A 113,842-nucleotide genomic window follows, 5' to 3' on the forward strand; every position below is an offset into this window, starting at 1 on the left:
GCCCCGAACCGAACTCGGCCAGTGCGGAGGCGGCCATGGTGATGCTCGTCAGGTACGGCACCGGGGCTACCGCGCGGCCCAGTTCGATCAGCACCGAGCACTGCTCCAGCAGGCCGAAACCACCCCCGCCCGCAGCGGACGGGAGTGCCGCGTCGAGGATCCCGGCACGGGCCAGCTCTGTCCACAGTGCGCTGTCGAAGCCGCCGGAACCGGCGGGCTCCCACGACTTCGGGTCCAGCTTGTCAGCCAGGATGCGACGGGTGAGCCCGCCGAGGTCGCGCTGCGCCTCGGTCAGCGAGAAGTCCATGTGGCACGTCCCCTTTCAGCGCGTGACCGGCAGGCCGAGCGTGGTGGCGGCGATCAGGTCGCGCTGCACCTCGTTGGTGCCGCCGCCGAAGGTGAGGATCAGCGAGGACCGGTGCAGCCGCTCGATCCGCCCGCGCAGCAACGCGCCGGGGGAGCCCTCGCGCACCACCGCGCCCGCGCCGAGCACCTCCATCAGCAAGCGGTACGCCTCCAGCGCGAACTCGGTGCCGAACACCTTCGTCGCCGACGCCTCACCCGGCCCCAGTTCCTGTTCCGCGGCGGCCCAGGCGATCTTCCAGTTGCGCAGCTTCAGGTAGTCGGCGTGCGCGTGCACGCGGGCCAGGTGCAGCCGGACCCACTCCGCGTCGATCACCCGGCGTCCGTCCGGTGCCTGGGTCTTCTGCGCCCATTCGCGGACTTCGCCCAGCGCGGTCCGGATCGGCGCGGCCGAGGTCAGCGCGACGCGCTCGTGGTTGAGCTGGTTGGTGATCAGCGGCCAGCCCTGGTTTTCTTCGGCGATCCGCGCGCTGAGGGGGACGCGCACGTCGGCGTAGTAGGTGGCGCTGGTGCCGGGGCCCGCGACCGTGCGGACCTTGGTCCAGGAGAAGCCCTCGGCGGTGGTCGGCACGACAAGGATGCTGATGCCGCGGTGCTTCTTCGCGTCCGGATCGGTGCGCACGGCCAGCCAGACGTAGTCGGCGTACTCGATCAGGCTGGTCCACATCTTCTGGCCGTTGATGACGTACTCGTCGCCGTCGCGGACCGCGCGGGTGCTCAGCGAGGCCAGGTCGGTGCCCGCGCCGGGCTCGGAGTAGCCGATCGAGAAGTGCAGTTCGCCCGCGGCGATCCGGGGCAGGTAGAACGCCTTCTGCTCTTCGGTGCCGTAACGCATGATCGTCGGGCCGACGGTGGTGATGGTCAGGAACGGCACCGGCACGCCGGCGGCCGCGGCTTCGTCGGTGAACACCAGCTGGTCGAGCATCGAGCGCGCCTGGCCGCCGTACTCCTGCGGCCAGCCGAGCGCGAGCCAGCCGTCGCGGCCGAGTTCGCGCACAATTTCCTGGTAGGCGCCGTCTTTTCCGTACTCGGCGCCGCCCGTGCCCAGTGCCTCGCGGCGTTCGGGCGTCATCAGCCGGGCGAAGTAGGAGCGCAGTTCGCCCGCCAGCCGTTCCTGCGCTTCGGTGTAGCCGATCCGCATACCGTCACCTCCGCCCGCCGGGCTCGTTCTGGTGTATGCCCGTTAACCGCGTTAACCTAGAACAGGTTCTAGTTGTACCGCAGATCATCGGCCGGAGGAAGCCGTCGGCGCCTGCCTGTACTAGAACGTGTTCTCGAAAATCCAGGAAATCCGCTGTAGAACGGCCTTGCTCTCGACGAGAACAGATTCTAGTCTGACTGCACCCGGTGGCCAACGACGGCTGCCCGGCCCGAGCGGTGAGGTGAGCAGGGCTTGAGCGTGGCGACAGGTGGTGGAGTTCTCGTGACCTCTCTGGAAGGCCGGACCGCGATCGTCACCGGGGCGGGCGGCGGGCTGGGCCGTGCCGAAGCCCTCGCACTGGCGGAAGCCGGCGCCTCGGTGGTGGTCAACGACGTCGCCGAACCGGCCGAGGTGGTCGAAGAGATCGAGGCGGCGGGCGGCAAGGCCGTCGCGGTCACCGGTGACATCGGTGAACGCGCCACCGCGGACGCGTTGCTCGAAACCGCCGTGGGCCGGTTCGGCGGACTGGACGTGGTGGTGAACAACGCGGGCGTGCTGCGCGACCGGATGCTGTTCAGCATGTCCGACGAGGAGTGGGACACCGTGCTCCGCGTGCACCTGCGCGGGCACTTCCTGCTGTCCCGCAACGCTTCCGCGTACTGGCGCGACAAAGCCAAAGCCGACGGCGAGCCGGTGTACGGCAGCGTGGTGAACACCGCGTCCGAGGCCTTCTTGCTCGGCGCGCCCGGCCAGCCGAACTACTCCGCCGCGAAGGCGGGCATCGTCGCGCTGACCATGTCCACCGCGCGGGGCCTGCTGAAGTACGGCGTGCGCGCCAACGCGATCTGCCCGCGAGCCCGCACGGCGATGACCAAGGACGTCTTCGGCGACGCGCCGGACGGCGTCGACCCGCTGTCCGTCGAGCACGTGGCGCCGCTGGTGGCCTACCTCGCTTCGCCGGCCGCCTCGAAGATCAACGGCCAGGTCTTCGTGGTGCACGGCGGCATGGTCGCCCTGCTCGCCCCGCCGTCGGTGGAGCAGCGGTTCGACACCGGGAACCAGTTGTGGAGCCAGGACGAACTGGCCGAGCGGCTCGGCGGCTACTTCGACGGCCGCGACGCCGACCGCATGTTCGTCACGCCGGAAGTCCTTTCCCTGCCCTAGGAAGGTCCGTTCATGTCGCTCACCGTGCTGCCGGGTGGCAGGCTCGATGGCAAGGTCGCGTTGATCACCGGGGCGGCCAGGGGACAGGGCGCGGCCGCGGCTCGCCGGTTCGTCGCCGAGGGCGCGCGGGTGGTGGCCGCCGACATCGGGGACGAACTGGGGGAGAAGCTCGCCGGAGAACTCGGCGACGCCTGCGTGTACCAGCACCTCGACGTGACCGACGAAGCCGCGTGGCCGGTCGCCACCGCCCGTGCGGCCGAAGCGTTCGGCAAGCTCGACGTGGTGGTCAACAACGCGGGCGTGTTGTTCTTCTCGGCGCTGGAGAAGACCAAGCTGGCCGACTACGAGCGGGTCATCCGGGTCAACCAGATCGGCACCTTCCTCGGCATGCGCGCCGCGGTCGGCCCGCTGACCGAGGCCGGTGGCGGCTCGATCGTCAACGTGTCCTCCGTGGAGGGTCTGGCCGGGATGCCGTACCTGACCGCCTACACCGCCAGCAAGTTCGCCATCCGCGGGATGACCAAGGTGGCCGCGCTCGAACTCGGCGACCGCGGGATCCGGGTGAACTCGGTGCACCCCGGCGCGGTCGACACGCAGATGGTCACCGACGCGCTCGGCGGCGCACCGGTGGACCTGGCTTTCGTGGGCAAGAAGGTGGCGCTGGGCCGGGTCGGCTCGGCCGACGAGATCGCCGCGCTGGTCGCGTTCCTGGCCAGTGACGACAGTTCGTACTGCACGGGGAGCGAGTTCGTGGCGGATGGCGGGGCGACCGCCACGCACGCCCTGAAGGTCTGAGATCCGGAGGCGCGATGGCTGGCCTGGCGGCGATGCCCGGCACGGCGGCACTGGCCCAGGTGGGCCGGCTCGCCACGCTGGCATGGGAAGTGCTGCGCGCCATCCCGCGGCGCCCGTTCCAGTTCCGCGAGTGGATCCAGCAGTGCTGGTTCTTCGCCAGCGTGACCATCCTGCCCACCGCGCTGGTGGCGATCCCGTTCGGCGCGGTGATCGCGCTGCAACTCGGTTCGCTGACCCAGCAGATCGGCGCGCAGTCGTTCACCGGGGCGGCCAGCGCACTGGCCATCGTGCAGCAGGCGAGCCCGCTGATCACCGCGCTGCTGGTGGCGGGCGCGGGCGGCAGCGCGGTCTGCGCGGACATCGGCGCGCGGAAGATCCGCGAAGAGATCGACGCCATGGAGGTGCTGGGCGTCAACCCGATCCAGCGGCTGATCGTGCCGCGGGTGCTCGCCGCGATTGTGGTGTCGGTGCTGTTGAACGGCCTGGTCAGCGTGGTCGGGGTGCTCGGCGGCTACTTCTTCAACGTGGTCATGCAGGGCGGCACGCCGGGTGCGTACCTGGCCAGTTTCAACGCGCTGGCGCAGCTGCCGGACCTGTGGGTCAGCGAGGTCAAGGCGTTCCTGTACGGCTTCGTCGCCGGGGTGGTGGCGGCCTTCCGCGGGCTGAACCCGTCGGGTGGGCCGAAGGGGGTCGGTGACGCGGTGAACCAGGCGGTGGTGATCACCTTCCTCCTGCTGTTCGCGATCAACGTCGTGCTCACCGCCATCTACCTGCGCATCATCCCCCCGAAGGCGTTGTGATGACCATGTCCGGAAGAGCGCTGAATGCTATGAATGGGGCATTACTTGCAATGAACGCTAGTAATGCCCCACTCATAGCATTCGCCGGGGGGTGGGGGCGGTGACTGCTACGGAGGAGCGGGGGCCGGATCGCACGCTGGAGATGATCGCCCGGCCAGGGGCGTTCCTCGAGGGGTTCGGCGCGCAGCTTTCCTTCTACGCCCGTGCGATCGCCTGGATGCCGCGGACGCTCCGCCGCTATTCCCGTGAGACGTTGCGCCTGCTCACCGAGGTCAGCTTCGGCACCGGCGCGCTCGCGGTCATCGGCGGCACGCTCGGCGTGATGATCGGGATGACCCTGTTCACCGGGCTCATCGTCGGTCTCCAGGGCTACTCGGCGCTCAACCAGCTCGGTACCGCCGCGCTCACCGGGTTCATCTCCGCCTACTTCAACACCCGCGAGGTCGCGCCGCTCTCCGCCGGGCTCGCGTTGTCCGCCACCGTCGGCTGCGGGTTCACCGCGCAGCTCGGCGCCATGCGGATCTCCGAGGAGATCGACGCGCTCGAAGTGATGGGCGTGCCGAGCCTGCCGTACCTGGTGACCACGCGCGTGCTCGCCGGGGTCACCGCGGTCATCCCGCTCTACGCGGTCGGCCTGCTTTCGTCCTACCTCGCGTCGCGGCAGATCACCATCTGGTTCTACGGGCAGTCCGCGGGCACCTACGACCACTACTTCGCGCTCTTCCTGCCCCCGGAGGACGTGCTCTGGTCGTTCCTCAAGGTGATCGTCTTCAGCGTCCTGGTGATCCTGTCGCACTGTTACTACGGCTACACCGCGCGCGGCGGACCGGCCGGCGTCGGGATCGCGGTCGGCCGGGCGGTGCGCACCTCGATCGTGCTGATCTCGGTGCTCGACTTCTTCCTCAGCCTGGCGATCTGGGGCACCAACACGACCGTGCGGATCTCCGGATGAACCCCGGGCGCCGCATCCTCCTCGGCCGCCTGCGCCACCAGGCGCTCGGCGTGCTGTTCCTGGTCGTGGTCGCGTTGTTCTTCACCGTCACGATCGCCATCTACGACAAGAAGTTCGTCTCCTACACCGGGGTCACCCTGGAAACCGACCACGTCGGCAACCAGATGCGCGAGGGCGCCGACGTGAAGGTGCGCGGCATGATCGTCGGCGAGGTGCGGTCGATCCGGGCCGCCGGGGACGCCGCGGTGCTCGAACTCGCGCTCGACCCGGACAAGACCGAGGTGATCCCGGCCAACGTCGCCGCCCGCCTGCTGCCGAAAACCCTGTTCGGGGAACGATATGTGGCCTTGCAACTGCCCGAGGACCCCGCCGGGCCGATCGGTGCGGGCGCGGTGATCGGGCAGGATCGCAGCAGTACCGCCATCGAGCTGGAGGAAGTGCTCGGCAACGTGCTGCCGTTGCTGCAATCCGTGCAGCCGCAGAAGTTGTCGAGCACGCTGAACGCGGTGGCCACCGCGCTGGACGGCCGTGGTGAACAGCTCGGCCAGACCCTGGTGCAGCTCTCGGACTACCTCGGCGAGCTGAACCCGTCCCTGCCGGACATCAAGGCCGACATCACCGGTCTCGCCGACACCGCCGACATCTACCACCGCGCCGCCCCCGACTTCCTCGACGCGCTGGCGGATCTGACCACCACGACCCGCACGCTGGTGGAGAAGCAGACCGGGCTGGCCGAGATGTTCGGCACGGTGACCGACGCGTCCAACGACCTGACCAGCTTCCTCGCGGTCAACAAGGACAACCTGATCGACCTGACCAAGACCGTGCGGCCGACGCTCGACGTGCTGGCGAAGTACGCGCCCGAGTACCCGTGCCTGCTCCGCCAGCTCGCCGAATCGGTGCCCCGCGCGGAAGAGGCGTTCGGCAAGGGGACCGACGAGATGAACCACGTGACCATCCGGATCACCGCGAGCCGCGGCAAGTACCTGCCGGGCGTCGACGAACCCCGCTATGACGACAAACGCGGCCCGCGCTGCTATCCGGACGTGCCGGCGCCGGGCCGCTGGCCGCAGTACCCGCCGGGCGGTCCGCTCGAGGACGGGTCCAGCAAGCCCGCGCCGCCGAAGTCGCCGGGACCGGACCTGCCCGGCGGTGGCGGTGCCGCGTCCTCGCTGGCGAACTCCCCCGAAGAGCAGGAGCTGATCTCCGCGCTCACCGCACCGGCGCTGGGCCTGCCGCCCGCCGAGGTGCCCGGCTGGGGCGGGCTGCTGGTCGCCCCGCTGTACCGGGGAGCGGAGGTGACGCTCGAATGAGGGGCTTCATCCCGGCGTTGCTGAAGATCCTGGCTTTCGCGGTGGTCACCGTGCTGCTCACCGCGGTGCTCGGCGCCACCATCGCGAACACCGACTTCGGCGACAGCGCCCGCTACAGCGCGGTGTTCACCGATTCCTCCGGGCTCAAGGAGGGCGACGACGTCCGGATCGCCGGGGTCAAGGTGGGGCAGGTCGAGGAGATCACCGTCTCGGCGGATCACCGCGCGGAGGTGCGCTTCGGTGTGGACGCGGTGCGCGAACTGCCGGAGGCGGTCACCGCGACGGTCAAGTTCCGCAACCTGATCGGCCAGCGCTACCTGGCGCTCGGGACCACAGTGGACGGTGGTGGCAAGCTGCCGGACGGTGGCCGGATCCCGCTGGAGCGCACCCAGCCCGCGCTGAACCTGACCGTGTTGTTCAACGGGTTCGAGCCGTTGTTCAAGGCACTCGAACCGGCGCAGATCAACCAGCTGTCCTACGAGATCATCCAGGTGTTCCAGGGCGAGGGCGGCACGATCCGCAGCCTGCTCTCGCACACCGCGTCGCTGACCTCGGCCATCGCGGACCGCGACGCGGTGATCGGCGAGGTGATCACGAACCTGAACTCCGTGCTCGGCACGATCAACGACCGCGGGCCCGGGCTGGGCAACCTGATCGACCAGACCCAGCAGCTGGTCACCGGCCTGGCCGAGCAACGCGAGCCGATCGGCGAGGCGGTGTCCGCGCTCGGCGAGCTGACCGACACCACGGCGGGCCTGCTCGCCGAAGCCCGCCCGCCGCTCAAGGAGGACATCGCCGCGCTCGGGCAGCTTTCGGGCAACCTCGCCGATTCCGAGCAGCTGCTGGACCAGCTGCTGCGGGTGATGCCGGGCAACCTGGAGAAGTTCACCCGCACGCTGAGCTACGGCAGCTGGTTCAACTACTACCTGTGCGGGCTGTCCGGCACGATCGGCATCTCCTCGCTGAACATCACCGTGCCGTTCCTGCCCATTCCCACCAACGAAATGCCGGAGAGGTGCCAGCCGTCATGAGGCCGCTGCGCGAACGGAACCAGGCCGCGGTCGGCGGCGTGGCGCTGGTGCTGATCGCGCTGGTCGCCGTGGTCACCTACGCCTGGAACGATCTGCCCCTGCTGGACAAGGGGATCGGTTACTCGGCGGAGTTCGCCGAATCGGCCGGGCTGGCCGCGGGCAACGAGGTGCGGGTGGCCGGGGTGACCGTCGGTGAGGTGTCCTCGGTCGAACTGGACCGCAAGAAGGTGCTGGTCGAATTCGAGGTCGAGCGGGTCGGCGTGCCGGACGCGACGATCGCCTCGATCGAGATCAAGACCCTGCTGGGGGAGAAGTTCCTCGCGCTGCACCCGGCGGGGGAGTCGCCGCAGGACCCGGCCGACAGCATCCCGCTGGACCGCACGCGCACGCCGTTCGAACTCCAGGACGCCTTCGAGAAGCTGTCCGACACGGTCCAGGAGGTGAACACCGACCAGCTGGCGGAGAGCTTCACCGTGCTTTCCGACGCGCTGAAGGACACCCCACCACACCTGCGGGAAGCGCTGGACGGGTTGTCCTCGCTGTCGCGGACGGTGTCCTCGCGTGACACCGAACTCGCCAACCTGCTGTCGAACACCAGCCAGGTGTCGAAGGTGCTCTCGGACCGCAACGCGCAACTGACGCGGATCATCGGTGACGGCAACCTCCTGCTGACCGAGCTGCAGAACCGCCAGGACGCAATCAGCCGGCTGCTGGACGGCACCAAGCAGCTGTCCGACCAGCTCTCCGGTCTCGTCGCGGACAACCGGCAACAGCTCAAACCGGCGCTGGAGAAACTCGGCACGGTCACCGACGTGCTGCACCGCAACCAGGAGAACCTCAGCCGCAGCCTGGAACTGCTCGCACCGTTCACCCGCATCGGTGCGAACGCGACCGGCAACGGGCGCTGGTTCGAGGGCTACATCTGCGGCCTGCTGCCCCCGGTGATCACCGTGGCCGGGGCGCAGATCAACCCGGAGGGCTGCACCCCGCCGATCGCCGCGGAGAACCAGGCGGTGGCCCCGCGATGACCGTCGACACCCGGGCCGGACGCAGCCTGCTCTCCTGGCTTTCCCTGGCGTGCGTGGCGTTGCTGGTGCTCGCCGCCGCGTTGTGGTTCGCCGTGCGCGATCCCGGCGGTACGAAGATCACCGCGTACTTCGAGAAGACGGTCGGGCTCTACGCCGGTTCCGCGGTGCGGGTGCTCGGTGTGCCGGTCGGGGAGATCACCGACGTGACACCCCAGGGCGGTGTGGTGCGCGTCGAGCTGCGGGTGGACGGCGGGGTGCAGATACCCGAAGGCGCCGGCGCGGTCGTCGTGGCGCCGAGCCTGGTCAGCGACCGGTACGTGCAGCTCACCCCGGCCTACGACGAGGGCCCGGCGCTGGCCTCCGGCGCGGTCATCGGCACCGACCGCACGGCCACCCCCGCCGAACTGGACGACCTCTACGGCAGCCTGAACGAACTCTCGACCGCACTCGGACCCCAGGGTGCCAACCAGGACGGTGCGCTCTCGCGGGTGCTCGACACCGCGGCGGCGAACCTCGACGGCAACGGGCAGAACCTCAACACCACGGTCACCCGGCTCTCCGAGCTGTCCAGGACACTGGAGGGGTCGAAGGGCGACATGTTCGCCACGGTGAAGAACCTCCAGTCGTTCACCGAAATGCTCGCGGGCAGCGACAAGCAGCTCAACGAGTTCTACGCCCGGCTCGCCGACGTGGCCGGGCACCTGTCGGCGGAGTCGGACGACGTGGGCGCGGCGCTGACCGGGCTGGCCACCTCGCTGGACGACGTGCGGGGCTTCGTCGAGGAGAACCGCGACCTGCTCGGGTCCAATGTGGACAAACTGGCCGGGATCACCAAGGTGCTGGTGGACCAGCGGGGCGCGCTGGCCGAGGTGCTCGACGTCGGCCCGACCGGGATGAACAACTTCATCAACACCTACGACGCGGCATCGGGCAGCATCGCGGTGCGCTACAACGCCAACGAACTCGCGCACCCGCTGATGGTCACGTTGTGCAAGCTGGTCAGCGCCAGCACCCCGGCGCAACTGCCGGACACGCTCGGCCAGCTGTGCCAGGGGCTGGCACCGATCATCGACGGCACGCTGAAGGTGCCTTCGCTGCCGCAACTGCTCAATTCGATCCAGAACGGGGAACTGCCGCCGCTGCCCCTGCCGCTGGTGGACCTGCTTTCGGGCAACTTGGGGATCAAATGACCGGGTACCGCAGGATCACCGCGGCGCTGGCCGGGGCACTGCTGCTCACCGGCTGCGGGGAGTTCGCCGGGATGTACGCCACCCCGCTGCCCGGCGGGGCGGACCTCGGTGACCACCCGTTCCGGCTGAGCGTGCAGTTCACCGACGTGCTGGACCTGGTGCCGCAGGCCGCGGTGAAGGTGGCCGACGTGCCGATCGGGCGGGTCGAGGAGATCACCCTGTCCGAGGACACCCACTACGCCGTGGTGAAGATCGTGGTCAACGGCGAGGTGGTGCTGCCCGCGAACGCCGGCGCCGAACTGCGCCAGTCCAGCCTGCTCGGGGAGAAGTTCGTCGAACTGAGCGCGCCTTCGGCCGCCGAGCAGGTGGACGCCAGGCTCGGGGAGGGCGCGGTCATCCCGCTGGCGAAGACGAATCGCAACCCCGAGGTCGAGGAAGTGCTCGGCGCGCTTTCGCTGCTGCTCAACGGTGGCGGCATCGACCAGTTGCACACCATCAGCGAGGAACTGACGAACGCCCTGTCCGGCAACGAGGCCGACATCCGCGCGCTGCTGTCCAGAGTGGACCAGATAGCCACCGAGCTGGACGGGCACAAGGGCGAGATCGTGCGGGCCATCGACGGGCTGAACCGGCTCTCCAGCACGCTGACCGCGCAGACCGACGACCTCCAGGTGGCCCTGGACGACCTGGCGCCGGGGCTCCAGGTGGTCACCACGCAACGGGACCAGCTCGTCGGCATGCTGCAGTCGCTGGACAAGCTCTCGGAGGTCGCGGTGAGCACGGTCGACGCCAGCCGAGACGACCTGATCGCCGACCTGCGCGCGCTGGAGCCGACGCTGGAGAAGCTCGCCGAGGCGGGCCAGAACCTGCCGACCGCGCTGAAGATCCTGCCGACCTACCCCTTCCCGGACGCGGCGGGCGCGGTGGTCAAGGGTGACTACGCGAACGTGCGTGCCAGGGTCGACCTCAACCTGGACTCCCTGGTGCAGAACTTCCTGAACTCGTCGCAACCGCCGATCGCGCTGCCGCAGAACCCGTCCGCGCCGCCACCTCCCTCCTTGCCGCTGCCGACGGCACCACCGCCGTTGAGCGTGCCGGGTGGCGGGGTGCTCGGCGGACTGGACGGCCTGCTCGACAGCCTGCTGGGAGGTGGGTGGTGACCCTCAGCCGCAAGCACCGCGTCCAACTGCTCGCCTTCGTGGTGATCGCCGTGGTTTCGGTGGTCTACGCGGGCGGGAACTACGCCGGGCTGGACCGGCTGTTCGGCGCGCGCGGGTACGTGGTCACCGCGCGCCTGGCCGATTCGGGCGGGATCTTCGTCAACTCCGAGGTCACCTACCGCGGGGTCACCGTGGGCAAGGTGATCGAACTGGTGCTGCGCCCGGACGGCGTGGACGTCCGGCTGGACCTCGAATCCGACGGCCCGAAGATCCCCGCCGACACGGCCGCGGTGGTCGCCAACCGCTCGGCGGTCGGGGAGCAGTACGTGGACCTGCGGCCGTTGCACGAGAACGCGCCCTACCTCGAAGAGGGCAGCGTGATCACCAAGGACCGCACGCAGATCCCGGCCTCGCCGGACACCGTGCTGTCCAATCTGGACTCACTGGTGTCCAGTGTGGACCCGGAGTCACTGCGCACGGTGGTGGACGAGGCCTACCTCGCCTTCGCCGACGCCGGACCGGATCTGCGGGTGCTGCTGGACACCGCCGGCTCGTTCACCGCCACCGCGACCGAGCACCTGCCCGAGACCAAGGCGCTGCTCGCCGACGCCAAGGTGGTGCTGGACACACAACGGCGCCAGGGTGACAACCTCGTCTCGCTGGCCGGCGGGCTCAAGGAGATCAGCGCGCAGCTGAAGGAGTCCGATCCGCAGCTGCGCAAGGTGATCGACGACGCGCCGAAGCTGAGCAGGCAGGTCAGCGAGGTGCTCGCCACCTCGGGCACCGATCTCGGGGTGGTCTTCGCCAACCTGCTGACCACCGCGCAGATCACCACCGTGCGCGTGGACTCGGTCGAGCAGCTGCTGGTGGCCTACCCGGTCATCTCCGCGTTCAGCCACTCGGTCACCTCGAACGGGGAAGGGCACCTCGGTTTCGTGCTGAACCTGTTCGACCCGTACTCGTGCACGAAGGGCTACGAAGGCACCCAGCAGCGGCCCGCGAACGACACCAGTGAACTCCCGGCGAACACGCAGGCCTACTGCGCCGAGCCGCCGGGCAGCCCGACCGGGGTGCGCGGGGCGCAGAACGCACCGTACGCGGGCAAGCCGGTGGACGTGCCCGCCCGGCCGTCCCCGCAGGCCCCGGCCCCGGAAGGACAGCCGAAACTGCCCGGCCTGCTGGACCTGGCCGGGCTGCCCGGTGCGGAAAATGTCGGCGGGCTCTTGGGCTTGCCCCGCTGATCTGGAATCGTGCGCGTGTGAAATCCGTGAACCTCCGCCTGCTGCGGCGTGGCCTGCTCGTGGCCGCGGTGCTCGCCGTGGCCGCGGCCGCCTGGTTCGGCTGGTCCTGGCGGGCCGCCGCCCAGGACGACGAACTGACCAGGGCGCGCGAGCGCGACGACGTGCTCTCCAGCGCGTCCACCGCGCTGACCGCGCTCAACACGGTCGACTACCGCACCGTGCAGTTCGACTACGACCGCTGGCTGCAGGTCAGCACCGGGCAGTTCGGCAAGGACCTGGCCGCCGACCGCGAGGAGCACGTGCGGCGGACCGGGGAGACCCGGACGATGGCCACCGCCTCGGTGCGGCAGGCCGCGCTGGTCGAACTGCTGCCGGACACCGCGCGGCTGGTCGCCGTGCTGGACGTGCGGATCGGGATCAACGACGAGCCGCCGGTGCCCAACCGCAGCAGGCTCGCCGTCGAACTGACCCGGACCGAGCAGGGCTGGAAGGTGAGCGCCGTCCAGGCGGGCTGATGGATACCGAGAAGCAGACCGAGAAGAAGCAGTCCGGAAAGCCGGGCGAGGAGTTCACCGAGTCGCATTCCGGCACGCTGGAGTTCGAGGCCGCCGAAGCGGTGACCGAGGAGGAACCGGGCAAACCGGATTCCCGGCTGGCCACGTCGATCGCCGCGCTGGCCGCGGTGGTGGTGCTCGCCGCCGGGTTCGCCGTCTGGTTCGGCCTCGAGGCGGCGCGGTTGTCCGAAGGTGATCCGTCGGCGAACCTGGCGCTGGTGGACGCGACCGCGACCGCGGAGGTCAGCGACCAGGTCGGCGGCGCGGTGAAGGCGATCTTCTCCTACGACTACGCCAATCTCGCGCGCACGGAACGAGCCGCGGGCGGCTTGCTGGTGGACAAGGCGGTCACCCAGTACCAGGACAGCTTCGCCGCGGCGAAACGGCAGGCCGAGGAACAGAAACTGGTGCGCACCACCACGATCCGCTGGACCGGCGTGCGCGAACTGCGCGGCGACACGGCCCGGTTGCTGGTGTTCCTCGACCAGCAGACGCTGCGCCCCGGCGACAACGGCCAGACCTCTTCGGCGGCGCACCTGGACGTGCAGGCGAGGAAGATCGACGGGGCCTGGAAGATCGCCGAACTCACCGCGCTGTGACCGTTTCGCGCTACCAAAGCGCGATCGGCCGCTCGCACCCAGTACCGCCTTGGGTCACTCGAATGCGCCGCCGGTAACCTGCCGCCTGTGTCTGTCAACAACGATGGGCCCGGCAGGTCCGGCGGGCAGGTACCGGACAGCCCGGTGAAAGCCGTCGTCGCACCGCCTCGGCCGGCGCTGACCGACCCGGTCCCGCTGAACACGCTGGTCGCCCGCGCGGACGCCCGGCTGATCGCGCCACCCGAAAGCGTGGAGACCGCGGTCACCGGCGCCACGCTGCGTGCCCAGCACGTGCTGCCGGGCGACCTCTTCGCCGCACTGCCCGGAGCCCGCGCCCACGGCGCCGACTTCGCCGAAGCCGCGATCGCCGCGGGCGCCACCGCGGTGCTCACCGACGAGGCGGGTGCCGAGCGCCCGTCCGTCCGCGACGCCGGCGTGCCGGTGCTCGTGCACCCCGAGCCGCGGCAGGCGCTGGGGCTGATGGCCGCCTGGATCTACGGCGAGCCCTCGCTCAAGCTCTCGGTGCTCGGCGTGACCGGGACCTCCGGCAAGACCACCACCGCCTACCTGATCGACGCCGGGCTGCGGGCCGCCGGGCGCACCACCGGGCTGATCGGCACGGTGGAGACGCGGATCGGCGGCGAGCGGCTGGCCAGTGCCTTCACCACCCCGGAGGCGCCGGACCTGCAGGCGCTGTTCGCGGTGATGGTGGAGCAGGGCGTCACGCACGTGCCGATGGAGGTCTCCAGCCACGCGCTGGCGCTGGGCCGGGTCACCGGCACCCGGTTCGCGGTCGGCGCCTTCACCAACCTCTCGCAGGACCACCTGGACTTCCACCGCGACATGGAGGACTACTTCGCCGCCAAGTCGCTGCTGTTCGACGGCCGGTCCACCACGGAGGTGGTGGTGGTCGACAACGCGTGGGGCCGGGCGCTGGTCACCCCGTACACGGTGACCGTGTCCACCGAGGCCGACAGCGACGCCGCCTGGACCGCCACCGAACTGACCGCGCTGCCCACCGGCGAGCAGTCGTTCGTGCTGCACGCCCCTGGTGGGCGCACCGCCGCGGCGAAGATCCCCCTGCCCGGCGAGTTCAACGTGGCCAACGCGCTGCTGGCCGCGGCGATCCTGGACGTGACCGGGGTGGACCTGGCCGACATCGTCCGCGGCATCGGCTCGGTCGAGGTGCCCGGCCGGATGGAGCGCGTCCACCTGGGACAGCCCTTCACCGCGGTGGTCGACTACGCGCACAAGCCGGCCGCGGTGGCGCAGGCGCTCGACGCCCTGCGTGCCCGCACCGAAGGCCGGGTGCTCACCGTGCTCGGCTGCGGTGGCGACCGCGACACCGCCAAGCGCCCGATGATGGGCGAGGCCGCGGCCAAGCGCAGCGACGTGCTCATCGTGACCGACGACAACCCGCGGTCCGAGGATCCGGAACTGATCCGCGCGGCGATGCTCGCCGGGGCGCGTTCGGCCGGTGCCGCGAACTGTGAGATCGAAGAGATCGGCGACCGGCGCGCGGCCATCACGCGTGCCGTGGAGCTGGCCAGGGCCGGCGACATCGTGCTCGTCGCCGGCAAGGGCCACGAAACCGGGCAGGAGGTCCACGGCGTGGTTCACCCCTTCTCCGACCGCGACGAACTGGAAGCCGCGATCCGCACCCGGCTGGGGGTGCACGCGTGATCGCGCTGACCCTGGCCGAAATCGCCGAGATCGTCGGCGGGCGGCTGCACGGCACCGACGGCACCCCGCGGGTGACCGGCTCGGTGGAGTTCGACTCGCGCCGGCTCACCGAAGGCGGGCTGTTCCTCGCCCTGCCGGGGGAGAAGGTCGACGGGCACACCTTCGCCGCCAAGGCGGTCGCCGCCGGTGCGGCGGGTGTGCTCGCGGCCCGCGAGGTCGACGCACCCGCGGTGATCGTGCCGCCGCTGGCCGACGGCCAGGCGAACGAGCGCGCGATGGCGCTCGCCGGCGACACCGACGGCTCCGGCGCGGCTGTGCTGGCCGCGCTCGGCAAGCTCGCCCGGTACGTGGTCGACGAGCTGGCGAAGTCCGGGCTGACCGTGGTCGGGGTGACCGGTTCGTCCGGCAAGACCTCCACCAAGGACCTGATCGCGCAGCTGCTCGAACCGCTCGGCCCGACGGTGGCGCCGCCCGGTTCGTTCAACAACGAGCTGGGCCACCCGTGGACCGCGCTGCGTGCCGACGAGAACACCCGGTACCTGGTGCTGGAGATGTCCGCACGCGGACCGGGGCACATCGCCGAACTGGCCGAGATCGCGCCACCGCGCATCGGCGCGGTGCTCAACGTCGGCAGCGCGCACGTCGGCGAATTCGGCTCCCGCGAGGGCATCGCGCAGGCCAAGGGCGAGCTGCCCGAAGCGCTGCCCGAGGACGGCGTCGCGGTGCTGAACTTCGACGACGCGCTGGTCGCGGGCATGGCCTCGCGCACCAAGGCCAGGGTGGTCGGGGTCGGCGAGCACCCCGACGCGACCGTGCGCGCCGAGGACCTGACCCTCGACGAGCAGGCCCGTGCCTCCTTCCGGCTGGTCACCCCGGCCGGTTCCGCCGACGTGAAGCTGCCGCTGCACGGTGAGCACCACGTGGGCAACGCGCTCTCCGCCGCCGCTGTCGCGCTCGAACTGGGTGCGTCGCTGGAGGACGTGGCCGCCCGGCTTTCGTCGGTCACCCGGCGGTCCGCGCGGCGCATGGAGGTCACCACCCGGGCCGACGGCCTGGTGGTGCTGAACGACTCGTACAACGCCAACCCGGAATCGGTCCGCGCGGCGCTGAAGACACTCGCCTCGATGAGCGCCGGCCGCCGATCTTGGGCGGTCCTCGGTGTGATGGGCGAACTCGGTGCCGATAGCGTGACCGCGCACGACGGTATCGGCCGCCTGGCCGTCCGGCTCAACATCGACAGGCTCGTGGTGGTCGGCGAAGACGCCGCCGCGATGCACCAAGGCGCGAGCCACGAAGGTTCATGGGGAGAGGAGTCCGTCCTGGTGCCCGACACCGACGCCGCCATCGCCTTGCTGGGCGAACAGCTGCGGCCGCAGGACGTGGTGCTGGTCAAGGCCTCCAAGGTCGCCGCGCTCTGGCGGGTGGCCGACGCGGTGCTGGCGGCCCCCGGCGGTGACGCGTGATCAGCATCCTGATCGCGGCCTCGGTCGGCCTGCTGGTCTCCATCCTGCTCACCCCGTACCTGATCCGCGTGTTCTCGCGGCAGGGCTTCGGCCAGGAAATCCGCGAGGAGGGCCCGGCCGGGCACAAGTCCAAGCGCGGCACGCCGACCATGGGCGGGGTGGCGATCATCATCGCGATGGTCGTCGGCTACTTCGTCGCCCACCTGATCGACTGGATGGGCAACTCGGCTTCGAGCGGGCCGTCGGCCTCCGGGCTGCTGGTGCTGTTCCTCGGCGTCGGCCTCGGCGTGGTCGGCTTCCTCGACGACTTCATCAAGATCCGCAAGCAGCGCAACCTCGGGCTGAACAAGACCGCGAAGATCGTCGGCCAGGTGGTGGTCGGGGTCGCCTTCGCGGTGCTGGCCCTGCAGTTCGCCGACGAGAACGGGCTCAGCCCGGCGTCGATGAACCTGTCCTACGTGCGCGACATCGAGCTGATCGTGCTGCCGATCCCGCTGTTCGTGCTGTTCACCCTGGTGGTGATCTCCGGCTGGTCGAACGCGGTGAACTTCACCGACGGCCTGGACGGCCTGGCCGGTGGCGCGGCGGCGATGGTGCTGGCCACCTACGTGATCATCTCGTTCTGGCAGGCCCGCCTCAGCTGCGCGGAGAGCCCCGCCGCCGCCTGCTACAACGTGCGCGACCCGCTGGACCTCGCGGTGGTCGCCGCGGCCGCCACCGGCGCCTGCGTCGGCTTCCTCTGGTGGAACGCCGCGCCCGCGAAGATCTTCATGGGCGACACCGGTTCGCTGGCGCTCGGCGGCCTGGTCGCCGGGCTGTCCATGACCACCCGCACCGAACTGCTCGCCATCGTCATCGGCGGCCTGTTCATGGTCGAGATGATCTCGGTGGTGCTGCAGATCGCGGTCTTCCGCACCACCCGGCGCCGGTTGTTCCGGATGGCGCCGTTCCACCACCACTTCGAACTCGCCGGCTGGGCCGAGACGACGGTGATCATCCGGTTCTGGCTGCTCTCGGCGATCTGCTGCATGTTCGGCCTCGGCCTGTTCTACAGCGAGCAGCTCGCCGGCGGCGGGTAAGCAGGAGGGACTAGCTGATGGAGCTGGCCGGACGCCGGGTACTCGTGGCCGGGGCCGGGGTGACCGGCAAGTCGGTGGTCACCGCGCTGCTCGCGCAGGGTGCCGAGGTCACCGTCACCGATGGCAACGCCGAGCGCCTCGCCGCGCTGGACGGGCTCGGGGCCGCGCTGGCTCCCGGCCTGACCGAGCCGCCGGAGGGCACCGCGCTGGTGGTGACCAGCCCCGGCTGGCGCCCGGCCGCGCCGCTGCTCGTCGCCGCCGAGGCGGCGGGGGTCGAGGTGATCGGCGACGTCGAGCTGGCCTGGCGGATCGGGCAGGACCTGCCCGCGCCACCGGTCTGGCTGGCGGTCACCGGGACCAACGGCAAGACCACCACGGTCGGCATGCTGGAGTCGATCTTGCGTGCCGCCGGGGTGGACGCGGTGGCCTGCGGGAACGTCGGATACGCGGTGCTGGACGCGGTGCTCGCCGGGCACCGGGTGCTGGCCGTGGAGCTGTCGAGCTTCCAGCTGCACTGGTCGCGCACGCTGGCGCCGCACGCGTCGGTGGTGCTCAACCTGGCCGAGGACCACATCGACTGGCACGGCTCGATGGCCGAGTACGCCGCGGCCAAGGGCAAGATCCACCAGCACTCGGCGACCGTGGTGCACAACGCGCTCGACGAGTGGTCGGTCCGCCTCGCCGCCGCCTACGGGCCGAAGACCGCGCTGTCGGTCGGCATCGGTGTGGACACCCCGCGACCCGGTGAGCTGGGCGTGGTGGAGGACCTGCTGGTCGACCGCGCTTTCGTGGCCGACCCGGTGCACCACGCCGAAGAGCTGGGCGCGTTGTCCGACGTGCGCCCGGCCGGTCCGCACAACGTGCTGAACGCGCTGACCGCCGCCGCGCTGGCCCGTGCCTACGGGGTGCCCGCCGAGGCCGTCGCGAAGGGCCTGCGGGAGTACCAGCCCGCCGCGCACCGGGCGATGGAGATCGGCGAGGTCGGCGGCGTGCGCTACGTCAACGACTCCAAGGCGACCAACCCGCACGCGGCCGCCGGCTCGCTCGGCGCCTTCCCGGACGTCGTCTGGATCGCCGGTGGCCAGCTCAAGGGCGCCGCGGTGGACCAGCTGGTCCAGAACGCGGCGGACCGGTTGCGCGGGGTGGTGCTGCTCGGCGTGGACGCGCCGGTGATCGCCGCCGCTTTGGCGCGACACGCGCCGGATGTCCCGGTGAAGACGCTCCCCGCGGGTGACGATGAGCCCATGACTGCGGCGGTGGGTGCGGCCAGTGCCATGGCACGTCCCGGGGACGTGGTGGTCCTCGCGCCCGCGGCCGCCTCACTGGACATGTTCCGCGACTACACCCAGCGAGGCGATGCCTTCACTGCCGCGGTGCATGCCCTGGCAGGTCGGGGGCAGGACAGTGGCAGTAGCTAGGCCGGCCAAGCCGGTCAGGGCCGCGCGGACCGCGCAGGCGGAGCAGGACGGCAAGAAGGCGGGGGGCGCGACCCGGGTCTCCCGGCGCCGGGCCAAGGGCGAACGCCCGCCCCGCGGCTTCTCCACCGAGCAGTTCGCGCTGACCGCGTGGCTGTCGCGGCCGCTGGCGTCGTTCCACCTGGTGCTCGCCGTCACCGGCACGCTGACGGTGATCGGGATCGTGATGGTGCTGTCGGCCTCCTCGCCGTCCTCCTACGACCCGAAGACCGGCTCGTCGGTGTACGCGCTGTTCCAGAAGCACCTGATGTTCGTCGGCATCGGCTCGCTGGCGTTCCTGATCGGGCTGCGGGTGTCGCTGCGGCGGATCCGGGCGCTCTCGTCCACCGCGATGGTGGTCTGCCTCGGCCTGCTGATGCTGGTGCTGACCCCGCTCGGCAAGAACGTCAACGGCTCGCAGGGCTGGTTCGAGGTCGGGCCGTTCTCGCTGCAGCCGGTGGAGCTGGCCAAGGTGGCGCTGGCGCTGTGGGGCGCGCACATCCTGGTGATCAAGTACAACGTGCTGCACCAGTGGCGGCACCTGCTGGTCCCGGTGGTGCCCGCCGCGCTGCTGATGTTCGCGCTGGTGATGGCGCAGCCCGACCTCGGTGGCACGGTCACCCTCGGCGTGGTGCTGATCGCGCTGCTGTGGTTCGCCGGCGCGCCGAAGCGGCTGTTCGGGGTGATCCTGGCCGGTGGCGTCGGCGGCGCGGTGATCCTCGCGCTGGTCGCGCAGTACCGGCTGGACCGGGTGATGACCTTCCTCAACCCCGGTGCCGACCCGCAGGGCAAGGGGCTGCAGGCCAACCAGGCGCTCTACGCCATCGCCGAGGGCGGGTTCTTCGGCAAGGGGCTGGTGCAGGGGCAGTCGAAGTGGCGCTACCTGCCCAACGTGCAGCACGACTTCATCTTCGCGCTGATCGGCGAGGAACTCGGGTTCGTCGGCTGCGTGGTGGTGATCGGGTTGTTCGGCCTGCTCGCCGTGGTCGGCATGCGGATCGCCACGCGTAACCTGGACCCGTGGATCCGGATCGTGGCCGGCACGCTGACGGTGTGGGTGGTCGCGCAGGCGGCGATCAACATCGGCTACGTGATCGGGTTGCTGCCGGTCACCGGCGTGACCCTGCCGCTGATCTCCTACGGCGGCACGTCACTGGTGGTGACCATGCTGCTGCTCGGCATCCTGGCCAACTGCGCCCGGCACGAACCGGAGGCGGTGGCCGCACTGCGCACCCAGGGCCCGGGTAAATTCGGGCGACTGCTGCGCCTGCCGGCGCCCGAGCCGTACCGCCCGCCGACCAAGCGCCGGGGCTCCGCCGGTACGCGCGGCGGTGGTACCAAACGCGGCCGTCCCGCGGCCCGCGCGAGCGAGCGCCGGGCGGGCGCGACCAGAGCCGGTACGGCACGCGGAAGTTCGACACGGAGAGGACGTCGGTGACAGACCCGGCAGTGGGAGCGGACAGAGGCAGCAAGGACGTCGAGCAGGCGGCGCCGACGGTGGTCGTGGCAGGCGGCGGCACCGCGGGCCACATCGAGCCGGCGCTCGCGCTCGCGGACGCGGTCATGCGCCTGCGACCCGACGCGAAGGTGATCGCGCTCGGCACCGCGCGCGGCCTGGAGACCAAGCTGGTGCCGGAGCGGGGCTACCAGCTGGAGCTGATCCCGCCGGTGCCGATGCCGCGCAAGCCGACGCCGGAGCTGATCCGGCTGCCGCTGCGGGTGCGTGACTCGGTCAAGAAGACCCGTGAGGTGCTCGAACGCGTCGGCGCGGACGTGGTGGTCGGCTTCGGCGGTTACGTCGCGCTGCCCGCCTACCTCGCCGCCCGCGGCCGGGTGCCGATCGTGGTGCACGAGGCGAACAAGACCGCCGGGCTGGCCAACAAGGTCGGCGCGCGGTTCGCCGCGCGGGTCGCGGTCGCCGTGCCGGGCACGCCGCTGGCCAACGCCGAGGTCATCGGCATCCCGTTGCGCCGCTCGATCACCACGCTCGACCGCGCCGCGCTGCGGGCCGAGGCGCGCAAGCACTTCGGGCTGGACCCGGACGCGCCGACGCTGCTGGTGTTCGGCGGTTCCCAGGGGGCCGCCTCGATCAACGCCGCGGTCTCCGGTGCCGCCAAGGACTTCGCGGACGCCGGCGTCGGCGTGCTGCACGCCCACGGCCCGAAGAACACCCTGGTGGTGCAGGAGTTCCCGGACAAGCCCGCCTACGTGCCGGTGCCGTACCTGGAGCGGATGGACCTGGCCTACGCGGCCGCCGACGCGGTGCTCTGCCGCTCCGGCGCGATGACCGCGGCCGAGGTGTCCGCGGTGGGCCTGCCCGCGGTCTTCGTGCCGCTGCCGCACGGCAACGGCGAGCAGGGGCTCAACGCCAAGCCCGCGGTGGACGCCGGTGCGGCGCTGCTGGTGGACGACGCGGACCTGACCCCGGGCAAGGTGGCCGAACTGGTGGTGCCGCTGGTCGCCGACGCGGCCAGGGTGGCGAAGATGAGTGCGGCGGCGGTGGGCCTCGGTCACCGCGAGGCCGACGAGGTGCTGGCCCGGATCGTGCTGGAGGCGGCGGCGAAATGACGGAACTCCCCGAGGTGCTGCGGCGAGCGCACCTGATCGGCATCGGCGGCGCCGGGATGAGCGGCATCGCCCGCATCCTGCTGGCGCGGGGTGCCGAAGTGTCCGGTTCGGACGCGAAGGACTCCCGCGCCTTCCCCGGCCTGCGCGCGCAGGGCGCGAAGATCGCGGTCGGGCAGGCGGCGGCCAACCTCGACGCCTTCGACGGCGGGCCGAGCGCGGTGGTGGTGTCCACCGCGATCAAGGACAGCAACCCCGAGTTCGCCGCGGCCCGCGAGCGCGGCATCCCGGTGCTGCACCGGGCCGAGGCGCTGGCCGGGCTGATGGCCGGGCACCGGGTGGCCTGCATCGCCGGTACCCACGGCAAGACCTCGACCACCTCGATGCTGACCGTGGCCCTGCAGCACTGCCGGCTGGACCCGTCGTTCGCCATCGGCGGTGACCTGAACGAATCCGGGTCGAACGCGCACCACGGCACCGGCGGCATCTTCGTCGCCGAGGCCGACGAGAGCGACGGCTCGTTCCTGGCCTACTCGCCGTCGGTCGCGGTGGTCACCAACGTCGAGCCCGACCACCTCGACCACCACGGCACGGCCGAGGCCTACGTCGAGGTGTTCTCCCAGTTCGTCCGGCGGCTGGAGCCGGGCGGGCTGCTGATCGTCTGCGGTGACGACGCGCCCGCCGCCGAGCTGGCGGACAAGGCCGAGGCCGACGGTGTGCGGGTGCGGCGCTACGGCCGCACGGCCACCGGTGCGGAGGACGCGAAGGTGCTCGACTACCGGCCGGGTCCCGAGGGCGGGGTCGTCCGGGTCGCCATCGGCGACAAGGAACTGGACGTGCTGGTCGCCGTGCCGGGTGAGCACATGGCGCTCAACGCGGTGGCCGCGCTGCTCGCCGGGATGGAGCTGGGCGCGCCGGTGGAGGAGCTGGCCGAAGGGCTGGCCGCGTTCGGCGGGGTCCGGCGGCGGTTCGAGTTCAAGGGCCGCTCCGGCGACGTGCGGGTCTACGACGACTACGCCCACCACCCGACCGAGGTCGACGCGCAGCTGCGCGCGGTGCGCCACGCGGCGGGCACGGGCCGGGTGATCGTGTTGTTCCAGCCGCACCTGTACTCGCGGACCAAGGCCTTCTCCACCGAGTTCGCCCAGGCGCTGAGCCTGGCGGACGAGGTGGTGGTGCTCGACGTGTACGGCGCCCGCGAGGAGCCGGAGCCGGGTGTGACCGGTGCGCTGATCGCCGAGCAGGTCTCGGCCTCGGTGCACTACGTCACCGCGTTCGACGAGGTGGTCACCCTGGCGGTCGACCTGGCGAAGCCGGGTGACCTGGTGGTCACCATGGGCGCCGGTGACGTCACGCAGCTCGGTCCGGAGATCCTCGCCGAGCTGGACAGCCGGAGCGAGCAGGGCTGACACCGGTGACCACGGCCAGGGAAGCCAGGCAGCGGAAGCGGCGCGGGCCGGGTGAGGAGCGCGGTCCCGCGCGCTCCGCCTCGGCCAGCCGCCGCGGCCGCCGTCCGGACAGCGCGCGGCAGCGCACCGGGACCCGGCCGAGCAGGCGCAAGGCGATGCAGCGCCGCTGGGTGGCGCTGCTCGCCGTGGTGAGCGTGATCGCCGGGTTCTACCTGGTGTTCTTCACCTCGCTGCTGGGGGTGCGCACGGTGGACGTGCTGGGCGCGACGAGCCTTTCGCCCGACCAGATCCGCGCGGTCGCCAACGTCCCGGACAGGCGCGCGATGCTGCGCGTGGACACCGACGAGATCCGGGACCGGGTGCTCACCCTGCCGGGCGTGGCCACCGCGGACGTTTCGCGGTCGTGGCCGTCGACCATCGAGATCGAGGTTTCCGAACGCACGCCGATCGGCTTCTTCAACACGGGCGAGGAAATCCACCTGGTGGACGATTCCGGTTTCGTGTTCAAGAAGGTCGCGGTCGCGCCCGCCGGTCTGCCGGAACTGAAACTCGCGCGCGTCGGCCCGGACGATCCGCCGACCCGCGCGGCGACCACCGTGCTGGTCGCGCTGCCGCAGCAACTGCGTACGCAGATCGCTTCGGTGGGCGCGGAATCGCCCGGCAGCGTCCGGTTCGACCTCAACGACGGCAGGCAGATCCGCTGGGGCGACGCCCGGCCGGACACCATCGACCGCAAGACCAAAGTCCTCGCCGCCCTCCTCACCCAGCCGGGCAAGATCTACGACGTCTCCAGCCCAGAACTCCCCACCGTCTCCTAACCCCACACTCGCACCCCCGAACCCCACGTTCAAACACCCGAACCCCACACTCGCGCAGCCGAACCCCACGTTCAGGCACCGAGTTCTACGTTCGGGAGCCCGAGTTCCGCATTCAGGCAGGCGAGTTCTGCGTTCGGGAGCCCGAGTCCCGCGTTCAGGCAGCCGAAGCCCGCGTTGAGGCTGGCGAACCGCACACTCGGGCAGGCGAGTCCGGCGTTCCGGCTGGCGAACTGCACACTCGGTTAGCCGAGTTCCACGTTGAGGCACCCGACCCCCACACTCGCGCAGCCGAACCCCACGTTCAGGAGCCTGAGTTCCACACTCGGGTAGCCGGGTCCTGTGTTCAAGCTGGCGAACTCCACACTCGCGCAGTCGAGTTCCACGTTCAAACAGGCGAGTCCTGCGTTCGGGAGCTCGAATCCCGCGTTGAGGCACCCGAACTCCACACTCGGGCAGGTGAGTTCCGCGTTCAGGAAGGCGAACCCGCACTCAGGCGGCCGAGTTCCATGTTGAGGTAGGCGAGTTCTGCGTTCGGGAGCCCGAGTCCCACATTCCCGGCGCCGCCGGTGCCTCCCGAGGAACGGGCCACCGGCGTCACGCGAGGAAAGCCACCTTCATTGCGGGTCGTAGCGGAAGCCGAGCAGGGTGATCTCCTTCAGGTCCGGGTCCCCGTCGAAAGGCTTGCCTTCGTAGGTGATGCCGAGCAGCGCGCGCAACGCCTCTTCGCCCAAATCGAGCGGGTGGAAGGGGAACGGGCTCGGCGACATCGAGCGCCGATCACCCGACCAGTACGGCTTCTCGAACATCAGCGCGTCCCCGATCTCTTCGAGGATCCCGTATTCCGGCGCCAGGCTGAGCGAGCGCACCAGCGTGCCCTGCTCCCACATCGCGTAGGCGAACCAGTCCACCGCGCTGTGCATGGCGTGCAGGTAGACCGTGGCGTCCCCGGCGGGCTCGAGCAGGTTCGGCGGCAACTGCGAGGGCTGGTCCACCGCCGCCTCGGGCGCGCAGATCACCGTGAGGCCGGGGAAACAGCCGACGTACATGTGGCCTTCGGGCGGATTCACGTTCTCCAGCAGGTTGCCGTCGCCGATTTCCTCGAGCCGTCCGTACGGCTGGAGCCGGCGCGCCATCGCCCGCGTGGCGTCGCGGTCGGGCACCGGGTGACCGGGCAGCACGACCTTCGCGTCGTCCTCGGAGTACACCAGCATGGCTGTCACCGCGCCCACGGGAACTCCTTCCGGCCGGAGGACGGGCGGTGGGGGAACGCACCGTCTTGTGTGGAGCGAGCCGGGCCAGTGAACCAACTGGCCGCCGCTGAGATGACTAGTCTCAGTGGGGAGTGGGTGGCGGTATCCCAGCATCGTCAGCCCCTTCGCTTCGGCCGTACCCTTCGAGCATGTCTTCGCGGCCCGGCCGCCCGCATCAACCTCTTGGTGGATGCCGTCCGGCGAGCACTGGTCAATTCCTTAGCTTGTTCCACTTGCACCGTGCAGAATGCCGGGCATGCCCACCGATCCCGAGCGTTCCGACCCGCCGATGGCCGCCGGTGAACGCGAACAGCTGAACGGTTTCCTCGATTTCCTGCGCGAGGCGATCACCCTCAAAGCCCGCGGGCTCACCGACGAACAGGCGCGGCGGGTGCACGTGCCCACCAGCCCGCACACCACGATCGCCGGGCTCGTCGCGCACCTGACCTACGTCGAGTCGTACTGGTTTTCCGTGGTGCTCGGCGGCCAGGAAGACCCGTGGCGGGCACGGTTCAAAGAGGACCCCGACGCCGAGTTCACCGCCTCCGCCGACGTTCCGGTAACCGAGCTGATCACCGCGTACGAAGCGGAATGCCAGGCGAGCCGCGAAATCGCCGCGAAACTCGAACTCGACCACCGCGCGCCCCTGCGCGGCGATCGGGAAGTGACCGTGCGCTGGGTGCTGATCCACATGATCGAGGAGACCGGCCGCCACGCCGGTCACCTCGACCTGCTGCGTGAACTCACCGACGGGCTGACCGGCGAATAGCCGCGCGCCGCGGCGGCAGCGGGAAGAACCCGCTGGTGCGCTCGACGTAGTAGGCGTAAGCCGGGCGGGTGCGGTGGAGTCCCTTCTCCAGCAACGGTTTCCCGGTGCCCTTCGCCAGCGCGAAGGTCATCGCCACCGGCGAGAGCACGGTGGCCGCACCCACCCACGTCGAGCACGCCAGCAGGTAGAACCCCCACCAGACGCAGGCGTCGCCGAAGTAGTTGGGGTGCCGGGTGTAGCGCCACAGCCCGGTGTCCAGCACGCGCCCGCGGTTCGCCGGATCGGCCCGGAACCGCCGCAGCTGCTCGTCGCCGATCGTTTCGAAGCCGAACCCGGCCAGCCAGACCGCCACGCCGAGCCAGCCGATCACGCCGAGGCCGGTGCCGTGCTGCGCGGCGAGCACCGGCATCGAGACGAACCACAGCACCAGCGCCTGCACCAGGTACACCCGCACGAACAGCCGCGGCGCCGGCCGGGCACCCGCGCGCTCGACCATGCGGGCGTAGCGCGGGTCCTCCGGCCGCTTGCTGTTGCGCAGGTGCAGGTGCAGCGACAGGCGCAGCCCCCAGACCACGGTCAGCCCGGTGACCACCAGCCGCAGCCCCAGGTCCCCGGTGCCGAACGGGAAGGCCGCCACCGCGACCAGCGCGAACCCCAGTCCCCAGAAGGTGTCGATCGTGTCGTACCGCCGCCTGGCCAGCGCGATCGCGAAGGTGACGCAGACGGCCACCAGTGCCACGCCGAGCGCCACCGCGGCGCTGATCAGCAAACTCATCCGTGCTCGCGGGTCGCGGGCACGCCACTCTCCCCGGCTTCACCCGGTCGTCCGGCGATGATCTGGTCCACTCCCATGCGGTTCTCCTCGAAGGCCGGCGCGCCACGGCCTCGCCGATCAGCGCGACCACGTCGTCCCATCGTGACTCGAGCGTGTCCGTCCGGCCACGCACAGTTCCCACGTAGTGTTCCTGCAACGCTTGCGCGCCGCGAATCCCACAGCCGGAACCCTCCGGATGGCCCAGCGGGCGGATGGTCGTGCCGGGTCTCGGTGTGTGGGGTATTCGCACGGGACACCGGTGTGGATTGGTACCAATCCAGCGGGGCCCCGGCCTCGAATGACCGGTGTGCAGATCACTGGAGAACGAGTCGGCGTCATCGGCAGCGGTGTGGCCGGCCTGACCGCCGCCTACCTGCTGCAACGCCGCTATGACGTAGTGCTGTTCGAGGCCGACGAACGACTCGGCGGGCACGCGCACACGCACGACGTCGCCGGCGCCCGTGGCACGATCGGCGTGGACTCCGGGTTCATCGTGCACAACGAACGCACCTACCCGACCCTGCTGAAGCTGTTCGGCGAGCTGGGTGTGCGGACCCAGCCCACCGAGATGTCGATGAGCATCCGCTGCGACGGCTGCGGTCTCGAGTACGCCGGGGCGAAAGGCCTGCCCGGGTTGTTCGCCCAGCGGCGGAACCTGCGCAATCCGCGGTACCTGCGGATGCTCGCCGAGGTCAAGCGGTTCCACCGGCACGCGGAGCGGGTGCTGCGCTCGCCGGACGCCGGGGACGTGACCATCGGCGCCTTCCTCGCCATCGGCGGGTATTCGCGGTACTTCGTCGACCACTTCCTGCTGCCGCTGGTGGCCACCGTCTGGTCCGCCGACCGCACCGGCACGCTGCGGTACCCGGCGCCGTACCTGTTCGCCTTCCTGCGCAACCACGGCATGCTCTCGGTGTCCGGCTCGCCGTCCTGGCGGACGGTGACCGGGGGCTCCCGCGAATACGTCGACCTCGCGGTGAAGCAGCTGACCGCGGTCCACCTGTCCACGCCGATCCGCTCGGTGCGCCGCACGACCGCCGGGGTCGAACTGCGCGACGACGCCGACACCGTGCACCGGGTGGACAAGGTGGTCGTAGCCACCCACGCCGACCAGGCGCTCGGCCTGCTCGACCAGCCGACCGACGCCGAACGCGACGTGCTCGGCGCGTTCGGCTACTCGCGCAACGAGGCCTGGCTGCACACCGGACCGGGCGTGCTGCCGCGCACGCCGGGTGCCCGCGCGTCCTGGAACCACTCCGCGCCCGCCTGCGGTGCCGACCACGGCGCGGTGCAGGTCAGCTACGACATGAACCGGCTGATGCGCCTGGACGAGCCGGAGGGCTACGTGGTCACCCTGAACCCGTCGAAGGGAATCCCGGAGGCCCAGGTGCTCGCGAAGATGACCTACGAGCACCCGATCTACACGCCGGAGTCGGTCCGCGCGCAACGCCGCCTGCCCGAGTTGAACGACGGGGTCGTCGCCTACGCCGGCGCCTACCACGGCTGGGGCTTCCACGAGGACGGCTGCGCGTCCGGGACCCGCGCCGCCGAATCGCTGGGGGTGCGCTGGTGACCGCCGCGCTGTACGACGCCACGGTCGCGCACGTGCGACGGATCGATCCGCCGCTGACCTTCGCGCACCGGCTGTACCTGTGGCTGGTCGACGTGGACGAGCCACCCCGGCTGCCTGCCTGGCTGCGGCCGTTCGCCCGGTTCGACGGCCGGGACCACTTCACGCCGGGCGCCCCGGGCACCATCCGCGAGAAGCTGGACGCGTGGCTGGCCACGCGCGGGATCGACCTGGACGGCGGCCGGGTGGTCATGCTGGCCAGTGCGCGGGTACTGGGGTACGCGTTCAACCCGATCACGCTCTACTGGTGCCACCGCCCGGACGGCGAGCCGGCCTGCGTGGTCGCCGAAGTGCACAACACCTACCGCGGGCGGCACGCCTACCTGCTGCACCCCGACGCGCGGGGTGTCGCGACCGCGGCGAAGGAGTTCTTCGTCTCGCCGTTCCAGACCGGCGACGGCGAGTACCGCATGTCCGTGCCCGAGCCGGATTCGCTGCTGTCCGTCTCGGTGGTGCTCCACCAGGCGGGCTCGATCCCGCTTTCCGCCACCCTCCGCGGGGTGCGTCGCGCCGCCGGTGCCGGTGACCTGGTCCGTATGCTGCTGGTCCGGCCGTTCGTCCCCCAGCGCGTGACCGCGCTGATCCGGCGGCACGGGGCAGGCCTGTGGTTGCGCCGCGCCCCGATGCCCGAGGTGGCTCCCGCCGACCGACTCGGAGGACTCAATGGATGAGACGGCCCCGCGTCGCCCCGGTGACCAGCTCCGGCCGGTACCCGCGCACCCCGAAGACGACCCGACCACCGAGGAACTGCTGGTGCGCGTGGCCAAGGGGGACGAGCGCGCGTTCGAGCAGGTCTACGAACGGCTCGCCGGGCCCATCCTCGGCCTGGTCCGCCGGGTGGTGCGCGACGGCGCGCAGTCCGAGGAGGTGGCACAGGAGGTGCTGGTCGAGCTGTGGCGCACCGCGCCGCGGTACTCACCGGACCGCGGCAGCGCGCTGAACTGGGCGCTGACCCTGGCGCACCGCCGCGCGGTGGACCGCGTGCGCTCCGCCCGCGCGAGCACCGAACGCGAGGTCAAGGCCACCTTCGAGGCGAGCAGGGGCCGTCCGTTCGACGAGGTGGCCGAATCGGTCACCGCGAGCTGGGAACGCCAGCAGGTGCGCCGCTGCCTCGGCCACCTGACCGAACTGCAGCGCGAATCCGTGCTGCTCGCCTACTACCAGGGCTACACCTACCGCGAAGTGGCCGAAGTGCTGTCCACCCCGCAGGGGACGGTCAAAACCCGGCTTCGCGACGGGCTGATCCGGCTGCGGGACTGCTTGGGGGTGACCGCATGACCTCGCCGGACATGCACACGCTGGCCGGGGCCTACGCCCTCGACGCGCTGGACGACGTCGAACGCGAACGCTTCCGCAGGCACCTGACCGAATGCCCGTCGTGCGCGCAGGAGGTGCGTGAACTGCAGGCGACCGCCGCGCGCCTGGGTGCCGCGGTCGCCGAGGACCCGCCGCCGGGGATGAAGGCCGAGGTGCTGGCCTCGGTCCGGGCCACCCGCCAGGAACCACCGTCGGCCGGTGGCGGCCGGGGCGGCCGGTCCCGGCGTGGCGGGGGAGCGCCGCGCTGGGTCGTCTTCCTGGCCACCGCCGCGGCGGTGGTCGGCCTGGCGCTCGGCGGGGTCTTCGGCGGCCTCGCGCTGCGCACGCAGGGCGAACTGGACGCCGCGCGGCAGCAGGCGGCCGAGGCGAGCGCCAAGTACGCGCCGATGGGGGAGCTGCTCGCCTCACCCGATGTGGTGACCGTGCACGATCCCGGCGGTCACGGCACCGTGGTCATGTCCCCGCGCCTGGACAAGGCCGCGTTCATGGCCTCGAACCTGCCCGCCCGCACGCCGGACCAGGAGTACCAGGTGTGGCTGATGCACGCCGACGGCCAGGTGCGTTCGATGGGCCTGGTGCCGGGCGGGACGGCCCCGGGGTCGGTACTCACCGCACAGGGCCTGGCCGGGGTGGCCAAGATCGGCGTCACGGTGGAGCCGCTCGGCGGCTCCCCGGTACCGACGTCGGCACCCCTGCTGACCATCTCCATGGCGGCTTGACACGTTCCACACACGAAGGCGTTGCTGGCAAAGAGATCGCCCCCCGTGCGGCGTGGCTCCTGGATTCCTGGCCTGCGGCTCCCTAGCGTGCTGGACAACGTCGGTAGTTGACATAACTCTAAGCCTCGACTAGAGGTCAAGGGTTTCGGGCGGGGAGGTCCGAGGGGACGACCGCCGGCGGGGCAACACGCACAGTCACGATCAGGAAGGCGGATCCCGATGACGCCCCCGCACAACTACCTCGCGGTGATCAAGGTCGTCGGCATCGGTGGCGGCGGCGTCAACGCCGTGAACCGGATGATCGAGGTCGGCCTCAAGGGTGTCGAGTTCATCGCGGTGAACACCGACGCGCAGGCGCTGCTCATGTCCGATGCCGACGTCAAGCTCGACATCGGCCGAGAACTCACCCGGGGCCTCGGCGCCGGGGCGGCCCCGGAGGTCGGCCAGCGCGCCGCCGAGGACCACCGGGAAGAGATCGAAGAGGTCATCAAGGGCGCCGACATGGTGTTCGTGACCGCCGGCGAGGGCGGTGGCACCGGCACCGGTGGCGCGCCCGTGGTGGCGCAGATCGCCCGCAAGCTCGGCGCGCTGACCATCGGCGTGGTCACCCGGCCGTTCTCCTTCGAGGGCAAGCGCCGCGGCAAGCAGGCCGAGGACGGCATCCAGGCGCTGCGCAACGAGTGCGACACGCTGATCGTCATCCCGAACGACCGGCTGCTCCAGCTCGGCGACATCGGCGTCTCGCTGATGGACGCCTTCCGCTCGGCCGACGAGGTGCTGCTCTCCGGTGTGCAGGGCATCACCGACCTGATCACCACGCCCGGCCTGATCAACCTGGACTTCGCCGACGTCAAGAGCGTGATGTCCGGGGCGGGCAGCGCGTTGATGGGAATAGGGAGTGCTCGCGGTGAAGGCCGCGCGGTGCAGGCCGCCGAGAAGGCGATCAACTCGCCGCTGCTCGAGGCGTCGATGGACGGGGCGCACGGCGCCCTGCTGTCCATCGCCGGTGGCTCCGACCTCGGCCTGTTCGAGATCAACGAGGCCGCCTCGCTGGTCCAGGAGTCCGCGCACCCGGACGCCAACATCATCTTCGGCACGATCATCGACGACTCGCTCGGCGACGAGGTCCGGATCACCGTGATCGCGGCCGGGTTCGACGCCGGCGCGCCCACGCACAAGAAGCTCGACCCGTCCGCGGTCGGCTCGCGCAGCACCACCGTGTCCGCCGAAGCGGGCCAGGTCGGTGGCTCGGGTGGGTCCTCGCTGCCGTCGGCTTCGTCGTCGCGGCAGGGTGTGCCGTCGCCGGGGCAGCGGTCGCAGCCGCCCGCCGCCGGTGGCGACCGGCTCACCGGTGGCTTCAGCGGCGGCACCGGCTCGATCTCCGGCGGCCTGCCGCAGCCGGGCGCGAGTCGTCCGGGTTACCCGACCCCGCGCACCACCGCGCAGAGCACCCAGGGCAACCTGCCCGGTCGCGCCGTGCCGGTCACCGACGACCCCAGCGACGACGAAGTGGACGTTCCGCCCTTCATGCGCCGCTAGGCTGATCCGGTGCGTATTCGGAGGGTCGTCACGACCAGGGCGGGCGGTGCCTCGCGGGCCCCGTACGAAAGCTTCAACCTCGGTGACCACGTCGGTGACGACGAAGCGGCGGTGGCGGCCAACCGCCGCCGCCTGGCCGCGGAACTCGGCCTCGCCGAGGGTGACCTGGCGTGGATGGAGCAGGTGCACGGCCGCACGGTGACCGTGGTCGACGAACCGGGCGGCCCGCCGGCCGAGGCCACCGACGCGCTGGTCACCGCGCGCCAGGGCGTCGCCCTGGTGGCGCTGGTCGCCGACTGCGTGCCGGTGCTGCTCGGCGATCCCGAGAACGGGGTCGTGGCCGCGGTGCACGCGGGCCGGGTCGGCGCCAGGGTGGGCGTGGTCCCGGCCGCGCTCGACGCGATGAAGTCCGCCGGCGCCGAACCGGACCGGGTCGAGGCTCTGCTCGGCCCGGCGATCTGCGGTGAGTGCTACGAGGTGCCGAAGGCGATGGCCGACGACGTCGAGGCGCACCTGCCCGGCAGCGCCTGCAAGAGCCGCAACGGCAACCCCGGCCTGGACCTGCGGGCGGGGTTGTGGCGTCAGCTGACCGACGCGGGCATCGCCAAGATCGGCGTCGACCCGCGCTGCACCGCCGAGGACCGGACGCTGTTCAGCTTCCGCCGCGACGGCACCACCGGCAGGCTCGCCGCGATCACCTGGGTCGAGGCCGGATGAGCACCGACCGCCAGGCCGAACTGGCCGAGTCGCTGGAGCTCGTCCGCGAGCAGATCCGGGAGGGTTGCCGGGCCGCCGGGCGAGACCCCGCCGAAGTCCGCCTACTCGCCGTGACGAAGACGTTCCCCGCCGTGGACGCGGCCCTGCTGACCGATCTCGGCGTGACCGATCTCGCGGAGAACCGCGATCAGGAGGCGGGCGCGAAGGCCGCCGAGGTGTCCTCGATGCGCCCGGACGTCCGCGCGCGCTGGCACATGGTCGGCAGGCTCCAGCGGAACAAGGCGCGCTCGGTGGTCCGCTGGGCCGACGAGGTGCAGTCGGTGGACTCCATCCGGCTCGCCGAGGCGCTCGGGAAGGCCGTCCGGGCCGCCAAGGAGCGCGGCGAACGTGACCATCCTCTCGATGTCCTCGTCCAGGTCAGCCTGGACGACGAGGAAACCGCCCGCGCCCGTGGCGGCTGCCCGCTGCCGGAACTCCCCGCACTGGCGGAAAACCTCACCCAGTCGGGTGATTTGCGGCTTCGCGGGCTGATGGCCGTGGCCCCACTGGGTACCGATGCCGGAGAGGCCTTCTCCCGCCTTGCGGCAGCCAGGGAAAAGTTCCTTGAAGACCACCCCGGCGCCGTGGAACTCTCTGCGGGGATGAGCGGTGATCTTGAACAAGCCATCGCGTGCGGCTCCACCTGTGTGCGTGTCGGAACCGCGTTGCTCGGACGGCGAGGTTTAGCCTCACCGTAGTGAAAACTCCGAGCGGCGTCGGTTTCGGTGACGCAGGGTAGTGGGTGAGGGCGCTGGCGTGGCTTTTCGGGCGTGAGTGGCCGCGAGGGTCGAAGAGGGCAGGGAGGCACACCGCATGAGCGCGCTGCAGAAGCTGAAGGCGTACTTCGGCATGGTCCCGGCCGACAGCGACGGCTACGACGGGTACGACAGCTACGACGGCGACTACCGGCGTGAAGGCTCCCGTGACGCTCGAGACGCCCGTGACCGCGACTACGACTACGCCGACGACGGCGACGAGTACGAAGCCTACGAGGAGCCGGCCGCGCCGCCTGTGCGCACCCGGTCGAGGGGGCGTTACCGCGCGATGGACGAGTTCGAAGACGAACCACGCCCGCGGAGCCGCGTGCCCGCCGCCACCCCGGCGGTGCAGGGCGCGCTCGCGGTCGACCGGCCCGATCCGGTGGCCCGGCTGCGGCCGGTGCCGGAGCAGTCGCGGGTGCCCAGCCGTGATCCGCTGAGCCGGATCACCACGCTGCACCCGACCAGCTACGCCGAGGCCAGGGCGATCGGGGAGCATTACCGCGACGGCATCCCGGTGATCATCAACCTGACCGAGATGGACAACGCCGACGCCAAGCGGCTGGTGGACTTCTCGGCCGGGCTGGCGTTCGCCCTGCGCGGGTCGATGGACAAGGTCACCAACAAGGTGTTCTTGCTCTCACCGCCCGATGTGGACGTGACCGCCGAGGACCGCCGCCGGATCGCCGAAGGCGGGCTCTTCCTCCGCAACTGAAAGCGCTTCGGGACCAGGGGTATCGGCCGGGTGGCCGGTACCCCTGGTCCGCGTTCCCCGGTGTTGTACGGTGTTGTGCGCCACGCCGATCCGGCCCAGGTCAGCCCGCTGCCCGCGCGCCGGGGCACGGGTGTGGCAGAGTGGAGACGTGCAAGCGGTCTGGATCGTCCTCTACTACGTGCTGTTCGCGTTTTGGCTCCTGCTTACAGCACGAGTCGTGGTCGAACTCGTGCGCGCCTTCGCGCGCGAGTGGCGCCCCGCCGGAGGGGTTGCGGTGACGCTGGAGACCATCTACACAGTTACGGACCCGCCGGTCCGATTGGTCCGGCGGATCATCCCGATGGTGCGGATTGGCGGCGTCGGACTGGACTTATCGATTATGGTGCTGCTGTTGGTTGTGTTCATACTGATGCAACTGGCGTATCCAGGGTGATCGGGGACCCTGGTGACCTGCAGGCCATGGAGTGCGTGAGGTGATCTGATGTCGTTGACCCCCGCTGACGTGCACAACGTCGCGTTCAGCAAGCCGCCCATAGGCAAACGGGGCTACAACGAGGACGAGGTGGACGCGTTCCTCGACCTGGTGGAGACCGAACTCGCCCGGCTCATCGAGGACAATAACGAGCTGCGCCAGCAGGTCGAGCAACTCGATGCAGAGCTGGAATCGACCCGTGGCGAGTTGGAGACCGCGCGGTCCGCCGGACCGGTGGGCAACGTGCCACCGCCCGCGCCGGTACGCGAGGAACCCCGGCGGCTGGCACCCGTACCGCCGCCCAGCGCGATGGAGCAGACCCAGGCGCACGGCATGGGCCCCGACAACGGGGAACCCAACGTGCAGGCCGCGAAGGTGCTGGGCCTGGCGCAGGAAATGGCCGACCGGCTCACGGCCGAGGCCAAGACCGAATCCGACGGCATGCTGGCCGAGGCCAGGACCAAGTCGGAGCAGCTGCTCTCGGACGCGCGGGCGAAGTCGGACTCGATGGTCAACGAGGCGCGCACGCGTGCCGAGACCATGCTGAACGACGCTCGCACCAGGGCGGAGACCCTGGAGCGGCAGGCGCGCGACAAGGCGACCACGGTCGAACGCGAGTCGCAGCGCAAGTACACCGAGACGATGAACAGCCTGAACTCCGAGAAGAACACGCTGAACAAGCGGATCGAAGAGCTGCGGACCATCGAGCGGGAGTACCGCACGAGGCTGCGTGGGTTCCTCGAGTCGCAGCTGCGTGAGCTGGACGACCGCGGCTCGGCCGCTCCGGCCTCGCCGGGTGCGAACCAGTCCGCCAGCGGTTCCAGCAGCGGACAGGGCTACTCGTTCGGCCCACGCGCCGAAGCGGGCTGAGCTACACGTTCGAGTGAACCGACGGCTCCGACCTTCCTGCCGGGAGGGTCGGGGCCGTTTCGGCATGTCGTCCGTGTTGTAATTCACCGTGCTCTACGTCGTCCTGGTGCTGGTGCTGGTAGCTGCGGGTCTGGTTGTCGCGGGTCTGATCACCGCGAACACCCTGTGGGCCTGGGTCTCGGTGGGCGTGTCCGTGCTGGCGGGGCTGGTCATGCTGGCCGAATGGCTGCGACGCCGGAAACGAGCGGCGGCTGCCGCCGGGAAACCCACTGTCGCGGCCGAGGACGAAGCCGAAGACGACGAGAAGCTGAAAGCCGAACTGAACCCCGACACGGTCGAGGGTGAGGTCGCCGGCGAGCTTCCGCTGGACGAGCCCGCTGAAAAGCCTGCTGCCGAGCCCGTCACCGAGCCCGCGGCGACGGAGCCGACCGCCGTCCTGCCCGCCGCCGACGACGAGCAGCCGGAAGAGCCCGCTCCCGCCGCTGTCGCCGATTCGGGCGACCCGGGCGACCCGGGCGAAGAGGACACGGACGCCGCCGACCTGTTGATCGTCGCCGAACTGGACGTCGAAGTCCTGGTCGTCGACGAATACCCGCGCTACCACCTCGCCGAGTGCGCCTGGCTGACCGACCGGGAAACCATCCCCATCGCCGTCGCCGAAGCCAGGGACCTGGGTTTCACCCCCTGCTCCCGCTGCACCCCCGACACCCACCTGGCCGCCACCCACCGCGAGACCACCAAAACCCCCTGACCACCGCGCCCCGGCCCACCCGAACGTCGAACTCGGGTGCCTGAAGGTGGATCTCGCGTGCCTGAACGTGGATTTCGCGTGCGTGAGTGTGGGGTTCGGGTGCGTGAGTGTGGGGTTCGTGGGGGCGGGCTGGCGGGTGAGTTCTGCACTCAGGCAGCTGAGTTCCACATTGGGGTAGGCGAGTTCTGCGTTCGTGCAGCTGAGTTCGACACTCGGGTGTGCGCCGATAGCAGGGGAGCGTGGTTCGGCGGAGGTGACCTCCTCGGAATCGGGTTGCGTGGCCGGGTTAACCTGGAAGAACACAGGCGTTGATCCGGCCATCACCGGGGAGCTTCCGGAAGAACGGGCTCGCGGGTCCCAGTAGAACCGGACGGGTGCGGCCCGTGACAGCCGTCGAACGAGCGGCCCGTGCTTCGCGCGCGGGCAAGCGGGGTGGTACCGCGGAACGCGGCCGAAACCGGCCGGGCTTCGTCCCCGTACTACGGGACCACTGACACCGCGAGGAGCGCTCGATGTACCCCAAGGCCGAGGCTGGTGAACCGACCGGTCAGGTGCCGTCCCAGCCGTCCTTCCCGGCGCTGGAGAAGGACGTGCTGGCCTACTGGGAGGCCGACCGGACCTTCCAGGCGACCGTGGACGCCCGCGACCCCGGCAAGAACGGCGCCAACGAGTACGTCTTCTACGACGGCCCGCCCTTCGCCAACGGCCTGCCGCACTACGGGCACCTGCTGACCGGGTACGTCAAGGACATCGTGCCGCGCTTCCAGACCATGCGCGGCAAGCACGTGGAGCGCCGCTTCGGCTGGGACACCCACGGCCTGCCCGCCGAGCTCGAGGCCGAGCGGCAGCTCGGCATCACCGACAAGTCGCAGATCGACGAGATGGGCGTGGCCGCGTTCAACGACGCGTGCCGCGAGTCGGTGCTGCGCTACACCGGCGAGTGGCGCGACTACGTCACCCGCCAGGCGCGCTGGGTCGACTTCGACAACGACTACAAGACGCTCGACGTCACCTACATGGAGTCGGTGATCTGGGCGTTCAAGCAGCTGTGGGACAAGGGCCTGGTCTACGAGGGCTACCGCGTGCTGCCCTACTGCTGGCGCGACGAGACCCCGCTGTCCAACCACGAGCTGCGGATGGACGACGACGTCTACGCCAGCCGCCAGGACCCGGCGGTCACCGTCGGCTTCCGGCTCGAGGGCAACGGCACCGACCTGGACGGCGCGTACCTGCTGATCTGGACCACCACGCCGTGGACGCTGCCGTCGAACCTGGCCACCGCGGTGCACCCCGAGGTCGCCTACGTGCTCGTTTCCTCCGGCGACCAGCGCTTCGTGCTCGCCGAGGCCCGTGTCGGCGCCTACGCCAAGGAGCTCGGCGAGGCGCCGGAGGTGCTGGCGCGGTTCACCGGTGCCGAGCTGCTCGGCACCCGGTACGCGCCGCCCTTCCCGTACTTCGTCGGCCAGGAGAACGCCCACCGCGTGCTCGCCGCCGACTACGTGACCACCGAGGACGGCACCGGCGTGGTGCACATCGCGCCCGCCTACGGTGAAGAGGACAAGGTGGTCACCGACGCGGCCGGGATCACCCCGGTCACCCCGGTGGACTCGAAGGGCCGGTTCACCGCCGAGGTCTCCGACTACGACGGCCAGCAGGTGTTCGACGCCAACCCGAACATCATCAAGGACCTCAAGAACGGCACCGGTTCGGCCGGGCGCCAGGGCGCGGTGCTGCTGCGCCACGAGACCTACGAGCACCCGTACCCGCACTGCTGGCGCTGCCGGAACCCGCTGATCTACCGCGCGGTCTCGTCGTGGTTCGTCGCGGTGACCGAGTTCAAGGACCGGATGGTCGAGCTGAACCAGCAGATCACCTGGTACCCGGAGCACGTCAAGGACGGCCAGTTCGGCAAGTGGCTGGAGAACGCGCGCGACTGGTCGATCTCGCGCAACCGGTACTGGGGCACGCCGATCCCGGTGTGGCAGTCGGACGACCCCGGCTACCCGCGCACCGACGTCTACGGCTCGCTCGACGAGCTGGAGCGCGACTTCGGCGTGCGGCTGGACAACCTGCACCGGCCCTACATCGACGAGCTGACCCGGCCGAACCCGGACGACCCGACCGGCAAGTCCACCATGCGCCGGGTGGCCGACGTGCTCGACGTGTGGTTCGACTCGGGCTCGATGCCGTACGCCCAGGTGCACTACCCGTTCGAGAACGCCGAGTGGTTCGAGCACCACTACCCGAGCGACTTCATCGTCGAGTACATGGGCCAGACGCGCGGGTGGTTCTACCTGCTGCACGTGCTGGCCACCGCGTTGTTCGACCGGCCGGCCTTCCGCACCTGCGTCTCGCACGGCATCGTGCTGGGCTCGGACGGGCAGAAGATGTCGAAGTCGCTGCGGAACTACCCGGACGTCAACGAGGTGTTCGACCGGGACGGCTCCGACGCGATGCGCTGGTACCTGATGGCCAGCCCGATCCTGCGCGGCGGCAACCTGGTCGTGACGGACAAGGGCATCCGCGACGCGGTGCGCCAGGCGGTGCTCCCGCTGTGGAACTCGTACTACTTCCTGGCGCTCTACGCCAACGCCGAGGGCACCGGGGGCCGGTGGCGCACCGACTCGAAGCACGTGCTCGACCGGTACGTGCTGGCCAAGACGCACGAGCTGGTGACCGACGTGGAGGCGGCGCTCGAGGTCAGCGACATCGCCGGTGCCTGCGCCACCACGCGCGAGTTCCTCGAGGTGCTGACCAACTGGTACGTGCGCCGCTCGCGCGACCGGTTCTGGGCAGGCGAGCAGGACGCGGTGGACACCCTGCACACCGTGCTGGAGGTGACCTGCCGGGTGCTGGCGCCGCTGCTGCCGCTGACCACGGAGGCGGTGTGGCGCGGGCTGACCGGTGGCCGCTCGGTGCACCTGGCCGACTGGCCGGGCACCACCGAGCTGCCCGCGGACGCCGCGCTGGTCACCGCGATGGACCGGGTGCGGCAGGTGTGCTCGTCGGCGCTGTCCCTGCGCAAGGCGAACAAGCTGCGCGTGCGGCTGCCGCTGGCGAAGCTGCTGGTGGCCGCCGAGGACGTGGAGGCGCTGCGCCCGTTCACCGACATCATCCGCGACGAGGTCAACGTCAAGTCGGTCGAGCTGACCGGGGACGTGGCCGCGCACGGCGGGTTCGAGGTGGCGGTGAACGCGCGGGCCGCCGGGCCGCGGCTGGGCAAGGACGTGCAGCGGGTGATCAAGGCGGTCAAGGCGGGCGAGTGGTCCACTTCGGACACCGGCGCGCTGGTCGCGGCCGGGATCGAGCTGCTGGACACCGAGTACGACCGCAAGCTGGTGGCCAAGGACCCCGGCGCGGCGGCCGAGCTGCCCGCCGGGTCCGGGCTGGTGCTGCTGGACACCGCGGTGACGCCGGAACTGGCGGCCGAAGGCCTCGCGCGTGACCTGGTGCGCGTGGTGCAGCAGGCGCGCCGGGACACCGGGCTCGAGGTGGCCGACCGCATCGAGCTGACCGTCGACGCACCCGCCGAGGTGACCGAGGCGGTGCGGGCGCACGAGGAGTTCGTCGCGGGGGAGACCCTGGCGGTGGCGGTGGCCTACGGCGATGTGCCCGACGGCTCCACCGGGACCGTCGGCGACGGGGTCAAGGTGACCGTGGCGGTGCGCAAGAGCTGAGAGGGGGCCCGTGAGTGGCGGTGGGGATTTGGCGGGGACCGGAGGCCACCGCCACTCACGGGCCGAGCGTGACAGCTCGTATGTTGTTGATCACAACAAATCGACTGCGTCCATGACACCGCGTTCCCAGTGGTCTGGACAAGCGGCCATTCGGGCTAACGAGCCGAACGGTCGTTCCCGGCACCTATGCTCGATGGGCGCGATCGCGCCGCGAGCTGGGGAGAAGTGCGTTGACGCCTGCTGCCAAACGCTGGGTTCTGGTGGTCGCTTCGGTGGCCGTGGTCGGCATCGTGGCGGCCGCCGTGGTGTTCCTGTCCCGGGGCGATGAGCCGGCACCCGCGTCCGCCACTGCTCCGATCGTGGAGGGACCTCGGGAAATCGGCACGCGGTACCTCGCCGCGCTGTCCGGCGGGGACCAGCGCGCGGCCGCGAACCTGACCGACGACCCGGCCGCCGCGCTCGCGGTGCTCGACGCCGTGCGGGCCGGGCTGAACGCCGAGCGGCTGACGGCGAAGCTCGGCGAGCAGGACCCCGGCGGTTCCTCGGCGAAGGTCCGGTTCGACTGGCAGCTCGGCGCGGGCGAGTGGGGTTACGACAGCGCGATCGAATTCGCGCAACGGGACGGCAGGTGGCTGGTCCACTGGGCGCCTGCGCAAATCCACCCCGAGCTCACCGCGGACCGGCGGCTCGCGTTCAAGGGCGCAGAAGGCAGCCCGGTGCTGACCGACCGCGACGGCAAGCCGATGTTCGTCCGCGAGGGCAACGGGACCAAACCGGCGGACGGCGTGCGGGTCGACCCGCTCACCTCGCGCCTCGCCAAGCACGCCGCCGACAACGCCCCGGCGGCCTGGTCGGTCGAACTCCGCGACGCTGCGGGCACCACGCTGAAGAAGCTCGGCGGCGCGGAGGGGGTGGCCGCCGAGCCGCTCGGGTCCACGCTGAGCAGCGGGATGCAGCGGGCGGCACAGCAGGCGGTCGACTCCGCGGGCGGCCCGGCGATGCTGGTGGCGATCCAGCCCTCGACCGGGCAGGTGCTGGCGATGGCGCAGAACGCGGCCGCCGGTGACCAGCCCAAGGCGGTGTCCGGGCTCTACCCGCCGGGGTCGACGTTCAAGGTCGTCACCGCCGCCGCGGCCCTGGAGGCAGGCACCGGGCCGGACACCGTGCTCGACTGCCCCGGTGAAGCGCGGATCGGCACGCGCACCATCCCGAACGACGACCGGTTCTCGCTCCCGCCGTCCCCGCTGCACACCGCCTTCGCCCGCTCGTGCAACACCACCTTCGCGCGGCTCGCCGCGGACCTGCCCGCCGGCGCGCTGGCCGGGGCGGCGAACCGGTTCGGCCTGAACGCCGACTTCGACGTCCCCGGCATCGCCACCGAGGCGGGCAAGGTGGAGCCGTACGACGAGCAGGCCCAGCGCGTCGAGGCGGGGATCGGGCAGGGTGAGGTGCTGGCCAGCCCGTTCGGTGTGGCGCTGATGACGGCGACGGTGGCCAGTGGCGAAGCGCTCACGCCGTCGCTGTGGCGGACCGGCGAGACCGGGCTGATCACCGGCTACGAAGCGCCGGACGCGAGCGTGCTCGGGCCGCTGCGGGTGATGATGCGCGAGGTGGTCACCGAGGGCACCGCGCGCGAGCTCGCCCGGTACGGCGAGTTGCGCGGCAAGACCGGCACCGCCCAGTTCGGCGACGGCCGCGGCGCGCACGGCTGGTTCACCGGGTACCGCGGTGACCTCGCCTTCGCGGTGCTGGTGGAGAACGCCGGGTCGTCGGGACCGGCGCTGAAGGTGAGCGGGCGGTTCCTCGGCGGCGCCTGACGTGGCGGTCGCTTGTGGAAGCGTTGGCGGACAACGGTTCCCGCTGATTTGGCTGCGCGAAGCCGATATTCACCGAAAGCGCCGGGAACCTGCCGGGTGTCAACCATTCGGACGAATCCGGGCTCGGTCATTTTCTGTTGCGCCGCACCGATGTCACCGGGCGAACGCGCGTTCACTATTGTTGACCGCGATCAGGTGACGAGGGGAGGCGGCGGATGGACCAGCTCCCGCTCGTTCTCGGTGCCGGTGCGGCGGTCCTGCTCGTTTCCGTGCTCGCGGTGCGGGTTTCCATCCGGCTCGGGCTGCCATCGCTGCTGCTCTACCTGGGAATCGGCGTCCTGATCGGCGAAGCCGGGCTCGGCCTGGAGTTCGACGACGCCACGCTCACCCAGTCGCTCGGCCTCGCCGCACTGGTGATGATCCTCACCGAGGGCGGGCTGACCACGCGCTGGCAGACGGTCAAACCCGCGTTGTGGCCGGGAATCGCACTGTCCACTGTGGGCGTTGCGGTGAGCGTCGCGATCACCGGCGCGGCACTGCACTGGCTGCTCGGCCTGGACTGGCGGATGGCGCTGCTCTGGGGTGCCGTGCTCGCCTCGACCGACGCCGCCGCGGTGTTCTCCGTGCTGCGCTCGGCGGGCATCGGCAAGCGGCTGGTCGGCACGCTGGAGGTGGAGTCGGGCATCAACGACGCGCCCGCCTACATCGCCGTGGTGGTGCTGGCCGGCGGAACCACTGTGGACTGGACGCTGCCCCTGCTGGTGCTCTACGAACTGGGCGCGGGCCTGGTGATCGGGCTGGCGCTGGGCTGGCTGGGCGCGCTGGCCCTGCGCAAGGCGGCGCTGCCGGCCACCGGCCTGTACCCGGTGGCCACCGTCGCGGTCTGCGTGGTCGCCTATTCGAGCGGGCAGCTCGCGCACGCCTCCGGCCTGCTCGCCACCTACGTCGCCGGGGTGGTGCTCGGCAACTCCCGCCTGCCGCACCGGTCCGACACGCTGTCCTTCGCCGAAGGGCTCGGCTGGCTGGCCCAGATCGGGTTGTTCGTGCTGCTCGGCCTGTTCGCCTCGCCGGGCAGGCTGCTGGAGAGCCTGGTCCCCGGCCTGGTGGCCGGTGCCGTGGTGCTGCTGCTGGCACGCCCGGCGTCGGTGCTGCTCTCCGCGCTGCCGTTCCGGCTGCCGTGGCGAGAACAGGTGTTCCTGTCCTGGGCCGGATTGCGCGGGGCGGTGCCGATCGTGCTGGCGATGATCCCGCTCGCCCAGGGCGTGCCGGGCGCGCAGAAGCTGGTGGACGCGGTGTTCGTGCTGGTCATCGTGCTGACCCTGCTGCAGGGCGCGACGCTGACCCCGCTCGGCCGGTGGCTCGGGTTGTCCGACTCGACCGAGGCCAAGGAGATCCAGGTCGACGCCGCGCCGCTGGACGAGCTCGGCGCCGAACTGCTCCAGGTGCGCATCCAGCGCGGGTCGCGGATGCACGGCGTCTACGTCTCCGAGCTGCGGCTGCCCTCGGGGGCGTCGGTGAGCCTGGTGGTCCGCGACGGCAAGTCGTTCACCCCGCAGGCCACCAGCCGGTTGCAGGAGCTGGACCAGCTGCTCGTGGTCACCACCGAAGAGGCGCGCACCACGGCCGAGCGCCGGCTGCGTGCCATCGACCGGGCGGGCAGGCTGGCCCGCTGGCGGGGCGAATCCGGCACGTAGAATGTGACTTGCGTCACAGTCGGCATACTCTTTTGCGCTTCGTGTACTCCGAATGCGGCCAAATGGCCTACATTTCACCCGCCTCTATTAGCCCGAAAGGCTGATAGCCAGTGCAAGGAGTACGAAGCGTGGCTGACTTCCGCAACCTGCGCGGCCTGGCCGCCGCCGCGGTGCTGACCGCTGGTTCCCTGCTGGCCCCACCCGCCTCGGCCGCCGGTCCCTTCCCGGCCTTCACCCTGCCGTTCGCCTCCGGGCAGGAGGTCACCTCGGCGGGTGTCCACGCCGACAACAAGGCCGCCGAGGTCAAGAACGCGATCGACCTCAGCCCGCACGACGAGGTGGTGCGGGCGCCCCTCGCGGGGACCGTGCGGTTGCAGCACTGCGACGAAGGCGACTGGGTGACCGTCGACCACGAGGGTGGCTGGCGCACCGGCTACTACCACCTCGAAGAGATCGCGGTCCGGGACGGGCAGGCCGTCGAGGTGGGCACCCCGCTCGGCAAGAGCGGCAACGCGCTGCCCTGCGGCGGCACCAGCACCGGGGCCCACGTGCACTTCACCCTGTGGACGCTGCCGACGAACGCTCGTGACGCGCTCGAGTCCGGCGAGTGGGACGGCTTGAGCTACGAGCAGGTCCACGGCGAGTTCGCCGACGCGCACGGGGAACCCGTGGACGGCAAGGTTTTCGGCGGCTGGCGCTTCGACGAGGGCGAAGGGGAGTACAGCGGGGTCGCCACGCACGTCGCCGACGGCCAGGTGGTCGAACTCCCCGGCCGGTTCCGGTACGAAGCGGAGTGATCGCCCTCTCACCCACTGGGCGGCCCTGGCGCGGGCGCCGCCCAGTGGGTTACCTTTTTCCGTAGGTCATGAGTGCCAGCGTCAAGCCCCGGCTCGCTGGCCGGCAACCCTCCAACCGCGGTGGGGTGCCCCGGGTGAGGACCTGGCTCGTCACGAGGTGTGGCGGGCAAGCGCGGATCTCCTCGGTCGGAGGTCCCGACCTCGAGGAGGCCTCCCATGACGATCGCCCACCCGTCGCCCGCCGCCACCCTCAACGGAGCTGCGCGCTGTTCTGCTTTCGAACGCACCGCCTTGGTCCCGTCCGTCGCCGGTGCGGAACTGTCCGTGCCGCTGGTGACCGGGACGAGCATCGGGTACGCGAACCTCGACCACGCCGCGAGCGCGCCCTGCCTGCAGCGGGTCCGCACCGCCGTGGACGAGTTCCTGCCCTGGTACGCCAGCGTGCACCGCGGAGCCGGGTTCGCGTCTCAGGTGTCCACCAAGATCTACGAGCGCACCCGTGGGGTGCTGCGGCGCTTCGTCGGTGCCCGTTCGTCGGACGCGGTGGTCTTCACCCGCAACACCACCGATTCGTTCAACCTGCTGGCGAAGTGCCTGCCGCGTGAGACTTCCGTGGTGCTGTTCGACACCGAGCACCACGCGGCCCTGCTGCCGTGGCGCGGCCCTCGCGTGCACCGGATCGAACCGCCGCGCACCCGGCTCGCCGCGGTGTCCGCTGTGGACAGTGCACTGGCCGCGTGCGCCCAGGGGCCGCGGCTGGTGGTGCTCACCGGCGCGTCCAACGTGACCGGGGAACTGCTGCCGGTCGCGGAAATCGCTGCGGTGGCGCGGAAGCACGGCGCGCGGATCGCGCTGGACGCGGCACAGCTGGCGCCGCACCGGCCGATTTCCTTGCGCGAGCTGGATGTGGACTACGTGGCGCTGTCCGGGCACAAGCTGTACGCGCCGTTCGGGGCTGGCGCGTTGATCGGCCGCGCCGACTGGCTGCGCGCCGGGCAGCCGTACCTCGCCGGCGGTGGCGCCACCAAAGTGGTGCAGCGGCAGGGGAACGAGTTCGGCGTGGTGTGGAACTCCGGGCCGGAACGCCACGAAGCCGGTTCGCCGAACACGGTCGGCGTCTACGCGCTCGGCGTCGCCTGCGAGACGCTCGCGGAAAACTGGGACGCCGTCCGTCAGCACGAGGACGCGTTGCTCCGGCGGTTGCAGCGCGGGCTCGCGTCGGTGCCGGGGTTCGCGGAACTGCGTCTCTTCGACGCCGACGTCGACCGGGTCGGCACCCTCAGCTTTGTGATCGACGGCTTCGAGCCCGGCTGGCTGGCCGCGGTCCTCTCGGCCGAGTACGGGATCGGCGTGCGCGACGGCGCGTTCTGCGCGCACATCGCCACCCGCCGCCTGATCCGCGAAGCCGGTGGCGAGGGACAGCAGGCGGTACGGGTCAGCCTCGGCCTCGGCAGCACCGAGGAGCACGTCGACCGGCTGCTGCTGGCCCTGCGTCAGATCGTCGCCAGGGGAGCGCGCTGGGACTACGCCAAGCTCGACGGCCGCTGGGCGCCGACGCCGGACCCGCGTCCGCTGCCGGACTTCCTCGACTGAGGCTGGACGGGGTGGCGGCGGGCGTGATCTTCTGCGGAGATGAGCGATCCGCTGGAGGAACGTGAGTCGGCCGCCGAAGCGCTGCGGCTGGTGGCCGACGCCGCCGGGCCGTACCTGGCCTCGCTGAGTGATCGGCTGGTGCAGGATCCGGCGGCGGCGCCGCTGCTGGACGCGCTGGACGGACCGTTGCCGGAGCAGGGCGACGGCACACTGGCGAGCGTCCGCGAGTTGTTGCGCGTCGGCACCGGGGCGGCGACCCATTCCTCGGGGCCGCGATTCTTCCACTTCGTCGTCGGCGGCTCGACCCCCGCCGCGCAGGCCGGGGACTGGGTGACCAGCCTGCTCGACCAGGTGGCCGGGCTCTGGCCGAGTTCGCCGTTCGCGGCGCGGGTGGAAACCGTCGTGCTGGGGTGGCTGAAGGACTTGTTCGGCCTGCCCGCCTCCTACGGCGGTGTGCTGACGCCGAGCGCGACGCTGGCCAACCTGACCGGCCTCGCCGCCGCCCGCCACTGGTGGGCGGAGCAGCACGGCGTGGACGTCAGCGCCGACGGGCTGACCGGCCTGCCACGCCTGCCGGTGTTCTCCAGCGGTTACGTGCACCCCAGCAGCCGCAAGGCGTTGCAGATCCTCGGGTGCGGGCGCGACACCGTGCGCGTGTTCAGCCGGGACGACGCCGGCCGGGTCGACCTGGCCGCGATGGAGGCCGACCTCGCCGCGGTCGGCGGTCCCGCGGTGCTCATCGCGAACGCGGGTGAGGTGAACGCGGGCGACTTCGATCCCGTCGCCGACTTCGCGGACCTGGCCGAGAAGTACGGCGCGTGGCTGCACGTCGACGGCGCGTTCGGCTTGTTCGCGGCGCTTTCACCCCGCACCGCGCACCTCGTCCGCGGGGTGGAGCGGGCGGATTCGGTCGCCGCCGACGGGCACAAGTGGCTCAACGTCCCGTACGAGAGCGGGTTCGCCTTCGTCCGCGAACCCCGGCGCATGGCGCAGGCGTTCGCCATGCCCGACGCGGCCTACCTGCCGGTCGGCGACGAAGCCAGGATCAACTACAACTCCCTCGGGCCGGAGTCGTCCCGCCGCGCCAGGTCGCTGCCGATCTGGGCGACGCTGCGGGCGTACGGCCGTGAGGGCCACCGCGCCATGATCGAGCGCCACCACGACCTCGCGCTGCTGCTCGGCAAGCTGGTCGACGAGGCACCGGACCTGGAACCGCTCGCGCCGCCGGGGTTGAACGTGGTGTGTTTCCGCTACCGCCGCGACGGGCTCGACGACGACCGGCTGGACGAGCTGAACCGCCGTCTGGGGGCGGAACTGCTCGAAGACGGCCGGGTCTACGCTGGCACGACCGTGTACCGGGGGCGGACCGCGCTGCGGCCGGCGATCGTCAACTGGCGGACCGGCGAGACCGACATCGAGCTGCTCGTTTCGGTGGTGCGGGAGATCGGCGCCCGGCTGGACTGACTGGGAGGCGACCGCATGCGCGAACCGATCTCGGCGGGACGGCGGGACTACTGGGTCCCGCTGGTGCTGATCGGGGCGATGCTGCTCGCCGGGCTCTTCGTGCCGGAGCCGGACGTCAGCTGGTTCGCCTACGCCCCGATCGCGGAGGACGGCATCGACCAGGCCGTCACGAACCTCTACGCCTACGCCCCCGCGGACAGCGCGGTCGCCCTGCGGATCCCGCAGCCGTTCGCCGCGTTCGGCTGGTGGCCGGTCGGCGCGCTCGCGGCCTTCCTGCTGACCGTGGCGTGGTACCTCTTCCGCGCCGGGAACCGGCCGTCGCCGTGGCGGATCGCGCTGCTCGTGGTGGGCGGGAGCGCGGCGATCCTCCTGCTGTCGTCCTTCGGCGCGGCGAGCTGGAGCCTGATCGACGAGTCCGGCTTCGTCAACGCCTTCGTGCTCCCGCTGGGCGCGCTCGGGCTGTGCGGGGTGGCCTGGGCGTACTTCGGCACCGGCCGCGGCCGCCGGGTCGCGGGCTGGGTCGGCGGGGTGGTGCTCGGGCTGGTGGCGAGCATGCTCGTGGCGATGGCCCTGCCCGGCTTGGACGACCTCCTGGTTTTCGCCGCCGGCCTGCTGGTCCTCGCCTGGCTGGAGCGCAGCGTGCTGCTCGCCGCGGTCACCGTGCTGACCGTGGTCGCCTCGATCGACCTGGTGCCCATCCCGCCCGGCCTGCTCCCGGCGTCGGTCCTGCTGGCTGGGGCGATCGCCGCACTGGTCACCCGCCGTGGACAATGGCGTGGTGAGCGACCAGCCGACACCGTCTGAAGCCGAGCCGAGCGAGGGCACCGAAGTGCCCGCCGCGCCCGAGGCACCCCAGCCGAAGCGGCGGGTGGCGTTGCTCGCGGTGATCGCGGTGGTGGTGCTCGCCGCCGACCAGGTGACCAAGGCGATCGCGGTGGCCGAACTGGAGTTCGCCGAGCCGGTGCGCGTCCTCGGCGGCGCGGTCTACCTCCAGCTGATCCGCAACTCCGGGGCCGCCTTCGGCATGGCGTCGGGCATGACCTGGCTGCTGGCGCTTCTCGCCTGCGCGGTGGTGATCGCGCTGATCTGGTTCGCCAAGCGGCTGCGCTCGCCCGGCTGGGCCGTCGGCCTCGGGCTGATCCTGGCCGGCGCGCTGGGCAACCTGACCGACCGGTTCTTCCGCGCGCCGGGTGTGCTCCAGGGGCACGTGGTCGACTTCGTCTCGGTGTTCGCGCCCGACGGCGACGTGTGGCCGGTCTTCAACGTGGCCGACTCGTCGCTGTTCGTCGGCTGCGGCCTGATCATCCTGCTCTCGCTGCTGGGCAAGGACTACGACGGCAAGACGATCGAGAAGAAGGCCAAGAAATCGTGAGCGGGCGGATGCTGCCGGTCCCCGACGGCCTGGACGGGATGCGGGTCGACGCCGGGCTGGCCAAGCTGCTCGGGCTCTCCCGCACCGCGGTCGCCGACCTGGCCGCGGCCGGGGACGTGCTGCTCGACGGGTACCCGGTGGGCAAGTCCGACCGGCTCACCGCGGGCGGCCTGCTGGAGGTCACCCTCCCGGAGCCGCGGACCGTCGAGGTGGTCGCGGAGCCGGTCGATGGCATGCGGATCGTGCACGACGACGACGACATCGTGGTGATCTCGAAGCCGGTCGGCGTGGCCGTGCACCCGAGCCCCGGCTGGACCGGCCCGACCGTGGTCGGCGGGCTCGCCGCCGCCGGGCTGCGCATCTCCACCTCCGGTGCCGCCGAGCGCCAGGGCGTGGTGCACCGGCTCGACGCGGGCACCACCGGGGTGATGGTGGTGGCCAAGAGCGAGCACGCCTACACCGTGCTCAAGCGGGCGTTCAAGGAACGCACCGTGGACAAGGGCTACCACGCGCTGGTGCAGGGCCACCCGGATCCGACCAAGGGCACCATCGACGCGCCGATCGACCGGCACCCCCGGCACGACTACAAGTTCGCCGTGGTCGCCGGTGGCAGGCCGAGCGTGACGCACTACGAGGTGGTCGAGGCGTTCCGGGCGGCTTCGTTCGCGCACATCAAGCTGGAAACCGGGCGCACGCACCAGATCAGGGTGCACTTCGCGGCACTGCGCCACCCGTGCGTCGGCGACCTGACCTACGGCGCCGACCCGGTGCTGGCCAAGCGGCTGGGCCTGACCAGGCAGTGGCTGCACGCGCGGACGCTCGGGTTCGCGCACCCCGCGGACGGCCGCTGGGTGGAGTTCGAAGCGGAGTACCCGGCCGATCTGGCCGACGCGCTGGAGAAGCTGCGCGCGGAGTCCTAGGGAATCTTTGAGCCGTGTCAGTCCTCGATGGACCAGGTGAGCGAACGTTCGTCCACTTCCGGCCGGGCGTTCCAGCGCACCGAGACCACCCGCGTGGCCTCCGGTAGTACGTAGACGGTGTGCCCGCCCGCGGTTTCGCCGGGCTGCACGCCGATCCGGTGCGGTGGCCGGGAGGACAGCGAGACCGGCGCCTTGCCGATGGCCTTGCCGTCGGCGGCGATCAGCTCCAGGTAGTTGTCCGGCAGCGAGGCGAACGGGGTCTGGCCGCGGTTGGTGATCTCGGTGTGCACCACCACCGCGCGCTCACCCGGCTCCAGGCTGTAACCGGCCGCGCCGAACAGGAAGTCCGCCGGATCCTGCACCTCCAGCAGTTGCAGCGCGAGGCGTTCGCCTTCGAGACCCTGCGTTTCCAGCACCTCGCCCGCCTTGCCGGTGCGCTTGCCCGCGGGCAGCCCGGTGGACGGCGGCTGGTCGCCACGGGCCCACGACGCGCTCTGCGGCGGACCCCAGGTGCTCATCACCGGGTCGGCGGGCGGGGGTGGCATCGGCGGCCGGTGGAACTGCTGCTGATGGGGCGCCGGGGGCTGCTGCTGCGGCCGTGGCGGGGCGGGCGGTGGCTGGTAGCGGCCGGACGGCGTGCCCTGCACGGCATACGCGCCGCTCGGCAGACCCTGCACACCGGGCCGCTGCGGGGGCGGGGCGTGCACGTTGTACCGGCCGGACGGGGTGCCGGCGACGTTCTGCGGCGCCTGCTGCGGTTGCGGCTGGGCGGCGGGTGGTCGCGGCCCGGCACCGCCGACCAGCGCGGCACGCAGCCCGTTCGGATCGCTCTCCACGCCGACGAGCAACGGCAGTCCGCTGCCCGACAGCGCCACCAGCCGGTAGGCCACCTCGCGCGGGTCCATGCCGACCTTCGCGGCCAGTTCGTGCACGGCCGTCTTGCCCACCTCGGCCAGCGCGGCGAGCAGGCGGGCATCCACGGGATCGGTCACGGCCACAGCCGGTCACGCTACCGCCTCGGCCGCCCCGCGGTGTTCAGGCCCTGTCGTGTGTTCAGGCCCGCGGGCCCCGGTTCCGGTTAGGGTCTGGGGAGACACCGACCGACACTGGGGGACGCCCGATGACCGAGGCCGTCGCACTCGCCGACGAGTTCACCGACCTGCTCTTCGAAGCCGAGCCGCTGATGCCGGTGCTGCTCGGGCTGGACCAGACCCGCCCCGGCCTGGGCGATCCCAGTGCCGAGGCCGAACAGCGCCAGCGGGCCAGGCTGGTGGCCATCGCCGACCGGGCCGCCGCGCTGGACCGCGCCGCGCTCGGCGAGGTCGACCGGGTCACCGTCGACGTGCTGCTTTCCCAGGCGCGGGCGCACATCGACGGGATCGACTCCGGGCTGATCGAGTTCACCATCACCGACATGTTCATCTCACCCGCGGTGGGCCTGCTGACCACGCTGCCGATGATCACGGTGACCGAGGGCGCTTCCGCCGAGGCGCACCTCGGCCGGATCGCCGCGATCCCCGAGTACCTCGAGCGGATCGCCGACCGGCACCGCGCCGGGCTCGCGGCCGGGCGCACGCCCGTGGCGCACCTCGTCGACGCCGCGATCGAGCACCTGGACCGCTACCTCGGGGACCCCGAGCACGACCCGCTGCTGCGCCAGCCGGCGCCGGACGAGGAGTTCGGCCGCCGCCGGGCCGAGTTGCTGGAGTCGGTGGTGCGTCCCGCGTTCGCCGCCTACCGCGCCGTGCTCGCCGAGGAGATCGCCCCGCACGGGCGCCCGCTGGACCAGGCCGGGCTGAAGTGGCTGCCGGGCGGGGACGAGATCTACACCGCGCTCGCCCGCAAGCACACCACCACCGACCGCACCCCGGAGGACCTGCACGCCACCGGGCTGCGGCTGATCGGCGAGCTGGCCGAGGAGTACCGGGAGCTCGGCGCGCGGGTCTTCGGCACCAAGGACCTCGCGGAGATCTTCGACCGCCTGCGCACCGATCCCGCGCTGCGCTGGGAAAGCGCGGATGAACTGCTCGACTCCGCCCGTGCCGCGATCACCCGCGCCGAGGCGGAGGCGCCGAAGTGGTTCGGCCGCATCCCGCCGCAGCAGTGCGTGGTCGAAGCCGTGCCCGAGGCGGAAGCGCCCGGCGCCGCGGCGGCGTACTACCTGTGGCCCGCGGCGGACGGCTCGCGCCCCGGCACCTACTTCGCGAACACCCACCAGGCGACCGAACGGTTCCGGCACATGTCGGAGGCCGTCGCCTTCCACGAAGCCATTCCCGGGCACCACTTCCAGCTCAGCACCGCGCTCGGGCTGGACCACTTGCCGCTGCTGCGCCGGGTCGGCGACTTCAACGCCTACTCCGAGGGCTGGGGCCTGTACTCGGAGCGGCTGGCCGAGGAAATGGGGCTGTACTCCGACGACGTGGCCCGGCTCGGCATGCTGAGCTGCGATTCGATGCGTGCCGGGCGGCTGGTGGTGGACACCGGGTTGCACGCGCTGGGCTGGAGCCGTCAGCAGGCGGTGGACTACCTGGTGGAGCAGACGCCGATGCCGCAGGTGGAGATCGAGTCCGAAGTGGACCGTTACATCGCCTTCCCCGGCCAGGCGTTGTCGTACATGGTGGGGCGCCTGGAGATCCAGCGCATCCGCGCCGAGGCCGAACGCGTGCTGGGAGAGAAGTTCGATATCCGTGCCTTCCACGACCTGGTGCTCGGTGGTGGTGCGTTACCGCTGTCGGTGCTGGACGCCGTGGTGACCGAGTGGGCGGCGAAATGAGCGCCGTCGACGAGCTGGCCCAGGAGTTCCTCGACCTGCACTTCGAGCACCAGCCGATGCTGCCGCTGATGCTCGGCCTCGGCATCCCGGACCGGCAGCTGCCGGACTTCGGCGCCGAAGCGCAGACCGGGTACCGCGCCCGTTACCTGGAACTGGGCCGCCGCGCGCGGGAAGCGAGCCCGCAGTCGGCCGAGGAGGAGACCACGCGGCTCGCGCTGATCGACTTCGCACAGTCCGAAGTGGACCTCCTCGACGCACGGGTGACCGACTTCTCGGTCAGCGACATGCAGGTCGGCCCGGCGCAGCACCTGTTGCTGTTCCTGCCCGTGCCCTCGGTGGCCGACGAGGCGGGCGCCCGTGCCCACCTGGACCGGCTGCGGGAGATCCCGGCGTACCTGGCCTCGGCGATCGTCCGGCACCAGGCCGGGCTGGCCGACGGGCTGCGGGCGCCGGAGTTCCTGGTGGACGCCGGAATCGCCGGCCTGAACCGGTACCTGGGTGCGCCAGAGGACGACCCGCTGCGCCGGACGCCCGGCGTCGAGCTGGACGGGTACGCCGAGGAGCAGGACCGGTTGCTCACCGAGGTGGTGCGCCCGGCACTCGAGCGGTACCGCGATTTCCTGGTGCGGGAGCTGAAGCCGGGGGCGCGGGGCGCCGACCAGCCCGGCATCTGCTGGCAGCCGGACGGCAAGGCGCGCTACGCCGCGCTGGCGCGGGTGTACACGACCACCGACCGGACGCCGGAGGAACTGCACGCCACCGGCCTGGAGATGATCGAAAAGCTGGCGGAGGAGTGCCGCGAACTGGGCGCGCGCGTCTTCGGCACCGACGACCTGCCGGAGATCTTCCGGCGGCTGCGGGAAGACCCCGAGTTGCGCTGGCGGGACGGCGAAGAACTGCTCGAGGCCGCGCGTGCGGCCATCCGGCGGGCGGAAGCCGTTGCCCCGCACTGGTTCGGCCGGGTGCCGGAGCAGGTCTGCGAGGTGACCTCGATCCCGGAGGCCGAGGCCGAAGGCGGGACGATCGCGTACTACATCGAGCCGTCGCTGGACGGTTCGCGGCCGGGTGTCTACTACGCGAACACCCACCGCGCTGAGGAACGGCCGCGGTACACCAGTGAGGCGATCGCCTTCCACGAAGCCATTCCGGGGCACCACTTCCAGTTGTGCACGGCGCTGAACCTGACCGAGCTGCCCCTGGTGCGGCGGGTGATGAGCGTGGACGCGTACCTGGAGGGCTGGGGCCTCTACACCGAGCGGCTCGCCGACGAGATGGGCCTGTACTCCGACGACCTGTCGCGGTTCGGCATGCTCACCCAGGACTCCATGCGCGCCGGACGGCTCGTGGTGGACACCGGGATGCACGCGCTGGGCTGGAGCCGTCAGCAGGCGGTGGACTTCCTCGTCGAGCACACCCCGATGGCGCGGCTGGAGATCGAGCTGGAGATCGACCGGTACGCGGGCTGCCCCGGCCAGGCGCTGGCGTACATGGTGGGACGGCTGGAAGTCCAGCGCATGCGCGCCGAAGCCGAAGCGGCGCTGGGGGAGCGGTTCGACATCCGCGCCTTCCACGACGTGGTGCTGGGCGCGGGGATCGTCCCGCTCCCGGTACTGGACCACGTCGTCCGAACCTGGGTCGCCTCGGCCGCCTGATTGCTATGAGTGGGGCATTCCAAGCGTTGAATGCAAGTAATGCCCCACTCATAGCGTTCGCTACAGGCCGGCGCGGTTGAAGTTGCGGACCGACAGCGGAGCGAAGACCAGCAGCATCAGGACGGACCAGCCGATCGACGCGAGGACCGGGTTCGCCAGTGGCCAGGCGACATCCGGGCCCGTCGGCACGCCCGGGTTGCCGAACAGCACCCGCAGGGCGCCGACGGTCGCGCTGATCGGGTTCCATTCGGCGATCACGGCGAGCCAGCCGGGCATGCCGCTGGTGGGCACGAAGACGTTCGAGATCATCGTGACCGGCATCAGCAGCGGTCCGACCCGCGACGCCGTTTCCTCCCGCTTGATCACCGAGCCGAGGAAGACCCCGACCCACGAGACGGCGAAGTTCATCAGGAACAGCACGCCGAACCCGGCCAGCGTCATCCAGAAACCGTGGTGCGCCCGCCAGCCGAAAGCGAGCCCGCACAGCGACATCACGATCACGCCGGTGGCGCCGACGAGCAGGTCGGCGGTGGTCTGGCCGAACGGCACCGCCGAGCGCGACATCGGCATCGAGCGGAAGCGGTCCATCACGCCGAGGCCGTTGTCCTTGGCGATCACCGTCAGCGTGCCGGCGATCGACATGGTCAGGCTCATCACGAACAGGCCCGGCATCAGGTATTCGCGGTAATTCGCGCCGTTGTCGATCGGGATCGCGCTGCCGAAGACGTAGCCGAAGAGCACCACCGCCACCAGCGGGAACGCCAGCCCGGCGATCACCTGCCCCGGGCTGTGCTTGAGCTTGAGCAGGTTCCGGTACAGCACGGTCAGGCCGTCGTGCACGGTGAAGCGCAGCTTCGACCACTCGGGCTGCGTCAGCGGGTACGTCATGCCGGGACCTCCGCCACGGGCCGGGTGCGGTGGGTGAGTTCGAGGAAGACCTCGTCGAGCGTGGGCGTGCGGCGGCCGATGTCGGCCACCTCGATCCCGGCCATGTTCAGCCAGCGCAGCACGTCCGGCAGGCTCAGCGTGGCCGAGCCGGTGGCCACGCTGACCCGCCGCTCGTCCGGGTCGACGTCGGGGGCGGCGCGCGCGATCTCCGCCATCGCCCTGGCCGCGCGCATCAGGTCCGCGGTGGGCGCGATGACCACGTCGAGCCGTCCGCCGATGCGGGACTTGAGCTGCGCCGGGGTGCCCTCGGCGATCACCTTGCCGGTGTCGATCACCGCGATCTTGTTCGCCAGCTGGTCGGCCTCGTCGAGGTACTGGGTGGTCAGCAGCACCGTGGTGCCCCCGGCCACCAGTCCCCGCACGGCGTCCCAGATCTCGTTGCGGCTGCGCGGGTCGAGACCGGTGGTGGGCTCGTCGAGGAACAGCACGGCGGGCGCGATGATCAGGCTGGCGAGCACGTCGAGCCGCCGCCGCATGCCACCGGAGTAGGTGCGCACCTGGCGGTCGGCCGCGTGCGTGAGGTCGAAGCGCTCGAGCAGTTCGTCGGCGCGGCGGGCGGCCTGCTTGCCGGTCAGGTGGAACAGCCTGCCGAACATCCACAGGTTCTCGCGCCCGGTCAGCTCCTGGTCGACCGCCGCGTGCTGCCCGGCGAGGCCGATGCGGCGGCGGACCTCGCCGGGCTGGGTGGCCACGTCGAAACCGGCGATCCTGGCGCGCCCGGCGTCCGGCTTGGTCAGCGTGGTGAGCACGCGGATCGTGGTGCTCTTGCCTGCCCCGTTCGGCCCGAGCAGGCCGTAGACCGTGCCCGCCGGGATGTTCAGGTCCAGCCCGGAGAGCGCCTGCGTCTCCCCGAACCGTTTCCGCAGCCCCTCGGCGACCACGATCGGCTCGTGCCCTGGTGCGCCCATCCCGCTGACCTCCGAACGAACTCCGAACAATCCCCGGTAGACCGGGTACGTCGTACGCAGAGGCTAGCCAACTGGGTACGACGTACGCAACAATGATTCCCCCAGTCTTCGGAGAGGAGGATGCGCGCAATGAGCGAGCCCAGCGCCCCCTGGAACATCTGGATGCGGCCCGAGTGGAGCGGCCGTGGTCCGAAGCCGTCCTACAGCCGGGAGCAGATCGCGGAGACGGCCATCCGCCTCGCCGACGCCGACGGCATCGAAGCGCTGTCCATGCGCAAGGTGGCCGCGGAGCTGGGCACCGGCGCGATGACCATCTACCGCTACGTGCCGAACAAGGAGGAACTGCTCGAGCTGATGATCGACCAGTGCTTCACCGGCGCGGTGCTGCCCGAGCGCACCGGTGACTGGCGGGCCGACATCAGCGAGCTGCTGCGCGGGCACCGCGCCACCCTGCTGAGCCACCCGTGGTTGAGCCGAATGACCGTGAGCCGCTCCAGTGCCGGGCCGAACATGTTGCGGCGCATGGAGTTCGGCATGTCCATTTTGGACGACCTGGGGCTGGACACCGGGCAGGTGCTGGAGACCTTCCTGGTGCTCGCGGCGTGGGTCTCCGGTTCCACCGACGCCGAACTGGCCGAGCGGGAGGCGCGCCGCCGCTCCGGCGTGGACCGCGACGCCGCGCACGCGGCGATCGCGCCCTACGTGGAGCAGGTGGTGGGCAGCGGCGCGTTCCCGTACTTCGAGCGGACCGTGCGCGAAGCCCGGTTCCGCAACCCGGAGGAGCGCTTCGAATCCGCCCTCAAGCTGATCCTGGACGGGATCGAAGCGAACCTGCCGTGAGCTCTGTCGTGAGCTACGTGGTGTAGAGGGTCTCGATGTCGGTGGCGTAGTTCTTGGTCACCACGTTGCGCTTGAGCTTCATGCTCGGCGTGACCTCGCCACCGGCCTCGGTGAAGTCCTGCGGCAGGATGGCGAACCTCTTGATCGCCTCGGCGTGGGAGACCAGCCGGTTCGCCTCGTCGACCGCGGCCTGCACCTCGGCGCGCAGGTCGGCGTCGTCGGCGAGGTCGGCCACGGTGGCGCCCTCCGGCTTGCCGTGCTGGGACTTCCACGAGGGGAAGTACTCCTCGTCGATGGTGATCAGCGCGCTGATGTAGGGCCGCTGATCGCCCACGACCATCGCCTGGCTGATCACCGGGTGCGCCTTGAGGCTGTCCTCGAGCCCGGACGGGGCGACGTTCTTGCCGCCCGCGGTCACGATGATCTCCTTCTTGCGCCCGGTGATCTTGAGGAAGCCCTCGTCGTCCAGTTCACCGAGGTCACCGGTGTGGAACCAGCCGTCCTTGAGCGACTCGGCGGTGGCCTCCGGGTTGTTCCAGTAGCCCGCGAAGACCACCTCGCCCGACAGCAGCACTTCGCCGTCCTCGGCGATGCGCACCGAGGTACCGGCGATGGGCTTGCCCACGGTGCCGACGCGGAAGGCGGCCTCGGTGTTGACGTTGGACGCCGCGGAGGACTCGGTCAGCCCGTAGCCCTCGAACACCGGCACGCCGATGCCGCGGAAGAAGTGCGCCAGCCGCGCGCCCAGCGGGGCCCCGCCGGACACCGCCGCGATGCACCGGCTGCCCAGCGCCGCGCGCAGCTTCGAGTAGACCAGCTTGTCGAACACCAGGTGCTTGACGCGCAGCCCCAGGCCGAGGGTGCCGTTGTCCTTGGCTTGGCTGTAGGCGACCGCGGTGGCCTCGGCGGCGTCGAAGATCTTGCCCTTGCCGTCGCCGTGCGCCTTCTGCTTCGCGCCGTTGTAGACCTTCTCGAACACGCGCGGCACGGCGACGACGAAGGTCGGCCGGAAGGTGCCCAGGTCGGCGACCAGGTTCTTCACGTCCGAGGTGTGGCCGAGCGTCACCCGCGCGGTCACCCCGGTCAGCGCCAGCGCCCTGGCCAGCACGTGCGCCAGCGGCAGGAACACCAGCAGCGAATTGCCCTGCTCCATCAGCTGCGGGAAGGCCTGGATCGCGCCCTGGATCTCCGAGAGCAGGTTGTGGTGCGTCAGCTCGACGCCCTTGGGCCTGCCGGTGGTGCCGGAGGTGTAGACGATGGTGGCGGTGTCGGTGGACTTCACCGCGCGGCGGCGCGCGTGCAGGTCGTCGTCGCTGATCCCGGCGCCGAGCTTGCCCAGTTCGTCCAGCGCCGGGGTGGCGCCCTCGATCTGCCAGGTGTGCTCCAGCGAGCCGAGCCGCGAGCGCACCCCCTCCAGCGTGGCGCGGTGCTCGGCGGTCTCCACGAACACGGCCTTGGCCTGGGCGTCGGAGAGGATCCAGTGCACCTGCTCGGCGGCCGAGGTGTCGTAGATCGGCACGGTGACCGCGCCTGCCGCCCAGATGGCGAAGTCGAGCAGGGTCCACTCGTAGCGGGTCTTGGACATCAGGCCGACCCGGTCGCCCGGCTCGATGCCCGCGGCGACGAGCCCCTTGGCCGCGGCGAGCACGTCGGCGGCGAACTCACGCGCGGTCACGTCGAGCCAGGAGCCGTCGACCAGGCGCCGGAAGCTGATCACCTCGCCGAAGCGCTCGGCGTTGGACCAGACGACGTCGGCGAGGCTCTCCTCTTCGGAAACCTTCCGGGTGGCGGGAGCGCTGAATTCGCGCACGTGGGACCTCCGAAATCGACCACCGGCTTTGGTGTTACTCGCGGGTTAACCTAGCTTGCCCAATCCCGCTTGGCCACGGTGGGCGCACGGTCGTTGCGCAGTGTTGTCCGCGTTGTCCGCTCGGTGGACGACCCCCGGACCCCCGACCTGCCTAGACATGACATTCTGCACGTCGTGTCCGCTTCGAACCAGGCGCCGCCGGCGCTCGACATCGTCGACGAGACCTTTCTCGCGGTACCGCCGCCGACCGTCGCCGCCGCTTTCGCCGATCCCAGGTCCTGGACCAGGTACTGGCCCGATCTGGTGCTCGAGGTCTACACCGACCGGGGCGAGCGGGGACTGCGCTGGACCGTGCGCGGAGCGCTGGTCGGCACCATGGAGGTGTGGCTGGAACCGGTGCTCGACGGCACGCTCCTGCACTACTTCCTGAGGGCCACGCCGACCCGCGAGCTCACCCAGCGTGAGCTTCGCCGGGAGTTCGACCGGCGGGCCAGGGCGGCGAAGGCCATCGCGCTGGAACTCAAGGAGATCCTGGAAGACGGCCGGGCGCCCGGGGTGCCGCCGTCGGCTGGTTGAGGCGGGGGAGCAGGGGGAACAGATGCGGGTACACGTGGTGTCCGACGTGCACGGCAACGCCGAGGCGCTGGCACGGGCGGGGGAGGGCGCGGACGCGCTGGTGGTGCTCGGTGACCTGCTCGACTTCGTCGACTACCGGCGGCACGGCAACGGCATCCTCGGCACGCTGTTCGGCGAGGAGAAGGTGGGGGAGTTCGCCCGGCTGCGCCGGGAGGGCACCCGTGACGAGACGGTCGCCTTCGCGCGCTCGCTCTGGGGCAGCCTCGAGGACCCCGGCGCCGCGGTGGACGAGGCGATCCGCGGCCAGTACGAGACGCTGTTCGGCGCGCTGACCGCCCCGGTCTACCTGACCCCGGGCAACGTCGACACGCCCGCGCTGTGGCCCGAGTTCGCCGGCCCCGGCGCCCAGATCCTGGACGGCGAGGTGGCCGAGATCGGCGGCCTGCGGTTCGGCTTCGTCGGCGGCGCGCTCCTGCCGGACGGGGTCAAGCCGCGGGCGAACCCGGTCTGGCGGCCCTACCTGCGCCCGCGTGACGAGTTCGACGCCTCGGTGGCCAAGCTCGCCGACATCGACGTGCTGTGCAGCCACATCCCGCCGTCGGTCCCGGAACTGACTTACGACGTGGTCGCGCGCCGCCACGAATTCGGCTCCGACTCGCTGCGCGAACTCATCCTTTCCGCGCAACCGCGCTGGTCGCTTTTCGGCCATGTGCACCAGCCGCTGGCCGCGCGTGCGCGCATCGGGCGGACCGAGTGCCGTAACGTCGGTCACTTCAAGGAGACGGCACAGCCGTACGTGCTGCGCTGGTAGTCCTTCTCGGACGGTAGCCTTTGCCCATGGCCGAGCAGTCCACGCAGTCCATCGAGGTCGACGCGTCGCCGGAACGGATCATGGAGGTGATCGCGGACTTCCCGGCCTACCCGGAGTGGACCAAGGCCGTCCGCGAGACCGAGGTGCTGGCCGAGGCCGGGGGCGGCCGGGCCAAGCAGGTGAAGATGACCCTCGACGCGGGTCCGGTCAAGGACGTCTACACCCTGGAGTACGACTGGGCGCCCGACGGGCTCTCGGTCAGCTGGCACCTGATCAAGGGCCAGATGCAGAAGGCGCAGGACGGCCGGTACCTGCTCGAGCCGCTGGGCGGGGGCCGGACCAAGGTCACCTACACCCTGTCGGTGGAGCTGGCGCTGCCGATGATCGGCCTGCTGCGTCGCAAGGCCGAGAAGATGATCATGGATACCGCGCTGAAGGAGCTCAAGCGCCGAGCTGAGGGCTGATCGTGCGCATCCTGCTGTTCACCGGCAAGGGCGGGGTCGGCAAGACGACGCTCGCCGCCGCCACCGCCGCCGCGCTCGCCGCGCGGGGCCGGAAGACGCTCGTGGTCTCCACCGACCCCGCCCATTCGCTCGGCGACGCCTTCGGCATTGGGCTCTCCGGTGAGCCGTCCGAAGTGGACAGCGCACTGCACGCCGCGCAGATCGACTCGCGCGCGCTGGTCGACGACGCCTGGGGCGATCTCCGCGGCGAGCTGCGCGGCCTGCTCGCCGGTGCCGGGATCGACGCGCTGGACGCCGAGGAACTGACCGTGGTGCCGGGCGTGGACGAACTGCTGTCCCTCACCGAGGTGCGCCGGCTCGCCGAGGCCGGGCCGTGGGAGAACGTGGTGGTCGACTGCGGGCCGACGGCGGAAACGCTGCGGCTGCTTTCGCTGCCCGAGGCGATCTCCGGCTACCTCGGCAGGCTGCGCGGGCGCGGTGGCCTCGGCCGCTCGGTCCGGCGGTTCGCCACCCACCTGGCCGGCCTGCGCACCCTGCTCACCGACCCGTCGACGACCAGCGTGCGCCTGGTGCTCACGCCGGAACGGCTGGTGGTCGCCGAGACCCGCCGCACGCTCAGCTCGCTCGCGCTGCGCGGCATCGCCGTCGACGGGCTGATCGTCAACCGCCTGATGCCCGCGCCCGGCCGCATGCCCGGTTCGGCGGCGGCGTGGCTGCGCACCCGCCGCGCCCAGCAGGACGCCGTGCTCACCGAACTGACTTCGAGCGGCCTGCCCGCGGGGGCGCTGCGCCGGGTCGAGCACCGCGCGGTCGAGCCGGTCGGCCTGCCCGCGCTGCTGGAGATCGCCGCCGGCCTGTACGGCACGGCCGACCCGCTGGCCCGCTCGGCCATGCCGGTGGCGCCGCTGCTCTCGGTGGCGGACAGTTCCACTGTGGACGGTGGGCACGAGCTGCGGGTCGGCGTGCCGCTGTCCCGGTCGGCCAAGGTGGACCTGGCCAGGGTCGGCGACGACCTGGCGATCACGGTGGACGGGTTCCGCCGGGTGATCGCCCTGCCCGAGCTGCTGCGCCCGTGCCGGATCACCGGTGCGGAAGCCGATTCCGCCGGGCTGGTGGTCCAGCTCGAGCCGGCCGGAGGTACCTGATGCCCGACGCGGAGACGACCACCGGAGCGCATTCGCTGGCCGAGGAGCTGCGGCTGCTCATCGAACTGGTGGTGGAGCGGGCCGCGCCCTGGCTGGACGGGGTGGTCGCGGCCGGGCACGACGAGAACGCGGCGGGCCACCAGGAGCCGCCGGGCGGGTGCGGCTGGTGCCCGCTGTGCGCGGTCGTCTCGCTGGCCCGCGGGGAGCGCCCGGAGATCGCCGCACGCGTGCTGGAGCAGGCCGCGCAGCTCGTCGCGCTGCTGCGGGCGGTGCTGGCCGACCGCTGGGCGCCGGAGGAAGGCGTGCACATGCCCGGGTACACCCCGCCGCGGCCGCAGCCGCCGTCCGGCGCGACCGGATCGGCGCGGGTGCAGCACGTGCCGGTGCGGCGCCGGGAAGACTGGGATACCGGCCGATAGATGGGTTCTCGTGGCTTGAAGAAGACGCTCAAGCGGACGTTCCGCCGTCCTGAGCTGGCGATCGGGGTGGACGTCGGCGGCACCAGCGTGCGCGCCGGGGTGGTGGACGACCAGGGTTCGCTGCTGGACACCACGCGGGTCGGCACGCCCGGCGGCGAAGGCGCGCTCGAGGACGCCATCTCCGGGGTGGTCGAAGACCTGCGCAACCGGCACGAGGTGACCGCGGTGGGCCTGGCGGTGGCCGGGTTCGTCGCCACCGACCGCCGCTCGGTGATGTTCGCCCCGCACCTGGCGTGGCGGGCGGCGCCGGTGGCCGACCGGATCGCCAAGCGCGTCGGCCTGCCGGTCACCCTGGAGCACGACGCGAACTCGGCCACGCTGGCCGAGCACCGGTTCGGCGCGGCACGCGGGTCGAAGGTGGTGGCGCTGATCGCGCTGGGCACCGGCATCGGCGCGGGCCTGCTGCTCGACGGTCAGCTCTACCGCGGTGCGCACGGTGTCGGCCCCGAGCTGGGGCACCTGACCGTGGTGCCGGGCGGGCGGCCCTGCCCGTGCGGCAAGTACGGCTGCTGGGAGCGCTACTGCAGCGGCACGGCGCTGGCCGCGACCGCGGTCGAACTGCTGGCCCGCAACCCCGGCCGGTCCACCGTGCTGGCCAGGGAGACCGCCGGTGACCCCGGTTCGGTGACCGGGCGGCGTGTGGCCGCGGCCGCGCGTGACGGCGACCCGGTCGCCCAGCGCGCGATGGCCGAGATGGCGAAGTGGCTCGGGGAGGGGCTCGCGCTGGTGGCCGACGTGTTCGACCCGGAGATCATGGTGATCGGGGGCGGGGTGTCGGAGTCGGCGCCGCTGTTCCTCGACGAGGCCCGCGAGCACTACGCGACCGCGATCACCGGTGCCGGGCACCGGCCGCTGGCCCGCATCCGCACCGCGCACCTGGGCGACGACACCGCGATCGTCGGCGCGGCCACCCTGGCCAGGGAGGCCGCGGCGGCACCGGGGACGCGGATCGGTGTGCCAGGGTAGGAGGCGCGAAACGCTTCGTTGAGGGTGCGACGGGAGGAGGGTGATGGCGCGTAGCGCTCCGTTGAGGGTGGCGGGGGGTGACGGGAGGAGGGTGATGGCGCGTAGCGCTCCGTTGAGGGTGGCGGGGGGTGACGGGAGGAGGGTGATGGCGCGTAGCGCTCCGTTGAGGGTGGCGGGGGGTGACGGGAGGGCGTGTTCGCCGAAGACACCTTCGTGACCTGTGCCCAGGGGCACCGGCACTGGGGCCTGCACGGCGCGGCCGGGCTGCTGCTCACCGATCCGGCGCGCGGGGTGCTGCTGCAGCACCGCGCGTGGTGGACGCACCACGGCCGGACCTGGGCGCTGCCCGGTGGGGCCCTGCGCCCCGGCGAGAGCCCGGCGGAGGCGGCCACCCGGGAGGCCGACGAGGAGGCCGCCGTCCCGCCCGCCGCGGTGCGGCCGGTGGCTTCGTCCACTGTGGACCACGGGGGCTGGGGTTACACCACGGTGCTGGCGGTGGCCACGGACCCGGTGTGCGAGCGGGTGCGCAACCGGGAGAGCAGCGAACTGCGCTGGGTGCCGGTCGACGAGGTGGACGAGTACCGGCTGCACCGGGACTTCGCGCTGGCGTGGCCGGAGCTGCGGACCCAGGTCGGGCGGGAACTGGTGCTGGTGGTCGACGCCGCGAACGTGATGGGCTCGCGCCCGGACGGCTGGTGGCGGGACCGCGCCGGTGCCGCGGCGCGCCTGCGTGACCAGCTCGCACCGCTGGCGCTGACCGGGATGACCTCGCCGATGCTCCCGGACTGGTACTGGTGGCCGCGGATCATCCTGGTGGTGGAAGGCCAGGCCCGCGGTGTCCCCGCTGTTCCCGGGGTCGAGGTCGTCCCGGCCGCGCGGGACGGCGACTCGGAAATCGTCTCCGTCGTCCGCGACGCCCGCCCGCGGGACCACGTCCTCGTGGCCACCGCGGACCGGGAACTGCGCTCCCGGATCGAAGCCGAAGGCGCCACGCCGATGAGCCCGCGCTCGCTCCTGGCCCTCCTCGCCTAACAGTCTTCGGCGATGCCGTCCCGCATTTCGGCGATCAGTGAGGCGACCACGGCCTTCAGGCTGCCGTTGTGCTCCCGCGCCACCGCCCGTTGCCGCTGGTAGCTGGCGCCGCAGCGCAGGATCTTCTCCACCCCGCGCAGCTCCCGCACGCAGTCGAGCTGCTTCGCCACCGGCTCCAGTCGCTCCAGCACCACGTCCAGGTCCTCGGTCACCAGCCGCTCGTGGCCCGCCGCGTCGAGGATGATGATGGCGTCCATGCCGTACCTGGCCGCGCGCCACTTGTTCTCCTGCACGTGCCACGGCGGCATGGTCGGCAGCCGCTCGCCCCGGTCCAGCCGCGCGCTGAAGTCGTCGACCAGGCACTGGGTGAACGCGGCGATCGTGGCCACCTCTTCGAGCGTGGGCAGCCCGTCGCACACGCGCATCTCGATGGTGCCGAAGTGCGGTGCGGGCCGGATGTCCCAGCGGATCTCCGAGAGGTGGTCGATCACCCCGGTGACGAACATGTCGTCGACGTAGTTCTCCAGCTCGGCCCATTCGGTGAACTGGAACGGCAGCCCGGCCGTGGGCAGCTGCTGGAACATCAGCGCCCGGTTGGAGGCGTACCCGGTGTCCTCCCCGCCCCAGTACGGCGAAGACGCCGAGAGCGCCTGCAGGTGCGGCGCGTAGTTCAGCAGCGCGTTGAGCACCGGCAGCGCCTTGTCCCGGTGGTCGAGCCCGACGTGCACGTGGACGCCGTAGATCAGCATCTGCCGCCCCCACCACTGGGTGCGGTCGATCAGCTTGGCGTAGCGCTCCTTGTCGGTGACCTTCTGCTGGTACCAGGTGGAGAACGGGTGCGTGCCCGCGGAGAACAGCTCCACGCCCAGCGGATCGGTGTACCCCCGCAGCTCGGTCAGCGTGCCCGCCAGGTCGTCACCCAGCTCGGCGACGGTGTCGCAGACGCCGGTGATGATCTCGATGGTGTTGAGCAGCAGCTCCTGCTTGATCTTCGGGTGCTCGTCGGCCCCGTCGGGCCGGACCTCGTCGAGCACGCGCTGCGCCACCGAGGTCAGCTCCCCGGTGCGGCGGTCGACCAGCGCCAGCTCCCATTCGGCGCCCACGGTCGAGCGGCGGGACGGGTGGAAGTCGATGCGCATGACCAACCCTACGGCGGAACGCTCAGACCTGCGCGCCACTGTCCGGGTCGGCGCCGTCCGGCGGGCCCTGCCGGACGCGGAGCAGCAGCAGGCCGATGCCCACCGCCAGCACCAGCAGCCCGATCGGGGTGCCCAGCGCGCTGCTCAGCCCGATCACGCCCGGCGCGATCAGCAGCAGCAGGCCGAGCACGAAGAACAGCAGCACCACCAGCGCGCCCTTGCGGGGCCGCGGCAGCGGCGGGGGCTCCGGCGGGACGAAGTGCTCGTCGTCGGCGGCCGGGTCGTCACCGAAGACGGTGGCCTCCCACTCGCGCTCGGAGCCGCGCCAGCCGCTGGCCGCCACCGTCTGCTCGGGCGGGCCCGGCGACGGGGGAGGCGGTGCGGGTGGCGGCGGAGCCGGGGGAGCGGGCTCGTCGTCCTGCTGCTCGAGGGTCGTGCCGATGCCTTCGGCCCGCAGATCGGCCACGATCTCGGCGAACGTGGCGTCGATGTCCTCCGGGCCGTCGGCGGAGTTCGAACGGCTCATCTCGGGTCCACCTGCCCGGTGTGTGCGATCGATCGGAAGAAGTCGACGCTGCGGTCGAAGATCAGCGGTGCGTCGTTGTCCAGGGTGGCCACGTGGTAGCTGTCGGTCAGCTCGACGTCGATCAGCGGGTCGCTGCGCACGCCCTCGGCGACGATTCGCGAGTTCACCGGCTCCACCACGTGGTCAACGACCGAGTGCAGCAGGAGAAGCGGCTGGGTCACCTTGCCGAGGTCGGCGCGGACCAGGCCCCACAACCGGCTCAGGCTGGCCGCCGCCCGCACCGGCACCCGGGTGTAGGCCAGCTCCACCGCGCCGGGCTTCTTGATGTCACCGGCCACGCCCGGTACCGACGGCAGCACCCGGCCGAGCACCGGCAGCAGCCGGGCGTCCCAGCGCAGCGTGGTCACCGACGGGTTGACCAGCACCAGCCCGGCGATCCGGTCGCCGAACTCCTGGGCCAGCTTCAGCGCCAGCGTGCCGCCCATCGACTGCCCGCAGACGAACACCGAGGCGCAGGTGTCGAACAGCTCCAGCAGTTCCGCGCGGACGCAGCCGTACCAGTCGGTCCAGTTCGTCCGGTTCATCTCCTGCCAGGTGGTGCCGTGCCCGGGCAGCCGCGGCCCGCGCACGGTGTACCCGGCCTCGGCGAGGTGCGCGCCCCAGGGCCGCATGCTGGCCGGGGTGCCGGTGAAACCGTGGCACAACAACACGCCGGCCTCGGTGGAGCCGGTGTGCGCGAAGGGTTCCGCGCCGGCGAGCACAGGCATGCTCTCGCCTTCCTGGAGGGGTTCGAGACCTCCATATTCGCACGGGTTCGGCCCGCCGTGGGGCGATGCCGGAGACTGGAGGGGACGTGGCCGGGTGTGAGATGGATCGCTGGGGTACTCGCAACCGGGGGGCAAGCGTTGTGCCGGGGACGGACGAGTTCGTAGTCTTGCTGATCGGATTCGGCTGTCCGAGACCGTTTCGCCTGCGAGGAGGCCTGGAGCAAGGTGCTGTACCGGTTGATGAAGTACGTGCTGCTCGGGCCGCTGCTGCGGCTGCTGTGGCCGACCAAGGTCTCCGGGGCCGAGAACCTCCCGGCCTCCGGTGGCGCGATCCTCGCGGGCAACCACCTCGCCGTCGCCGATTCCTTCTTCATGCCGCTCTACGTCCGCCGGAAGGTGACCTTCCCGGCCAAGTCGGAGTACTTCACCGAAAAGGGCGTCAAGGGCAGGCTGAAGAAGTGGTTCTTCAGCGGCATGGGGCAGATCCCCATCGACCGGTCGGGTGGTTCGGCCGCGCAGGCCGCATTGGACACCGCGATCCGGGTGCTCCGGGAGGGCCACCTGCTCGGCATCTACCCCGAGGGCACCCGCTCGCCGGACGGCAGGCTGTACAAGGGCAAGACCGGCGTCGCCAGGATCGCGCTGCAGGCCGGCGTCCCGGTGGTCCCGGTGGTCACCATCGGCACCGACAAGGTCAATCCGATCGGCTCGAAGATGTGGCGGCCGCGCCGGCTCGAGGTCCGCTTCGGCAAGCCGCTGGACTTCTCCCGGTACGAGGGCCTCGCCGGGGACCGCTTCATCGAGCGGTCGATCACCGACGAGATCATGTACGCGCTGATGGAGCTCTCCGGCCAGGAGTACGTGGACATCTACGCGGCCAAGGCCAAGGAGCTGGCCGCCGCCGAGGCCGCCGGGGTGCGCCCCGAGGTACCGCCGCAACCGTCCGGGGTGGACGCCGACCGCGTGCCGGAGACGAAGGCTTCCTGATCGCCCCGATGGGCGACGACTAGGGTTGCCCGGTGCGATTTTTCTACGACACCGAGTTCATCGAGGACGGCGTGACGATCGACCTGGTGTCGATCGGTGTCGTGGACGAGAACGGCCGGGAGTTCTACGCGGTTTCGACGGACTTCGATCCGGGCAAGGCGGGCCCCTGGGTGCGCGACAACGTGCTCCCCAAGCTGCCCTCGCCCGCGGACAAGGCCTGGCGCGACCGCGAGCGCATCCGCACCGACCTGCTCGAGTTCTTCGGCAAGCCGTCCGGCGGCATCGAGCTGTGGGCCTGGTTCGCCGCCTACGACCACGTGGCGCTGGCGCAGCTGTGGGGCCCGATGCCCGCGCTGCCCCGGCAGCTGCCCCGCTTCACCCGTGACCTGCGGCAGCGCTGGGAGGACGTGGGCAAGCCGAAGCTGCCCGCCGCCCCGGCGAACGCGCACGACGCCCTCGCCGACGCCCGCCACAACCTGGTGCGGTGGCGGGCGATCGAAGAGGAGTGGCACCGCCGGGGCCTGCCCGGCTGAGCCTCAGCGGGCGCGCACGGCTTCGGCGAGCCGGTCGAGCAGCCGGGCCGTGCTGGACCAGTCCAGGCACGCGTCGGTGATGCTCTGGCCGTAGGTCAGCTCGTCGGCCCGGCCGAGCGTGAGGTCCTGGCGACCGGCGGCCAGGAAGCTTTCCAGCATCACGCCGGTGAGGCCGCGCTCGCCCCGGGCGATCCGGTCGGCCAGCTCACCCACGACCTCGCCCTGGCGCACGTGGTCCTTGCCGCTGTTGCCGTGGCTGGCGTCGATCAGCACGCGTTCGGGCAGCCCGGCCTCGCGCAGCCGGGCCAGCGTGTCCGCCACGGTGGCGGCGTCGTAATTCGGCCCGGCGGCGCTGCCGCGCAGGATCACGTGGCAGTCGGGGTTGCCCGAGGTGGTCAGCAGCGCGGCGAGGCCGTCGGCGTTGATCCCGGCGAACACGTGCCCGGCGGCCGCGGCGCGGCTGGCGTCCACCGCCACCTGCACGTCGCCCTCGGTGGAGTTCTTGATGCCGACCGGCATGGACAGCGCGCTGCACAGCTGGCGGTGCACCTGGCTGGCCGCGGTCCGCGCGCCGATCGAGCCCCAGGTGACGATGTCGGCGATGAACTGCGGGGTGATCGGGTCGAGGAATTCGCAGCCGACCGGCAGGCCGAGCGCGGAGACGTCGAGCAGCAGCCGCCGCGCCATGCGCAGGCCGCGGTTGACCGCGAAGCTGCCGTCCAGGCCGGGGTCGTTGATCAGCCCCTTCCAGCCGAGCGTGGTGCGCGGCTTCTCGAAGTAGACGCGCATGACCACGTGGAGCTGGTCGCCGAGGCCCTCGGCGTGCGCGGCGAGGCGCTGGGCGTAGTCGAGCGCGGCCGCGGTGTCGTGCACCGAGCACGGGCCGACGACCACGAGCAGCCGGTCGTCGGTGCCGTCGAGGACGCCGACCGTCCCCGATCGTCCTTTATGGACTGTTCGGGCCACGGTCTCGTCGACGGGGAGTTCCTCGCGCAGCAACGCGGGCGGGATCAGCGGGCTGATGCTCGTGGTCCGCTGAGCGTCCAGCGCGAGGGTGGGGTCGAAGGTGATCGTCATGGCGGGGGTCCTTTCGACCCAGCCGCCCCGATCGCAGAAACACCCGAGCCGGCTGGGAAACCGGCTCGAGGGTGGAAGGTCAGCGCACGGCGTCGCCGACCGGCCCACCCGGGGCCGGCCTGCTAAACCAGAAATAGGAGCGCTGCACGCCGCGACCGTAGCACGGGTGGATCAGCCGCTGAGGAAGAGCCACACCACCACGGCGGCGGTGCCGGCGCCGACGGCCAGCGCGGCCGGGAGGCGCTTGCGGACCAGCGGCCGGACGGCGGCGAGCGTGCCGATGATGAACAGCAGGGCAACGATGCCGAAACCGATCGGGATATCGAGGCCCTCGTCGATCAGGCCGGAATCCCGCTTCGCCCAGCCCAGTTCACCGGCGAGGACCTGGCCCATCAGCGCCACGAAGGGCGCGGCCAGGCCCGTCACGCCACCGGCCGCGGCGCTCGCCGAGAGCGTGGCCACCCACCCGGTACGCCGTTCGCCCATGGTGCCGGAGGTTAGCTGCTGCACCGATCAAGTCCGGTGGCGGCTAGGCTGGCGCCGGATGTGTGACCCAACACAAAGCAGGCAAGCGGAGGTCTGAATCTGATGCGAGTCGGTGTGCTGACCGGTGGTGGCGACTGCCCCGGGCTGAACGCGGTGATCCGCGCGGTGGTCCGCAAGGGCATCGAGGTCCATGGCTGGGAGATCGTCGGGTTCCGGAGCGGCTGGCAGGGCCCGATGACCGGCGACAGCAGGCCGCTGGGCCTCGGTGACGTCGAGGAGATCCTCACCAGGGGTGGCACCATCCTCGGGTCCTCGCGGACCAATCCGTACAAGACCGAAGGCGGCGTCGAGAAGATCCGCGGGGTGCTCGCCGAGCAGGGCGTGGACGCGCTGATCGCGATCGGCGGCGAAGACACCCTCGGCGTGGCGAAGCGGCTGACCGACGACGGCATCGGCGTGGTCGGCGTGCCCAAGACCATCGACAACGACCTCGGCGCGACCGACTACACCTTCGGTTTCGACACCGCGGTGCACATCGCCACCGAGTCGATCGACCGGCTGCGCACCACCGCCGAATCGCACCACCGCGCGCTGGTGGTCGAGGTGATGGGGCGGCACGCGGGCTGGATCGCGCTGCACTCCGGCCTGGCCGGTGGCGCGAACGTGATCCTGGTGCCGGAGCGGCCGTTCTCGGTGGAGAAGGTCGTCGAGTGGGTGGAGCGGCGGTTCGAGCGCCAGTACGCGCCGATCATCGTGGTCGCCGAGGGCGCCATGCCCGAGGGCGGCGCGGAAGTGCTGCACTCGGGGGAGAAGGACGCGTTCGGGCACGTGCGGCTCGGCGGCGTGGGCACCTGGCTCGCCGAGGAGATCGCGCAGCGCACCGGCAAGGAGTCGCGCGCGGTGGTGCTCGGCCACACCCAGCGCGGCGGCATCCCGACCGCGTACGACCGCGTGCTGGCCACGCGCTTCGGCCTGCGCGCCGTGGACGCGGTGGCCGACGGTGACTTCGGCGTGATGGTGGCGCTGAAGGGCACCGACATCGTGCGCGTGAAGCTCTCCGAGGCGACCGCGGAACTGAAGACCGTCCCGTCCGCCCGCTACGAAGAAGCCGAAGTCTTCTTCGGCTGACCCGCCCCCTTCGAATGCTATGAGTGGGGCATTACTAGCGTTCATAAGAACCGTGCGCAGCTCCGTTGAGGGTGGCGGTGGGCGACGGGAGGGCGCAAGTAATGCCCCACTCATAGCGTTTGGCTCAGAGGAGGGCGAGGGCGTCCAGGATGGCGGCGGCCTGGGCGATGTCCTCGGTGAGCGGGCGGTCCTCCGTGCTCGGGTCCAGTACCGCGCCCGCCTGCTCGAACGCCGCGCGTACCGGGATGTCCACCAGGTCCGCCCGTCGCATCCGCAGCGCCCGCACCGCGGCCACCAGTTCGCACGCCAGCAGTTGCCGGTAGGCCCGGCACGCCGCCGTGGTCGCCCGCGCGGCCTGGGTGGAGAAGCTCGCGTGGTCCTCCAGTCCCCGCGAAACGATCGCGCTGCCCAGGGTCACCGGCAGCGCCGCCTGCCGCAGTTCGGTCAGCGCGTCGTGCGCCACGTACTCCAGGATCATCACGCCGGAGCTGCCAGCCGGCCCGTCCGCGAGGAACGGCCGCAGCCCGGTGAAGTCCGGTTCGACCAGATCGCCCAGCCGCGCCGCCGACAGTTCGGCGACCTGGTGCACGGTTGCCCGCGCCTGGTCCAGTGCCGAGGACACGTACGCGGTGTGGAAGTGCGCGTGGTGGTAGGCGTCGCCTTCCGGCACGCAGATCATCGGGTTCTCCGTGCCCGCGTTGATTTCGATCGCCAGCACCTCCCGCAGGTGGTCCAGCGCGTCCAGCGCCGGGCCCTGAACCTGCGGGAAAGCCCGTAGCCCGAACGGGTCCTGGATACGGCGACCGGGCGCGGGCGTGCCCTCCATGCCGAGCAGCCGCCGGATGTCCGCCGCGCAGGCGACCTGTCCCGCGTGCGGCCGGGCTTCGTGCACCGGGGTCGCGTACGCCTCGGGATTCCCGTCGAGCGCGACGTAGGTCAGCGCGGTCACCGCGTGACTGGCCTTGGTCAGCGTGTCCAGTTCGAGCGCGGCCAGCGTCGCTTCGGCGAGCGTGGCCGCGTTGCTGCTCATGAACGCCAGCGCGTCCCCGGCCCGCACCGCCACCGGTGCCACGCCACCCCGGCGCCACGGGCGTTCCCCGGCCAGCGCCAGCCCGGTTTCGGCCAGCGGGGCCAGGTCGCCGGTGCCGATCGCGCCCAGCCGGTGCACCACCGGCAGCGCACCCGCGCGCAACGCGCTCGCCAGCGCCTCGATCAGGCTCGTGCCGATCCCGGACCGCCCGGCCAGCAACTGGTTCAGCCGGATCAGCATCATCGCCCGCACCTGGCCGTCCGGCATCAGCTCACCGCTGCCGCCGGCGTGGCTGCGCAGCAGGCGCAGGCCGTGGTCGGTGGAGTGCTCCCCGGTCACCGTGTCGTCCTTGTTCGCGCCGACGCCGGTCGTCCGGCCGTAGACCACGCGCCGGGTGCTCAGCTCCTCGGCCAGCTCCCACGCACGCCCGGCCGCCGCCAGCGCGCCCGCCTCGACCTCGATCCGCGAAGGACCCTCGGTCCTCGCCACCGCCAGTACGTCACCGCAGCGCAGCGTCCGCCCGTCCACCCCGGCCAAACCGGTCTCCTTCCCGTCGTCACCGGCCCAGGGTGACGCTAGGCCGATCCAGTGCCCCCGGCGGGCCACCCGGTGACCAGCGGTAGCCGGGCCCGGCAACTCAGCGAACTATGGTCTGGACCATTGACGAAGTGGTCTAGACCCTTTTAGCTTGGGGGCATCGAGCGGTGCACCGTGGCACCGCCGGGCTCACGGAGGACACCGATGTTCTCTTCGCACAGACGGAGATGGCTGGGTGCGGGCGGCGTGTTCGCCGCGGCACTGATGGCACTCGCGGTCGTGGCTCCCGCCTCGGCCAAGGCACCCGCGGCGGCTCCGGCCGCCGACCTGGGGACCACCGCGCACGGCAAGACCCTCGGCTACTTCGCCCAGTGGGGCGTCTACGGCCGGAACTACCACGTCAAGAACATCCACACCTCGGGGTCGGCGGCCAAGCTGACCCACATCAACTACGCCTTCGGCAACGTGGTGAACGGCCAGTGCGTGCTGGGCGACACCTACGCCGACTACGACCGGTTCTACGGCGCCGGTGAGAGCGTCGACGGGGTCGCCGACACCTGGGACAACGGCGCGCTGCGCGGCAACTTCGGCCAGCTCAAGCGGCTGAAGAAGATGTACCCGAACCTGAAGGTGCTGTTCTCCTTCGGCGGCTGGACCTGGTCCGGCGGCTTCGGGCAGGCGGCGAAGAACCCGGCCGCGTTCGCGAACTCCTGCTACAACCTGCTGAACGACCCGCGCTGGGCGGGGGTGTTCGACGGCATCGACATCGACTGGGAGTACCCCAACGCCTGCGGGCTGACCTGCGACACCAGCGGGCCCGCGGCGCTGACGAACCTCGCTTCGGCGTTGCGCACCAAGTTCGGTTCGAAGCTGGTCACCGCGGCCATCACCGGTGACGGCTCGGCGGGCGGCAAGGTCGACGCGGCCGACTACGGCGGCGCGGCGCAGTACTTCGACTGGTACAACGTGATGACCTACGACTACTTCGGGGCCTGGGCCGCGCAGGGACCGACCGCGCCGCACTCGCCGCTGAACTCCTACCCCGGCATCCCGAACGCCGGATTCACTTCCGACGCGGTGATCCAGAAGCTCAAGGGCAAGGGTGTGCCGGCCAGCAAACTGTTGCTGGGCCTCGGTTTCTACGGTCGCGGTTGGACCGGGGTGACGCAGGACGCCCCCGGCGGCACGGCGACCGGCCCGGCGCCGGGCACCTACGAGCAGGGCATCGAGGACTACAAGGTGCTCAAGAGCAAGTGCCCGGCCACCGGCACCATCGCCGGCACCGCCTACGCCAAGTGCGGCAGCCAGTGGTGGAGCTACGACACCCCGGCCACGATCAAGGGCAAGGTCGGGTATGCCCGGTCCCAGGGCCTCGGCGGCACCTTCTTCTGGGAACTGTCCGGTGACACCACGAATGGCGAGCTGATCAGCGCCATCCAGAGCGGCTAGCAGTGGCGGTAGCCGAGGAGCGGGCGGGGGAACCGAGTTCCCCGCCCGCTTTCTGTCGTGGGTGCCGTTTAGGGTGCCGGGGTGACGTTCACGGGCTTCGGCGAATACGCCATCGACTTCTACGACGGCCTGGTGGTCGACAACTCGAAGCCGTACTGGGAGGACAACCTCCGCACCTACCGCGAGGACGTGCGCGCCCCGATGGAGGCGCTGCTGACCGAGCTGGAAGCGGAGTTCTCCGACGGCTTCGGCAAGGGCAAGGTCTTCCGGCCGCATCGCGACGTGCGCTTCGCCAAGGACAAGCGGCCCTACAAGACGCACTGCGGCGGGGTGATCGAGCAGGGCCGCGGCGGCGGCGCGTACTACGTGGAGATCAGCTCGGCCGGGCTGCGCGTCGGCGGCGGCTGCTTCCACCTGGCCGCCGACCAGCTGGCCAAGTTCCGGCGCGCGGTGGACACCGAGCCGCACGGCCCGGAGCTGGAGCGCCTGCTGGCCAAGCTGCGCAAGCAGAGCTGGGAGATCGAGGGCGACTCGCTCAAGACCAAACCCCGCGGCTATGACGCCGATCACCCGCGCATCGACCTGCTGCGGCACCGGTCGCTCTACGCCATCCGGGTCTGGGAGCCGGACGACACTCTGCACGAGCGCGCCTGCCTCGACCGGGTCCGCAAGGCCTGGCGGCAGGTGCGGGCGTTCAACGAATGGGCCCGCGACCACGTCGGCCTCAGCGAGCTGCCCCGGCGCTGAGCCGGGGCCGGGACGCCGTCGAAGCAGACAGCGGGTTACCACGGAGCGAACACGGAAAGAAACAGGTCACATCGGTTTCGGGATCGGTAAAGACGTACCCGCCACGAGGGGCTACCCTGTCTGAATGTGAGCCGACGCGCGAAGATCGTTTGTACCCTTGGCCCCGCTACCGCCAGCCCGGAGAAGGTGCGGGCCCTCGTCGACGCCGGAATGGACGTCGCGAGAATGAACTTCAGCCACGGGAGCCACAGCGACCACAAGGAGGTCTACGACGTCGTCCGAGCGGCGGCGGCGGAGACCGGTCGCGCGGTCGGCATCCTCGGCGACCTCCAGGGCCCGAAGATCCGGCTGGGCACCTTCGCCAACGGCCCGGTCGAGTGGCGCAACGGCGACATCGTGCGGATCACCGTCGAGGACGTGGCCGGGACCCACGAGCGCGTCTCGACCACCTACAAGGGCCTCGCCCGCGACGCCAAGCCCGGTGACCGCCTGCTGGTCGACGACGGCAAGGTCGGCCTGGTGGTCAAGGAGGTCGACAACCAGGACGTGGTCTGCGAGGTCACCGAGGGTGGCCCGGTCAGCAACAACAAGGGCGTCTCGCTGCCCGGCATGGACGTCTCCGTGCCCGCCATGTCCGAGAAGGACATCGAGGACCTCGAGTTCGCGATGGAGCTCGGCGTCGACTTCGTCGCGCTGTCCTTCGTCCGCTCGCCCGCCGACATCGACCTGGTGCACCAGGTGATGGACCGGGTCGGCAAGGGCCGCGTGCCGGTGATCGCCAAGCTGGAGAAGCCCGAGGCGGTCTACAACCTCGAGGCCATCGTGCTGGCCTTCGACGGGATCATGGTCGCCCGCGGTGACCTGGGCGTGGAGCTGCCGCTGGAGCAGGTCCCGCTGGTGCAGAAGCGGGCCATCCAGATCGCCCGCGAGAACGCCAAGCCGGTGATCGTGGCCACCCAGATGCTCGACTCGATGATCAGCAGCTCCCGGCCGACCCGCGCCGAAGCCTCCGACGTGGCCAACGCGGTGCTCGACGGCACCGACGCGGTGATGCTGTCCGGCGAGACCAGCGTCGGCCGCTACCCGGTCGAGTCGGTGGAGACGATGGCCCGGATCATCCAGGCCGTGGAGACCGACTCGCCGCAGGTCCCGCCGCTGAGCCACGTGCCGCGGACCAAGCGCGGCGTGATCTCCTACGCCGCCCGCGACATCGGCGAGCGGCTCAACGCCAAGGCACTGGTCGCGTTCACCCAGTCCGGTGACACCGTGCGGCGGCTGGCCCGGCTGCACACCCGGCTGCCGCTGCTGGCCTTCACCCCGGAGGAGAGCGTGCGCAGCCAGCTCACGCTGACCTGGGGCACCGCCACCCGGATCGTGCCGAAGGTGGACTCCACCGACCAGATGATCCAGCAGGTCGACCACGCCATGGTGGAGATGGACCGCTACCAGGAGGGTGACCTCGTGGTGATCGTGGCGGGCTCCCCGCCGGGCACCGTCGGTTCCACCAACCTGATCCGCGTGCACCGCCTCGGTGAAGACGATCACGCCTGAGCGCGGCCCGGGTGGGTGCTTCGCCGGGATAGGGTTCCGTGCATGACTGAGGTCGCCAGAGCCGCCGCCACCGAGCTGGACAACGAAGCCGGCCAGGGCGGTCAGGTGGTGCTCGACCGCCTGGTGTCGCTGCTCGACCTGGAGCGGATCGAGGAGAACATCTTCCGCGGCGTCAGCCCGCCGCACTCGCCGGTGCGGGTGTTCGGCGGGCAGGTCGCCGGGCAGGCGCTGGTCGCCGCCGGGCGCACGGTGCCGCCGGAGCGCACGGTGCACTCGCTGCACGCCTACTTCATCCGCGGCGGTGACCCGCGGGTGCCGATCGTCTACGAGGTCGACCGCATCCGCGACGGCCGCTCGTTCACCACCCGCCGGGTGGTCGCGGTGCAGCACGGCAAGGCGATCTTCGCGTTGTCCGCCTCCTTCCAGAAGGAGGAGCAGGGCATCGAGCACGCCGAGCGGATGCCGGACGTGCCCGCGGCCGAGACGCTGCCGACCGTCCGGGAGCGGATCGAGGGCTACCCCGACCTGCAGAGCCTGCACAGCAGGCCGCGGCCGATCGACATCCGGTACGTCAACGACCCACCGTGGGTGACCCGCGGCACCGGCAGCCCGGCCACCCGCAACCAGGTGTGGATGCGCGCCGACGGCACCCTGCCCGACGACCAGCTGCTGCACGTGTGCGTGCTGGCCTACGCCTCGGACATGACCCTGCTGGACAGCCCGCTGGCCCGGCACGGCGCGTACTGGGAGCTGGACAAGGTGCTCGGGGCCAGCCTGGACCACGCGATGTGGTTCCACCGCCCGTTCCGCGCCGACGAGTGGTTCCTCTACGACACCGAGTCACCGTCCGCCTCGAACGCGCGGGCCCTGGCCACCGGCCGCTTCTTCGCCGCCGACGGCACGCTCATCGCCACCGTGGTGCAAGAAGGCCTGCTGCGCGTCCTATAACCGTCCCCAAAGGACCCCACCCCCGGAACCCCACACTCCCGCACCCGAACCCCACGTTCAGACCCCCGAACTCCACGTTCGGGCGCTCGATCCCCACGTTCAGGCATCCGATCCCCACGTTCGGACATCCCAACTCCACGTTCAGGCGCCCGAACTCCACGTTGGGCCACTCGATCTCCGCACCCCCCGCAGCCGAACCTCGCGTTCGGACATCCGAGTCCCTCCCTTCTGAACGCGGGGCTCGCCCGGGAGTGTGGAACTCAGCTCCCCGAACGTGGGACTCGGCTACCTGAACGTAGAACTCGGCCGCCTGAGTGTGGGACTGGGCTACCTGAACGTGGGGCTCGTGCCCCCGAACGTAGGACTCGGCTACCTGAGTGTGGGACTCGACTGTCTGAACGTGGGACTCGGCTTCCTGAGTGTGGGACTCGCGCCCGAGTGTCGGCTTCGGCTGCCTGAGCGTGGGGTTCGGCTGCGTGAACGCGGGACTCGTCTTCCGAACGTAGGACTCGGGCGCCTGAAGGTGGGGTTCGGCTGCCTGAGTGTGGGGTTCGGATGTCTGGGGGTGGGGGCGCGTCGCGAGTGTGGGGTTCGGGTGTCTTGGGGTGGGGTTCGGGGGCGTGTGGGTGGGGTTCGGCTTGCGGACGTAGGTTTTGGTCACTCGAACGTGGGGTTCGGGTGGGGGAGTTTGTCGTGGGGGCGGCGGAGTTTGTCACTTGTGCACCTGGGTTTGTCGCAGGGGCAGCGGAGTTCTGCGTTCAGAGCACCGAGTTCTGCCCCGAAGTAGCCCGAGTTCTGCGCTCTGCAGCCCTTACGCGATGCCGGCGTTGCGCCGGGCGGGTGATTTTCGCGGGTGAATCGTCGCCCAGGACGAGGCGTGCGGCGACGTAGGCGCGGCACGGGAGCGCCGGAAAGCCCCGCCGCCAGCGTCGCCAGCGGCGGCCGCGGCACGCCACGCAGTGCCCTCGGGCGTCCGTCCGGTGCTCCGCGAGCACCGCGCGCAAAGCTTCCACGAGAACCGGGATTTCCTGGCGTGCTACCCACGCGGCGACTTGCGTGTCATCGGTGCCCGCCGAACGGGTGAGGTCGCTCAGCCGAGCCTCCACAATGGCGGCTAATGGGTTCACGATGTTCAGCTCAGGGTGACCCATGACTGCCCGCCCTCCCCGGAAGTGGTCTTCTCCGAATTTTGCCCGATGTACTGGCTCCAAGGCGGAAAATGGAGCACACTGCGAGCGTACAACGGCGAAGTGCAATTTGCAGTCCACCATCTGGGGACGCGGCGAAATTGAAGTAGTCAATTCATCACGGCGAGTTCGGGCGGCTGGTTAGATATGACGACAGGGACATCGGCAGGCGAGCAACGCAGTGGAGGTGGAGCAGTGGCGCGAGGGCAGGGGCCGACAGTTCGCCGCCGTCGGCTGGCGGGCGAACTGCGCCGCCTCCGCGAGGCCGCCGAGCTGACCATCGACGAGGTGGGCGAGAAGCTCGAGTGCTCCGCGTCGAAGATCAGCCGCATCGAGACCGGCCACGTCGGCGTCACCCCGCGTGACGTCCGGGACATGCTCGAGCTCTACGGCCTGGTCGGCGACGAGCGCGAGGCGCTGGTCCAGCTCGCCAGGGAAGCCCGCAAGCGCGGCTGGTGGCACGCCTACAACGAGGTCTTCACCGGCACCTTCGTCGGCCTGGAAGCCGACGCCAGCTCCCTGCGCGCCTACCAGGCCCTGCTGGTCCCCGGCCTGCTGCAGACCGAGCGCTACGCGCGTACGGTCATCCGCGCGCTGCGCCCGGACGCCGACGAGGCCGAGCTCAAGCGCCGCGTGGCGGCCCGGATGGCCCGCCAGGAGCTGCTCACCGACCCCTCCCCGCCGGAGTACTGGGCGGTGATCGACGAGGCCGTGCTGCACCGGCGCGTCGGCGGGTGCGAGGTGATGGCGGAACAGGTTTCCCGGTTGGTCGAAGTGGCGGCGCTGCCCCACGTGACCCTCCAGGTCGTGCCGTTCGGCGCGGGTGCGCATCCGGGAATGGAAGGACCGTTTCTCATCCTCGGTTTTCCGGAGCAGGCAGATCCGGATGTGGTTTACGTCGACAGCACTTCCAGCGGCCTTTACCTGGAGATGCCGGATGATGTGCGTCGCTATACGCTCATGTTCGATCACCTGCGTGCCACTGCCTTGAAACCGGATGACTCGGTGGAACTCATCGCCGAGTCCGCCGCCCGGCTGGGTGCGGAGCAAGCAAAGTAAGGAGTGGGGATCATGTCCGACAACTCGGTATTCCTGACCCGTTGGCGCAAGAGCAGTCACAGTGGTGGCGGCAATGACTGCGTCGAAATCGCATTCACCCGTGACGGCGCGGCCGTCCGCGACTCGAAGGATGTCGAGGGCGGTCTGCTCTCCTTCAGCTCGCGGGGCTGGCAGGGGCTGCTGGACGCCACGCGCGACGGCAGCCTCGACCCCAGCTGAGTCCTGGCCGCACCCGGCCCCTTACACCCGCCGCGCAGGGGCAAGGCGGGGGTAAGGGGCCGGTTCGCGTCCGGACTGCGTGATCGGCCGATGCACCAGTGGACCCCTCAGCACGACTCTGGGACCCGGCAGAGAAACCGGGATCCACAGAGGAGCAGACCATGAGGACCGACTGGATGTGGGACGCCGTGCAGGCCGAGGTCGCCTACCGCAACGAGGAGCTGCGCCGCGCGGGCAGGCTGACCTGGGTGATGCGCTCCAGCAGGCCGTTCCGCTGGCTGAGCCCGCGGCCCCACGTGCACATACCGAGGCAGCGGGACGGTTCGCACGACAAAGCCGCCTGATGACGGGGGTGGTGCGTCGCGCCACAGCGGGCACGCTGTGCGCGAAAACCACGGGGCTCTCCGGGCGCGGGTAGGACACAATGCATGCCGTGCCCCGTCTCGGATCCGGAATCCCGCTCGTCGCGCGGACCAGTGAAATGCGCCGGCTTCGTGCCGCGCTCGCCCGTGCCGAGCGCAACGAGGCCGGCGCCGTCCTGCTGTCGGGGGACGCGGGGGTGGGCAAGACCCGCGTGCTGACCGAGCTGGCCGAGCACGCGGTGGGCCGGGGCGCGCTGGTGCTCACCGGCCGCTGCCTCGACGTGCGGGAGGGTGGCCTGCCCTACCTGCCCTTCGCCGAGGCGCTGACCCCGCTGGCCACCTCGGGGGACAGCGCGGTCGCCGACGCGGTCCGGGTGCGCCAGGCGCTCGGGCGCCTGCTGCCGCAGCTCGGCACGGTGGTGCCGCCGAGCGCGGAGTACACCCCGGTGTCCTCCAGCCACCACGAGACCATGGGCCCGGTGGGGGCCGAGCGCGACCTGGGCCAGCTCCAGCTGTTCGACGCGGTGCTGGGCCTGCTCACCGAACTCTCCGAGCACACCCCGGTGGTGCTGCTGCTGGAGGACCTCCACTGGGCGGACGGCTCCACCCGCAACCTGCTCTCCTTCCTGCTTTCCCGGCTGCGCGCGCAGCGACTGCTGGTGGTGGGCAGCTACCGCGAAGAGGACGTGCACCGGCGGCACCCGCTGCGGCCGCTGCTGTCCGAGCTGGTGCGACTGGCCAGTGTGGAGCGGATCGAGCTGCCGCCGTTCGGTGACGCCGACGCCCGCCAGTTCGTCACCGCGCTGTCCGAGGCCGCGCTCACCCCCGAGGTGATCTCCGGGGTGATCGAGCGGTCGCAGGGCAACCCGTTCTTCCTGGAGGAGCTGATCGCCTCCTGCGCCGACGCGTCGGACCTGCCGACCGGGCTGGCCGAGGTGCTGCTGTCCAGGGTGGAGCGGCTCTCCGGCGAGGCCCAGCGGGTGCTGCGGCTGATCTCGGTGGCCAACGGCGGGGTGGCCCACGCCGCGCTGAGCGATCTGTCCGAACTGGACGAACTGCCGCTCGACGAGGCATTGCGCGAAGCCGTGCAACACCACGTACTGGTGGTGGACAAGGGTTTGTACCTGTTCCGGCACGCGCTGCTGCGCGAAGCCGTCTACGGCGACCTGCTGCCGGGGGAGCGCACGCGGACCCACGCGAGGTATGCGGACCGGTTGCGCCGCGCCCCCGACACCCGCGGCCACGACGCGCTGCTGGCCTACCACAGCCTGGAGAGCAACGACCTCACGACAGCGCTGGCCGCGTCCTACCGCGCGGCTTCCGAAGCCGAGGGACTCGGCGCCCCGGTGTCCGCGCTCAAGCACATCGAGCAGGCGCTGGCGATCTGGGACGCGGTGCCGGAAAGCGAGCGGCCCGAAGGGGTCGACGAGATCAAGCTGCTCACCGAGGCGTCCTACTTCGCCGGGACGTCCGGTGAGCCCGAGCGGGCGATCGCCTACGCGCGCAGTGCGGTCAAGGCGATCCACGACGACGTGCCCACCGAGCGCGCGGCGACGTTGTGGCGGCGGCTGGCGCAGGTGCTCGGCGCGATGGACAACACCTGGGACGAGTCGGTGGCGGCGATCGACAAGGCCTGGGAACTGGTCGAGCACGCCGAAGCGTCGCGGACCCGGGCCTGGGTGCTGTCCACCAGGGCGATCATCCAGCGCGGGGACAACCTCATCGCGGAAGCGCTGTGGAGCGCGCAGAGCGCGGTGGCCGACGCCCGCGCGGTCGGGGCGGACGGCGCCGAAGCCGACGCGCTGGTCACCCTCGGCACGCTCGCCGAGACCGAGGGACACCTGGAGGAAGCCCGCGATCGGCTCCTGCTGGCGCAGCGCAAGGCCGAGCAGGCCGGGGCGCTCAACGTGGGGCTCCGCGCGCGCTACTTCCTCGCTTCCGGTTACGACGAGCGTGGCGAGATCGACGCGGCACTGGCCGCCTACCGCGAAAGTTCCGACTACGCCAAGGAAAACGGGCTCACCTGGAGTTCGTTCGGGCTGGAAGCCCGGGCCAGGCACCTGTACCTGAGGTTCGTCAGCGGTGACTGGCCGACCGAGGACGGGCGCCCGCAGCGCGGGGTGTCCAGTGCGGTGGCGGCGCGGATGACCGCGTCCTGGGTGCACATCGTGGCGGCCAGGGGGCGGCTCGCCGAAGCGGAGAAGATGGTCGAGAGCCTGCGGTCCGACTGGCGCTCGGACATCCTGATCGCGATCGCCGGTGGCGCGGTCGGCATCGAGGTGGCGTACTGGCGCGGGGACCACGCCGAAGCGGTCCGCCGGACCGAAGAAGTGATCCAGTGGCTGGAGTACTTCGAGCCGTGGCTGCTCGGCGGGGTCCGGATGGCCGCGCTCGGCCTGCGTTCCTGCGCGGCGATGGCGGCGGAAGCCCGGGTGCGCGGGGAATCCGAGGCCGAAGCGGCGGTGGTGGCCAAGGGTGAGGGACTGCTGGCGCACGGCCGTGCCTGCCTGGAGCACGGCAAGCCGCGCTCGGGCGTGCTGGGGCCGGAGGGCCGGGCGTGGCGGGCGCGGTTGCAGGCCGAAGCGGCCGAGCTGTACGGCAAGCTCGAACCGGCCGCCTGGGCGGAAACCGTGGCCGCCTTCGGTTATGGCGCGGTCTACGAGCAGGCCGGCGCGCGTCAGCGACACGCGGCCGCGTTGCTCAGCACCGGCGAATCCGTCGACGCCGAACTCGCGGCTTCGGAACTGCTGGCCGCGTACGAAGTCGCCGAACGACTCGGCGCGAAACCGCTCGGAGGCGCCATTCGCGAACTGGCCCACCGCGCCCGCATCGACCTGCCCGGCCAGGAGCCACGCCGTGACGTGGTGGACCCGCTGACCGACCGCGAACGCGCGGTGCTGGAACGGGTGGCGCTGGGCCGGACGAACCGGCAGGTGGGCGAAGAGCTCTACATCAGCGAGAAAACGGTCAGCGTGCACCTGTCCCGGGTGATGGCGAAGCTCGGGGCGAGCCGGCGTGCCGAGGCCGTGGCGATCGCCAAGGACCGCGGTCTGCTGACCGGTTAACCGCCGTGGAAACGCACGCCGGGGCGCGGGGTTTCGTCCACGGACAAGGAAAAGACGTCCGGCCGCGCGTAGTGGCCGGACACGTCGAGCTGCGCGCGTGAGGACACCGTCTCGTCCAGGTCGATCTTCGCTGTGACCAGTCCTTCGGCGCCGAGCAGCGGTCCGGCCAGTACGTCACCGGACGGGCCCGCGATCAGGCTGCCACCGGCGATCGGATCGTCCCCTTCGGACTCGTACGGGCAGGCGCTGACCACGAAGCAGCGGCCCTCCGCGGCGATGTGGCGCATGGTCGAACGCCAGACCTCGCGATCGTCCACCGTGGGCGCGCACCAGACGCGCACCCCCTTGGCGTACATGGCCGCCCGCAGCAGCGGCATGTAGTTCTCCCAGCACAACGCGGCACCGGCGAGCCCGGCCGCGGTGGGCACCACCGGCAGCGTCGACCCGTCACCCCGGCCCCACACCAGGCGTTCCCGCATGGTCGGCACCAGCTTGCGGTGCCGGGCGGTGAAGCCGGTGGCCGGGTCGAGGAAGACCGCCGTGCAGTACAAAGTGGACCCGGCGCGCTCGACCACACCGGCCACGACGCTCGCCCCGGTGCGTGCCGACAACCCGGCCAGCGCCTCGATCTCCGGTCCCGGGACGTCGACCGCCTGCTCGAAGTACCGGGTGAACCCGTCGCCCGACAGGTCGCCACGCGGGTAACCGCCGAGCACGGCTTCGGGCAGGACCAGCAGGTCCGTGCCCGAAGCCCGGATCTCGTCTTCGTAGCCGAGGATCCGCTCCAGCGTGGCCGCGGTGTCCGCGCTCGCCCCGAGTTGCAGTGCCGAGACGGTGGCTTCGGGCATCGGCGGTCCTCCGGAACGGCTCAGCGGGGCAGGCGCCGCAAGGCTTTCATACTCGAGGTCATGCTCTTCACCCACACCTTCGGCGGCATCCCGCGGAACGGCCGCAGTTTCAGCCCGCGCTGCACCGCGATCGACTGCGCCTCGGTGTACTTCAGCAGCCCTTCGGCGCCGTTGCGGCGGCCGAACCCGGACTCCTTCATCCCGCCCATCGGCACACCGACGCTGCCGAACGTGGCCGCGTAGCCCTCGTTCACGTTGACCGTGCCCGCCTTCAGCCGGGAGGCGACCGCCGCCCCGGCACGGGTGTCGCGGCACCAGACGCTGGCGTTGAGGCCGTAGACGGTGTCGTTCGCCCGGTCCACCGCGTCGTCGATCTCGGTGTAGCCGTAGATCGAGACGACCGGCCCGAAGGTCTCCTCGGTGAACAGCTTCGCCGCCGGGGTGACGTCGGTGAGCACGGTCGGCGCGTAGAACAGCGGGCCGATCTCCGGTCGCGGGTGCCCGCCGGTGAGCACGGTGGCGCCGTTCGCCCGCGCGTCGTCGACGTGGGCCGACACGTTCGCCAGCTGGCTTTCCGAGGTCAGCGAGCCCATGTCGGCGGAGTGGTCGAGCTTCGCGCCGAGCCGCAGCGCCTCCGTCTTCGCCACGAAGGCCTTGGTGAACGCCTCGCGGATGCTTTCGTGGACGTAGATCCGCTCGATCGAGACGCACAGCTGACCAGCCGAGGAGAAGCAGGCGGTGACCGCGCCCGCCGCGGCCTTGGCGGGGTTCGCGTCCGGCAGCACGATCATCGGGTTCTTGCCGCCGAGTTCGAGCGAGTAACCGGTGAGCCGGCCGGCGACCTGCTCGGCGAGCCGCTTGCCGGTGGGCGTGGACCCGGTGAAGCAGAGGTAGTCGGACTCCTCGGCCAGCGCGTCGCCGATGGCCGAGCCGCGGCCGAGCACGATCTGCCAGATCCCGGCGGGCAGCCCGGCTTCCTCGGCCAATTCGTGCAGCCACAGCGCGGAAAGCGCGGTCTGGTTGTCCGGCTTCTGCACCACCGCGTTGCCCGCCGCCAGCGCGGGCAGCACGTCCATCGCGGTCAGCGCGAGCGGGTAGTTCCACGGGGTGATCACGCCGACGACGCCCTTCGGGTGGCGGAGCTCACCCGCCTTGGTCAGCACCGGGATCACCCCGGCGGCGCGGCGCGGGGCGAGGATGCGCGCGCTGTGCTTGCCGTAGTAGGCGACGACCAGCGCGGAGCCGCTGACCTCGTCGAAGGCGTCCATCCTGGCCTTGCCCGCTTCGACCTGGACCAGGTCGAGCGCTTCGTCCTGGCGCTCGAGCAGGAGGTCGTGCAGGCGGATGAGGATGCGCTGCCGCTCGGTCACCGGCACCGCCGCCCAGGCGCGCTGGGCGGTCCTCGCCGCGGCGAAGGCGGCGCGGGCCTCGGCGTCGGTCGCCTGGGGGAATTCCGCGGTGATCAGGCCGGTGAACGGCGAGGTGATCTCGACGGGGGCGTTGTCGGCACCGCCGGTCGCCCGGCGGACGAGCTGGGCGGCGCGTGCGGCCGACGGCGCGCCGACCACGCCGCCCACCGTGCTCGGCCGGGAGGACTGCTGGCCTGTGTGCGCGGGGGTGGTGCTGGTCATGAGCGGCTCCGTTCGGATAGCGAGGTTACCGGCCAGTACAGCATACCGACGGTAGGTGAACGAACCATGGAACGCGAAACCTGCTCACGTTATCCTGGGGGCGGGTGCCATGAACGGTCCACGCGGACCGTTCATGGCAGCGAGGGACCTACTTCCGGGGTTCCTCGTCCTTGACTGCTTCCTCTTCCTTCGCGGGCTCGCCGGTGGCTTCGGCCTTCTCCGGCTCGGGCTGCGCCGTGATCGACTCGGTCGTGGCGACCTGGGTGAACGGCGAGATGTACGGCTCGGGCGACGAAGGCGCGGCGGGCGGGGGCGGCGCCGGGTACTGCTGGTGGGGCGGCGGGTAGCCGGGCGGCGTGTTCGGCTCCAGGTACATCTGCACGCCCGGGTTCGGCGCTCCCATCGCCCGCGCGTCCGGATGGGGCAGCCACGCGACGATCAACCCGAGCAGTGCCACTCCGGCCCCGCACACCAGCACCCACAACCCCGTGTCGAGGTTGTAGACCGTGCGGAAGGAAGAGGAGAAGCCCGAATCGTCTTCGCTCACCGTGGCCATGCTCTGCAGGCTCGAAGCGGTCAGCGCGACCATCCAGACGGCGACCACCGCGCCCACGGTCGAGGTGCTGAGCAACAGCCGCGACATCGAGCGCACACCGGCGTTGGTCCGCTTGCCCGCCGCGGCACCGGTGACGAACGCGCCGATGAGCAGGACCGCCGCGGCCAGCGTCAGCGCGATGCCGAACCGCGGTGGGTGCGCGCCCTCGGTCTCCTGGAAGGCCGGGCCGTCGGACGACCGCTCCTCCATGATCCACTCCCAGCCCGTGGTCTGCTGGGAAAAGCTCTGCTCGCCGTCGCTGACGACCAAGTACTCGGTGTACGGCAGGAAACTGCCGAAGATCAGCAGCCCGGCCGCCACCAGCGCGAGCAGGGCGGCCGCCACGGAGAACCCGTGCACCCCCGGGCGCCGGGGTGGGGGTGGTGGCTGGTGGTAAGGCTGGAACTGCTGCGACGGCATCGCCGGCGGCTGGGGCGGCGGCGGGGTCGCGCCTACGGTCATCGAGAACTCCTGTCGATGCACAGCCCGTCATGGGGACGTTCTGACCATCGCGGGAAACACCCCGGCGCGTAGCCGAACCGCGACCTTCGAGACCTAACCGTGCCCGTACAGGACCACCGCGATCCGCTTCCACTCGTCGAGCAACTGCTTGCGCCGCTTGGGGTCTCCGCCCAGTTCGGCGTCGAGGGCCAGGCCGCGGGTCAGGTTGACGGTCAGCCAGAACAGCACCTCGGCGCGTTCTTTCGGCAGTTCACCGGCCACCGCGGTGATCTGCTCGAGGGTGGACCGGCCCAGCGCCCGGTCGACCGGGCGGATCGCGGCACGCAGTTCGTCATCGGTGCGCGCGGCCACCCACAGTTCGGTGACGGCGGTGGCCAGCGTGCCGGAGTAGCCCTCCCAGAGCAGGTCGATCGCGGCGGGGATGCCGTCCGCGCCCGAGGGCAGCCGCTCCAGTGAGGCCGCCAGTTCCGACTTCAGCCGGTTCGTCAGGTGCTCGACCGCGGCGGCCATCAGCTCCGCCTTGGCCGAGAAGTGGTGCTGCACGGCGCCTTTCGACACCCGGGCGCGGGCGCAGATCTCCTGCACCGAGGTGCGGGCGTACCCGAGTTCGACCAGGCAGTCGATGGTCGCGTCGAGCAGGGCGGTCCGGGTGTGCGCCCGCCGCTCCGCCTGGGTGCGGTGTGTTGTGCCGGTCACAGCGAAACCCCGTTCCGGTGGGCTTTACCCGCCATGGGCTCCAGATGTACATTCCGAGCAGAACTTACATTCCGATTGGCATGTTTTCCAGTCCGGAGGGCCAGCCGTGCCACTGCAGATTCAGAAGAGCTCATGGAGCAACCCCGATCTCGAGGACTTCCGCGACCTCGCGCGCACCTTCTGCCAGAAGGAACTGGTGCCCCACCAGGAACGCTGGATGGCGGAGAAGAAGGTCGACCGCGAGCTGTGGACCAAGGCCGGTGAGGTCGGCCTGCTCGCCCTGTCGATCCCCGAGGAGTACGGCGGCGGTGGCGGGAACTTCGCCCACGAAGCCGTGCTCTACGAGGAGCAGGCCAGGGCCGGGGACGGGGCCTGGGGCGTCACGGTGCACAACGGCATCGTCGCGCACTACCTGCTGCACTACGCGAACGAGGAGCGCAGGCGCGAGTGGCTGCCGAAGTTCGCCTCCGGTGAGTTCGTCGGCGCGGTCGCGATGACCGAGCCCGGCACCGGGTCCGACCTGCAGAGCATCAAGACCCGTGCGGTGCGCGACGGCGACGAGTACGTGCTCAACGGCGCCAAGACCTTCATCACCAACGGCTTCCACGCCGACCTGGTGGTGGTCGCCTGCAAGACCGATCCGGAAGCGGGCGCGCAGGGCGTCTCGCTGATCGCGGTGGAGACCGACACGCCGGGCTTCCGGCGCGGCCGGGTGCTGGACAAGGTGGGGCTCAAGGGCCAGGACACCGCTGAGCTGTTCTTCGACGACGTGCGGGTGCCCGCGTCGAACCTGCTCGGCGAAGAGGGCCAGGGCTTCATCCAGCTGATGCAGCAGCTGCCGCAGGAGCGGCTGATCATCGCGGTGACCGCGGTGGCGGGCATGGAGGCGGCGATCGACCAGACCATCGCCTACACCAAGGACCGCACCGCCTTCGGCAGGCCGGTCTACAACTTCCAGAACACCAAGTTCAAGCTCGCCGAGGCCGCCACCGAGGCCGCGGTCTCGCGGGCCTTCCTCGACCAGTGCATCGAACGCCACCTCAAGGGCGAGCTGGACGTGCAGGGCGCGGCGATGGCGAAGCTGTGGACCACCGAGCGGGTGAACAAGGTGGTCGACGACTGCCTGCAGCTCTTCGGCGGCTACGGCTACATGACCGAGTACCCGATCGCGCGGGCCTGGGCGGACATCCGGATCTCCCGGATCTTCGGCGGGACCAGCGAGATCATGAAGGAAATCATTTCGAGGACGCTCTGACATGCCGCACTCCAAGACCGGCCCGCTCGCCGGGCTCAAGGTGCTCGAACTGGCCGGGCTCGCGCCCGCGCCGTTCGCCTGCACGATCCTGGCCGACCTCGGCGCCGACGTGATCCGCGTGGACCGCGCGAAGCCGGGCGAGGACGTGCTCGGTTTCGCGTACGACCCGCTGATGCGCGGCAGACGCACGATCGGCGTGAACACCAAGACGCCCGAGGGCGTGGAGCTGGTGCTCAAGCTGGCCGAACAGGCCGACGTGCTGATCGAGGGCTTCCGGCCCGGCGTGGCCGAGCGGATGGGGCTGGGGCCGGAGCAGGTCCACGCCCGCAACCCGCGGCTGGTCTACGGCCGGATGACCGGCTGGGGTCAGGACGGCCCGATGGCGCCTGCCGCCGGGCACGACATCAACTACATCGGCCTGGCCGGTGCCCTGGAGCCGGTCGGCCGGGCGGGGGAGCGGCCGGTGCCGCCGCTGAACCTGGTCGGCGACTTCGGCGGCGGTGGCCTGCTGCTGGCGATGGGCGTGCTCGCGGCGCTGTACGAGCGCACCGCCTCGGGGCGCGGTCAGGTGGTCGACGCCTCGATGGTGGACGGCGCGGCGCTGCTCACCACGCACCTGCACGGCCTGCGGGCGGCGGGGGTGTGGCCGGGTGAGCGCGGCGAGAACATGCTCGACGGCGGTGCCCCGTTCTACGACACCTACGAGACGGCCGACGGGAAGTACGTCGCGGTCGGCGCGATCGAGATGCGCTTCTGGGCGGATCTGGTCAAGGTGCTCGGGCTCGACCCGGCGGAGCTGCCGGTGCACATCGACAAGAACGAATGGCCGCGGCTGCGCGAGATCCTCGCCGAAGCGATCGGCAAGCACACCAGGGACGAATTGGTGGCCATGGCCGAAGGCACCGACGCGTGCCTCACGCCGGTGCTCTCGCCGTGGGAAGCCGCCGAGCACCCGCACAACCAGGCGCGGGGCACGTTCGTGGAGATCGGTGGCGTGGTGCAGCCGGCCCCGGCACCGCGGTTCGATCGGACACCGCCCGGAACTCCGGAGGCGCCGCACGCCCAGGGTGCCGATACGGCCGACGTATTGGCGGAGTTCGGCATGACGGAAGACGACGTGAGCAAGCTTCGGAGTGCGGGAGCCATTAGTTAACGTGCGGTAACGGAGGGTAGGCGGGACACGCTCGGTCAACTCGGTTCACGATCGAGTACCGGGCGTGTCCGACCGGGTAATCGGGTGCCGGACTTCTACACTGAGTAGGAGATCGTCACCTACCCGGCGTGAACAAGTGCGCGCATTGGCGTGAAAGCCTGTTCGAATCGGGTGCGCGGGTGCAGGATGACGGTCCTGGATGGTTTTTCGAGTACGGCGACGCTGAGCGCGTGGCCGCCGGGCACATCAGGATGGAGCCATGTCGCCGCAAATCAAGAAGATTCTGCTCGTCGGCGTCGTCGCGCTCGTGCTCTTCCTGCTGATCACCCAGCCCACGCAGTCGGCGGAAGCGGTCCAGACCGCGCTCGGCTGGCTGCGTGAGGGTGCCGAAGCCATCGTGACCTTCGTGAAGAGCCTGTTCGCCTGATTCCGGCACCGTCCACATCGGCCGGCCACGCGGGTGCGCCCGCCGGGCCGGTCCGTGCTGTGTCCGGATGGCCCGGAATCACGCATAGTCACCATTCCCAGAATTCGGGCGGATCGCTCGACCATCCGGGTGGATATCGACGTTCAATGCACTGGTAGACCGATTCATCCGCGGCAAACACTGGCGGAAGCGGGTCCGGTCCCCCTACGGTGCTCACATTGCGTGATCGTCTGGTTCTCATGGTTCCGCGTCCGGTTCCTCGTTTCGAACAAAGTCCTTTCTGTTCGACTCGGGCTGAACCCAACGCGGCGCATGGGTAAGGAGGCAGGGATGACCGGGGATCCCGGAGTTGACGCGTTGATCCAGCAGTGGGCCGCGGAGCGTGAGCAGAGCGCCGAGGAACGCGAAGCGGACCGGATCGCGTCGGCGTGGCTCGCCGACATGCCGCAGGCCCCGCCGGGTATTCCCGGGCAGCGGGCTCGCACCGGCTCGACCGGCTGGGCGCCCTTGGAGGCGGCCGACCCCGGTTACGTGGAAGCCATGCGCGACCGGCTGCCGGAGGTGCCGGTCGACCTGCTCAGCGCCGCCGCCGGTTGGTGGCAGATGATCGGGCCGGTGGCCGAAGCCGAGAAGTGGTGGGACGCCGGGCTCAGCCCGCTCGACCAGCGCGCCCTCGACTACCGCGCGGCCGGGCTCACCCCGGCCGACCTGGGCAAGCGGCTCGGTCCGATGACCGTGCTGCAGCACCTGCGCCGCGGCAGCGCGCCCGCGTGGTGCGTGGCCCGGCTCGCCCGGCAGCGCCGCGACGCCGGCTGAAGTCCGTCCTGGCCATCCCTCCTGGCGAGGCGCGTCCTCTTCACCGGGCGCGTAACGCTAGCCTGCGCCGAGTCGTTGTCCTGACGAAGACGGTGTGGGTGGAGGGGTTCGCGAGTTGACCAAGGTCCGGGCCAGGGCGACGGCCGTCGCCGGGCGAGCGGGAATCGTGACCGCGGTGCTCGCGGTGGCCGGTGCCGGGGTGTGGGTGGTCGCCACGGCCAGCGTGCCCGAGGCCGGTCCGGTCACCACCGAGATCCCCGCGCTGCAGGTGCAGGCCGCCCCGGTCGAACCGGGCACGCTCGCACCGGTGGGTGCCTCGGTCGGCGGGGCGCAGCAGCAGGGGCAGCCGCAGCAGCGGTCCGGCCGGGATCTGCTGGCGGGCTGGTCCGAGCGGGCCGCGCCGGTGATGGGCATCCCGGCGCGGGCGCTGCAGGCCTACGGCAACGCCGAACTCGCGGCGCGGGCGGAACTGCCCGGCTGCAAGCTCTCGTGGGCCACGCTGGCGGGCATCGGCCGGATCGAGTCGAACCACGGCCAGTACGGCGGTGCCGTGCTCGGTGCCGACGGCCTGCCGTCGAAGCCGATCATCGGGGTGCCGCTGGACGGTTCGCCGGGCGTCAAGGCCATCGGCGACACCGACGGCGGCCGTTTCGACGGCGACTCCACGCACGACCGCGCGGTCGGCCCGATGCAGTTCATCCCGGGCACCTGGGCGAAGTACAACTCGGACGGCAACGGCGACGGGGTCGGCGACCCCCAGCAGATCGACGACGCCGCCCTGGCCGCCGCCCGCTACCTGTGCGCCGGCTCGCGCGACATGTCCGCCGCGCAGGGCTGGTGGGCCGGGATCATGTCGTACAACAACTCGATCGAATACGCGCAAAAGGTCTTCGGCCTCGCGGACGGCTTCGCCAAGTCCGCCCGCACCCTCACCACCGGCTGACCCCCGCGCGCGAACGTGGAGTTCGCCTACCCGAACGTAGAACTCGCCTACCCGAACGTGGAACTCGGCTGCACGAACGCAGAACTCACCCCCACGCGAACCCCACACTCAGGCAGCCGAACCCCACGTTCAGGCACCCGAACTCCACGTTGGCGCAGCCGAACCCCACGTTGGCGCAGGCGAGTTCTACGTTCGGGGCGGGTGGTGTGGGTGACCTGGCGGGAATCGGGCATATCGGGTGTGCGGTGGGTCACCTGGCTGGGGGTGCTAGCGTCGGAGCATGGCCACGTCTCCCGTCGCCCGGCGTTTGGCGATCGCCGGGGTGTGCCTGCTGAGCCTGGTGCTCTGCTGCGGGCTGGCCTGGTGGCAGTGGGAGAAGTTCTCCTCGGCGAACGGCACCTTCCAGAACCTGGGTTACGTGCTGCAGTGGCCGTTGTTCGGGCTGTTCCCCGCCTTCATGTTCTGGCGCATCCGCCAGCTCCGCCTGCGGGCCGAAGCCGCGCCCCCGGAAGAGCGCACCGAGCCGGAGAAGCCGAAGCCGGTCCGGCTGCCCGAACCCCGCGTGTCGAGGGAGCAGCCGGCCGACCCCGAGGACGCCGAGCTGGCGGCGTACAACGCGTACCTCGCCGAACTGGCGGCACGCGACGAAGAAAGCAGGAAGTAGCAGATGGTGAGCACCGAAGACCACACCGAGCGCGCCGCGAACCTGCGCGGGCCGCTGACACGGTTCCGCGTGGCCGCCTACGTCACCGGCGTCGGCCTGCTCGGCCTGGTCGTGGTGATGATCTGGCGCTACGTCTTCGACAACCCCGGCCCGTCGGCGGTCTACTCGCCGATCCACGGCGTCGTCTTCATGGTCTACGCCGCGCTCACCATCGACCTGGCCATCAAGGCCCGCTGGTCGTGGAAGGCGGTCGTCGGCGTGCTGCTCGCGGGCTGCGTCCCGTTCGTCTCCTTCCTCGTCGAGCGCAAGGTCACCGCGAAGACGCAGGCGGGCGAGAAGCTGTAACCGCCTTCCGCCGGAAGGTCAGCGCGACCAGCAGCGTGCCGGTGGCGATGATCGCCGCGGCGGTGAAGGCGGCGGTCATCCCGGCCGTGAGCACCTGGGCCGGGTCGCCGGCGGTGTTCCGCGAAACCACGCCGAACACGGTGAGCAGCACGGCCAGCCCCACGGTCGACCACGTCCGCCCGGAGGTCACCAAGCTCGACCTGCTGCGCCTCGGGCACGGGCTGTGCGTGGCCACCGAGCGCGCGACCCCGGAGGAAGCCGAGCGCCTGCTCGACATCCTGGTCAGCGGTCTACGCCCGGCCTGAGTGCCGCACCGAGTACGGCGGCACGGTGCCGCCGCGCAGCGTTTCTCCGTCCAGTGAGGACGGACGGTAGGCCAGGTTTTCCAGTCGTGCGGTCATCGTCGCCACCGGCTCGGGCAGCACCTCGGCACGCCCGGACAGGAACGCCCACTCGTGCTCGTCCGATCCGGAGTAGACGGTGGTGCCGAAGACCTCGGTGAACCGGCGGTACAGCGCCAGCAGGGTTTCGTTGCGCCAGAGCGTCGGGCAGCCCGCCTGGCAGCACACGACCCCGCCGGGCGCCAGCACGCGCGTGCACTGGCGCAGGAAGTCGGTGCTGTACAAGCGGTTGTGCTGCGCGTCTGGATCGGTGTTCTCGTCCGGCAGGTCGATCACCACCACGTCGTAGCGGTGCTCGGTCCCGGCGAGGAACGACCAGCCGTCCTGGTACCACACCCGCTCGGTTTCCGTCCCGCTCTCGGCATCGGCGAGTTCGGCGGGGGAGTACCCGTACGGCAGGTGCGTGGCGCACGCCCGGACCGCCTCGGTGTCGATGTCGACGTGGTCCACGAAGGCACCGGCCGCCACCGCGATCTGCGTGGCGACGCCTTCACTGGAACCGACCACGAGCACCCGTTCACGGCCGTCGGCGAGCAGCAGTGGCGGCACCATCAGCGCTTCGTGGTAGACGAGCTGACTGGCCTCGGTGCTCTGCCGCTCGTCGTCGCAGAAGAGCGAGACGCCCTGCGCGGTCCGCGCGATCACCAGGTGCTGGTAGGCGGTGCGGGTGTCGAGCAGCACCTCGTCCAGTTCCCACACCCTGGTCAGCCCGGCGCCCACCGGCTCGACGATGTTGGGCACTTCAGCTCCCGATGTTGTTGTGCGGCAGCACCACGCGGTGCCCGCGGGCGACAGTGGACGAGATGACCGACCGCGTACCCAGTGCTTCGGCGAGCAATCGCACGGCCAGTTCCGGATCGGCACGCTCCCCGCAGGTGAACACGTCGACGAACATCGCGCCGAGTTCCGGGTAGGTGTGGACGGAGGCGTGCGACTCGGCGAGCATCGCCAGCACGGTCACCCCCTGCGGTTCGAACCGGTGGTCCTGCAACCCGACCACGGTCGCGCCGGCCGACTCCATCACCTCGCGCAGCGTGGCCCGCAGGAACGCCGCGTCGTCCAGCAGCGCCGGATCCACCTCGTGCAGTTCGGCCAGGACGTGCCTGCCCGCGAACAGGCCCACTTCAGCCGTCATCGTCCACCCCCGTTCCCAGACAATACGTGCGCAGCGGCGGGATCCCGTTGAAGGCCACCGAGGAGTAGCTCGCGGTGTACGCACCGGCGTCGAGGATGTCCAGCCGGTCACCACCACGCAGGGACAGCGGCAGCCGGTACGGGGTGCGCTGGTAGAGCACGTCGTCACCGTCGCAGGTCGGCCCCGCCAGTATCACCGGACCCGTTTCGCCCGCGTGCTCGCCGACCGGCTCCAGCCGGTACGCGATGGCCTCGTTCTCCGTCTCGGCGAGCCCGTTGTACCGGCCCGCGTCGAGGTAGACCCAGCGCAGGGGATCCACAGTGGACTTGCGGGCGGTCAGCACCACCTCGGTCCGGAGCAGCCCGGCGGTGGCCACCAGCGCCCGTCCCGGTTCCATCAGCAGCTCCGGCACGCCGGACGGGAAGTGGCGCCGCAGCGAGCCGGAGATGGAGGCCGCGTACTCCGCCACGCCCGGCGCGCTCTCGCGATAGGTGGTGCCGAGCCCGCCACCGAGGTTGAGCCGGCGCACGGGGACCTCGGCGGCGATCTTCGCCGCGGCCGCGATCCCGGCGTCCCAGGCGAGTGGGTCCAACTGCTGCGAACCCACGTGGAAGGCCACTCCGGCCGCGTCGAGGCCCAGGTCAGCGGCCCGTTCGAGCAGGATGAGCGCCAGTTCCGGCTCGCAGCCGAACTTCCGGCCGAACGGGGTGACCGAGGCCGGGCCGTCCACCAGGATCCGCACCGACACCGACGAGCCGGGCGCGTGGCGGGCGAGGTTCTCCAGGTCTTCCTCGGCGTCGAAGACGTAGTCCCGCACACCGGCCGCGTAGGCGTCGGCGATGTCGGCGGGCTTCTTGATCGTGTTGCCGTAGGACAGCGACTCCGGCCGCGCGCCACACCCCAGGCACAGTTCGATCTCCGCCGGGCTCGCCACGTCGAAGCGCGACCCGGCTTCGACCAGCGCCCGCACCACGGCGGGTTCCGGATTCGCCTTGACCGCGTAGTACAGCGCGACGCCCTCGAACGAGCCGGAGAGCTCGCGGTACCGGGCACGCACCACGTCGACGTCGACCACCAGGCAGGGTGTCGGCGGGTCCGCGCGCTCCAGGAACTCGCGGATTCGATCAGTGCTCACCCGATCGAGGGTAGGTCAGCTGCCGATGCCGGTGATCGAGCGGACCTCCATCTCGGCCTGCTTGCGCGGATCGGCCTTGCTGCCGAGCAACGCGCCGGCGAACCCGCAGAGGAAGGAGAACGGGATGGACACCAGGCCCGGGTTCTTCAGCGGGAACCAGCTGAAGTCCGCCCGCGGGAACAGCGAGTCCGGCGCGCCGGAGACCACCGGCGAGAACACCACGAGCACCAGGCAGGCGCCCAGCCCGCCGTAGATGGCCCACAGCGTGCCGGTGGTGTTGAACCGCTTCCAGAACAGCGAGTACAGCAGGGTGGACAGGTTCGCCGAGGCCGCCACCGCGAAGGCCAGCGCGACCAGGAAGGCCACGTTCTGCCCGTTGGCCAGGATGCCGCCGGCGATGGCGAGCGCGCCGACCACCACCGCGGTGATCCGCGCCACCCGCACCTCCTGGGCGGGCTCGGCCTTGCCCCGCTTGAAGATGTTCGCGTAGACGTCGTGCGCGAACGAGGCCGACGCGGTGATGGTCAGCCCGGCGACCACGGCCAGGATGGTGGCGAACGCCACCGCGGCCACCACGCCGAGCAGCAGCGTGCCGCCGATGTGCAGGGCGAGCAGCGGGGCCGCCGAGTTCTCGCCGCCGGGGGCGCCGAGGATCTCGTCCGCGTCGACCAGCGCCGCCGCGCCGAAGCCGAGCACCAGCGTGCAGAGGTAGAAGACCAGCATGCAGGCGGTCGCCCAGACCACCGACCGGCGTGCTTCCTTCGAGTTGGGCACGGTGTAGAAGCGCATCAGCACGTGCGGCAGGGCGGCCGCGCCGAGGATCAGCGCGACCGACAGCGAGACGAAGTCGAGCTTGCTGGTGCCGGTGGCGCCGTAGAGCCCGCCCGGTTCGAGCAGCCGGTCGCCCATCGGGCTGTTGTCGGCGGCCGCGGCCAGCAGGTCCGAGAAGCTGAAGCCGAACTTGCCGAACAGGAACACCGTCATCAGCGCCACGGTCAGTATCAGCACCGCGGCCTTGATGATCTGCACCCACGTGGTGCCCTTCATGCCGCCGATCAGCACGTAGAGCACCATCACCACGCCGACCACGCCGATCACCAGCGCCTGGCCGAACCCGCTGTCGATGTCGAGCAGCAGCGCGATCAGCCCGCCGGCGCCCGCCATCTGCGCGAGCATGTAGAACAGCGAGATCACCAGCGTGGAGGTGGCCGCGGCGGCCCGCACCGGGCGCTGGCGCATCCGGAAGCTGAGCACGTCGCCCAGGGTGAAGCGGCCGGTGTTGCGCAGGAGTTCGGCGATCAGCAGCAGGTCCACCAGCCAGGCGACGAGGAACCCGATCGAGTAGAGGAAGCCGTCGTAGCCGTGGATCGCGATGGCCCCGGCGATGCCGAGGAACGAGGCGGCGGACAGAAAATCACCCGAAAGAGCGATGCCGTTCTGCCGTCCGGTGAAGGCGCTGCCCGCGGCGTAGTAGTCCGAAGTGGACGACGTGCGACTGCTGGCGCGGTAGACCACGTAGAGGGTGATGGCGACGAACAGCGCGAAGACCGTGATGTTGACCACCGGGTCGCTCTCGCTGGAGGGGGCGGCGAGCGCGGTCACCGGCCGAGGCCCCGCCGGAGCGCGGCCACCCGCGGGTCCAGCCGCCGGTGGGCGAAGCGCACGTAGGCGCCGGTGATCAGCACGGTGGAGGCGAACTGGGCGAGGCCGAACAGCATCGCCACGTTGACCTCGCCGATGACGGGGGTGCTCATGAACCCGTGGGCGTAGGCCGCGAGCAGCACGAACACCAGGTACCAGGCGAAGAAGAGCAGGCTCATCGGGAAGATGAACCGCCGCAGCCGTGAGCGCAGGCCGGTGAACTCCGGGCTGCGCTGGATCGCCTCGTAGTCCGGGCCCGCCGGGGCGGCCTGCGTGCCGCGCAGCAGCGAGGGACCGGGGCCGCCGAACATGATCGGGAGCTGCCCGGTGTCGTCCAGGGCACCTGGGGCGCCTGGGGGGTTCCTGGCGTGGGGCTCGTCGGGGAGCTCCGGCATCGTTCCTCCTACACGAGCGGGGGCGGCGGTCATCGTAGCCACGCGGAATTTACGTCCGTAAGGCGACCGAGCTGAATCGGGTGAGCCCAAGAAATGATCTTTGCCGCCCCGGGAAAGCGCAAAAGAATGGTCGCCGTCACACGAATCAGTGAGCCCGCCGGTGACAGACCGTCCCCTTTTTCCGGCTGAGCTGCGGCATCCGCGCACTGTTCCGGATTAGTGTCACCCGGCTGGATCACCACAGGTGACCGTGGTTGTGTGTACCGCGGGCGCGGTGGCACCCGCCGCGCGCCGGGAATGATTCTCCATTCGCGACAGCGGCTGGAAAGAAGCTTTCGACTTCCGTTGAACCAGGGTCAACACCACATCTTCGGGGATAAATTGCAGCTCAAGTCCGGTCCCAGTGGCACGGTAGGTATGAGTTCGGCGGTGGTGACGGCGGGTGATGGGCTATGTGGGTGACATGTCGTTCGGGGAAAGGCGCGGGTGTGTAACCGGAATTGGCGCCGCCGCCCGTCCGGGTGCGGCCGCCTCGGCCACCGGGTCGTCCCGATCACCATTTTTGCAGGTCAGTACGTGTTTGCTGAGCCGATCGAACAATCACACTATTGGTGTACGATTCCGGCACCACGCTGACTTTTGTGATCGATTGGGTGCTGCTGTTGTCCCCGTGCACGTGCAGATGGCATGTTGCGTCGTGCCGTGCATCCGCCCGGGGCGATGCACGAGCCGCAGCGCTTGAGCGAAGCCGGTGGCCGCACGCCGGCGGTGGATCGACGTGCTCGACGATGGCGAACAGGGAGTCACTTTCGTGACCGGTGCAGGAGAAGGCCAAGTGCCTGTTGGAAAGCTGCTCGGCAGGCCGCCCCGGCGGCCGCCGAGGTGGCGCTCGCTGGCCCGCTGGCGCGACTGGAACCTGCCGGTCAAGCTCAGCGCGGTGACGCTGGTGCCGATCCTCCTCGCGATCGTGCTCGGGGTGCTGACCATCGGCGGCCAGGTCGAGCGCTCGAGCAGCTACCAGCGGATGGACCGGCTGGTCTCACTCGGCGGGGAAATCCGCACCACGCTGGAAAACCTGCAGGCCGAGCGGGTGCGCACCGCCGAACTCCTGGTGCAGACCACGGCGCAGGACTCGCCGGAGCTGAACGAGCTCCGCACGCGTACCGACGGTTCCCTGCCCGGCCTGGACTCGGCGATCGAGCGGGCCACCGCGCTCGACCCGGGCGTGGTCAGCGCGGCCAGGGAAGCCGACGACCAGCTCTCGCGGCTGCGTCAGATCCGTGAGCAGGTGGACTCCGGCGGGCTCGAGCCCGCCCAGGCGATCACCGAGTACACCACCGTCGCCACCGGCCTGCTCAAGCTGGACACCGCGCTCACCGCGGGCATCAGCGACGACGCGATCGGGGGCACGCCGACCGCCCTGCACGACCTGATGGTGGCCAAGGAGGAGGTGTCGCTGGCGCAGGCGCTGGTGAGCTACGGCATCGCCCGCCGCACGCTCTCGCCCGCCGAGCTGAACCTGTTGCGCACCACCGAGGTGCGCCTCGCCGACCGGCTCGCCGACTTCCGCGCCGCCGCCTCGCAGGACCAGCGCCAGGACTTCGACACCACGGTCGCGGGGCCCAGCTTCGAAACCCGCGACACGCTGGTCCGGACCGCGCTCGGCGACCAGGGCCGGTCGCCGGAGGAAGCGCTGCGGGAGACCTCGGCGCAGCAGTGGACCGACAGCTCCACCGCCGTCGGCAGCCGGCTTTCCGAGGTCAGCGCCCGGATCGGCGGTCAGCTCGGCACCGTGTCGGCGAACCTGGCCGACCAGGCCAGCACCGGCGCCGGGGTGCTCACCGTGCTGCTGTTCGGCGCGCTGGTGCTGGCCGCGGCCGTGGTCTTCCTGATCACCCGGCAGCTGCTGCGTTCGCTGCGGGTACTGCGGGCCAGCGCGCTGGACATCGCCGAGCGGCAGCTGCCCGCGGCGGTGGAGAACATCCAGGACGGCCGCCCGCAGAGCACCGACGTGCAACCCGTTCCGGTGACGGTGAAGGACGAGGTCGGCGAGGTGGCCCGCGCGTTCGACGCGGTGCACAGCCAGGCGCTGCGGCTCGCGGTCGAGCAGGCGGCGATGCGGACCGGCTACAGCAGCGTGTTCGTCAACCTGTCCCGGCGCAGCCAGAGCCTGGTGCAGCGCCAGCTCCAGCTGATCGAGCGGCTCGAGCGCGACGAGGAGGACGCCGACCAGCTCGCCACGCTGTTCCAGCTCGACCACCTCGCCACCCGCATGCGCCGCAACAACGAGAACCTGATGGTGCTCTCCGGTGCCGAACCGGCGCGGCGTTCCGGGCAGCCGGTGTCCACAACGGACATGCTGCGCGCGGCGGTCTCGGAGATCGAGCAGTACCAGCGGGTGGTCGTGCAGCCGCCGCCCCCCGCCAGGGTGGTCGGGTACGCGGCGAGCGACCTGATGCGCCTGATCGCCGAGCTGCTCGACAACGCCACCGCGTTCTCCGCGCCGGAAACCCAGGTGACCGTGGCGACCCGGTTGTCGGAGGACCGCGTGCTCTCGGTGGACATCCTGGACAAGGGCATCGGGATGAACGAGGCCGAGGTCGCCGAAGCCAACGCGCGGCTGACCGAGGCCGGTTCGATCGACCTGGCGACCTCGCGCCGGATGGGCCTGTTCGTGGTCGGCAGGCTGGCCGGGCGGCACGGCATCGGCGTGCTGCTGCACGGTGGCCGTGACATCGTCGGCGTCCGCGCGACGGTGACCGTCCCTTCGGAACTGGTGATGGAGGCGGTGCCCGGCGCCGGCACGCGCCCGCGCCTCGAACCGCGGTCCGCGCCCGCGGCCAGCCCGTCCACCAGTCCGTCCACCAGCCTGTCCGCCGGTGCGCTTCCGCGCCGGAAGCCCAACGGCACCAGCCGGTCCGGCATCCTGCCGGTGCCCGCGCCCGCCCAGGGCAGTGCGCTGGAACGGCGGCTGAGCGGGGAAGAGGTGCCGAAGGCGTCGTCGGCGGAAATCTCCGGTACCGCGTTGTTCAGCCCGGTCACCCCGCACGTGGAACCGGCGGCCGAGCCGGAACCGCGGCCCGAGCTGGAAGCCGCGCCGCTGACCTCGAAGCCGAAGCCTCCGGAAAGAGAGGTCGAAGCCACGCTGCCGAGCGGCAAGGCGCTGTTCGTGTCCAGTTCGGACACCGGCAGCAGCAGCGGCGTGCTCAGCGACTGGTGGGCGGCGGCGGTGCCGCCGGAACCGCGGCCCGCGCCGGAGCCGGAGGAGTCGGAAAACACGCCGATCTTCGACGCGATGCTCTCGGCGTGGTTCCGCAAGAGCGAACCGGAAGCCGAGACGGAGGCGGCTCCGGCCGAAGCCAAGCCGGAACCGCGCGCGGAAGCCGAAGCCGGGCCGGACTGGAACTTCCCGTCGGACGAAAGCTGGCGAGCCGTCGAAGCAGCGGCCAAGACGGAGCCGTCGAGCTTCACCGCGGCCGGCCTGCCCCGGCGGCGGCGCGGGGAGAAGCTGCTGCCCGGCAGTGCCGCCGCGTCCAGCCCGGCGCCGGTCGCCAAGGGCACCGACCTGCCGGTGCGCGACCCGGCGAACGTGCGCGGGCGGCTGAGCAGCTTCCAGCAGGGCGTGACCCGTGGCCGGAAGGAAACCGGGAAGCTGGCGGACTCGAGCGAGGTGCCCGCCATCGCCCAGGTCCCCTTGGGCCCGGCGCCCGCCCCGGACCCCACGCGCCCCACCCCGGTGAAGCCCAGCCCCGCCACTCCCGCGACGGCCGAAAACTCGGCGGCGACCGCCACTCCCGCGGCGTCCGGCAAGTCTGCGGCGACCGAGAAGCCCGCGATGCCCGGGGAGTCTGCGGCGCCTGGCAACCCCGCAGCGCCTGGCGCCCCCGCGGTGCCCGGCAAGTCTGCGGTCCCCGGCAAATCTGCGGCGATCGAGAAGACTGCGGCGACCGGCGAGTCCGTGGCGACCGAGAACGTTCCGGCGACCAGGAAGGCTGCGGCCACCGGGAGTTCCGCGGCCACCGAGAAGTCCGCGGTGACCGAGAAGCCCGCTTCCACGGAGAAGGCCGCGGCGGGCGAAAACGCCACAGCGACCGGGAAGGCCACAGCGACCGGGAAGGCCACAGCGACCGGGAAGGCCACAGCGGCGGAGAAGGCCGCGGAGAGCGAAAAGGCCGAGTCGACCGGGGAGGCCCCGAAGTCGCAGAACGCGGCGTTGGCCCCGGAACCCGCGAAGCCCGAGGAAGCTCAGCCCACCAGGACGACGAGGGCGAAGCGCCCGACGCCGTCCGCCCAGACCGCGATACCGGATGAAGGAGTTCCCCAGCCCAAGCCCGCGCGGGCCAGGCGCGTCCCGAAGTCGAGCGAAGCCGACGAGCTCGCCCAGGCGACGAGGGCGCAGGAAGCCGCCCAGATCCTGAAGGCGTTGAAGGCCGAGGCGGCCGCGAAGCCGGTGAAGGACGATGAACACGTCCAGCCCGCCAAGTCCGCCACCGCCCTGCCCATGCGCAAGCCGAAGGCCGCGCGGTCCGGAGTGGACACCAGGGCCGCCGAGCTGTTCGCTGACGCGGCCACCGAGGAGTACAAGGGTTTCGGCACCGACGAGGGGTGGCAGGCCGCGCAGGCGGTCGCCGAGGCGACACCCTCCAGTTTCACCGCGGCGGGACTGCCCCGCCGGCGGCGTGGTGAGCACCTGGTGCCCGGCAGCGCCGCACCCGCTACCCCGGCCGCCCTACCGCGGCCGGGTCGTGACCCGCATGATGTGCGCGGCCGGTTGAGCAGTTTCCAGCAGGGCGTCCGCCGCGGGCGGCACCACAACGCTCAGGCCGCCGCGGACGGGAAAACAGAGAAAGTGGAGGGTGAATGACTTCCCCTAGTTCGGGCCAGCCCAACCAGTTCGGGTGGCTGGTCAACGACTTCGCCGAGCGGGTCCCCGGGGTCGCGCACGCCGTGGTGGTCTCGGCCGACGGACTGCTGCTGACCGCGTCGAACCGGCTGCCGCTGGACCGGGCCGACCAGCTCGCCGCCGTGGCCTCCGGCCTGGTCAGCCTGACCCAGGGCGCGGCGCGCTGCTTCGAGGCGGGCGCGGTCAACGAGACCGTGGTGGAGATGGAACTCGGCATCATGGTGCTGATGTCCATCAGCGACGGTTCCTGCCTCGCCGTGCTCGCCGCACCGAACTGCGACATCGGCCAGGTCGCCTACGAGATGACCATGCTGGTCGACCGGGTCGGCCAGATCCTCACCCCGGAGCTCCGCGCCCAGCTGCAGGGAGCGGGCGGTTCGCTGATCGGCGAACCGGTGGGATGATGACCCGATGAGCACGGGACCGGCTCACGGGCGGGAGCAGCGGGACGACGGCACCTTCGCCGACGTCCTCAACGGCTTCACCCTGGATTCCGGTCGTGGACGTCGTAAGCGCAAGAAGGACAAGGACGGTCATGCTCATGCTCAGTCACCCGACGCACCGACGGCTGAAACGCGGGGGGACCCGATGACGCCCCCGCCGGCGCCGGTCGCCGACATCCTCGCGCCGCACAACGCGCTGTTCGACACCGGGTCCCAGCGCCACGGTCACCACAGCGCGCCCGCCTACCGGCCGCCACCCGTGCCCGAGCCGCCGTCGGCGCTCGAAGAGACCGCCATCGTCCGCCCGTACGCGCTGACCGGCGGGCGCACGAAGGCGAACCGCGTCCTCGAACTGGAGACGCTGATCTCCACGAACGCGGAGGAGGCCACCTCCTTCGTGCCCGAACAGATCGAGCAGACCTCGATCGTGGAAGAATGCCGGACCCCCCGTTCCGTCGCGGAGATCGCCTCGGCGTTGCGGGTGCCGCTGGGTGTGGCCAGGGTCCTGATCAGTGATGCCGCGGACGCCGGCCTGGTCATCGTGCACAAGACGGCCTCCGGCAGCGACAACGACGAGGCACATCTGATCTTGATGGAAAGGGTTTTGAGTGGACTCCGTCGGCTTTGAGGCTCCGCGGGAGAGCGCACCGGGCACCATGACCTCGGCGAAGATCGTGGTCGCCGGTGGTTTCGCCGCCGGCAAGACGACCTTCGTCGGGTCGGTGTCGGAGATCGTGCCGCTCACCACCGAAGCGATGATGACCGAGGCCAGTGCCGGTGTCGACGACCTGCGGGCGACCCCGAACAAGGCCACCACCACGGTGGCGATGGACTTCGGCCGCGTCTCGCTGGACTCGGACCTGATCCTGTACCTGTTCGGCACGCCGGGGCAGCAGCGCTTCTGGTTCATGTGGGACGACCTGGTGCGCGGTGCCATCGGCGCGGTGGTGCTGGCCGACACGCGCCGCCTGGCCGACTCGTTCGCGCCGGTCGACTTCTTCGAGGACCGCGGTCTGCCCTACATCATCGGGCTGAACTGCTTCGACGGGGAACTGCTCCACGACGTCGAGGACGTGCGCGAGGCGCTCTCGATCGATCCGAGCATCCCGATCGTCCAGTGCGACGCGCGCGACCGCGAGTCCACCAAGCAGACCCTGATCACCATGGTGGAGTACGCCATGCGCCAGTGGCTGGCCCGTCGCGGCGGGGTGACGGCCGGCGCGCGGTAGAAAGTCTGGTGAGTCTGCTCACACGATGGTGGTGGCCTTCAAAATAGTAGGAAGTCCAAGTATTTTGAAGGGATGAGCACCGAGCTGCACCAGCCCGCGCACCCCGTCCGGTTCGTGACCGCGTCCAGCCTGTTCGACGGACACGACGCCTCGATCAACATCATGCGGCGGATCCTGCAGTCGCAGGGCGCCGAAGTGGTGCACCTCGGGCACAACCGATCGGTGGACGAGGTGGTCACCGCGGCCATCTCCGAGGACGTGCAGGGCGTGGCCATCAGCGCCTACCAGGGCGGGCACGTCGAGTACTTCAGCTACCTGGTGGAGCTGCTCAACGAGCGCGGGGCCGGGCACATCCGGGTCTACGGCGGTGGCGGCGGCGTGATCGTGCGCGAGGAGATCGACCTGCTGCACTCGCGCGGGGTGGCCAGGATCTTCTCGCCGGAGGACGGCCAGCGGCTCGGCCTGCCCGGCATGATCAACCTGATGATCCGCGAGTGCGACACGGACCTGTCCGAGAACGGCTCCGGATCGGTCGAGAAGCTGCTCTCCGGGGACGTACCCGAGCTGGCGAGGGCGATCACCCGGCTGCAGCTGGGCACGCTGCCGCAGGACCACCTCACCGCGATCACCGAGGCCGCCAAGTCCCGGCAGGCGCCGGTGCTCGGCATCACCGGAACGGGTGGTTCGGGCAAGTCCTCGCTGACCGACGAGCTGATCCGTCGGTTCCGGCTGGACCAGGAGGACAAGCTGCGCATCGCGGTGCTCGCGGTGGACCCGTCGCGGCGGCGTGGCGGCGGCGCGCTGCTCGGTGACCGGATCCGGATGAACTGCCTGGACGGCTCGCCGGTGTTCTTCCGCTCCCTGGCCACCCGCACCACCAGCGGTGAGATCCCCGCCGGGCTGGACGAGTCGGTGCTGGCCTGCAAGGCGGCGGGCTACGACCTGGTGATCGTGGAGACCCCCGGGATCGGCCAGGGTGATGCGGGCATCGTCGACCACGTGGACCACTCGCTGTATGTGATGACGCCGGAGTTCGGCGCCGCGTCGCAGCTGGAGAAGATCGACATGCTCGACTTCGCCGACGCGGTCGCGATCAACAAGTTCGAGCGCCGCGGGGCCGAGGACGCCCGCCGCGACGTGGCGCGCCAGCTGGTGCGCAACCGCGAGGCCTTCGGTTCCGCGCCCGAGGACATGCCGGTCTTCGGCACCTCGGCGGCGAAGTTCAACGACGACGGCGTCACCGCGCTGTACCAGCACCTGCGCGACGCGCTGGCGGAGAAGGGCCTGTCCGTCTCGGCCGGGGTGCTGCCGCGGGTCGAAGGCAAGGTGTCGACCGACGCCAGCACGATCATCCCGTCCTCGCGGGCCCGCTACCTGTCCGACATCGCCGACGCCGTGCGCGGCTACCACCAGCGCACGATCGACCAGGTCGCGGCGGTGCGCCGGCGTGAGCACCTGGAGACCGCGCGCGAGGCGCTCGCCGAGGCCGGGGACGACGTGGCCGCGGTGGAGAAGCTGGCCGAGCGGGCGGCCGCCGAGGTCGACGCCGACATCCGCCGCCTGCTGGAGGACTGGGCCGGGCTGGCCGAGTCCTACCGCGCCGACGAGCTGGTGGTGAAGATCCGCGACAAGGAGCTGCGCACCCAGCTCTGGCGCGAGACCCTGTCCGGCAGCCGGATCCCGCGCGTGGCGCTGCCGCGCTACACCGAGACCGGCGAGCTGCTCTCGTTCCTCCGCCGCGAGCACCTGCCCGGCTACTTCCCCTACACCGCGGGCGTTTTCCCGTTCAAGCGCGAGGGTGAGGACCCGGCCCGCATGTTCGCGGGGGAGGGCGACGCGTTCCGCACCAACCGCCGGTTCAAGTACCTGTCGTCGGACTCCGAGGCCAAGCGCCTGTCCACCGCATTCGACTCGGTGACGCTGTACGGGCACGACCCGGACACCCGCCCCGACATCTACGGCAAGGTCGGCACCTCGGGTGTGTCGATCGCGACGCTGGAGGACATGCGGGCGCTCTACGACGGCTTCGACCTCACCGCGCCGAACACCTCGGTGTCGATGACGATCAACGGCCCGGCGCCGACGATCCTGGCGTTCTTCCTGAACACCGCGATCGACCAGCGGGTGGAGGCGTTCAAGGCCGAGCACGGCCGCGAACCGTCCGAAGCGGAGGCCGCCGAGCTGCGGGAGTGGGCGCTGCGCAACGTCCGCGGCACCGTGCAGGCCGACATCCTCAAGGAGGACCAGGGGCAGAACACCTGCATCTTCTCCACCGAGTTCAGCCTGCGCATGATGGCCGACATCCAGGAGTGGTTCATCGAGCACGGGGTGCGGAACTTCTACTCGGTGTCCATCTCCGGCTACCACATCGCCGAGGCGGGCGCGAACCCCATCTCGCAGCTGGCCTTCACCCTGTCCAACGGCTTCACCTACGTCGAGTCGTACCTGGCGCGCGGCATGGACATCGACGACTTCGCGCCGAACCTGTCGTTCTTCTTCTCCAACGGCATGGACGCGGAGTACTCGGTGCTCGGCCGGGTGGCGCGGCGGATCTGGGCGGTGGCCATGCGCGAGCGCTACGGCGCGAACGAACGCTCGCAGAAGCTCAAGTACCACGTGCAGACCTCGGGCCGGTCGCTGCACGCGCAGGAGATGAGCTTCAACGACATCCGCACCACGCTGCAGGCGCTGTGCGCGCTCTACGACAACGCGAACTCCTTGCACACCAACGCGTTCGACGAGGCGATCACCACGCCGTCGGAGAGTTCGGTGCGCCGCGCGATGGCCATCCAGATGATCATCAACAAGGAATGGGGCCTGTCGAAGAACGAGAACCCGCTGCAGGGCGCGTTCATCATCGACGAGCTGACCGACCTGGTCGAGGAGGCCGTGCTGGCCGAGTTCGACCGAATCTCCGAGCGCGGCGGCGTGCTCGGCGCGATGGAGACCGGCTACCAGCGCGGCCGCATCCAGGACGAGTCGATCCTGTACGAGCGGCTCAAGCACGACGGCACGCTGCCGATCATCGGCGTGAACACCTTCCGGAACCCGCACCCGGAGGAGGACGAGGTCGAGGTCGAACTCGCGCGGGCGACCGAGGACGAGAAGGAGTCGCAACTGCGCCGGCTCGCGGACTTCCAGCAGCGGCACACCACCGAGGCCGCGGAAGCGCTGCGCACCCTGCGGGAGGCCGCGACCCGCGGTGACGAGAACCTGTTCGGCGTGCTGATGGACGCCGCGCGCGTGTGCTCGCTCGGCCAGATCACCGAGGCGTTCTTCGAGGTGGGCGGGCAGTACCGCCGTAACGTGTAGCGGCTCAGCCGTTGCCGGTGAGCCGGTCCGCGGTGATGAACACCGCGGCCCGGCGCTCGGCGGCCATCACGCGGTCGTACTCGGCCCAGTCGTCGTGCGTGCCGGTCGCCGCGCGGAAGACCTCGCGCAGGAGCGTGGGCAAGCCGTCGGGGTCGAAGCCGGGCTCGGCGTCGTCCGGGCCGATGATCCGCACTTGGCCCTGCGCGCCCGCCCAGTTCCAGCCGCGGCGGAAGACGATGGTGGCGTGCCCGGCGGTGCGCAGCAGCCGCAGCTTCAGCGAGTCACCGCGGGCGACGAAGCCGACCGACGGCACCCCGCTCACCGGATCGTCGATCAGCCCGGCGTTGACCACGGACGAGTGGACGGTGCCGTTCGCTCGAACGGTGGAAATGGTGGCCAGGCCGTGCTCTTCGAGCGCGAGGCGGCGGAGGAGCTCCAGATCGGCGGGCATGGCGTCACCCTAGTGGTTTGTCGGCGGAATGCCCGGGGTAATCGTCCCCATCAACTCCGTGAAGGGGAAAACGACATGGCTCGCGCAACGACCGAGAAGACCCTGCGTCCGCACCGGGCCGGCCTCCAGCCGGTCCAGATACTCGCCGGGCTGGTCGGGCTGGCGTTCCTGGTGTTCGGTGTGGTCGGCCTGGTCCGCACCGGCTTCGGCGACTTCGCCGGGCACTCCCACGGAACCCTGCTCGGCTTCGCCATCAACCCGTTCCACAACGTGCTGCACATCCTCAGCGGCCTGCTCGGCGTGCTGATGGCCACCGCATCCGGGCTGGCCAGGATGTACGGCTGGATCCTGCTGATCGCCTACGGCGCGGTGTTCGTCTGGGGCCTGATGATCACCGGCGTGATCGCCACCAACCCGATCTCGGGCATGGGTGACCCGCTGCACATCAACGTCGCGGACAACTGGCTGCACGGCGGCCTGGCGCTGCTCGGCCTGCTCATGGCCGTGCTGCCCGCGCGCAAGGTGGTCAAGACCGAGATCCCGCTGGACGACGGGCACGACCGGGAGACCCCGGCCGAGACCACCGGCGAGCACCGGTTGACCGACCGGACCACCGGTGAGAACCGGTTGACCGACCGGACCACCGACGACAACCGGTTGACCGACCGGACCACCGACGACAACCGGTTGACCGACCAGACCACCGGCGAGCACCGGTTGACCGACCGGACGGCCGAGCACGAGCCGGTGACCGACCGCACCGCCCGCACCGAGCCGCCCACCGCGCCGATCTCGGCGCCGAAGCACTCCCGGACCCGCTGACGGGAATAACCGCCGGGGCGGCCCTGGTTCGCCACGAACATGGACTTCGGTATCTCCACGTTCGTGACCGACGAGGGCATCCGCCCCGGCGTGCTCGGCCGGGCGCTGGAAGAGCGCGGGTTCGACTCGCTCTTCCTCGCCGAGCACTCCCACATCCCGGCGAGCCGGGAGTCGCCCTACCCGCCGGGTGGTGACCTGCCCCGGATCTACTACCGCACGCTCGATCCGTTCGTCACACTGGCCGCCATCGCCGAGACCACGTCGAACCTGCTGCTCGGCACCGGTGTCGCCCTGCTCGTCCAGCGCGACCTGTTCCACACCGCGAAGGAAGTGGCCAGCCTCGACCTGATCTCCGGCGGCCGCGTGCTGTTCGGGGTCGGCGTGGGCTGGAACCGCGAGGAGATGCGCAACCACGGCACCGACCCGCGCACCCGCGGCGCGCTGCTGGACGAGCAACTCCAGGCCCTCAAATTGCTGTGGACTCAGGAAGAGGCCGAGTTCCACGGCAAGTTCGTCGACTTCGACCCGGTGTTCTCGTGGCCGAAGCCGGTGCAAGAGCCGCACCCGCCGATCTACATCGGCGGCGAGAGCGAGGCCGCGCTGAACCGGCTGGCGAAGTACGGCGACGCCTGGCTGCCGCGCCCGGGCACCACACCGGAGGAGATCCGCCGGGTGAAGAGCTGGCTGGCCGAACAGGGCCGCGAAAACGTGCCGATGACCATCTTCGGCGCGCGGGCCGACGCCGGCGAAGCGGCCGCGCTGGCCGAAGCCGGGGTCGACCGGCTGACCTTCCTGCTGCCGACGCTGCCGGAAGCGGAGTCGCTGCGCAAACTCGACGAGTTCGCGCGCTTCGCGGGCGGATTCCGGTGAGCGGAGTAGGTTGGCCAAGCGAGACCACGGGTGAGAAGGGGTAATAGTTCGTGAGTGAAGTCCAGATCGGAATCGCGGCGGCGCTGGAGCAGTTCTCGCCGCGGGAATCCATCGAGCTGGCCGCGCTGGCCGAGCAGCACGGGTTCTCCGGGCAGATGGCCGCCGACCATTTCCAGCCGTGGGTACCGGCGCAGGGCGAGGCCTCGTTCGTGTGGAGCGTGCTGGCGTCGCTGGCCGAGAACACCACCGGCGACCTCGGGCCGGGCGTGACCTGCCCGTCCTTCCGGCTGCACCCGGCGATCGTGGCGCAGGCCGCGGCGACGCTGGAGGCCACCTACCCGGGGCGGACCTGGCTGGGCATCGGCTCCGGTGAGTCGCTCAACGAGCACATCATCGGCGGCTACTGGCCGGAGGCGCCCGAGCGGGTGCGCCGGATGTTCGAGGCGCTGGAAATCATCAAGAAGCTGTTCAGCGGGCAGGATGTCAAGCACAGCGGGGAGTTCTTCAAGCTGCACACCACACGGCTGTGGACCCTGCCGGACGCGCCGCCGCCGATCTACATCGCCTCGGCCGGGCCGTACACCTCCCGCAAGACCGGTGAGCTGGCCGACGGCCTGATCACGCCGGGCGCGTCGCTGGAGAAGCTGGCAGGCATCCTGGACAACTTCGGCAAGGGCGCGAAGAAAGCGGGCAAGGACCCGGACGCGATGCCGAAGCTGCTGCAGGTCCACCTGTCGTGGGCGTCGACCGAAGAGGAGGCGCTGAGCAACGCGATGGAGCAGTGGCCCAACGGCGGCATGAAGTTCCCGAAGGCCGACGTGCGCTCGCCGTTCGACTTCGAGCAGATGGCGAAGCTGGTGCGCCCGGAGGACTTCGAGGGCCGGATGGTCATCTCGTCCGACCCGGACGTGCACCGCGCCTCGCTGCAGAAGTTCGTCGACGCCGGGTTCAACCGGATCTACGTGCACAACGTGGGCCGGAACCAGAAGGAGTGGATCGAGGTGTTCGGCCGGGACGTCCTGCCGAAGCTGCACGCCTGAGTGCCATGACCTGAGTGCTATGAGTGGGGCATTACTTGCGTTCATTGCAAGTAATGCCCCACTCATAGCGTTCGGCGGCTCTCGGGCCGTATCCCGCTTCAGCGCCGGAACGTCTCGATCAGACTGGTGAAGCTGTCGCCGGCGTGGCCGTCGGCGATCCCGCGGCGGACGATCTCCAGCATCGCGGTGGGCAACGTGGCGTCCACCCCCGAGTCCCCGGCCGTGCGCACGACGTGCTCGATGCTCGCGGCGCTCATGGACAGCCGGTCCACGTCGCCGGAGTGATCGCCCGCGTCGATTCGCGGTGCGTAGAACTCGAAGAATTCCGTCATTCCGGCGTGGGTCTTCGATGCGGTTTTCGCGAACTCCGTCGCGGAAATGCCGTTGGCCCGCGCCATCGCGGTCGCGTGCACGTAGCCGAGCAGCGCGGTCCAGAACATGCTGATTTCGAGCTGGTAGTACAGCGCCGCCAAGCCCGGGTCCTCGCCCCGGTAGTCGATGCCCGTCAGCAACTCCAACGTCGCCCGATGCGCGTCGAGCACCTCGCGTGAGCCGCTGTACAACGTCACCGGACCAGGTGTGCCGATGCCGGACGGTGGGGTGAGCACGCCGCCGGTGAGGTGCGCGGCCCCCAAGGCCGCCAGCCAGCTCGTGGCCCGGCGAGCCTCGGCAGGGGTGGCCGAACTCAGGTTGACGAAGGTCCGGCCGCCGAGTTCGTCCTTCGCCTGCTCGAGGAGCGCGTACACAGCGGCGTAGTCGGTCAAGCTGAGGATGGTCAGGTCACCCGCCTTCACCGCTTCGCCGACCGTGGGCGCCCGGATGGCGCCCTTCGCCACGAGATCATCGGCCCTCTCCGGAGTCCGGTTCCACACGGTGACCTCGTACCCGTGAGCGAGGAACACGTTCGCCATCGCCTGTCCCATCGGGCCGAGGCCGAGCACGGTCACTGCTTGCTGCTGCACGTCGACTCCTCCTAAAACGAACGTTCTATTCCGGGCGCAAGGTAGCACAGCTCTAAAACGAACGTTCTATCCGATAGGATGGCCGGATGGAGACCAAGTCGCCGGGTACCCGCGAGCGCATCGTTCTGGCCACGTCACGGCTGATGCAGCGGCAAGGCTACGACGGCACCGGCCTCAAGCAGATTTCCCGGGAGGCGGAGGCCACGCTGGGCTCGGTCTACCACTTCTTCCCCGGCGGGAAGCGGGAACTGGCGGTGGCCGCGGTCCAGCACGGCGACCAGGAGTTCGCGGACATGCTGCGGGAGGTCTTCGCGGACCACGAAGACCCGGCCGAAGCCGTGGCCGCCTGCGCTGTCGCGCTCGGCGCCGGGTTGAAGGAGTCCGGCTGGGTCGACGGCTGCCCGGTCGCCACGACCGCGCTGGGCGCGGCCGATCGCGAAACCGGCATCCAGGAGGCCGCTGCCGCCGCCTTCGCGCACTGGCAGGACCTGGTGTACGACAAGCTCCGCGGCGCGGGCATCGCGGAGAGCGACGCCAGCGCGCTGGCCACCACGGTGGTCAGCGCGCTGGAAGGCGCCGAGCTGTCCGCTCAGGTGTCGAAGAGCGAGCAGCCGCTGCTGGACGCGGGCAGGCACCTCGCCCAGCTGATCGGCTTCTACCGGCCTTAGCTCACTTGTCCAGGAGCAGGTGGACCGAGAGTTCCAGCCGGTTCGCCACGTCCGCGGCCGAGGCCCGCCGGGTCACCCAGGCGACCAGGTTCGCCATCCAGACGTCGGCGATCACGTGGAAGATGTCCCGGTCCGCCTCGGTCGGGTCGTCGATGCCCATCGCGGTGGCGAACATGTTCTCCATCAGCCGTCCGACGTGCTCGACCTCGGTGGCCGCGGTGGTGTCGGCGAACATGAACGCGCGCACCATCGCCTCGGTCAGGTGCGGGTCGCGCTGCATCAGCCGGGTGTTGCGCCCCAGCACGAACAACAGCCGCTCGGTGGGGGAGTCGCCGGGGATGGCGCCGCGCTGCAGCTTCTCCTGCGCGCGTTCGAACTCCCTGGCCAGCCCGGAAACCAGCAGGTGGATCTTCGACGGGAAGTACCGGTAGAGGGTGCCGAGCGCCACATCGGCGCGTTCGGCGACGGCTCGCATCTGTACGGCGTCGTACCCGCCCTTGGACGCCAGTGCCAGCGTGGCGTCGACGATCCGTTTGCGACGGTCGCGCTGGGCGGCCGAGCCCAGCTCGTCCCCGTTCAGCGTGCCCATGGGGGCCTTCTGCTTGCTCATCGGGCGGTCCCCCGGTCCGGTCGAAACTTGTTCCAGTTTGTCCCTGAAGGGTACCTAACCTGACGGGTGGTTCAAACCAGGGGGCTTGACGACCTAAAGTGAAACACGTTCTATTTATGGACCGGGTTGGTTCGTGTGGGTTCGAGGACGTGGAGGTAACCGTGCCGATCGCCATCACCGAGGAGCAGCGGGCACTGGCCGACTCGATCCGCGCGTGGGCCGCGGATGACCGGCCGGTGGAACTCCTCCGCGGTGATCAGGGCTTCGACGGCTGTCTCGTGGCGCTGGGGCGCATCGGCCTGTTCTCGGTGGCCGTGCCGGAAGCGCTGGACGGCGCCGGAGCCGGGGTGGTGGACGCGGCCTCCGGCCTCGAAATCACCGCCGAAGCGCTGGTGCCGGGCCCGGTGTTCAGCAGCCTGCTCGCCGCGTTGCTGCTGGGCCGGGCCCCGGACACCCCCGCGGCCAAGGAACTCGTGCCCGCGCTGACCGACGGCTCGGCCACTGCGGCCGTCGCCTGGACCTCGCTCGGAGCGCGACCCGGCCCCGATGGATCGTTGCTGGTCAGCGGCGACACCGGGCCCGTGCTGGACGCCGATCCGGCCGCTCACCTGTTGCTCCACGCCGGTGACCAGTGGTTCGTGCTGCCGCCGGGGTCCGCCGGGGTGGAGGTCATCGCCGTCGACTCGATGGACCTGTCCCGCTCGCTCGGCACGATCCGGCTCACCGATGTCGTCGTGCCCGCCGACGCCTTCATCCCCGCATCGGGTGACGTCCGGGCACTCGCGGCCACCTTGGCCTGCGCCGAGGCCGCCGGGATCGCCCAATGGTGTCTGCGCACGGCCGTCGACTACGCCAAGGTCCGCGAGCAGTTCGGCCGTCCCATCGGCTCGTTCCAGGCGATCAAGCACCTGTGCGCGGAGATGCTCTGCCGCGCCGAGGCCACCGCCGCGCTGGCGTGGGACGCCGCGCGCGCGGCCGACGAGCCCGACGCCGACCAGCAGGAGTTCACCGCCGCGACCGCTGCCGGGTTCGCCCTCGACGCCGCGGTGGAGAACGCGAAGGACTGCATCCAGGTGCTCGGCGGCATCGGCTTCACCTGGGAACACGACGCCCACCTCTACCTACGGCGCGCGGTCACCCTGCGCCAGGTGTTCGGCGGTGGCGCGTACTGGCGGCGTCGCGCGGCCGAACTCGCGCTCGGCGGGGTCCGCCGTGGCGGCGACACCGCCACCGCGAGCGATCCCGAAATACGGGCGCTGGCCGAGGAAATCGCCGCGCTGCCTCTTGCCGAAC

At 70.8% G+C, this 113,842-nt stretch carries 106 protein-coding genes and 1 riboswitch (2 of these 107 running past the window's edge); of the genes, 80 read left to right on the plus strand and 26 right to left on the minus strand.

Going from position 1 to position 113,842, the window contains the following annotated elements:
* Together L3Q67_RS22540 and L3Q67_RS22545 are read right to left on the minus strand one after the other, a co-directional pair.
* Window positions 1-307, minus strand: the beginning of a protein-coding gene (locus L3Q67_RS22540) for an acyl-CoA dehydrogenase family protein (protein ID WP_499191342.1). 755 nt of this gene lie to the left of the window's left edge; only the first 307 of its 1,062 coding nucleotides appear in the window; its start codon is at window positions 305-307; its stop codon lies beyond the left edge, outside the window.
* Window positions 308-322: 15 nt separating this feature from the next.
* The gene (locus L3Q67_RS22545) at window positions 323-1,504 is read right to left on the minus strand and encodes an acyl-CoA dehydrogenase family protein (RefSeq protein WP_499191343.1); all 1,182 of its coding nucleotides are present in this window, start codon (window positions 1,502-1,504) and stop codon (window positions 323-325) included.
* A 282-nt stretch (window positions 1,505-1,786) separates the two neighbouring features.
* On the opposite strand from L3Q67_RS22545, the gene L3Q67_RS22550 reads away from it, so the two are divergent.
* From L3Q67_RS22550 to L3Q67_RS22645, 20 genes are all read left to right on the plus strand, one after another.
* The gene (locus tag L3Q67_RS22550; protein ID WP_499191344.1) at window positions 1,787-2,668 is read left to right on the plus strand and encodes an SDR family oxidoreductase; all 882 of its coding nucleotides are present in this window, start codon (window positions 1,787-1,789) and stop codon (window positions 2,666-2,668) included.
* 12 nt (window positions 2,669-2,680) lie between these two features.
* On the plus strand, window positions 2,681-3,463 hold the full coding sequence (locus L3Q67_RS22555) for a Rossmann-fold NAD(P)-binding domain-containing protein (RefSeq protein ID WP_499191345.1): 783 nt from the start codon (window positions 2,681-2,683) through the stop codon (window positions 3,461-3,463).
* 14 nt (window positions 3,464-3,477) lie between these two features.
* Complete coding sequence (locus L3Q67_RS22560) at window positions 3,478-4,263, plus strand: MlaE family ABC transporter permease (protein ID WP_499191346.1); 786 nt, start codon at window positions 3,478-3,480, stop codon at window positions 4,261-4,263.
* 142 nt (window positions 4,264-4,405) lie between these two features.
* Entirely contained in the window at window positions 4,406-5,215 is an 810-nt protein-coding gene (locus tag L3Q67_RS22565) for an MlaE family ABC transporter permease (protein ID WP_209672084.1), read from the plus strand.
* Window positions 5,212-6,528 (plus strand): MCE family protein, encoded by a 1,317-nt coding sequence (locus L3Q67_RS22570; protein ID WP_499191347.1) that lies wholly within the window; start codon window positions 5,212-5,214, stop codon window positions 6,526-6,528. The genes L3Q67_RS22565 and L3Q67_RS22570 overlap by 4 nt, the downstream gene beginning before the upstream one ends.
* Window positions 6,525-7,559, plus strand: coding sequence for an Mce/MlaD family protein (locus L3Q67_RS22575; protein ID WP_499191348.1), 1,035 nt, complete (start codon window positions 6,525-6,527; stop codon window positions 7,557-7,559). Before L3Q67_RS22570 ends, L3Q67_RS22575 begins: the two co-directional genes overlap by 4 nt.
* On the plus strand, window positions 7,556-8,587 hold the full coding sequence (locus L3Q67_RS22580; protein ID WP_499191349.1) for an Mce/MlaD family protein: 1,032 nt from the start codon (window positions 7,556-7,558) through the stop codon (window positions 8,585-8,587). Before L3Q67_RS22575 ends, L3Q67_RS22580 begins: the two co-directional genes overlap by 4 nt.
* Window positions 8,584-9,777, plus strand: a complete 1,194-nt coding sequence (locus tag L3Q67_RS22585; protein WP_499191350.1) for an Mce/MlaD family protein — start codon at window positions 8,584-8,586, stop codon at window positions 9,775-9,777. Before L3Q67_RS22580 ends, L3Q67_RS22585 begins: the two co-directional genes overlap by 4 nt.
* A complete protein-coding gene (locus L3Q67_RS22590) occupies window positions 9,774-10,937 on the plus strand; it encodes an Mce/MlaD family protein (protein ID WP_499191351.1) in 1,164 nt (387 codons plus the stop codon). Before L3Q67_RS22585 ends, L3Q67_RS22590 begins: the two co-directional genes overlap by 4 nt.
* Window positions 10,934-12,178 carry an Mce/MlaD family protein gene (locus tag L3Q67_RS22595; RefSeq protein ID WP_499191352.1) on the plus strand — a complete coding sequence of 415 codons (1,245 nt, stop codon included), beginning with the start codon at window positions 10,934-10,936 and terminating at the stop codon, window positions 12,176-12,178. The genes L3Q67_RS22590 and L3Q67_RS22595 overlap by 4 nt, the downstream gene beginning before the upstream one ends.
* 17 nt (window positions 12,179-12,195) lie before the next feature.
* Complete coding sequence (locus tag L3Q67_RS22600; RefSeq protein WP_499191353.1) at window positions 12,196-12,693, plus strand: hypothetical protein; 498 nt, start codon at window positions 12,196-12,198, stop codon at window positions 12,691-12,693.
* Between the two features lie 149 nt (window positions 12,694-12,842).
* Window positions 12,843-13,331, plus strand: a complete 489-nt coding sequence (locus tag L3Q67_RS22605) for a hypothetical protein (RefSeq protein WP_282771991.1) — start codon at window positions 12,843-12,845, stop codon at window positions 13,329-13,331.
* Between the two features lie 144 nt (window positions 13,332-13,475).
* Window positions 13,476-15,014 (plus strand): Mur ligase family protein, encoded by a 1,539-nt coding sequence (locus L3Q67_RS22610; protein ID WP_499191618.1) that lies wholly within the window; start codon window positions 13,476-13,478, stop codon window positions 15,012-15,014.
* Window positions 15,011-16,477: a UDP-N-acetylmuramoyl-tripeptide--D-alanyl-D-alanine ligase gene (locus tag L3Q67_RS22615; protein ID WP_499191354.1), complete on the plus strand. Its 1,467-nt coding sequence runs from the start codon at window positions 15,011-15,013 to the stop codon at window positions 16,475-16,477. The genes L3Q67_RS22610 and L3Q67_RS22615 overlap by 4 nt, the downstream gene beginning before the upstream one ends.
* The gene (gene mraY / locus L3Q67_RS22620) at window positions 16,474-17,556 is read left to right on the plus strand and encodes a phospho-N-acetylmuramoyl-pentapeptide-transferase (protein WP_499191355.1); all 1,083 of its coding nucleotides are present in this window, start codon (window positions 16,474-16,476) and stop codon (window positions 17,554-17,556) included. Before L3Q67_RS22615 ends, mraY begins: the two co-directional genes overlap by 4 nt.
* 17 nt (window positions 17,557-17,573) lie before the next feature.
* Entirely contained in the window at window positions 17,574-18,974 is a 1,401-nt protein-coding gene (murD, locus tag L3Q67_RS22625; protein WP_499191356.1) for a Mur ligase family protein, read from the plus strand.
* Entirely contained in the window at window positions 18,961-20,448 is a 1,488-nt protein-coding gene (gene ftsW, locus L3Q67_RS22630; RefSeq protein ID WP_499191357.1) for a putative lipid II flippase FtsW, read from the plus strand. The genes murD and ftsW overlap by 14 nt, the downstream gene beginning before the upstream one ends.
* An 11-nt stretch (window positions 20,449-20,459) precedes the next feature.
* Window positions 20,460-21,578, plus strand: a complete 1,119-nt coding sequence (gene murG / locus L3Q67_RS22635) for a UDP-N-acetylglucosamine--N-acetylmuramyl-(pentapeptide) pyrophosphoryl-undecaprenol N-acetylglucosamine transferase (protein WP_499191358.1) — start codon at window positions 20,460-20,462, stop codon at window positions 21,576-21,578.
* Window positions 21,575-22,984 carry a UDP-N-acetylmuramate--L-alanine ligase gene (gene murC / locus L3Q67_RS22640; RefSeq protein WP_499191359.1) on the plus strand — a complete coding sequence of 470 codons (1,410 nt, stop codon included), beginning with the start codon at window positions 21,575-21,577 and terminating at the stop codon, window positions 22,982-22,984. Before murG ends, murC begins: the two co-directional genes overlap by 4 nt.
* 5 nt (window positions 22,985-22,989) lie before the next feature.
* Window positions 22,990-23,802, plus strand: coding sequence for a cell division protein FtsQ/DivIB (locus L3Q67_RS22645; RefSeq protein ID WP_499191360.1), 813 nt, complete (start codon window positions 22,990-22,992; stop codon window positions 23,800-23,802).
* A gap of 614 nt (window positions 23,803-24,416) precedes the next feature.
* Here L3Q67_RS22645 and L3Q67_RS22650 read toward each other — a convergent pair.
* Window positions 24,417-25,031, minus strand: coding sequence for a DUF6928 family protein (locus L3Q67_RS22650; RefSeq protein WP_499191361.1), 615 nt, complete (start codon window positions 25,029-25,031; stop codon window positions 24,417-24,419).
* A gap of 277 nt (window positions 25,032-25,308) precedes the next feature.
* On the opposite strand from L3Q67_RS22650, the gene L3Q67_RS22655 reads away from it, so the two are divergent.
* Window positions 25,309-25,821, plus strand: a complete 513-nt coding sequence (locus tag L3Q67_RS22655) for a DinB family protein (protein ID WP_499191362.1) — start codon at window positions 25,309-25,311, stop codon at window positions 25,819-25,821.
* Here L3Q67_RS22655 and L3Q67_RS22660 read toward each other — a convergent pair.
* Complete coding sequence (locus L3Q67_RS22660; protein WP_499191363.1) at window positions 25,796-26,596, minus strand: DUF1295 domain-containing protein; 801 nt, start codon at window positions 26,594-26,596, stop codon at window positions 25,796-25,798. The two genes, L3Q67_RS22655 and L3Q67_RS22660, sit on opposite strands and share 26 nt — an antisense overlap.
* Window positions 26,597-26,942: 346 nt before the next feature.
* Between L3Q67_RS22660 and L3Q67_RS22665 the strand changes: the two genes are divergently transcribed.
* From L3Q67_RS22665 to L3Q67_RS22760, 20 genes are all read left to right on the plus strand, one after another.
* Window positions 26,943-28,208, plus strand: coding sequence for an NAD(P)/FAD-dependent oxidoreductase (locus tag L3Q67_RS22665; RefSeq protein WP_499191364.1), 1,266 nt, complete (start codon window positions 26,943-26,945; stop codon window positions 28,206-28,208).
* Window positions 28,202-28,936 (plus strand): DUF1365 domain-containing protein, encoded by a 735-nt coding sequence (locus L3Q67_RS22670; protein WP_499191619.1) that lies wholly within the window; start codon window positions 28,202-28,204, stop codon window positions 28,934-28,936. Before L3Q67_RS22665 ends, L3Q67_RS22670 begins: the two co-directional genes overlap by 7 nt.
* Window positions 28,929-29,543: a sigma-70 family RNA polymerase sigma factor gene (sigK, locus tag L3Q67_RS22675; RefSeq protein WP_499191365.1), complete on the plus strand. Its 615-nt coding sequence runs from the start codon at window positions 28,929-28,931 to the stop codon at window positions 29,541-29,543. Before L3Q67_RS22670 ends, sigK begins: the two co-directional genes overlap by 8 nt.
* Entirely contained in the window at window positions 29,540-30,301 is a 762-nt protein-coding gene (locus tag L3Q67_RS22680; RefSeq protein ID WP_499191366.1) for an anti-sigma factor, read from the plus strand. Before sigK ends, L3Q67_RS22680 begins: the two co-directional genes overlap by 4 nt.
* Before the next feature lie 219 nt (window positions 30,302-30,520).
* Window positions 30,521-31,840, plus strand: coding sequence for a cell division protein FtsZ (ftsZ, locus tag L3Q67_RS22685; protein ID WP_499191367.1), 1,320 nt, complete (start codon window positions 30,521-30,523; stop codon window positions 31,838-31,840).
* A 9-nt stretch (window positions 31,841-31,849) separates the two neighbouring features.
* Window positions 31,850-32,557 (plus strand): purine nucleoside phosphorylase YfiH/LACC1 family protein, encoded by a 708-nt coding sequence (gene pgeF, locus L3Q67_RS22690; protein WP_499191368.1) that lies wholly within the window; start codon window positions 31,850-31,852, stop codon window positions 32,555-32,557.
* Complete coding sequence (locus L3Q67_RS22695) at window positions 32,554-33,294, plus strand: YggS family pyridoxal phosphate enzyme (protein WP_499191369.1); 741 nt, start codon at window positions 32,554-32,556, stop codon at window positions 33,292-33,294. Before pgeF ends, L3Q67_RS22695 begins: the two co-directional genes overlap by 4 nt.
* A 115-nt stretch (window positions 33,295-33,409) precedes the next feature.
* Entirely contained in the window at window positions 33,410-34,069 is a 660-nt protein-coding gene (locus L3Q67_RS22700) for a cell division protein SepF (protein ID WP_499191370.1), read from the plus strand.
* 148 nt (window positions 34,070-34,217) lie between these two features.
* Window positions 34,218-34,502 carry a YggT family protein gene (locus tag L3Q67_RS22705; RefSeq protein WP_113693163.1) on the plus strand — a complete coding sequence of 95 codons (285 nt, stop codon included), beginning with the start codon at window positions 34,218-34,220 and terminating at the stop codon, window positions 34,500-34,502.
* Between the two features lie 48 nt (window positions 34,503-34,550).
* Window positions 34,551-35,411 (plus strand): DivIVA domain-containing protein, encoded by an 861-nt coding sequence (gene wag31 / locus L3Q67_RS22710; protein ID WP_499191371.1) that lies wholly within the window; start codon window positions 34,551-34,553, stop codon window positions 35,409-35,411.
* Window positions 35,412-35,499: 88 nt separating this feature from the next.
* The gene (locus tag L3Q67_RS22715) at window positions 35,500-36,162 is read left to right on the plus strand and encodes a hypothetical protein (RefSeq protein ID WP_499191372.1); all 663 of its coding nucleotides are present in this window, start codon (window positions 35,500-35,502) and stop codon (window positions 36,160-36,162) included.
* Window positions 36,163-36,674: 512 nt separating this feature from the next.
* Window positions 36,675-39,839: an isoleucine--tRNA ligase gene (gene ileS / locus L3Q67_RS22720; RefSeq protein ID WP_499191373.1), complete on the plus strand. Its 3,165-nt coding sequence runs from the start codon at window positions 36,675-36,677 to the stop codon at window positions 39,837-39,839.
* A 230-nt stretch (window positions 39,840-40,069) separates the two neighbouring features.
* Window positions 40,070-41,656, plus strand: a complete 1,587-nt coding sequence (locus L3Q67_RS22725) for a penicillin-binding protein (protein WP_499191374.1) — start codon at window positions 40,070-40,072, stop codon at window positions 41,654-41,656.
* Between the two features lie 215 nt (window positions 41,657-41,871).
* Window positions 41,872-43,350 (plus strand): potassium/proton antiporter, encoded by a 1,479-nt coding sequence (locus L3Q67_RS22730; RefSeq protein ID WP_499191375.1) that lies wholly within the window; start codon window positions 41,872-41,874, stop codon window positions 43,348-43,350.
* A 128-nt stretch (window positions 43,351-43,478) separates the two neighbouring features.
* Entirely contained in the window at window positions 43,479-44,147 is a 669-nt protein-coding gene (locus tag L3Q67_RS22735; RefSeq protein ID WP_499191376.1) for a M23 family metallopeptidase, read from the plus strand.
* 64 nt (window positions 44,148-44,211) lie between these two features.
* Window positions 44,212-44,326, plus strand: a riboswitch (SAM riboswitch).
* A gap of 37 nt (window positions 44,327-44,363) precedes the next feature.
* Window positions 44,364-45,740, plus strand: a complete 1,377-nt coding sequence (locus tag L3Q67_RS22740; RefSeq protein WP_499191377.1) for an aminotransferase class V-fold PLP-dependent enzyme — start codon at window positions 44,364-44,366, stop codon at window positions 45,738-45,740.
* A gap of 39 nt (window positions 45,741-45,779) precedes the next feature.
* On the plus strand, window positions 45,780-47,204 hold the full coding sequence (locus tag L3Q67_RS22745) for a pyridoxal phosphate-dependent decarboxylase family protein (RefSeq protein ID WP_499191378.1): 1,425 nt from the start codon (window positions 45,780-45,782) through the stop codon (window positions 47,202-47,204).
* A 15-nt stretch (window positions 47,205-47,219) separates the two neighbouring features.
* Window positions 47,220-48,008: a hypothetical protein gene (locus L3Q67_RS22750; RefSeq protein WP_499191379.1), complete on the plus strand. Its 789-nt coding sequence runs from the start codon at window positions 47,220-47,222 to the stop codon at window positions 48,006-48,008.
* Entirely contained in the window at window positions 47,983-48,576 is a 594-nt protein-coding gene (lspA, locus tag L3Q67_RS22755) for a signal peptidase II (protein ID WP_499191380.1), read from the plus strand. The genes L3Q67_RS22750 and lspA overlap by 26 nt, the downstream gene beginning before the upstream one ends.
* Window positions 48,573-49,496 carry an RluA family pseudouridine synthase gene (locus L3Q67_RS22760; protein ID WP_499191381.1) on the plus strand — a complete coding sequence of 308 codons (924 nt, stop codon included), beginning with the start codon at window positions 48,573-48,575 and terminating at the stop codon, window positions 49,494-49,496. The genes lspA and L3Q67_RS22760 overlap by 4 nt, the downstream gene beginning before the upstream one ends.
* A 17-nt stretch (window positions 49,497-49,513) precedes the next feature.
* Here L3Q67_RS22760 and L3Q67_RS22765 read toward each other — a convergent pair whose 3' ends face one another.
* Window positions 49,514-50,494 (minus strand): Lrp/AsnC family transcriptional regulator, encoded by a 981-nt coding sequence (locus L3Q67_RS22765; protein WP_499191382.1) that lies wholly within the window; start codon window positions 50,492-50,494, stop codon window positions 49,514-49,516.
* A 122-nt stretch (window positions 50,495-50,616) separates the two neighbouring features.
* Between L3Q67_RS22765 and L3Q67_RS22770 the strand changes: the two genes are divergently transcribed.
* Window positions 50,617-52,269, plus strand: a complete 1,653-nt coding sequence (locus tag L3Q67_RS22770; RefSeq protein ID WP_499191383.1) for a DUF885 domain-containing protein — start codon at window positions 50,617-50,619, stop codon at window positions 52,267-52,269.
* A complete protein-coding gene (locus L3Q67_RS22775; RefSeq protein WP_499191384.1) occupies window positions 52,266-53,921 on the plus strand; it encodes a DUF885 domain-containing protein in 1,656 nt (551 codons plus the stop codon). The genes L3Q67_RS22770 and L3Q67_RS22775 overlap by 4 nt, the downstream gene beginning before the upstream one ends.
* A 60-nt stretch (window positions 53,922-53,981) precedes the next feature.
* Here L3Q67_RS22775 and L3Q67_RS22780 read toward each other — a convergent pair whose 3' ends face one another.
* Both L3Q67_RS22780 and L3Q67_RS22785 read right to left on the minus strand, forming a co-directional pair.
* Window positions 53,982-54,809: an ABC transporter permease gene (locus tag L3Q67_RS22780; RefSeq protein WP_499191385.1), complete on the minus strand. Its 828-nt coding sequence runs from the start codon at window positions 54,807-54,809 to the stop codon at window positions 53,982-53,984.
* Entirely contained in the window at window positions 54,806-55,777 is a 972-nt protein-coding gene (locus L3Q67_RS22785) for a DrrA family ABC transporter ATP-binding protein (protein ID WP_499191386.1), read from the minus strand. The genes L3Q67_RS22780 and L3Q67_RS22785 overlap by 4 nt, the downstream gene beginning before the upstream one ends.
* A gap of 129 nt (window positions 55,778-55,906) precedes the next feature.
* On the opposite strand from L3Q67_RS22785, the gene L3Q67_RS22790 reads away from it, so the two are divergent.
* On the plus strand, window positions 55,907-56,617 hold the full coding sequence (locus tag L3Q67_RS22790) for a TetR/AcrR family transcriptional regulator (RefSeq protein ID WP_499191387.1): 711 nt from the start codon (window positions 55,907-55,909) through the stop codon (window positions 56,615-56,617).
* Between the two features lie 13 nt (window positions 56,618-56,630).
* On the opposite strand, the gene L3Q67_RS22795 is transcribed toward L3Q67_RS22790, so the two are convergent.
* Entirely contained in the window at window positions 56,631-58,427 is a 1,797-nt protein-coding gene (locus L3Q67_RS22795) for an AMP-dependent synthetase/ligase (RefSeq protein WP_499191388.1), read from the minus strand.
* Window positions 58,428-58,601: 174 nt separating this feature from the next.
* Between L3Q67_RS22795 and L3Q67_RS22800 the strand changes: the two genes are divergently transcribed.
* The 7 genes from L3Q67_RS22800 (at window position 58,602) to L3Q67_RS22830 (ending at window position 63,900) form a co-directional block, all read left to right on the plus strand.
* Complete coding sequence (locus L3Q67_RS22800) at window positions 58,602-59,003, plus strand: polyketide cyclase / dehydrase and lipid transport (protein WP_499191389.1); 402 nt, start codon at window positions 58,602-58,604, stop codon at window positions 59,001-59,003.
* A 22-nt stretch (window positions 59,004-59,025) separates the two neighbouring features.
* Window positions 59,026-59,814, plus strand: a complete 789-nt coding sequence (locus L3Q67_RS22805) for a metallophosphoesterase family protein (RefSeq protein ID WP_499191390.1) — start codon at window positions 59,026-59,028, stop codon at window positions 59,812-59,814.
* Window positions 59,815-59,840: 26 nt separating this feature from the next.
* A complete protein-coding gene (locus L3Q67_RS22810; protein ID WP_282774479.1) occupies window positions 59,841-60,278 on the plus strand; it encodes an SRPBCC family protein in 438 nt (145 codons plus the stop codon).
* A 2-nt stretch (window positions 60,279-60,280) separates the two neighbouring features.
* A complete protein-coding gene (locus tag L3Q67_RS22815; protein ID WP_499191391.1) occupies window positions 60,281-61,423 on the plus strand; it encodes an ArsA family ATPase in 1,143 nt (380 codons plus the stop codon).
* Window positions 61,423-61,842: a hypothetical protein gene (locus tag L3Q67_RS22820; protein WP_499191392.1), complete on the plus strand. Its 420-nt coding sequence runs from the start codon at window positions 61,423-61,425 to the stop codon at window positions 61,840-61,842. Before L3Q67_RS22815 ends, L3Q67_RS22820 begins: the two co-directional genes overlap by 1 nt.
* 66 nt (window positions 61,843-61,908) lie before the next feature.
* Window positions 61,909-62,868 (plus strand): acetate and sugar kinases/Hsc70/actin family protein, encoded by a 960-nt coding sequence (locus L3Q67_RS22825; protein WP_499191620.1) that lies wholly within the window; start codon window positions 61,909-61,911, stop codon window positions 62,866-62,868.
* Window positions 62,869-63,060: 192 nt separating this feature from the next.
* Window positions 63,061-63,900 (plus strand): NUDIX domain-containing protein, encoded by an 840-nt coding sequence (locus L3Q67_RS22830; RefSeq protein WP_499191393.1) that lies wholly within the window; start codon window positions 63,061-63,063, stop codon window positions 63,898-63,900.
* Here L3Q67_RS22830 and L3Q67_RS22835 read toward each other — a convergent pair.
* Genes L3Q67_RS22835 through L3Q67_RS22845 form a run of 3 tightly spaced genes read right to left on the minus strand, consistent with a single transcriptional unit; the run spans window position 63,897 to window position 66,332 of the window.
* Window positions 63,897-65,039 (minus strand): glutamate--cysteine ligase 2, encoded by a 1,143-nt coding sequence (locus L3Q67_RS22835; RefSeq protein WP_499191394.1) that lies wholly within the window; start codon window positions 65,037-65,039, stop codon window positions 63,897-63,899. The genes L3Q67_RS22830 and L3Q67_RS22835 overlap by 4 nt on opposite strands.
* A 22-nt stretch (window positions 65,040-65,061) precedes the next feature.
* Complete coding sequence (locus tag L3Q67_RS22840; protein ID WP_499191395.1) at window positions 65,062-65,565, minus strand: hypothetical protein; 504 nt, start codon at window positions 65,563-65,565, stop codon at window positions 65,062-65,064.
* Window positions 65,562-66,332 carry an alpha/beta hydrolase gene (locus L3Q67_RS22845; protein WP_499191396.1) on the minus strand — a complete coding sequence of 257 codons (771 nt, stop codon included), beginning with the start codon at window positions 66,330-66,332 and terminating at the stop codon, window positions 65,562-65,564. The genes L3Q67_RS22840 and L3Q67_RS22845 overlap by 4 nt, the downstream gene beginning before the upstream one ends.
* A 225-nt stretch (window positions 66,333-66,557) precedes the next feature.
* Here L3Q67_RS22845 and L3Q67_RS22850 point away from each other — a divergent pair, with 225 nt between their 5' ends.
* Together L3Q67_RS22850 and L3Q67_RS22855 are read left to right on the plus strand one after the other, a co-directional pair.
* Window positions 66,558-67,319, plus strand: coding sequence for a lysophospholipid acyltransferase family protein (locus L3Q67_RS22850; protein ID WP_499191397.1), 762 nt, complete (start codon window positions 66,558-66,560; stop codon window positions 67,317-67,319).
* 32 nt (window positions 67,320-67,351) lie between these two features.
* Window positions 67,352-67,852, plus strand: a complete 501-nt coding sequence (locus L3Q67_RS22855) for a polyadenylate-specific 3'-exoribonuclease AS (protein ID WP_209668810.1) — start codon at window positions 67,352-67,354, stop codon at window positions 67,850-67,852.
* 3 nt (window positions 67,853-67,855) lie between these two features.
* Here L3Q67_RS22855 and L3Q67_RS22860 read toward each other — a convergent pair whose 3' ends face one another.
* Complete coding sequence (locus L3Q67_RS22860; protein ID WP_499191398.1) at window positions 67,856-68,929, minus strand: 3-deoxy-7-phosphoheptulonate synthase; 1,074 nt, start codon at window positions 68,927-68,929, stop codon at window positions 67,856-67,858.
* A gap of 171 nt (window positions 68,930-69,100) precedes the next feature.
* Window positions 69,101-69,415, minus strand: a complete 315-nt coding sequence (locus L3Q67_RS22865; protein WP_499183519.1) for a hypothetical protein — start codon at window positions 69,413-69,415, stop codon at window positions 69,101-69,103.
* 102 nt (window positions 69,416-69,517) lie between these two features.
* Here L3Q67_RS22865 and L3Q67_RS22870 point away from each other — a divergent pair, with 102 nt between their 5' ends.
* The gene (locus L3Q67_RS22870; RefSeq protein ID WP_499183520.1) at window positions 69,518-70,543 is read left to right on the plus strand and encodes a 6-phosphofructokinase; all 1,026 of its coding nucleotides are present in this window, start codon (window positions 69,518-69,520) and stop codon (window positions 70,541-70,543) included.
* A 124-nt stretch (window positions 70,544-70,667) separates the two neighbouring features.
* On the opposite strand, the gene L3Q67_RS22875 is transcribed toward L3Q67_RS22870, so the two are convergent.
* A complete protein-coding gene (locus tag L3Q67_RS22875; RefSeq protein ID WP_499183521.1) occupies window positions 70,668-72,110 on the minus strand; it encodes an aromatic amino acid ammonia-lyase in 1,443 nt (480 codons plus the stop codon).
* Window positions 72,111-72,374: 264 nt separating this feature from the next.
* Between L3Q67_RS22875 and L3Q67_RS22880 the strand changes: the two genes are divergently transcribed.
* The 8 genes from L3Q67_RS22880 to L3Q67_RS22915 all read left to right on the plus strand — a co-directional run bounded on the left by L3Q67_RS22880 (window position 72,375) and on the right by L3Q67_RS22915 (window position 82,697).
* Window positions 72,375-73,559, plus strand: a complete 1,185-nt coding sequence (locus tag L3Q67_RS22880) for a glycoside hydrolase family 18 protein (protein ID WP_499191621.1) — start codon at window positions 72,375-72,377, stop codon at window positions 73,557-73,559.
* 81 nt (window positions 73,560-73,640) lie between these two features.
* Entirely contained in the window at window positions 73,641-74,306 is a 666-nt protein-coding gene (locus L3Q67_RS22885) for a DUF2461 domain-containing protein (protein WP_499183522.1), read from the plus strand.
* Window positions 74,307-74,432: 126 nt separating this feature from the next.
* Complete coding sequence (gene pyk, locus L3Q67_RS22890; protein ID WP_499183523.1) at window positions 74,433-75,857, plus strand: pyruvate kinase; 1,425 nt, start codon at window positions 74,433-74,435, stop codon at window positions 75,855-75,857.
* Window positions 75,858-75,899: 42 nt separating this feature from the next.
* The gene (gene tesB / locus L3Q67_RS22895) at window positions 75,900-76,805 is read left to right on the plus strand and encodes an acyl-CoA thioesterase (protein WP_499183524.1); all 906 of its coding nucleotides are present in this window, start codon (window positions 75,900-75,902) and stop codon (window positions 76,803-76,805) included.
* Between the two features lie 1,382 nt (window positions 76,806-78,187).
* Complete coding sequence (locus L3Q67_RS22900; protein WP_209668801.1) at window positions 78,188-79,051, plus strand: helix-turn-helix domain-containing protein; 864 nt, start codon at window positions 78,188-78,190, stop codon at window positions 79,049-79,051.
* A 12-nt stretch (window positions 79,052-79,063) separates the two neighbouring features.
* On the plus strand, window positions 79,064-79,270 hold the full coding sequence (locus tag L3Q67_RS22905; RefSeq protein ID WP_209668800.1) for a DUF397 domain-containing protein: 207 nt from the start codon (window positions 79,064-79,066) through the stop codon (window positions 79,268-79,270).
* 161 nt (window positions 79,271-79,431) lie between these two features.
* Window positions 79,432-79,614: a hypothetical protein gene (locus L3Q67_RS22910; protein WP_499183525.1), complete on the plus strand. Its 183-nt coding sequence runs from the start codon at window positions 79,432-79,434 to the stop codon at window positions 79,612-79,614.
* 80 nt (window positions 79,615-79,694) lie between these two features.
* On the plus strand, window positions 79,695-82,697 hold the full coding sequence (locus tag L3Q67_RS22915; protein WP_499183526.1) for a helix-turn-helix transcriptional regulator: 3,003 nt from the start codon (window positions 79,695-79,697) through the stop codon (window positions 82,695-82,697).
* Here L3Q67_RS22915 and L3Q67_RS22920 read toward each other — a convergent pair.
* From L3Q67_RS22920 to L3Q67_RS22935, 4 genes are all read right to left on the minus strand, one after another.
* Window positions 82,694-83,545, minus strand: coding sequence for a carbon-nitrogen hydrolase family protein (locus tag L3Q67_RS22920; protein WP_499183527.1), 852 nt, complete (start codon window positions 83,543-83,545; stop codon window positions 82,694-82,696). The two genes, L3Q67_RS22915 and L3Q67_RS22920, sit on opposite strands and share 4 nt — an antisense overlap.
* A 20-nt stretch (window positions 83,546-83,565) precedes the next feature.
* The gene (locus L3Q67_RS22925) at window positions 83,566-85,176 is read right to left on the minus strand and encodes a succinate-semialdehyde dehydrogenase (NADP(+)) (RefSeq protein WP_499183528.1); all 1,611 of its coding nucleotides are present in this window, start codon (window positions 85,174-85,176) and stop codon (window positions 83,566-83,568) included.
* Between the two features lie 148 nt (window positions 85,177-85,324).
* Window positions 85,325-86,233, minus strand: a complete 909-nt coding sequence (locus L3Q67_RS22930; RefSeq protein ID WP_499183529.1) for a hypothetical protein — start codon at window positions 86,231-86,233, stop codon at window positions 85,325-85,327.
* Window positions 86,234-86,326: 93 nt separating this feature from the next.
* Window positions 86,327-86,929: a TetR/AcrR family transcriptional regulator gene (locus L3Q67_RS22935; protein ID WP_209668794.1), complete on the minus strand. Its 603-nt coding sequence runs from the start codon at window positions 86,927-86,929 to the stop codon at window positions 86,327-86,329.
* A gap of 106 nt (window positions 86,930-87,035) precedes the next feature.
* Here L3Q67_RS22935 and L3Q67_RS22940 point away from each other — a divergent pair, with 106 nt between their 5' ends.
* The 8 genes from L3Q67_RS22940 to L3Q67_RS22975 all read left to right on the plus strand — a co-directional run bounded on the left by L3Q67_RS22940 (window position 87,036) and on the right by L3Q67_RS22975 (window position 92,837).
* Window positions 87,036-88,184, plus strand: coding sequence for an acyl-CoA dehydrogenase family protein (locus tag L3Q67_RS22940; RefSeq protein WP_499183530.1), 1,149 nt, complete (start codon window positions 87,036-87,038; stop codon window positions 88,182-88,184).
* A 1-nt stretch (window position 88,185) separates the two neighbouring features.
* Window positions 88,186-89,337: a CaiB/BaiF CoA transferase family protein gene (locus tag L3Q67_RS22945; protein WP_499183531.1), complete on the plus strand. Its 1,152-nt coding sequence runs from the start codon at window positions 88,186-88,188 to the stop codon at window positions 89,335-89,337.
* A gap of 259 nt (window positions 89,338-89,596) precedes the next feature.
* Window positions 89,597-89,764 carry a hypothetical protein gene (locus tag L3Q67_RS22950; protein WP_205215355.1) on the plus strand — a complete coding sequence of 56 codons (168 nt, stop codon included), beginning with the start codon at window positions 89,597-89,599 and terminating at the stop codon, window positions 89,762-89,764.
* Window positions 89,765-90,094: 330 nt separating this feature from the next.
* Window positions 90,095-90,580, plus strand: a complete 486-nt coding sequence (locus tag L3Q67_RS22955; RefSeq protein ID WP_423582421.1) for a helix-turn-helix transcriptional regulator — start codon at window positions 90,095-90,097, stop codon at window positions 90,578-90,580.
* Window positions 90,581-90,695: 115 nt separating this feature from the next.
* The gene (locus L3Q67_RS22960) at window positions 90,696-91,523 is read left to right on the plus strand and encodes a lytic transglycosylase domain-containing protein (protein ID WP_499183532.1); all 828 of its coding nucleotides are present in this window, start codon (window positions 90,696-90,698) and stop codon (window positions 91,521-91,523) included.
* Window positions 91,524-91,803: 280 nt separating this feature from the next.
* On the plus strand, window positions 91,804-92,187 hold the full coding sequence (locus L3Q67_RS22965) for a hypothetical protein (RefSeq protein ID WP_499183533.1): 384 nt from the start codon (window positions 91,804-91,806) through the stop codon (window positions 92,185-92,187).
* Window positions 92,188-92,190: 3 nt separating this feature from the next.
* Entirely contained in the window at window positions 92,191-92,532 is a 342-nt protein-coding gene (locus tag L3Q67_RS22970) for a DUF3817 domain-containing protein (RefSeq protein ID WP_209668788.1), read from the plus strand.
* Between the two features lie 41 nt (window positions 92,533-92,573).
* Entirely contained in the window at window positions 92,574-92,837 is a 264-nt protein-coding gene (locus L3Q67_RS22975) for an SbtR family transcriptional regulator (protein WP_499183534.1), read from the plus strand.
* On the opposite strand, the gene L3Q67_RS22980 is transcribed toward L3Q67_RS22975, so the two are convergent.
* Genes L3Q67_RS22980 through L3Q67_RS23000 form a run of 5 tightly spaced genes read right to left on the minus strand, consistent with a single transcriptional unit; the run spans window position 92,823 to window position 97,239 of the window.
* Complete coding sequence (locus L3Q67_RS22980; RefSeq protein WP_499183535.1) at window positions 92,823-93,674, minus strand: spermidine synthase; 852 nt, start codon at window positions 93,672-93,674, stop codon at window positions 92,823-92,825. The two genes, L3Q67_RS22975 and L3Q67_RS22980, sit on opposite strands and share 15 nt — an antisense overlap.
* Window position 93,675: 1 nt before the next feature.
* Window positions 93,676-94,068 (minus strand): S-adenosylmethionine decarboxylase family protein, encoded by a 393-nt coding sequence (gene speD, locus L3Q67_RS22985; protein ID WP_499183536.1) that lies wholly within the window; start codon window positions 94,066-94,068, stop codon window positions 93,676-93,678.
* The gene (locus L3Q67_RS22990; RefSeq protein WP_499183537.1) at window positions 94,058-95,203 is read right to left on the minus strand and encodes a type III PLP-dependent enzyme; all 1,146 of its coding nucleotides are present in this window, start codon (window positions 95,201-95,203) and stop codon (window positions 94,058-94,060) included. The genes speD and L3Q67_RS22990 overlap by 11 nt, the downstream gene beginning before the upstream one ends.
* Window positions 95,204-95,218: 15 nt before the next feature.
* Window positions 95,219-96,805 (minus strand): solute symporter family protein, encoded by a 1,587-nt coding sequence (locus L3Q67_RS22995; RefSeq protein ID WP_499183538.1) that lies wholly within the window; start codon window positions 96,803-96,805, stop codon window positions 95,219-95,221.
* Window positions 96,802-97,239, minus strand: coding sequence for a DUF485 domain-containing protein (locus tag L3Q67_RS23000; RefSeq protein WP_499183539.1), 438 nt, complete (start codon window positions 97,237-97,239; stop codon window positions 96,802-96,804). Before L3Q67_RS23000 ends, L3Q67_RS22995 begins: the two co-directional genes overlap by 4 nt.
* An 835-nt stretch (window positions 97,240-98,074) precedes the next feature.
* On the opposite strand from L3Q67_RS23000, the gene L3Q67_RS23005 reads away from it, so the two are divergent.
* The 5 genes from L3Q67_RS23005 to icmF all read left to right on the plus strand — a co-directional run bounded on the left by L3Q67_RS23005 (window position 98,075) and on the right by icmF (window position 107,126).
* Complete coding sequence (locus L3Q67_RS23005; protein ID WP_499183540.1) at window positions 98,075-102,103, plus strand: sensor histidine kinase; 4,029 nt, start codon at window positions 98,075-98,077, stop codon at window positions 102,101-102,103.
* Window positions 102,100-102,546 (plus strand): roadblock/LC7 domain-containing protein, encoded by a 447-nt coding sequence (locus L3Q67_RS23010; RefSeq protein ID WP_209668781.1) that lies wholly within the window; start codon window positions 102,100-102,102, stop codon window positions 102,544-102,546. Before L3Q67_RS23005 ends, L3Q67_RS23010 begins: the two co-directional genes overlap by 4 nt.
* A gap of 7 nt (window positions 102,547-102,553) precedes the next feature.
* Window positions 102,554-103,213: a helix-turn-helix domain-containing protein gene (locus L3Q67_RS23015; RefSeq protein ID WP_499183541.1), complete on the plus strand. Its 660-nt coding sequence runs from the start codon at window positions 102,554-102,556 to the stop codon at window positions 103,211-103,213.
* Entirely contained in the window at window positions 103,194-103,814 is a 621-nt protein-coding gene (locus L3Q67_RS23020) for a GTP-binding protein (RefSeq protein ID WP_499183542.1), read from the plus strand. Before L3Q67_RS23015 ends, L3Q67_RS23020 begins: the two co-directional genes overlap by 20 nt.
* Window positions 103,815-103,886: 72 nt before the next feature.
* Window positions 103,887-107,126: a fused isobutyryl-CoA mutase/GTPase IcmF gene (gene icmF / locus L3Q67_RS23025; protein WP_499183543.1), complete on the plus strand. Its 3,240-nt coding sequence runs from the start codon at window positions 103,887-103,889 to the stop codon at window positions 107,124-107,126.
* Window positions 107,127-107,130: 4 nt separating this feature from the next.
* Here icmF and L3Q67_RS23030 read toward each other — a convergent pair whose 3' ends face one another.
* Window positions 107,131-107,577 (minus strand): pyridoxamine 5'-phosphate oxidase family protein, encoded by a 447-nt coding sequence (locus tag L3Q67_RS23030; RefSeq protein WP_499183544.1) that lies wholly within the window; start codon window positions 107,575-107,577, stop codon window positions 107,131-107,133.
* Window positions 107,578-107,652: 75 nt separating this feature from the next.
* On the opposite strand from L3Q67_RS23030, the gene L3Q67_RS23035 reads away from it, so the two are divergent.
* Genes L3Q67_RS23035 through L3Q67_RS23045 form a run of 3 tightly spaced genes read left to right on the plus strand, consistent with a single transcriptional unit; the run spans window position 107,653 to window position 110,309 of the window.
* A complete protein-coding gene (locus tag L3Q67_RS23035) occupies window positions 107,653-108,399 on the plus strand; it encodes a DUF4383 domain-containing protein (RefSeq protein ID WP_499183545.1) in 747 nt (248 codons plus the stop codon).
* Window positions 108,400-108,438: 39 nt separating this feature from the next.
* Window positions 108,439-109,269 carry an LLM class F420-dependent oxidoreductase gene (locus tag L3Q67_RS23040; protein WP_499183546.1) on the plus strand — a complete coding sequence of 277 codons (831 nt, stop codon included), beginning with the start codon at window positions 108,439-108,441 and terminating at the stop codon, window positions 109,267-109,269.
* A gap of 50 nt (window positions 109,270-109,319) precedes the next feature.
* On the plus strand, window positions 109,320-110,309 hold the full coding sequence (locus L3Q67_RS23045; protein WP_395901491.1) for a TIGR03557 family F420-dependent LLM class oxidoreductase: 990 nt from the start codon (window positions 109,320-109,322) through the stop codon (window positions 110,307-110,309).
* Window positions 110,310-110,407: 98 nt separating this feature from the next.
* On the opposite strand, the gene L3Q67_RS23050 is transcribed toward L3Q67_RS23045, so the two are convergent.
* Window positions 110,408-111,271: an NAD(P)-dependent oxidoreductase gene (locus L3Q67_RS23050; protein ID WP_499183547.1), complete on the minus strand. Its 864-nt coding sequence runs from the start codon at window positions 111,269-111,271 to the stop codon at window positions 110,408-110,410.
* Window positions 111,272-111,357: 86 nt separating this feature from the next.
* Between L3Q67_RS23050 and L3Q67_RS23055 the strand changes: the two genes are divergently transcribed.
* The gene (locus tag L3Q67_RS23055; protein ID WP_499183548.1) at window positions 111,358-111,939 is read left to right on the plus strand and encodes a TetR/AcrR family transcriptional regulator; all 582 of its coding nucleotides are present in this window, start codon (window positions 111,358-111,360) and stop codon (window positions 111,937-111,939) included.
* Between the two features lies 1 nt (window position 111,940).
* On the opposite strand, the gene kstR is transcribed toward L3Q67_RS23055, so the two are convergent.
* Window positions 111,941-112,549 (minus strand): cholesterol catabolism transcriptional regulator KstR, encoded by a 609-nt coding sequence (gene kstR / locus L3Q67_RS23060; protein ID WP_209668772.1) that lies wholly within the window; start codon window positions 112,547-112,549, stop codon window positions 111,941-111,943.
* A gap of 161 nt (window positions 112,550-112,710) precedes the next feature.
* On the opposite strand from kstR, the gene L3Q67_RS23065 reads away from it, so the two are divergent.
* Window positions 112,711-113,842, plus strand: partial view of an acyl-CoA dehydrogenase family protein gene (locus L3Q67_RS23065; protein WP_499183549.1) — the 5' portion only. The gene runs 989 nt beyond the window's last position; 1,132 of the gene's 2,121 nt are visible here — the first part of the coding sequence; its start codon is at window positions 112,711-112,713; its stop codon lies beyond the right edge, outside the window.

This window comes from Saccharothrix sp. AJ9571 (assembly GCF_021725495.1).
Classification (GTDB): domain Bacteria; phylum Actinomycetota; class Actinomycetes; order Mycobacteriales; family Pseudonocardiaceae; genus Amycolatopsis; species Amycolatopsis magusensis.

Excerpts from the sequence above, each read along its gene's own strand:
- L3Q67_RS22740 (WP_499191377.1), top strand. The coding sequence starts at position 44,364 with ATGACGATCGCCCACCCGTCGCCCGCCGCCACCCTCAACGGAGCTGCG.
- L3Q67_RS22910 (WP_499183525.1), top strand. The coding sequence starts at position 79,432 with ATGAGGACCGACTGGATGTGGGACGCCGTGCAGGCCGAGGTCGCCTAC.
- L3Q67_RS22745 (WP_499191378.1), top strand. The coding sequence starts at position 45,780 with ATGAGCGATCCGCTGGAGGAACGTGAGTCGGCCGCCGAAGCGCTGCGG.
- L3Q67_RS22810 (WP_282774479.1), top strand. The coding sequence starts at position 59,841 with ATGGCCGAGCAGTCCACGCAGTCCATCGAGGTCGACGCGTCGCCGGAA.
- L3Q67_RS22660 (WP_499191363.1), bottom strand. The coding sequence starts at position 26,596 with ATGAGTTTGCTGATCAGCGCCGCGGTGGCGCTCGGCGTGGCACTGGTG.
- L3Q67_RS22880 (WP_499191621.1), top strand. The coding sequence starts at position 72,375 with ATGGCACTCGCGGTCGTGGCTCCCGCCTCGGCCAAGGCACCCGCGGCG.
- murC (WP_499191359.1), top strand. The coding sequence starts at position 21,575 with ATGACGGAACTCCCCGAGGTGCTGCGGCGAGCGCACCTGATCGGCATC.
- L3Q67_RS22835 (WP_499191394.1), bottom strand. The coding sequence starts at position 65,039 with ATGCGCATCGACTTCCACCCGTCCCGCCGCTCGACCGTGGGCGCCGAA.
- L3Q67_RS22965 (WP_499183533.1), top strand. The coding sequence starts at position 91,804 with ATGGCCACGTCTCCCGTCGCCCGGCGTTTGGCGATCGCCGGGGTGTGC.
- L3Q67_RS22570 (WP_499191347.1), top strand. The coding sequence starts at position 5,212 with ATGAACCCCGGGCGCCGCATCCTCCTCGGCCGCCTGCGCCACCAGGCG.
- L3Q67_RS23035 (WP_499183545.1), top strand. The coding sequence starts at position 107,653 with ATGGCTCGCGCAACGACCGAGAAGACCCTGCGTCCGCACCGGGCCGGC.
- L3Q67_RS22680 (WP_499191366.1), top strand. The coding sequence starts at position 29,540 with ATGACCTCGCCGGACATGCACACGCTGGCCGGGGCCTACGCCCTCGAC.
- ileS (WP_499191373.1), top strand. The coding sequence starts at position 36,675 with ATGTACCCCAAGGCCGAGGCTGGTGAACCGACCGGTCAGGTGCCGTCC.
- L3Q67_RS22905 (WP_209668800.1), top strand. The coding sequence starts at position 79,064 with ATGTCCGACAACTCGGTATTCCTGACCCGTTGGCGCAAGAGCAGTCAC.
- L3Q67_RS22920 (WP_499183527.1), bottom strand. The coding sequence starts at position 83,545 with ATGCCCGAAGCCACCGTCTCGGCACTGCAACTCGGGGCGAGCGCGGAC.
- kstR (WP_209668772.1), bottom strand. The coding sequence starts at position 112,549 with ATGAGCAAGCAGAAGGCCCCCATGGGCACGCTGAACGGGGACGAGCTG.
- tesB (WP_499183524.1), top strand. The coding sequence starts at position 75,900 with ATGACTGAGGTCGCCAGAGCCGCCGCCACCGAGCTGGACAACGAAGCC.
- L3Q67_RS22560 (WP_499191346.1), top strand. The coding sequence starts at position 3,478 with ATGGCTGGCCTGGCGGCGATGCCCGGCACGGCGGCACTGGCCCAGGTG.
- L3Q67_RS23010 (WP_209668781.1), top strand. The coding sequence starts at position 102,100 with ATGACTTCCCCTAGTTCGGGCCAGCCCAACCAGTTCGGGTGGCTGGTC.
- L3Q67_RS22970 (WP_209668788.1), top strand. The coding sequence starts at position 92,191 with ATGGTGAGCACCGAAGACCACACCGAGCGCGCCGCGAACCTGCGCGGG.
- L3Q67_RS22545 (WP_499191343.1), bottom strand. The coding sequence starts at position 1,504 with ATGCGGATCGGCTACACCGAAGCGCAGGAACGGCTGGCGGGCGAACTG.
- L3Q67_RS22955 (WP_423582421.1), top strand. The coding sequence starts at position 90,095 with ATGACCGGGGATCCCGGAGTTGACGCGTTGATCCAGCAGTGGGCCGCG.
- L3Q67_RS22820 (WP_499191392.1), top strand. The coding sequence starts at position 61,423 with ATGCCCGACGCGGAGACGACCACCGGAGCGCATTCGCTGGCCGAGGAG.
- murD (WP_499191356.1), top strand. The coding sequence starts at position 17,574 with ATGGAGCTGGCCGGACGCCGGGTACTCGTGGCCGGGGCCGGGGTGACC.
- L3Q67_RS22590 (WP_499191351.1), top strand. The coding sequence starts at position 9,774 with ATGACCGGGTACCGCAGGATCACCGCGGCGCTGGCCGGGGCACTGCTG.
- sigK (WP_499191365.1), top strand. The coding sequence starts at position 28,929 with ATGGATGAGACGGCCCCGCGTCGCCCCGGTGACCAGCTCCGGCCGGTA.
- L3Q67_RS22845 (WP_499191396.1), bottom strand. The coding sequence starts at position 66,332 with ATGCCTGTGCTCGCCGGCGCGGAACCCTTCGCGCACACCGGCTCCACC.
- L3Q67_RS22750 (WP_499191379.1), top strand. The coding sequence starts at position 47,220 with ATGCGCGAACCGATCTCGGCGGGACGGCGGGACTACTGGGTCCCGCTG.
- L3Q67_RS22840 (WP_499191395.1), bottom strand. The coding sequence starts at position 65,565 with ATGAGCCGTTCGAACTCCGCCGACGGCCCGGAGGACATCGACGCCACG.
- L3Q67_RS22865 (WP_499183519.1), bottom strand. The coding sequence starts at position 69,415 with ATGGGCGAACGGCGTACCGGGTGGGTGGCCACGCTCTCGGCGAGCGCC.
- L3Q67_RS22950 (WP_205215355.1), top strand. The coding sequence starts at position 89,597 with ATGTCGCCGCAAATCAAGAAGATTCTGCTCGTCGGCGTCGTCGCGCTC.
- L3Q67_RS23015 (WP_499183541.1), top strand. The coding sequence starts at position 102,554 with ATGAGCACGGGACCGGCTCACGGGCGGGAGCAGCGGGACGACGGCACC.
- L3Q67_RS23000 (WP_499183539.1), bottom strand. The coding sequence starts at position 97,239 with ATGCCGGAGCTCCCCGACGAGCCCCACGCCAGGAACCCCCCAGGCGCC.
- L3Q67_RS23030 (WP_499183544.1), bottom strand. The coding sequence starts at position 107,577 with ATGCCCGCCGATCTGGAGCTCCTCCGCCGCCTCGCGCTCGAAGAGCAC.
- L3Q67_RS22805 (WP_499191390.1), top strand. The coding sequence starts at position 59,026 with ATGCGGGTACACGTGGTGTCCGACGTGCACGGCAACGCCGAGGCGCTG.
- L3Q67_RS22785 (WP_499191386.1), bottom strand. The coding sequence starts at position 55,777 with ATGGGCGCACCAGGGCACGAGCCGATCGTGGTCGCCGAGGGGCTGCGG.
- L3Q67_RS22770 (WP_499191383.1), top strand. The coding sequence starts at position 50,617 with ATGACCGAGGCCGTCGCACTCGCCGACGAGTTCACCGACCTGCTCTTC.
- L3Q67_RS22930 (WP_499183529.1), bottom strand. The coding sequence starts at position 86,233 with ATGACCGTAGGCGCGACCCCGCCGCCGCCCCAGCCGCCGGCGATGCCG.
- L3Q67_RS23055 (WP_499183548.1), top strand. The coding sequence starts at position 111,358 with ATGGAGACCAAGTCGCCGGGTACCCGCGAGCGCATCGTTCTGGCCACG.
- L3Q67_RS22790 (WP_499191387.1), top strand. The coding sequence starts at position 55,907 with ATGAGCGAGCCCAGCGCCCCCTGGAACATCTGGATGCGGCCCGAGTGG.
- speD (WP_499183536.1), bottom strand. The coding sequence starts at position 94,068 with ATGACGGCTGAAGTGGGCCTGTTCGCGGGCAGGCACGTCCTGGCCGAA.
- L3Q67_RS22915 (WP_499183526.1), top strand. The coding sequence starts at position 79,695 with ATGCATGCCGTGCCCCGTCTCGGATCCGGAATCCCGCTCGTCGCGCGG.
- L3Q67_RS22945 (WP_499183531.1), top strand. The coding sequence starts at position 88,186 with ATGCCGCACTCCAAGACCGGCCCGCTCGCCGGGCTCAAGGTGCTCGAA.
- wag31 (WP_499191371.1), top strand. The coding sequence starts at position 34,551 with ATGTCGTTGACCCCCGCTGACGTGCACAACGTCGCGTTCAGCAAGCCG.
- L3Q67_RS22730 (WP_499191375.1), top strand. The coding sequence starts at position 41,872 with ATGGACCAGCTCCCGCTCGTTCTCGGTGCCGGTGCGGCGGTCCTGCTC.
- L3Q67_RS22700 (WP_499191370.1), top strand. The coding sequence starts at position 33,410 with ATGAGCGCGCTGCAGAAGCTGAAGGCGTACTTCGGCATGGTCCCGGCC.
- ftsZ (WP_499191367.1), top strand. The coding sequence starts at position 30,521 with ATGACGCCCCCGCACAACTACCTCGCGGTGATCAAGGTCGTCGGCATC.
- icmF (WP_499183543.1), top strand. The coding sequence starts at position 103,887 with ATGAGCACCGAGCTGCACCAGCCCGCGCACCCCGTCCGGTTCGTGACC.
- L3Q67_RS22860 (WP_499191398.1), bottom strand. The coding sequence starts at position 68,929 with ATGACGATCACCTTCGACCCCACCCTCGCGCTGGACGCTCAGCGGACC.
- L3Q67_RS22580 (WP_499191349.1), top strand. The coding sequence starts at position 7,556 with ATGAGGCCGCTGCGCGAACGGAACCAGGCCGCGGTCGGCGGCGTGGCG.
- L3Q67_RS22585 (WP_499191350.1), top strand. The coding sequence starts at position 8,584 with ATGACCGTCGACACCCGGGCCGGACGCAGCCTGCTCTCCTGGCTTTCC.
- L3Q67_RS22575 (WP_499191348.1), top strand. The coding sequence starts at position 6,525 with ATGAGGGGCTTCATCCCGGCGTTGCTGAAGATCCTGGCTTTCGCGGTG.
- L3Q67_RS23040 (WP_499183546.1), top strand. The coding sequence starts at position 108,439 with ATGGACTTCGGTATCTCCACGTTCGTGACCGACGAGGGCATCCGCCCC.
- L3Q67_RS22695 (WP_499191369.1), top strand. The coding sequence starts at position 32,554 with ATGAGCACCGACCGCCAGGCCGAACTGGCCGAGTCGCTGGAGCTCGTC.
- L3Q67_RS22555 (WP_499191345.1), top strand. The coding sequence starts at position 2,681 with ATGTCGCTCACCGTGCTGCCGGGTGGCAGGCTCGATGGCAAGGTCGCG.
- L3Q67_RS22775 (WP_499191384.1), top strand. The coding sequence starts at position 52,266 with ATGAGCGCCGTCGACGAGCTGGCCCAGGAGTTCCTCGACCTGCACTTC.
- L3Q67_RS22655 (WP_499191362.1), top strand. The coding sequence starts at position 25,309 with ATGCCCACCGATCCCGAGCGTTCCGACCCGCCGATGGCCGCCGGTGAA.
- L3Q67_RS22925 (WP_499183528.1), bottom strand. The coding sequence starts at position 85,176 with ATGACCAGCACCACCCCCGCGCACACAGGCCAGCAGTCCTCCCGGCCG.
- L3Q67_RS22780 (WP_499191385.1), bottom strand. The coding sequence starts at position 54,809 with ATGACGTACCCGCTGACGCAGCCCGAGTGGTCGAAGCTGCGCTTCACC.
- L3Q67_RS22565 (WP_209672084.1), top strand. The coding sequence starts at position 4,406 with ATGATCGCCCGGCCAGGGGCGTTCCTCGAGGGGTTCGGCGCGCAGCTT.
- L3Q67_RS22870 (WP_499183520.1), top strand. The coding sequence starts at position 69,518 with ATGCGAGTCGGTGTGCTGACCGGTGGTGGCGACTGCCCCGGGCTGAAC.